Here is a 115,343-nt window from a genome sequence, read left to right as displayed (position 1 = left end):
GAACACCTGCCCGCCGGTTGCGAGCTTAATGATCTCGTACAGCTCTCCGCGGTCGTCGGCTTTGACCTCTGGGGTGTGCCGGTGGTCTTCCAGGTCGACGTACGACAGGAACGTGGAGTACAGCGTCGCCTCGAGGTGGGTACTCAGGTCGGGCACGATGTGTCGCTGGAAGAACGACTGGCGGTAGCCCTGCAGCTTGCTCAGCAGCTCAGCCACACGCAGCGTCGCGGCGCCTTCCAGCCGTAGCGTCTCGGTGGGGCAGGGCGGGTCGCTGAGCATCGCGTGCAGCTGCTCGACTACGTCACCAACCCAGATGAACTCAACCTCGCGGTCTTGGTGCACCTGCGGCTTCTCGCCGTTGACGAGCTGGTGGCAGAACGTCGCGACCACTGAGTTGTAGAACGGACGACAGCCCGCGCCGTAGACGTTCGGGAGCACGGCGATCGACAACGGGGCGTCGGTGCGTTTCGACCAGTCGGAGAGTGTCCGTTCAGCGGCCAGCTTGGCGTCGCCGTACGGCGTGCCGTTCCCTCGCTGCGTCGTGGAGCTGAAGATGATGTGTGGGCGGGACCCGTTCTGATCGCAGGCGGCGACGAGCTTCTTCGCCATCGCCTCGTTGCCGTCGCGGACCGCGTGGTCCTCGCCGCGGTTCACGCCGGCGATGTGGAAGATGGCGTCGCACCCGTCGAGCCGCTCGGCCAGTCGCCGCTCATCGTCCCAGGCGACGCGGGGAACGAGGCGCACGTCGAGCGTCGTGTCGGCCTGGAGCCGAGCACGCAGGCTCTTGGCGATGAAGCCGTTGGGGCCGGTTATGGCGATGACGCGTTGGGTCACGCGGCAAACCTCTTGAGCTTGGTGGCGGCTGGCCAGGTCTTCAGCTCTGCTTGCACCTCGGGGAGGCTCAGCAGCAGGTCTTCGATGTCAGCGACCGACAGTCGGCGCGCGTTCTCCGACGTGTAGCCGTCCTTGATGAAGGTGGCCTTCAGGTCACCTCGGCTGAAGTAATCTTCGTAGTTTCGGCCGGCCCGGCAGGGGACGCGGTAGTAGTTCTCGTATTCCTCGGCGCGGAGCATCTCTTCTGGGGTGAGGAGCACCTCGTGCTTCTTCTCTCCAGCACGCACGCCTACAATCTTTACCTCGTTGTCGGCGCCGAACAGGTTGAGCAACGCCTGAGCGAGGTCCTCCACGGTTGACGCCGTCGCCTTCTGGACCAGGACGTCGCCCTGCTGCCCGTTCTCCATCGCGAAGGTGACAAGCCGCACGGCCTCGATGAGCGGCAGCAGCAGCCGGGTCATGCTCGGGTCGGTGACCGTGAGGGGTTGCCCCGCCTTAATCTGGTCGATGAACAGCGGGATCACCGAGCCCCGAGAGCACATCACGTTGCCGTACCGGACGCCGCAGAAGGTAGCGCAACAGGACTGGAACGACTGCGCCTTGGCGAGCATCAGCTTTTCCATCAGGGCCTTCGTCTGCCCCATCGCGTTGACCGGGTAGACCGCCTTGTCGGTGCTCAGCACGACGAGTTTCTGGACGCCGACCTCCTCGGCGGCCTCCAGCACGTTGTGCGCGCCGATGATGTTCGTCTGGACCGCCTCGAAGGGGAAGAACTCGCACGACGGCACCTGCTTCAGGGCCGCCGCGTGGAAGACGTAGTCGGCGCCACGCATGGCGGAGGTCACCTGCGCGCGGTCGCGGATGTCGCCGATGCAGAACTGCACCCGCTCGTCGGCGAGAGCGAGCCGCATATCGTGCTGCTTCTTCTCGTCGCGGCTGAACACCACCACTCGCTCGGGTGAGTGTTCGGCCAGCACCATGCGCGTGAAGCTGTTGCCAAACGAACCGGTGCCGCCGGTTACGAAGATAGTCTTTCCGTCGAACATTCCATTGCTCAGCCGGGAGGAGGCGGTAGTTGGCGGGCGGCCGGGTCCATGGCCGATTGCCGGGCGGAAAGTCTATGGCCGATGGTTCTACAGATACAAGCCCAGTTGTCGGGCCGGCGCTACTGGGCGGCGATCAGGGCGGCTATCCGCTGCGCCGCCTGCCCATCGCCGTAGGGGTTTGTCGTGGGACGCCGGCGGGCGAGTTCGCCTTCGTCGCCCAGCAGCAACGCGACCTCGTCGACGATGCGGTCGGTGCTGGCGCCGACGAGCCTCGCCGCGCCGGAATCCACTGCCTCCGGCCGTTCGGTGGTGTCGCGCATCACCAGCAGCGGCTTGCCGAGCGACGGCGCCTCCTCCTGCACGCCTCCCGAGTCGGTTAGGATCAGCGTCGAGCAGTCCATGAGCCACACAAACTCGGGGTAGTCGGCGGGCGCTAGCAGGTGCACGTTGGGCAGGCCCCCCAAAGTCTCGTGCACCGGACCGCGGACGTTAGGATTGAGGTGCACCGGGTAGACAAAGTCGGCATCTTTGAATCGCTCACCCAAGGTGGCTATCGCCTGACAAATCGCCTGCATTCCATCGCCGAAGTTCTCGCGCCGGTGGCCCGTGACCAGGACCATTCGCGGTCGTGTCAGCTCGGGGTGTCGTCGACGCCAGCGACCTGCGTCTTCTCGCTCCCGCCGCACGGTTGCTAGCAGTGCATCAATCACGGTGTTGCCCGTCACATGGATCTGGCGCGCGGGGACATTCTCCTGACGCAGCTCGGCCGCCGCGCGTTCGGTTGGTGCGCAGTGAACTGTCGAGGCGATGCTCGCGACCCGTCGATTGAACTCCTCTGGCCAGGGCGCGGCTAGGTTGTGGGTGCGGAGGCCCGCCTCAACATGCACCAGCGGCAGACGATGGTAGAAGGCCGTCAGCGCCGCCGCCAGCACCGTGGTGGTGTCGCCCTGCGCGACGATCGCCGTGGGTGAGTGCACTTGAACCACGCCGTCCAGACCCTCAAGGCAGCGCGCCGTCAACCCGGAGAGGGACTGGTTGGCACGCATCACGTCGAGGTTGACGTCCGGGGTGATGCCAAAGTAGTCGGCTACCTGCGTCAACATCTGCTGGTGCTGGCCAGTGAAGCAGACGACTGGCGCCACATCACTCCGCTGCTGGCACGCCTGAATCACCGGCGCCATCTTGATCGCCTCAGGGCGGGTGCCGACAACCATCAGCGGTCGGCAGGCGGCGGGGGAGGCTTGCGGCATTCGGCGGGGATGCGTCGAGAGGGAGGGCTGGGGCGCCGGCCGGCGGGACCGGCCTTGCTGGGGGGCGCCCGAAACAGTATTTATCCCCTCCCCATCGTAATTCGAGACCTCGCGCCCGCAACGAACTCCTCGCGAATGTCAGCCATATCCCGCTCCGTCAGCCGCCTGTGCCTCTTCGGCCTGCTGCCCGCTGCGCTGACGGGTTGCCAGACGACGCACTACAAGGCGGCCGACCTGCCGTCCCACCTGCGTCGATCGGCGGATGTTTCCGCAAGTCAGATTCAGCTCTCTAGCCTGGCGAGCGGCGGCGGCCGCACGACCACCATCGGCCCCGATGACCTGCTGGCCGTGCACGTGGTGGTCGGCGCCGAACTTGACTCGCACGAGCCACACGTGGTCCAGGTCTCCGGGGACGGGGCCGTCGAGATGCCGGTCATTGGTCAGGTCCGAGTCTCGGGGCTCGAGGTTGCTGAAGCAAGCCGTGCGATCGCCGCTGCGGCTGTCGAGCGCGGCATCTACCGGCAGCCACAGATCACAGTTGAGATGCACAAACAGGCCAGCAATCGGGTGGTGGTGCTCGGGGCTGTCGGCGCGCCGGGCGCGTACGACCTGCCGCGGTCGGGGAGCGACGTCGCAAGCGCAATCGCTGCCGCCGGCGGCCTGACGGACGTGGCTGGCCCGGAAGTTGAAGTTCTCCGGCAGTCGCGGTCCGGCCTGATAACAGCCGCCAAGAAGACGCCGCCCAATACGGAGGTCGGCGATGGGGTAACTCAGGTAGCCTACGAGGCGGCCGCCAACGACAGACCGCTTACCGAGCGGATCAACCTCGCCCAGGCGGGGGCCGCGGGCGGCGGCAATCAGCGCCTCGACGACCGCGATGTCGTGATGGTGCACCCCAAGGACAAACGGGTGATCCACGTTACCGGCCTGGTCGAACGCCCCGACCAGTTCGAGCTGCCCGACGACCAGCCGATACGCGTGCTGGACGCGCTAGCATTGGCAGGCGGCGTCAGCTCGCCGGTGGCAGATCGCGTGTACGTGATCCGGCCCGAGGCTGAGGGGCCCGGCACCCAGCCGGTAGTGATCGAGCTAAGCATCTCCAAGGCGAAACACGTCGGTAATGAGAACCTGGTGCTAGGCCCAGGCGACCTAGTCAGCGTCGAGCAGACGGTCGCCACCACAGTCATCGATACGATGCGGGACTTCTTCCGGATAACGATGGGCGTGAGCAGTCGTCTCACCGCGTTCTAGGACCCAGCCCCGTGGCCGCCCGGCAACCCCGGCCAGACGCTCACCAACGCAGACACGCATGACCGCCGCTGATCATCAACCCGGGTTCCAGGACGAAGGCGTCCAAGAGGGCTCGCTCGCCGAGTCGCTCCACGGGCTGGTGAGGCTGCTGCGGCTGATGCAGCGGAACCAGTCCACCATTGCGTGGTGTGTGGCGGGCTGCGTCGCATTGGCGATGGCGTACTACGTGGCCGCGCCCCGTATCTACCGCTCAACCGCCAAGCTGCTGCTAATCGAGCAGGACTCGGACAAGGTGTCGGGCGTTGCGGACGCCGGGCGTGCGGACGACGTGATGGCCACGCACCGCGAGCTCGTGAAGAGCCCCGTCGTGCTGCAGAACGCTATCGCCAACCTACCACCGGAGCACCGCGTCGACCTGCTGACGGTGAAACCGTCCCGCTGGATCGAGGCGCTCAACGAGAACCTCTCAGCGACCACCGTCCGCCGCACCAAGTTCATCCAGGTAAGCTACCGGTCCCACCAACCCGAGTCGGCCGTGGCGGTGGTGAACTCCGTGATTAACAGCTACCTAAGGTTCGTCGAAGAGACCCACCGCAGCACCGCCGCAGACGTGCTCGACGTGCTGACCGTCGAGCGAGACCAGCTGCAGGAGGAGTTGCTGCAGAAGCAGCGGCTCCTGCAGGCCTGCCGAGAACGCTGCGGTCACCTGGCGATCGACCAGAAGGACAGCGTGGTCGACCCGCTGATCGGGAGGGCGATCCACCTGAACGACTCGCTCATGCAAGCGCAGCAGCAGCGGCTGGACCTGCAGGCGTCGCTGGCGTCGGTGTCGGCGGCGTTGGCGCGCGGCGAGGACATGCGCAACTACCTGAGCGTCGTCGAAGAGGCGGTCGGCGAGCAGATGATGCTCGCCTCGCTGGGGCTGAGCCACCAAGACCTGGAGATGCTCTCTTCCCAGCAGAAACGCCTCATGGAGACTCAAGACGAGCTGCGGCGGCTCACGCCGCACTACGGGCCGAACCACCCCCGGGTCGTGTCCCTTACCGAGCAGGCCGCGGCGCTCCAGCAGTACCTCTCCAACTACCACGCCGCCTCGGGGTCGCGGTACGCGTCGATCAACAACCAAGACCTGGGGCCAATGATCAAGCGCACGCTAGAGCAGTCGGTTGCCCAGGCGATCGAGCGTGAACGCGTGCTGTCCTCGTCATTCGACGAGGCCCGCATCGAGGCCGCCAAGCAGTCGGGCGAGCTCGTGGAGCTCGACATGCGGAGCCGTGAGGTCGAGAGGCTCGAGTCACTTCACGACGTGCTCTTCGAGAAGATCGCCGCGGTCGACATCCACCAGGTGCAGGCGCCCATCCGGGCGAGCATCGTAGAAGAGCCATTGCCGGAGGAGACCCCGGTCTCTCCGCGGTTTGCGTCGCTGTTCGGCTCGGCGATCCTGGGCGGGCTTGCCCTGGGCGCCGTGATTGTGTTTGTGCGGGACCAGCTTGACGACCGATTCACTTCGCCCGACGAGATGTCCGCCCAGCTCGAGCTGCCGGTGCTCTCGGTGGTGCGGACGCTCAACCCCTTGCCGGGCGTTGGGCTGGACGCCGTCCACATGCACGTCGATGGGAACTCGGTCGAGGCTGAAGCGTTCCGCACACTGCGCACATCGCTGACCCTGCGGGGCGACGAGACCGAACGTTTGGTGATCTCCAGCGCCGAACCCTCTGACGGGAAGACGACCGTCACCTCTAATCTGGGCGTGGCTTTTGCCCAGATCGGAAAACGCACACTCATTATCGACGCCGACCTCCGCAAGCCAGGCATGACCAGCCTGATGGACCTTAAGGGGCAGGCCGGCGTCACCGATATTCTCCTGTGTGAGGGCGGCGTCGCCGAGTTGGCGGAACGCTGCCTGGTCAAGACGCCACTCGAGAAGCTCGACGTGATCCCAGCCGGTCCCCGCCGACCGGACGCGGCAGAATTGCTCTCGGGCCCCAACTTCACCGAACTGCTTGCTTGGGCCGAGGCCCGCTACGATCAGGTGCTTGTTGACTGCCCACCAGTGCTCGCCGTGAGCGACGCGCAGATCATTGGTCGGCTCGTGGATGGGGTCGTGGTGGTCGTGACGCCAGAGAAGAATCACCGCCGCCTGGTCGTCCGCGCTTGCGACAGCTTCCTGCACGCCGGCTGCCATGTGCACGGCGTGGTCGCCAACCGCATCTCCAACAAGTCTGAAGGCGGATACGGGTACGGGTACGGGTACGGACAACAGTACGGCTATGGCCACACCGAGGAAGAGGAGCTGGCGCCGGTAGCCGCGCCACCGACTTCGCCGGTGGATCCCGACCCCCGAGACTGGCGCCGTTTGGGCGGCGATGACGCAGACCCCGCGAGGGCCGCCTAGGCCGCTCAGGAGAGCACGCGTCATGATCCCTACCACTCTGAGACAACGCTGGGCCGAGACGGACATGCGGGGCTGGCCGCTCCGTCTGACCGACGCCTGCCTGCTGGGAGTCTTGGTGGCGGCGCCGTTGTTCTTCGGCGGCCGACATGACCTTGGGCTGCTAGTCTACAGCGGACTGGTGCTAACCGCCGCGTCCGCCTGGTTGATGCACGGCATCGTGACCAAGCGGCGGCCAGCAGAGCTCTACCCAACTGCGAATGTACTGGTGATCGCCGCCCCGCTGCTGCTGATGCTGCAGCTGGTCGAGCTTCCTAGCTGGTTGGTTGGCGCCGTGTCGCCGCCCGCGGACGACCGCCTTGTCGCCTGGGGCAATGGGGCGCCGTTTGGCGGTTGGCGACACCTATCGTTCGACCCGTCGGCCACGCGGGCAAGCCTTGCAACGCTGCTGACGCACGCGGTGCTGTTTCTAGTGGTCGCCCAACGAGTCCGCTCGCGCGACGACGTACAGCGGCTCGTCCGCTGGCTTGGAATAGCGTCGGCCGGCATGGCGCTGCTGGCGTTGACGCAATACCTGACCGGCGCAGAGCAGATCCTCTGGTGCGTTCCGCTGACGCACCGTGATCCGAGCCGCGCCGCGATCGGGACGTTCACCAACCCAAACCACTGCGGCCACTTCATCGCCCTAGGCGCCGGCGCCGTGCTCGTCGAGGCCGTCCGCCGTCGGAGGCAACGAGCCACTCCGGCTCAGCGGCGCCGCCCCGGAGAGTCTGCGGTCTCACGCGAGCAACAGCTTCGCGAGGCGGCTTGGATCCTTGCTCTGCTTGCGACCGGCGTCGCCATCCTGCTGACGTTCTCCCGCGGGGCGCTGCTGGCGTACACCGTTGGGCTGCTGGTCACCATCACCGTGCTGGCCCGCGCGGGCTGGGTGGGTAGGGCACAGCTGGTGCGCGGGGCCTTCGTGCTCGTTGTGTGTGGAGTCGCCCTCTCGCTGTTTCAGTATGAGCAGTTCTCGCGGAAGGCCGGTGGTGTGAGCGTGGGCGAGCTCGATGAACTAGCGGACACCAGTGACCGGATGGTGATCTGGCGGGCTAATCTATCGGCCTTCTTCGCTAGTCCGCTGGTCGGCTACGGCGCCGGAACGCACTCTCAGGTGGCGCCGTTGTACCTCACGGAATCGAGTGGCGTTAACTACACCCACGCCGAATCCGGTTACCTGCAGGTCGCCACCGAGGCCGGCCTGGCGGGCGTGCTCCTGCTGGCCACGGCGATCGCGATCGCCGCCGCGTGGTGCATGCGAGGAGTGCTGCACTCGGGCGACGCCGAGGCGACCGTGCTGTGGGCCGCGATTTCGGCGGCTCTCGCGGTGTCTCTCTTCCATTCGATCGCCGACTTCGTCTGGTTCATACCCTCCTGCCTGGCGCCGGTAGTGATGCTGGCTGCGGGCGCAATGCGACTGTCTCAGCTGCAGTCCGGTCAGCCCCAACGTGCTCACGGCAAGGCATGGGGATTGCGGGACGCCGGCAAGGGATTCCTTGGTACGGCGATGGCCGCGGTCGCCGTGCTGCTGCTGGTCGGACCCGCCCGCAGCTCTTTCCAGCGCGACGCCTACGACCGCACAAACGTGGCGGTGAAGCGATACAACGAGAGCCTCAAGGCCCGCGTCGGACGCGATAATGCCGAGTCGGAGCAGCGGATCCTGGAATCCCGCGTGTACTACACGGACAAGATGATCGAACACCTGCAAGCGGCGTTGGCGGTCTGCCCGAGCGACGCCCAATCGCAGCTCAGGTTGGCCAGGCAGTCCCTGCTCAGGTTTGAGCTGACCCAGGCGCACGACGGCGGTGGCATGGGATTGGCCAACGTTCGCAACACCGTCTACGACGCCCAGTTTCAGTCCGAACAAGAAACGGCCGCTTGGCTCCGGCGCGCTTTCGGCGATGACTCCCAGCTGCTCTGGTCCGCCCGCCACGCTGCAGTGAATGCGGTCAGGCTCTGCCCACTTCAGGGCGAGGCCTACATGATCTTGGCAGACCTCGCGTTCCTCGGCGCTGGCCAAGGCGCCGACACGATGTTGCTGGTCGACCAGGCGCTCCGGCTTAACCCACACGACGGGGCGGTGCTGTTCGACGCTGGCAAGCACAAGCTGCTGGCGGGCCAGGAGCAACAAGCGCTTACTCTGTGGAAGCAGGCGGGGCACGCGCCCGGCCCGCACCGCATGAAGCTCGCCTCGGTGGTGAGCATGACCCTGCCCGCCGACGAGTTTGTCGCCGAGTTCGACCCGGACTGGCGGCTCACCTTCGCTGCCTACCAGTTTTACAAGCTCCGCGGCGAGGAGTCCGACCTCCACGCACTGGCCACGCACGCGCTTCAGTGCGCCGAACTTAACGAGCAGACCGAGCTTCCCAACCGTGCGGCACACAACTGGTGGCAGGCGGCCACCATCCATCAGGAACTGGGGGACACCGGACAAGCGGTTCGCTGCGCGGAGCAGGCCTACCGGCTCCGTCCCGCGTGCTTCTACATCCGCCGTGGCCTGGCCGCCGCCCTGTTCCGCGCTGAGCGGCTCGAAGAGGCGGACCCGCACATCCGCTGGTGCTTGGCCCGTCAGCCCGATGACTCGGCGCTCCGCCGGTGGCTGCAGGACATCGCCAAGCACCGCCTCGCGTTGCCGGGCGCCGAACGGCGGCCCAGGGTCGCGAGCCGACCGTCGCTGCTGATCGACCATTCTACGAACACTCACGAACCCACCCCTCCGGAATGATGACCCGGATCGCAACCCGACTGCGGTTTCTGCTGCTGACGCTGGCCTGCGCCGGCGCCTACGTGCTGGCGTACGCGCTGAGGTTCGCCGACGGCGGCGAGCCCCACCACTGGGAGCTGATGAGGGCCACGATCGGCTTCGCGGTGCTGGCGAAGATAGCGGCCTTCTTCTGGCACGATGTCCACCAGCAGCACCAGCGGTATATCAGCTTCGAAGATCTGGCCGCCATCGTCAAAGCGGCTACCGCGGGCGCGGTGGCGCTGACGCTGATCGACTTTTTTCTGCTGCCGATGCTCGCCATCCCCCGCGGGGTGATTTTCATCGACTGGGGCGCGACCATCTTCGCGATGAGCGCCGTGCGGGCGTGGCCGCGTGCGCTGCATTACGCGCGGACACACTTCCTCCCTGCCTCGACCGAGCAAACGCGGGTCCTGATTGTCGGCGCTGACGACCACGGTGAGGTGTTGCTGAGGGCGGTCCGCTCCAGCGCCGACACTCCCCGCCGGGTGATGGGCTTCATCGACGACAACCCCGCCCACCGCGGCCGCAGCATCAGCGGCGTTCCGGTGGTCGGCGGCGCCGATCAGCTCCCCGGTCTTGTCAGCCGACTGGGCGTCAAGGAGGTGCTGATCACCGGCGGGCTGCCCGGCAAGCAGGTGCGGCGGCTCATCGACACAGCGCAGCAGCACGGATTCCGGGTCAAGGTGCTGCCGAGCTACCAGCAGATCCTCAACGAGCATGTTTCGGTCCAGCCGCGGAGCGTGGCGATCGAGGACCTGCTGCGGCGCGAGGCGGTCGACTTCGACCAGCAGGCGGTGCGCAGCTGGCTCGACGGGCGGACGGTCCTGGTGACCGGCAGCTCCGGCAGCATCGGATCGGAGATCTGCCGCCAGCTGCTCCGGGTGAAGCCGGCCAAGCTGGTGGTGCTGGACCGGTCCGAGACCGGGCAGTTCTTCCTCGAGCGGGAGCTCCGGGCCCTGGCGCCCGACGCCTGCATCGAGGTCGCCCTTGGCGACCTCACCGACGCCGACCGCATGCGGGCCGTGTTCGAAGAGCACCGTCCGGACGTCGTGTTCCACGCCGCGGCGTACAAGCACGTGCCGCTGATGGAGCAACACCCTGGCGAGGCGATCAAGAACATCGTGCTCGCAACCCGAAACGTGGCCGACTTGGCCGACGAGTTCGCCGCCGGCGCGTTCGTGATGATCTCCACCGACAAGGCGGTCAACCCGACCAGCGTAATGGGCAGCTGCAAGCAGCTCGCCGAGCGCTACGTGCAGGCCCGGTCCGCCGGTTCGAGCTGCCGGTTCACCACCGTGCGGTTCGGCAACGTGCTCGACTCGGCCGGCAGCGTGGTCCCAGTGTTCCGCCAGCAGATTGAGAGCGGCGGGCCGGTGACGGTCACGCACCAAGACATCGTGCGGTACTTCATGATGATCCCCGAGGCGTCGCAGCTGGTGATCCAGGCCGGCACGATGGGCCGCGGCGGCGAGATCTTCGTGCTCGACATGGGCGAGCCTGTCCGCATCATGGACCTGGCGCGCGACATGATCCGGTTGTCGGGCCTGCGCGTCGGTGAGGACATCGAGATCGAGGTCACCGGGCTGCGTCCCGGCGAGAAGCTGTACGAGGAGCTGTACGGCGAGTCCGAGCGGCACAAGCCGACCAGCCACGAGAAGATCATGGTCGCCGACAGCAACGCCGAGAGCCTGCTGCGTGTCGCGCACGACATCGGCCGGCTGGCGTCGCTCGTGAACGGGCCGGCGGACGCGGTCCGTGACGCGCTCGGCGAGGTCGTGCCGCGGCTGGACTACCTCGAAGAGCAACGCCGTGCGGCCTAGCCCGGGCGGGCTGCTGATCTCCGCACGGTTCAGGCGGATTCTTTTGCTTTCGCGCGCGCCGTGCGGTATGGTCAGGCGATCGCGGCGGGCGAGTCGGCCCGTCGAACTCCTCGCCCCCCTCTTGAGCCCCCGCCGATGCCCCTCCGAACCGATCGCCGAAGCTTCCTTCAGACCGCCGCGCTGGCCGGCGCCGGCTACTGGGCCGCCGGGCCGCTTAGGGCTCAGGAGTCTTCATCGCCCAACGAGCAGGTGCAGTTCGCATGTATCGGCGTCGGCGGCAAGGGCGACTCGGACTCGAACGACGCGAAACGCTTCGGTCGGGTCGTGGGGATTTGCGATATCGACGCCCGCACCCTCACCAAGGCCGGCGGCGAGCGGTTCGCCGAGGCCAAGCGGTACGCCGACTTTCGGGCGATGCTCGACGAGCTGGGCGACAAGATCGACGCGGTCACCGTCAGCACACCGGACCACACCCACGCGGTCGCCGCCGCGGCGGCGATGCGGCTCGGCAAGCACTGCTTCTGCCAGAAGCCGCTCACGCACTCCATCTGGGAGGCCCGCCGGCTGGCCGAGCTCGCCAAGGAGCACGGCGTCGCGACCCAGATGGGCAACCAGGGGGCGTCGCTCAACGCGGCCCGCAAGTCCGCCGCCGTGATCCAGTCGGGCGCGCTCGGCAAGATCAGCCAGGTGCACGCGTGGACCGACCGCTGCGGCGGCTGGTGGCCGCAGGGGATCGACCGGCCGGCCGGCGCCGCCGTCCCGGGGCACGTCAGCTGGGACCTGTTTGTCGGGCCCGCGCCCGGCCGCCCCTACGCGTCGATCTACCACCCGTTCAAGTGGCGCGGCTGGTGGGACTTCGGCACCGGCGCCCTGGGCGACATGGCCTGCCACGTGCTCAACATGCCGTTCTACGCGCTCGGCCTGCGCGACCCGATCGCCGTGCAGGCGACCACCTCCGGGCACAACCGCGACAGCTACCCCAACTGGTCGGTGATCGATTTCGAGTTCCCCTCCAACGAGTCCCGCGACGCCCTCAAGCTCACCTGGTACGACGGCGGCAAACGCCCCGACGCGTCGCTGGTCGGCAAGGAGGAGCTCGCCGGCAACGGAGTGATCATCATCGGCGAGAAGGGCACGCTCTACTCGCCCGACGCGTACGGCAGCTCGTTCGAGCTGATCGGCGACCTCGCCGAGCCCGAGGTGGAGTTCGAACGCTCCCCAGGCCACTTCGACGAGTTCATCCGCGCCATCCGTGGAGGCGCCCCGGCGGTGTCCAACTTTGTCGACTCCGGCGGTCCGCTCACCGAAACGGTGCTGCTCGGCAACCTGGCCGTGTGGGCCGCCGACGAGGCCGAAACGCCCGGCCGCCGCGTCGAGTGGGATGCGCAGGCGATGACGCCGGTCGGCGCCCCCGAGCTCGCCAAAATCGTCCGCCCCGAGTTCCACCACGGGTACGACCTGTAGCCGCTGAGTTGTCCGGTCACCCGCTGGGGCCCTTCAGCCGCTCGGGCGACCAGACCACCACGTCCAACCTCTCGGCGTAGTGCAAGTAGGTTGGCGGCCCATCGCAGCTCAGCCCGTGCGGCGCCGCCATCGTGTTGAGGGCGAACTCCGCTTCGGCCGGCTGCAGCGGCCACGGCGGGTGGTGCACCTCGGTGCAGGTCAGCCCGCCGGACGGCAGCGGCGCGTACAGGCAGTACCGCTCGGTCAGCCAGTGCTCCACCGTGCCCGGTTCTGACTCCCGCGGCGGCGCGGTCGGGCGGTACTCGGCGGCGAAGCACGCCTGGCAGTCGTCCCGTTCGGAAAGGTAGGTGACCCCGTCTGTCGTGCGGCGGGTATCGATCCGTGCGTGGTGGTACGGCAGGTGGAACCACCGCCGCGCGGCCCACACCGCCAGGCGGTTGGTCGCGTCCAGGCTGAGGAACCACACGCCCGGCTTGCCGCCCCGGGTCACGTACGTGCGGACGTTCAGCTCGGGGAATGCCGACACGCCGGGCAGGTCCGGCAGCGGGCGGCGGCTGACGCCCTCCATGCGGAACGGCACCACGCCGAGCCACGCGGCGCCGTCCCACGTGTCGAGCTCCAGCCCCGGCGGCAGCAGCGGCGCGACCAGCCCGGGCTCCAGCGGCCAGTGGGCGAACAGCAGCTCCAACCAGCTCTGCCGCCACGACCAGCGCCGCGTGGGGACCGGCCACGGGCGGTGGTCCTGCCGTTCGAATGCCGGATGGGTTCCAGGGGAGTCGATGCCAGCATCCTGTGGTGGTTGGCGGCCGGGTTGGGCCGGGATTCCCGATACCAGAAAAATTCAGAAACTCATCTTACCTAGTGGGGAGGTTGTCGATAACATTGCTCCAGCTAACCCACTTTGGCGGCCGCCTTCGATTCGTTGGTCGGAATGTTCGGCGCCTTTCGCTTAACGCTCTGAACTGCCTCTAAGCAGTCACCGCATCCCGCAAACCGTTTCCCCAACGGCTGCCGGTACGGACCGAGCCCTCCCTTTCTCAGGAGCCCCCTGATGACGACTGCGCTAGCGGAGTATCGCCGCATCCAGCACAACGGCCAGGCCCACTACGGCCAGCACCTGATCGCCACCTGCCTCGGCTGCAGCGACGACATCCTCTCCGTCGAGCGGATGTCCAAGTTCCTGCAGGTCATGGCCGACGACATCGACATGGTCCGCTACGGCGACCCCATCGTCGCCCGCTTCGGCGGCGGCATCGAGACCGGCATCTCCGGCGTGCAGCTGATCGAGACCTCCGCCATTGTGATCCACACGAACGACGCCCACCGCGACATGTACCTGGACGTCTTTAGCTGTAAAGAATTTGAAGAAGCGACCGTCAGGCGAGTCTTGGACGACTTCCTTTCCCCTTCCTCAGTGACCTGCGAGGTGTTCTACCGCAAATGAGAATCTATCCCCGCTCCCTGCCTGTGATCCCGGACGAGCCCCAGGCAGAGGACTTCCGCGTCATCGACGTGGACGACCACCGTGGTCAGGGCGTAGAGGTGCTGCGCGGCTACCGCGCCGGCGAGCTGCTGTTCCGCATGAACGGCGTGCTGCGCGACTACGTGACCCAGTTCACCCTGCAGGTCGGACCCAACCAGCACCTCGACGACCCCTACGTGGCCGGCAAGGTGCTGCACAGCTGCGACCCCAACTGCCGGCTCGACCCGTCGACACGCCGCTACCTCGCGGTGCGCGACATCGAGCCGGGCGAGCTGCTCACCATGGACTACGACCTCACCGAGGACTACCTGTTCAAGGCGTTCGAGTGTCGGTGCGGCGCGGACCGCTGTCGTGGCTACGTGGCCGGACGGCTGGCCGAGGTCCCGGCGACCGCTGGCGTCTAACACCCCTGAGCTGCAATTCCCCACAGAGTCACTGAGAGCACAGAGCAAGCCAGCACCGGGCGCCGCCCGACGCTGTGCTCTCTGTCCTCGGTGACTCTGTGGTTTTGTACGGTTGGTTTTGTCCAAGAACACGCGCGGCGCGGACAAAACTCAGCGCGTGCCTGCCCCGCAACGGCTGACTTACGCTTGGATTGCAGCCCCAGCGGGTTGTTTTGCACGCCGCTCCGGCAGAGTTTTGTCCCTTTCTGCGCTATCGATCCTTAGGGACAAAAGTCGCCGCCCATCTCGGGCTGGGGATGCTGCAACTCTTTTTCTGCTAGTGGTTTGCGATGACTGGCCCGCCTGACGCCGAACGACTATTGTCCACCTGTTGCGACAAAAGGGGACAAAACTCTTCGCCACTCACCGCTGCGGCGTTCTGGCCGGCGCGTACCGCGGGCGCAGATAGCGGCGGCTGAACTCTCAATTAGAAGCGGTCGGGTGGCCGGTTTCTACAAAGAAATCGGGCGAACCCACTGCCGCCTGTTCGCCGCGTGAACCGTGCGATCATCGCCTGGACGGCCGCCGGCCCACCGTCGGCAAGACAACCGCCACAGCCAGCATTAGGACCGCCCCTGGTTCGGGTGCGGTGGTCGACCTAGGCGAATCCCGATCGGTGGAGATCGTGCCGTAGCTCTCTCGCCACACGAGGTAATCCGCGGCGTCGTAGCCGCCGGACTCGTTGTCCCGCCACACGGTGTAGTCGGCCGCGTCGACAACGCCATCGGTGTTGAAGTCGCCTGGGATCTCGCCGACCGGCGGGTGGAACGCCCCGGAGCCGAAGCTGACCCCGACGGCGTCGCACCACACGGAGATCGCGTTCCAGCCGTCGATCGTCTGGCCCGCGGGCAGGTCGATCACCAGCGGCGGCTGCGTGCCGTCGAACTCCGAGCCGAGCAGCTGCGGGCCGATCTCCAGCCCGGCCGTAAAGTCGGCGGTCGTGTCCGCGGCGCCCAGGTAGAGGTAGACGCTGATGCCGCCGCCGTCGTACGTGAAGTGGTTGACCTGCAGGGTGTCCTCGTCCACCACCAGCACGGTGCCCGACACGTCGTGCGCCACGGTGCTCAGGTTGGCCAGCCAGCCAGGTCCGGGCTGCCCCTGGGCGGCCGGCGCCAGCAGCAGAGCGGCGCAGGAGGAGCCGACAAGTGTGAGCAAAAGGTTGCGGCGTTGCATGGTCGCCCCGTCGGTGCGAGTGGGTAGCACTACGGCCCATTGTAGCAGAGCCGTGAACCGACGGCGCAGGGCGGTTGATTCCCTTCCCCACGAGGGGGAGGGGACGAGGGGTCACCCCCAGGCCAGTTGGTGGCGGCCGCCGGCGAAGGTGAGGTCGACCGGCTCGGGGTCGACGGTGCAGATGGGGTTCGCCCGGACCGCGTCGACCAGGTCCTCGGTGACGTAGATCGTGCCCAGGTGCAGCGAGTTCGGGATGAACATCCAGCCGGCGTCGCCGTAGCGGTCGCGGATCTTCGTGACGAGCTCTTCTTCGTCGGCCAGGGTGGCGGGGATCTTGGCCCGCTCCATGTCGCCGGTGGTGTAGACGTTGATGAAGGTCTTGCTCTCGTCGATCGCGTCCCGCAGGCGGCGGGTGATGAAGTCCGCCAGGCCCACGCCGATGGCGTTGCCCTTGGACGCCTCGACCAGCCCGAGCGCGGCGATGATCTTGATCCTTGGCCGGTCCAGGTCCTCGCCGCCGCGGACGCCGCGGTAGCCGATCACGTTGGTGTCCATGCCGGTGCCGCTGTAGGTCTTGCCGATCTCGTCGACGATCAGCACGCCGATGTCGTCGACCGGCAGGCTCGGGAAGTACGTGCGGTGCTTCTCCAGCAGCTTTGGCTCGGTGGCGAGGATCTCATCGCCCGGCACGGCGTGGATCTCGGCCGTCCGGTCGAAGCCGTCCTCCAACAGCGCCAGGCCGGCCCAGATCTTGCCGCTATCGACCAGCTTCTGGCCCATCTCCAGCAGCATGTGCTTCATGTCGAACGAGTGCGCGGTGTGGAACGTCTGGGCCGATTTGATCTTGCCCATGCCGATCACCATCATCTTGGTCAGCCCGCTCTGCACCGGGCCGCTGAAGCAGGTGTGCAGCTTGACGCGGTTGAGCACCAGCACGCCGTCCGACTCGTAGCAGTGGCGGTCCATCCAGACGTCGCCGGTGCTCACCTCGCTCACCTTCACGCACTCCATGCTGGAGCGGATCGGCATGCCCATCGCCTGCTCGGTCATGCCGAGCGACTCCACCATCGCCTGCTGCCCCTCGGCGGTGGCGCCGTTGTGCGAGCCCATCGCCGGCACAATGAACGGGCTGGCGCCGTGGGCGCGGAGCCACTCGCCCGCCGCCCGGGTGATAGCGGCGATGTTGTCGATGCCGCGGCTGCCGGCCGTGATGGCCACCTCGCCCTGCGGCACGGCGTGCCCGGCGGCCAGCATCGCGTCGAGCTGCTGGTGGACCTCGGCGGCCGGGTCGGCCAGCGGGCAGGAGGCGAGCTGTTGATGAACCTTGTAGAGCTTCATGGCGTCAATTTGTTGAACTAGATGGTTCCCGAGTTATGGACTCTTGTGTGGCAGCGATACTCTGCCTGTCGGCGAACACGAAGAAGGCGGACGCTACTCCGGCGTGGCTCGCCAGCCACGTGTAGTAGCCCGCGCCGTAAGACTCATAGCCGCCGGTGAGAATAGGAAAGACTGCACCGCCGATCACTCCCAAGAACAAGACTCCTGTGACAAAGTTGGGGGCCGCAGACTTGTTGGTAGGAGATGAGGTTCCTGCCGCAATCAACGGGCTAATAAGCACGATCAGGTTGTTGACCCACAGCGGCCAGGCGATGACGACACACCAGAACATCGGCAGGTTCCATCTGCTTTCGAGTGCAGGTCCGTGGCTGCCGTAGACAGGCATCGCGAGGCTGACCAAGAAAGCGACCCACGACACGAGCAGAATCCCTTTCGCCAGACATCCTGTCGCCTCGCTCGGTGGTCGGCCACCTTCAGCTGCCATGTGTACTATCGGACCTGGGTCTGCAGCGGGAGTGGACGGTATCTGCTCGCCGCCGGGACTATAGAAAACGAGTCCCACGGGGTAGACTTATCTGCTTGCTTTCCATAGTACCAACCGCCCGGGCGGGTGTCTGTCGCCCTCCCGCGCAGCCGAGACTCACGATCGCGCGAGCCCGACCGATGACCCAGACCGCCACGCCCGACCGCACCGCCGAACTCGAGACCCTGCTCGCCGAGCGGATCCTCCTCCTGGACGGCGCCACCGGCACCCAGACCCAGGCCCTGGGCATCACCGAGGAGCAGGTGCGGGGCGAGCGGTTTGCCGATCACCACAAGGAGCTGAAGAACTTCGGCGACCTGATGTGCCTGACCCGGCCGGACGCGGTCGAGGAGATCCACCGGCGGTACCTGGCGGCGGGGTCCGACATCGTCGAGACCAACACCTTCGGCGCCAGCCCGATCGGCATGGCCGACTTCGAGTTTGGCGACCAGGCCGAGGGGCTCTGCCGCGAGATCAACACGGCCGCCATCCAGATCGCCAAGCAGATCTGCGGCGAGTTCACCGACAAGAACCCGGCTAAGCCGCGGTTCGTGGCCGGGTCGATCGGCCCGACCTCCAAGCAGATGGCCATCAGCACCAAGGTGGACGACCCCGCCTGGCGCGACGTGACGTTTGGCGAGATGGTCGACAGCTACTACGTGCAGGTCGCCGCCATGGTCGAGGCCGGCGTCGACATCCTGCTGGCCGAGACCGTCATCGACACGCTCAACCTCAAGGCGTGCCTGTTCGCGATGGACAACTACTTCCGCGACTCGGGCGCGCGGGTGCCGGTGATGATCAGCGGCACCTTCGACAAGGGCGGCGGCACGTTCGTCTCGGGCCAGTCGGTCGAGGCGTTCTGGAACTCCATCGCGCACTTCCCGGCGTTCTCGGTCGGGATGAACTGCGCGCTCGGCCCGGACATCATGCGGCCGCACCTGGAGGAGCTGCAGCGGGTGGCTACCGCGCCGATCAGCTGCCACCCCAACGCCGGCCTGCCCAACGAGATGGGCCAGTTCGACCTCGGCCCGGCCGCCATGGCCAAGATGGTGGGCGACTTCGCCGAGGAGGGCTGGGTGAACATCGTGGGCGGCTGCTGCGGCACCGGGCCGGACCACATCGCCGCGATCGCCGAGCGCGTCTCGAAGCTCAGGCCGCACAACCGCACCACGGTCGCGCCGCGGCTCCGCCTGGCCGGCACGCAGCCGATGGAGCTGCGCCCCGAGAGCAACTTCCTGATGATCGGCGAGCGCACCAACGTCACCGGCAGCAAGAAGTTCGCGCGGCTGATCAAGACCGAGAACTACGAGGAGGCGATCGAGGTCGCCCGCCAGCAGGTCGAGAACGGCGCCAATGTGATCGACGTCAACATGGACGAGGGCCTCCTGGACAGCGAGGCCGAGATACAGCGCTTCCTCCGGCTGATCGCCGGCGAGAGCGACATCGCCAAGGTCCCCGTGATGATCGACAGCAGCAAGTGGAGCGTGCTGGAGGCCGGCCTGCAGGTGGTGCAGGGCAAGGCGATCGTGAACTCCATCAGCCTGAAGGACGGCGAGGAGGAGTTCCTCCGCCGCGCGGGCCTGTGCCGCCAGTACGGGGCCGCCGCGGTGGTGATGGCCTTCGACGAGGAGGGCCAGGCCGCCGAGGCCGACGAGAAGGTGCGCATCTGTAAGCGGGCGTACGAGTTGCTGACCCGGCCCGTAGCGGAGGGCGGCGCCGGCTTCCCGGCCGAGGACATCATCTTCGACCCCAACATCCTCACCGTGGCGACCGGCATCGAGGAGCACAACCCGTACGCGGTGAACTTCATCGAGGCGACCCGCCGCATCAAGCAGGAGTGCCCCGGCGCGCGGGTCAGCGGCGGCGTGTCGAACATCTCGTTCAGCTTCCGCGGAAACGACCACGTCCGCGAGGCGATGCACAGCGTGTTTCTGTACCACGCTATTCAAGCCGGTCTGGACATGGGCATCGTCAACGCCGGCCAGCTGGTCGTGTACGACGAGATCGACCCGGAGCTGAAGGAGCTGGTGGAGGACGTGATCCTCAACCGCAACCCAGAGGCGACCGAGAAGCTCATCGACTTCGCCGAGCAGTTCAAGGGGCAGGGCGGCAAGCAGGCCGTGCAGGACGACGCCTGGCGTGAAGCCACGGTCGAAGAGCGGCTGCAGCACGCGCTGGTCAAGGGCATCGTCAAGCACATCGAAGAAGACACCGAGGAGGCCCGGCAGAAGTACCCGAAGTGCCTGGACATCATCGAGGGCCCGCTGATGGACGGCATGAGCACCGTCGGCGACCTGTTCGGCGCCGGCAAGATGTTTCTGCCGCAGGTGGTCAAGAGCGCCCGCGTGATGAAGAAGGCCGTGGCCTACCTGTTCCCGTTCATGGAGGCCGAGAAGGAGGCCGCCGGCACGGCCGGCACGTCCCGCGGCAAGGTGCTGATGGCCACCGTCAAGGGCGACGTGCACGACATCGGCAAGAACATCGTCGGGGTGGTGCTGGGCTGCAACAGTTTTGATGTTGTCGACCTCGGCGTGATGTGCCCGGCGGAGGAGATCCTGGAGGAGGCCGCCAAGGAGGGCGTGGACATCATCGGCCTGTCGGGCCTGATCACGCCCAGCCTGGACGAGATGGTGCACTTCGCCAAGGAGATGGAGCGGCTCGAACTCAACACGCCGCTGCTGATCGGCGGCGCCACGACCAGCGCCAAGCACACGGCCGTGAAGATTGCGCCGCACTACTCCGGCAGCGTGACGCACGTGCTGGACGCGTCGCGCAGCGTCGGCGTGGTGGAGAAGCTGCTCAACAAGGACAACCGCGCCGCGTTCGAGGAGGAGAACCGCCGGCTGCAGGCCGACCTGCAGGCCAGCTACAAGAAGCGATCGACCGCCAACCTGGTGTCCTACCAGCACGCGGTGGAGCACCGCTTCGGCACCGACTGGTCGGAGGTCGACATCCCGGAGCCGTCGTTCGTGGGCGTGAAGCGGCTGGAGGACTTCCCGCTGGAGAAGCTCCGCGAGTACATCGACTGGTCGCCGTTCTTCATGACCTGGGAGATGAAGGGCAAGTACCCCAAGATCTTCGACGACCCCAACCTGGGCGTCGAGGCCCGCAAGCTGTTCGACGACGCCCAGCGGCTGCTGGACCAGGTCATCAGCGAGAAGCTGTTCACGGCTAAGGGCGTGTACGGGTTCTTCCCGGCCAACTCCATCGGCGACGACATCGTCGTGTTCACCGACCAGGACGGCGCCGGCGAGCGCTGCCGCTTCCACACGCTGCGGCAGCAGTGGGAACGCAAGGGGCAGAAGGACTTCCGGGCGCTGGCGGACTACATCGCGCCGGTCGACTCCGGCCGGCTGGACCACATCGGCGCGTTCGCGGTGACCGCCGGCCTGGGCTGCGACGAGCTGGCCGCCCGCTTCAACCAGGACCACGACGACTACAACAGCATCATGGCCAAGGCGCTGGCCGACCGCCTGGCCGAGGCGTTCGCCGAGTGCCTGCACGCCCAGGCGCGGGCCGACTGGGGCTACGGCGAGCAGGAGGGCCTCAGCAACGAGGACCTGATTGCCGAGCGGTACCGCGGCATCCGCCCCGCGCCCGGCTACCCCGCGCAGCCGGACCACACCGAGAAACGCACGCTGTTCGATCTGCTCGACGCGGAGGCCGCCACCGGCATCACGCTTACCGAGCACTACGCCATGCACCCCGCGGCCAGCGTCAGCGGTCTGTACTTCGCGCACCCGGAGGCCCGCTACTTCGCCGTCGACCGCGTGACCAAGGACCAGGTGGAAGACTACGCCCGGCGGAAGGGCATGTCGGTCGCGGAGGTCGAGCGGTGGCTGAGCCCGAATCTGGGGTACGAGGTGTAAGCGGACCAGACGTGTAGGGTGCGTGCAATGCACCTGAACGCCGCGCTGTTGAGTTGGTGCATTGCATGCCCCCTACTGGCTCCTAGTCATTGCACAGTGCAACGACTCGGCCCGGACGCCTGCTGCGGCGTCGGGTGTTGCACGCGATCGCTTGCCTATGCCGCGTTTTGCAGCGAGGGCGGTTGCCGTTCCACGGCGTCACACCGCGATGCGCCCTCGGATTAGGACAAATCGTTGAACCGGGGGGATCAAGCTCCTAGGGTAGGGCCGAAGAACGAGTTCCCTACCGAAGTCTCCCCCAGGCGACAACGCATGTCTTTCCTAACCCGTGTGGCCGCCTTGACGGCGGTCGTTTCGCTGTTGGTGTCGAGCCTGTGTCTTGCCGAGCCCCTGCGGGTCGACATCAACAGCCAGAACCGCTCGGACATGCGGAGCACGGGGTGCGAGAACTGGCGCCCAACCAGCGACGAGCTGAGCCGGGCGTTTGGCGATATCAGGGTCACGCTGGCGGCGCCGGCCGCGGGTCAGGGCGTTGACTTGGTCGGCGCCAAGAGCCTGGTAGTCGACGGCTTGACCCTCGGCGCGGACGGCGCCCGGGTGCTGGGCGGCGGCGAGCCGGCGGTCTTGGAAGTGAAGATCGAGGGCCTGTCCGCGGGCAGTCACACGTTTGCCGGCTACCACCACGCGCCCAGCGGTGAGCCGGGCGAGTTCCGCGTGTCGGTGGCGGGGCAGGGGGCGGAGTCGCGGGTCGTGCCCACGACCAAGGCCACGCACGACGACGAACTCGCGGCGTCGTTCATTCGGTTCGAGGCCGCCGCGGGCAGCCCCGTGGTGATCCGCGTCACGGCGACCGAGGGCGACCGCGCGCTGCTGAACGGTTTCGAGCTGGACGCGCCCGACCCGACCAGGTCGGCCCGAGTCCCGACGCCGGCGCACCTGGAACGCCACGCCGTCGGCGACAACGGCGTGGTGCGGCTCTCGTGGCGGCCGGCGGACTCGGCCGTGGAGCACCACGTCTACTTGACCAAGGGCGCCAGCGCCGCCGAGGCGATCGCGGCGCTCGACGGCGCTGACACCGACTCGGAGTCCTACCTGGCCCACACCACCGGCGATGCTTGCACCGCGCCGATCAAGCGGAACGATTCGCTGGTCCACTACGCGTGGCGGGTCGACTCGATTGACTCCGACGGCCAGGTGACCACGGGCACGCCGTGGGTGTTCCGCGTCCGCCACCTGGCGTTCCCCACCGCCGAAGGCTGGGGCCGGTTTGCGATCGGCGGCCGCGGCGGCCGCGTGCTGCACGTCACGAACCTGAACGACACGGGCCCCGGGTCGCTCCGCGCAGCGGTCGAGGCGACCGGCCCTCGCACCGTGGTGTTTGACGTGTCGGGCCTAATCACGCTCGAGTCGCGTCTCACTTTCAGCGACGAGAACGAGTTCCTCACCGTGGCGGGCCAGACGGCGCCCGGCAAGGGGGTCTGCCTGCGCGGCCAGACGTTTGGCGGCAGCGGCGGGAACGACACCATCGTGCGGTTCGTACGGATGCGGATGGGCGACAAGCACGGCGGCCGCGACGGCATGGGGCTGGCCGCCAGCGACCACTGCATCGTGGACCACTGCTCGATCTCGTGGACCATCGACGAGGCGTTCAGCTCGCGGCAGGCCAAGAACATCACGCTGCAGCGGACGCTGATCTCCGAGGCGCTCAACCCGACCGGGCACGGCTACGCGGGCTCCATCAGCGGCGACGTCGGCAGCTTCCACCACAACCTGCTGGCCCACAACTGGGGACGCAACTGGTCGATCGCCAGCGGGCTGAACCAGGCGAACCGGCACGCGGGCAGGCTCGATATCCGCAATATGGTGGTCTACAACTTTGGCCGCCGCACCACCGACGGCGGCGGCGCCCAGGTGAACTTCGTGGGCAACTACTACAAGCCGGGGCCGGCCACGGAGATCTTCACCTACCTCAACCCGCAGTTCGAGCACCCCGCCTTCGGCCCGCAACAGTACTACGTCGAGGGGAACGTGATGGAGGGCGTGTCGGGGCCGGAGGGGCCGCTGCCGCCGTTCAAGGGTGTTGACCCCCGCGGCGAGCAGGACGCGCCGGTCACGGTGCCGGAGCCGTTCTTCCCTTCTTACGTGCAGACGCACACCGCCGAGGAGGCCTACGAGAACGTGCTGGCCGACGTCGGCTGCAACGTGCCGATGCTCGACGACCACGACAATCGCGTCATCCGCGAGACGCGCGAGGGGACCTTCACCTACACCGGCCGCCTGGGCAAGCCGGGCATCCCCGACAGCCAGGAAGACGTCGGCGGCTGGGAGGACTACCCGGAGACCCACCGCGCCGCGGACTGGGACGCCGACGCCGACGGCATGCCCGGCGCTTGGGAGGCCAAGCACGGCCTGGACCCCAACGACCCGGCCGACGGCGCGGTCGACTCCGATGGCGATGGCTACACCAACCTCGAGCGCTACCTCAACTGGCTGGCGGCCGGCAATACGCTTGCGCCGTAGAGGACACTACCGAGTAGGCACGTCCTCACGACCGACTTGCGGTTGGCGCGGGGAGTGCGGATCGCCGAGCCCGCCGGGGCTTCACCAATTCTTAATACATGGCACGCGCCGCTTCTATTGATCGGCGACGACGGCTGGTGTTCTAATCCCGGTGATCCTTACGCAGCTTCCTTGGGACGCTGCATCGAAGTGTCGGCGGCTCCCGTGAGGGGACCGAGGCTCATCCCCTACGCGCGCTGTCGAAGCCGCGACGCGCTGTTCGCTTCCCGGAACCGCAGCCCGCGCGGATTAACGTCGCGCGGCAGTCGTTGTCGCCGGGCTAGCGCCGCTGGCGCGGTTTGCTGACTCTTCGCAACCCACTCGCCCCGCACCCACTTGGTAGTCGCGATGCGCAACCCCGCTCGCTTCGGCGCCCGCCGCCGCGCTCTTCGGTTTGAGTTCCTGGAAGACCGCAAGCTGCTGGCGGTTGTGCCCGACGGGTTCACGGAGACCGCCGTCGCCACCGGGCTGACCAGCCCGATCACGATGGACATCGAGGCCGACGGGCGGATCTGGCTGGCGTACCAGGACGGGCGGATCGAGGTGATCGAGAACGACCAGCTGCTGCCGACCCCCGCCTTTCAGCTCGACGCCGACGGCTCCGGCGAGCGTGGCCTGCAGGGGATCGAGCTCGACCCCAACTTCGAGTCCAACCACTACCTGTACGTCTACTACACGGCCGCCTCGCCCGAGAGCCACAACCGGCTGAGCCGCCTGACGGTCGATCCGCTCACCGAGAACACCATCGTCCCGGGCAGCGAGGTGGTGCTGCTCGACCTGCCGTTCTTCTCGACGTTCCCCCAGAACCAGGACCCCATCTGGCACATGGGCGGGGCGATCCACTTCCTGCAGGACGGGACGATCGCGGTGCAGGTGGGCGACCACCTCAACAACAGTCAGGTGCAGGACCTCGACGAGCCGCTCGGCAAGGTGCTGCGCGTCAACCCCGACGGCACGCCCGCGGGGGACAACCCCTACTACAACGCGGCCGACGGAATCGGCTGGCGAGACTACGTCTGGTCCTCCGGGCTGCGGAACCCTTTCAGCGGCGACGTCGACCCCGCCACCGGTCGGTACTTCATCAACGACGTCGGTCAGGGCGCGTGGGAAGAGATCAACGACGCCACGCTGCCGGGCGCCAATTTCGGCTGGCCGACCACCGAGGGCGGTTTCGACCCGGGCGCCTTCCCGCAGTTCGACCAGCCATTCCACGCGTACAGCCACGCAGAGGACGTGGCCATCACCGGCGGCGCGTTCTACAGCCCGCAGATCGACCAGTTCCCCGTGGAGTACCAGGGCAAGTACTTCTACTCTCAGTTCGGGGCCGGCGCGATCAAGGTGATCGACCCGGACAACCCGGCCGACAACCAGACCTTCCTGACCAGCGCGGCGTTCCCGATGAATATCGAGTTCGCGGCGGATGGTTCGATGTACTACATCGCCCGCGGCGCCGGGGCGGGCGGCGCGCCCGGCATCGGGACCGGCCAGGTGCTCAAGGTGCAGTACGCGGCGTCGATCCCGCCGCAGATCGTGCAGCAGCCGGCGGACCTGCTCCGGTCGGTGGGCTACAGCGCCGCGTTCACGGCGAGTGCAGCCGGATCGACCCCGCTCTCCTACCAGTGGCAACGCGACTCGGGCGAGGGCTTCGCCGATATCCCGGGCGCGACCGGCGCCGAGCTGGCGCTCGCGTCTGTTGCGCTGGAGGACAGCGGCGCGTTGTTCCGCGTGGTCGTGACTAACGAGTTCGGAACGGCTACCAGCGACGCCGCGCTGCTAGAGGTCACCACCGACACGCCGCCGGTGCCGATGATCGAGCTACCGCTGGAAGGCGCTGTCTACCGGGCGGGCGATGTGATCACCTTCTCGGGCTCGGCGGCCGACGCGCAGGACGGCGAGCTGCCGCCCGCCCAGCTGACGTGGCAGGTCGACTTCCACCACGACGATCACCTGCACCCGTTCCTGCCGCCAACCTCGGGGCTGACCGGCGCCCAGTTCACCGTGCCCGTCAACAGCGAGACCGCCGCCAACGTGTGGTTCCGGATCCACCTTACCGCGACCGACTCGGCGGGCCTGACCACCGAGACCTCGCGCGACGTGTACCCGGTGGTCAGCGAGTTCACGCCCACCGCGAACGTCGACGGGGTGTCCATCGAGGTCGACGGCCAGCCCAAGGTGACGCCCATCAACATTCCTGGCGTGGTCAACGTCAACCGCACGCTCGGCGCCCCGGCGTTCGCCACCACGGGCGAGGGGCTGGTCTACTTCGACCAGTGGCTCGACGGCGAGGCCGAGCGGCAGCGCGTCATCGCGACGCCGGAGGACGACACCGCCTACGTCGCGCTCTACCGGACCTACGAGTTTGGCGAGCCGGTCTACGCCAGCGACCTGCCGCTGGCCGAAACGCCGAGCAACGGCTGGGGGCCCATCGAGCTGGACACCAGCAACGGCGAGGACGTTGGCGGGGACGGCAACCCGATAACGCTCAACGGGCAGGTCTACGCGAAGGGGCTGGGGGTGCACGCCTACTCCGAGGTGGCCTACGACCTGAACGGCGCCTTCCAGCGGTTTGTTTCCGACATCGGCGTCGACGACGAAAACGCCCCCAACGGGAGCGTCGTGTTCAGCGTGCTGGCCGACGGCCAGCAGGTGTTCACCAGCGGCTTGATGACCAACCAGTCGGAAACCCAGACGGTCGACCTGGACGTGAGCGGCGTGACGCGTCTGACGCTCATCGTCGAGGACGGCGGCAACGGCAACGGGTCGGACCACGCCGACTGGGCCGACGCGCGGTTCTTCAGCGTCGCCGCCACGCCGGTGGTGAGCGTCAACTTCCAGCTGGACGGCGTCCCGACCCCGGTGGGTTACCTGGCGGACGCCGGCGAAGTCTACGCCGACCGCGGCAACGGGTGGTCCTACGGCTGGCAGTCCGACCACACCGACGTGAGCCGCGATCGCGACGTCAACGCCGACCAGCGGCTGGATACGCTGCTCCACTTCCACGACGGCCAGGACTGGGAGATCGAGCTCCCCAACGGCGACTACCTGGTGACCGCGTCGATCGGCGACGCCGGGTTCCCAAGCGACCACACGCTCAACGTGGAGGGCGTCAACTACTGGACGCAGCAGCCACTCGCCGCCAACGAGTTCCTCTTCCAGTCGCAGGTTGTCACCGTGGCCGACGGCCGGCTGACCCTGGACAGCGGGCCCGCGCCCGACAAGGCGACCCGCATCAACTACCTGGAGATCAAGGCGGTGGAGGGGGGCGGGCAGCTGCTGCCGTTCGCCGCCGCGGACGTCGACCTCGACGGCCATCTAAACCTGGACGACGTGCTCGCCTTTGCGGCGGGCTGGGGGCTTGATGGATCCGCGCTGAGTCTGGAACAGCGAGTCGGGCAGGGCGACCTCGACTTCGACGGCGACACCGACAACGCGGACTGGGACCTTCTGGACGCCCGCTGGATCGCCGAAGGCAACGCGCCGCTGAGCCTTGCCGCGGTGCTGAACCCGATAGCGGGCGACTACAGCCGCGACGGCGTGGTCGACCCGGCGGACCATCAAGTGTGGCGGGCGTCGTACGGTTCGACCACCAGTCTCGCCGCCGACGGCAACGGCGACGGCAGGGTCGACGCGGCGGACTACACCGTGTGGCGCGACAATCTGGGCGCCTCGATCCCCTCCGCCCCAACTCAGGGAAGTGTTGAAGCGGCCGTCGAGCCGAGCCCGGTCCTGCTGGCTCTGACGGACCCCGCCCAGCCCGCGGCGTCGCGCGACGATAACGGCTCAACCTTGCCAGAACTACAGCCAGCCGTCAGTCGGTTCGACCCGTTTCTTGAGTTCGACCGACCACAGCGTCAGAGCGAATCGGCCGGCGAGGGTCTCGACCGGGCCGCCAGCCTCGACGCGGCTTACGGCGAACTCTCGCAGGACGAAACCGATGCCAGCGGCCTGCAGCTTCGCCCGGTGAGCGGCGTTGGCAGGCCGTTGTCGGCGTGGCGGTACAAATAGCTCAATCGACCCTTGGCGGGTCTGCTGCGCAGGTCAGTCGACCCAGTGCAGCACGTCCCGGGCGATGCACCAGCGGGGGCCGGTCTCGCGGGCGCCCTTGCCGAGGATCCACTTGTCGTAGAGCTGCTGGATGGTGCCGTCGGCCTGCTTGAGGCGGATCCAGCTGTTGAGGAACTCGCCCCACTCGGCGTCGCCCCGGGGGATGGCCCAGGCGAGCTGGCCCCGCACCTGGGGCGTGGGGATCGCGACGTCGAATCTTGGGTACAGGATCGTGTGGGCGTAGCCCCCCTCGGCGCTCATCACGATGCCGTCGAACGCGCCATCCTGGTCCTCGAAGAAATCGCGCGGCGACTCGACCACCGTGAGCTCGGCGCCCGGCAGCCTGCCACGCACGCTCTCGGCGACCCGCCGGCCGAGGATCGCCAAGCGAGCTGGCTGGGCGTTGGCGATGCCTTCCCAGGTCTCGAACTCGTCCCGCCGGTGATCCTCCACCACCACCGAGGCGGTGGCGGTCATGTAGGGAAGCGTGAACGAGCCGGTCGCGAGCCGCTTGGCATTGAGCAGCAGCCCGCCGATCGCCACGTCGATCTCGCCCTGCTGCAGCTGCTGGCTGCGGGTGCCGTACGCCCAGGGCACAAACTCCAAGCCGACGCCCAGCTCTTCGGCCAACGCGTGCATCAACGCCACGTCGAGCCCGACGAGCTGCTCGTCCTGATTGAAGAACGAGAACGGCGCCATGTTGGGGTGGTGCCCGACGCGGATCACGCCCGTTTCGAGCACCCGCGCTAGCCGCGGCGGGGTCGGGCCGGCCGGGGCAGTGTCCTCGGACGTCTGTGGGCGTTCGCTCAGCACCGCAGCGGTAACGCCAGAGGAGATCCGCATGTTAGTGAGCGTCTGCTGGGCCAGGTCGGCGTCGCCGATCAGCCTGCCGAAGCCGAGCCGCGCCAGCGGCACCGTGACCAGCAGCACGCCGCACACGGCCGCGAGCGAGACCATGCCCCGCCGCAGGCTGAACCGCAGGTTTCCGGTGGCGGCGCAGGTGGCGATCAGCGTGAACGTGAACAGGTTCATCACCGCCAGCAGCGTGGCGAACCAGCCGTTCACCACGCCGGTCACGACGTACAGCTGGTACATGTCTGACGGGATCCGCATCTGGTCGAGCAGGAACGGCAACGCCAGGTCCACGCCGCCGAACAGCGAGAGGATGCCCATCACCGAGAACATCGGGTAGTCCGAGGCCGCGACGTCGTTGCCGGTGTACCAGCCGGCGAACAGCACAAACGACAGCGTCAGCAGCTTGCCTAGGTTGGGGAAGTTGAACGAGATCGGGATCAGCACCTCGATGAAGTTGTCGGTGTCGGCGGTCCGCATCCCGCGCTCCTGGAACAGCAGCTTGCCCTGCTCGACCAGCAGCGGCAGCACGACGAACAGGTTGCCGGTCGCGAAGCCGGTAATCAGAGCCGCCCGCGCCGCCCGCAGCACCTCGCCGTACCGCAGCGGGGTCAGCACAGTCACGATGGCCGGCATCACGACGAACGTCAGCACCAGCGTCATCAGCACGAAGCTGCCCATGAACACCTGCAGCCGCCCGAACTCCTGCACGGTCATCGTGCCGGCGGCGCTGGCGGCGATGGCGAACAGGCCGTATGGCGCCAGCCGGATCACCATCACCGCGACCTTGGTCAGCGTGGTGGTCAGCACGTCCAGCATGTCCAGCAGGCCGCGTTTGCGGTCGCGCTCGACCGAGATCAACGCCACCCCGGTCACGACGCTGAACACCGCCACCGCGGGCACCACTGTTTGTGCCATCGCGCGGAATGGGTTGACCGGGATGTACAGCCCGACGAAGTCGAACTCCTTGACGTTGGTCAGGCTGGGGCTGAAGAAGGTCCCGGCCTCGATCCCCGGGAACGCCAGCGGCGTGAGGAACACAAAAAATAGCGCCAGCAGCCAGGACGCCAGCAGCACCACGCCGGCCGTCACCGCCAGACGCTTCGCCTTCGCCGCGTCGAGCGAGCCGATGCCGCCGATCAGCGACGCCACCATGTACGGCAGGATCGCCATCTGCAGCAGGCCGATGTAGACCCGCCCGATCAGACCCAACCAGGCGCAGCCCTCACCGAAGAACAGCCCACACAGCACGCCGGCCACCAGGCCGACCACGATCTTGGCGGAGAGGTTCAGACGAACAATCTTCTTGAGTCGGGGCATTTCGCAGAGGGAGGTTCATGGCGCGCCTGAATCAAAAAGGGGAGGTGTCGCTGGCGGCTCAGCCGGCGTTGGCCACAAGTCTTCGATGTCGAGCATCAAGCGTGGCGGCGGGGGCAGGCCGCAAGGGTGGGAAGACCCGATTGTCGCGTATCGACGCGGGTTTGTCAGCAGCGGCCGGACACGGGCAATCTGGTCGGGCGGACGCTAGCAACGCCGGGCCGGCTCAGCCGCCGGACGCCTTCACGCGGTAGCCCAGCGAGCGCAGCCGCTCGATGACCGCATCGCGGTGGTCGCCCTGCAGCACCAGCTCGCCGTCGCTGACGCCACCGCCCGCGCCCAGGTGGGTGCGCAGCCCGCTCAGCAACTCCTTCAGCTGCGGTGGATCCGCCCTCAGGCCGCTGACCACGGTTGACCACTTTCCGCGTCGCCGCTCGCGGCGGACCCGGAGGTCCTGCTCGCCGGGCGGAACTACCGGCGCCGCCCCCGCGGGCTCGGGCGGGCAGTCACAATGGCTCTGCTCGCGGCCGCAGCGGTCGCACAGCACCGGCCGCTCGAGCGGCGTTCCGTCAAAGAGTCCGGGCATAGTGGGCAGCAGGTTGGTTCAGAGGGCGGCGACCGACTACGGTCCTCCATCGATACGGAACGCCCCGCCGCCGAACACCAACGCGACCACCGCCAGCACGGCCGCCATCAGCGCCCAGGCGGCGAAGCTCAGCACCAGCAGGATCAGCCAGATCTGGAACAGCAGCCGCGCGATCGACCAGAACGGCACCTTGATGTCGACTACCCGCACGTCGCCGCCGAGGGTGACGTCGCGGGGACGCTCGATCGGCGCACGCGGCGACTCGAACGCGTTGGAACGCGTCGCCGCGGGCGGCGGCGGGGGAGGGGGCGCCGAGAGGTCCGGCGGGGCCTCTTCGGCGTCGGGCTCGGCCGCCGGCTGCGCGGCGCGGACAAACGGGTTAACCTGGGTGTCGCCGAACCCGGAAGACTGGGTCTCGTCGAGGGGGTCGTCGAGCGGGGCGAGCCGCGCCTCGGGCATCGGCGCGCCGGGCGGCGGCACCTGGATGTTGGCGCCGCACTTGGGACAGGGCAGCTCGAGGCCGCCCTGCGCGTCGCCCGCCTTGAAGCCGGCGCCGCACTGGCTGCACTGGAAGCGGATCGGCATGAGCGTGTGCCCTGGGGTGCGGTGGACTGCGCGACGGCCCGCCTGGTCGCGCTCCGTCGTCAGGGGGCCGCTTTTAGTCTACCCAGGATGTACTGCAGCACGCCATCGACCTGCAGCTCGACCGCAACGTCCATGTTGGGGCGGGCGCTGGTGACGTTGCGTCGGTCGAACACCGTGGCGCCGTGGGTCAGCTCGCCGGCGGTCTCGACGTCGCCGTGGAGCGGCTCGGTGGTGAACAGGTCCGGCCGCACCGCGGCCGTGACCGCCACCACGTCGTGCACGGCCAGCGCCTCGAGGCCGAGCACCTGACGCTGCATGCGGAACGCGTTTGGCAGGATCTTGGCGAGGAACCGCGCGGTGCGCGACTCGCTCTGCTTCAGCCGCTCCAGCACGTCCAGCTCCAGCATCACCTCGCTGCTCACGTCTACCGGGATCAGTGTTTTGGTGACCGGCGACTGGAAGACCTGCCGCGCGGACTCGGCGTCGCAGTAGATGTTGAACTCGGCGGCCGGCGTGATGTTGCCCGGCCCGGAGTGCGTGCCGCCGAGGATGATCAGGTGCCCGATCTCGGTGGCCAGGTCGGGCTCGGCCTTGAGCAGCGTGGCGATGTTGCTCAGCGGCCCGGTGGCGACCACCGTCACCTCGCCCGCTGCGCCGCGGATCTCGTCCGACAGCACCTTGATGCTGGGGTGCCGGTTGTGCAGCTCGGCGACCGGGAAGTCGACCCCGCAGAGCCCGTCCACGCCCATCAGGTGGCGGGCGTCGGTCCGCAGGAGCTGGTCCGCGGACGCGGCGCCGATGCGCGGCCAGCGGGGCGGGTCGACCTGCTCGATGATGGTCTGCACGTTGCGCGTCGCCTGCTTGGGGGCGACATTGCCCCCCGTGGCGGTGACCGCCAGCAGCTCGATCTGGGGTTCGGCCAACGCGACGCACAGCGCGATCGCGTCGTCGACGCCGGGGTCCATGTCAAGGATGACTTTGCGCGGCATGGATGCGAGAGGGGTTGGGAGACGCGTGCCGGAGCGGTACGATCGGGGGCGCTGCAACCAACATCCGCTGGCGCCGCTACCCTCTTTATGGTGGAAAGCCCGGCGTCAGGCAATCCAGAAACTCGTCGCGGCCGCTCGCCATGCCCTCTGCTGACTTCCTCGACACGCTGGGAACGGTCTCCGCCGGGGGCGACCTCACCATGCAGCAGATGGCCGACGCCATCGACCACATCATGCAGGGCGGCTGCAGCGAGGAGCAGATCGGCCTGCTGCTGACCGCGCTAGCGAACAAGGGCGAGACCGTCGACGAGGTGGCCGGCGCCGCTGCGGCGATGCGCCGCCACATGCGGCCCATCCAGACCTCGCGTACCGGGTTGGTGGACACCTGCGGAACCGGCGGCGGCGGGTCGCAGACGTTCAACGTCAGCACCACCGCGGCGATCGTGGCCGCCGCGGCCGGCGCGCCGGTCGCCAAGCACGGCAACCGCAGCATCACCAGCCGCAGCGGGTCGGCCGACGTGCTGGCCGAGCTGGGCGTCAACATCGAGGCCTCGGTCGACCAGGTCGAGCGCTGCCTGGACGAGCTGGGCATCTGCTTCTGCTTCGCCCCGCTGATGCACCCGGCCATGAAGCACGTGGGCGCGGTCCGCAAGAAGCTGGGCATCCGCACCATCTTCAACGTGCTGGGCCCGCTGGCCAACCCGGCGGGCGCCGAGCACCAGCTGCTGGGCGCCGGCCTGCCGCACCTGCGGCCGCTGCTGGCCGGCGCCATCCAGAAGCTCGGCACGAAGCAGACGCTGGTCGTGGCCGGCCGGGACGGCCTGGGCGATGTCAGCGTCACCGACACGACCGACGTCACCCGCGTCACGCCCGACGGGCTCGAGGAGTTCACCTGGTCGCCGGCCGACTTCGGCGTGCCGAACGGCCCGCTTGAGGAGCTGCTGATCGCGACCCCGGCGGAGAGCGCCGAGCGGATCCGTGGCGTGCTGGACGGGCGGCCCGGCGCCGCGCGGGGCATCGTCGTGCTGAACGCCGCCGCCGCATTGATGGTGGCCGGCAAGTCCGCGGCCCCACAGGAGGCCGCCCAGCGGGCGGCCGAGGCGATCGACTCGGGCGCGGCGAAGGAGCTGCTCGCCAAGCTGGGCGAGCTCTCGCACCGCGGCTAGGGCGATCGCGGACTTTCCGCTGCGTTGCGATCGGTTATCGCATTGTCGGGCGGTCCTGGCCGATAAACTCGGCGACCGTCTCGGCGCGTTGGGGCTCCTCGCCGCCGCCGAACATCTTGGCGAAGAAGCTCGGTTCTTCGCCGGCTTCTGCGGGCTTGCTGGAGCGGAACGGTCCGACCTTCATCTTGTCGATCGTGTTGTTCCAGGCGGTGCGGCCGCGCTGGAACGCGCCCTGCGTGGCCTGGGTCATGCGCGTCAGCGGGCCCGGCTTCGGGGGCCCGTCGGCCTCGGCCCCGCCGAACGGCTTCCAGTTGACCTTGGGCATCGAGATCTTGGGCCAGCCGACATCCACCAGCGGGGACGACATCAGCCAGCCGCCAGACTCCTGTTCGGCTTCGGTGGCGGTGGGCAGGCCGGCCGTTGGCGCGGCCGTCTGTGGCGGCGCCGCTTCCTGAGCGGACGCTTCGGGCGCACCCATCAGGGCGATGGATAATACGAACGCGGCCCGGCTGGCCGCCGTAATGCTTGGGTGACACATGGTCGGGGGTTCTCCCTGCAATGCGAAAATGCGCGGCGGAGTTTGCCAGAACCCACCGGCCGGGTCTATGGCAGTTGGCCTCGCGCCCGAGGAGCCCGCGATTGTGCGAATGCGGGCTAGTAGCGTAGAATGGCCGGATTAGCATAAAAAGCTTTGGTAGTAAGGGTTTGCGTGTCAGGAATCATCTCAGGAACAATTGGAATCGTTGGCGCCGGCAAGATGGCCACCGCCCTGGCGGAGGGGGCTGTAAGGTCCGGCGTGGCGAGTGAGGAGCAGCTGCTGGCCAGCGCCCGCACCGAGGACACCCTTGCGCAGCTCCGCCAACGGATCCCCGGCATCCGGACGACCACCTCCAACAGCGAAGTCGCTGAGCAGGCGGACCTGCTGATCCTGGGGGTGAAGCCACAGGTCATGGCCGCCGCGCTGGCGGATATCCGCGGCTCTGTCAGGCCGCAGACGCTTGTGGTCTCGATCGCGGCCGGGGTGACGCTCGAGCAGCTCGCCAAGCCGTTCAAACGCGGCACGCGCGTGGTCCGCGTGATGCCCAACACGCCCTGCCTGATCGGCAAGGGTGCCGCCGCGTTCAGCCTCGGCGAGCACGCCACCAAGGACGACGCCAAGCTGGTGGAGCTGCTCGTCTCGGCGGTGGGTGAAGGCTACGCCGTGCCCGAGTACCAGCTGGATGCGGTGACCGGGCTCTCCGGGTCGGGACCCGCGTACGTGTATACTGCCATCGAGGCGCTGACCGACGCGGCGGTCCGGGTCGGGCTGCCCCGTGCGGTCGCTTCCCAGCTCGCCGCTCGCACCGTGGCCGGCGCCGCGGAGATGGTGCTGTCTACCGGCAAGCACCCGGCCGTGCTGCGGGACGAGGTCACCAGCCCCGGGGGCACCACGGCCGCCGGCCTGGCGGCGCTCGAGGCCAACGGCTTCCGCCACGCGCTCGCCGAGGCCGTGTCGGCCGCCGAGAGCCGCTCCCGCGAGCTGGGCGAATCCAGCTAAGGAAACCCACCCGACCACACAACCCAGGCGGTCCCCCAGCCGAGGTTCCCCATGTCCATCTTGTGCCGCATCGACGACAAGAACATCCCGCTCTACCGCATCATGTGGGTGGCGGCGACGCCCCACTTCTGCGGCGAGGAGGACTGCATCCGCGAGGGCTGCTACGAGGTCCGCCTCGAGCACGACGAGACCATCTGGGCCAACCCCACCGAGCAGGGCGAGGTGCTCAAACGGCTCGAGGCCTGGCAGGGCGGCATGGGCATGTCCGAAGACGAGGACTGGTGAGCCCGACTCGCCAGCCAGCAATCCCAGTCTAAACGCAACAATTAACCTTCCGCCGCCTTCAGCAGGGGGCCCGGACGAATCATGCCAAGCGACTACGACGAAGACGACTTCGGCGACGACCCCTATTCCGACGATGAGGGCTACGGCGAAGAGGACGGCTTCTCGGAGGTCAACTTCGACGACGACGAGTCCGAGGACTACGGCGACGAGTGGTCCGACGAGGCGCTCGGCCTGAAGTCATCGGCCGATGACGAGGACAGCGAAGAAGAGCCTGCGGACGAGTCGGGCCCGGCATCGGGCGGCGCCGACCCGCTGGCGGAGACGCTCGCCGCGCTGCTCGGCGCCAGCGTCGCCCCGGCCGAGCCTACCCCGACCGACGATCAGCTCGCCTGGCGCGAGACCTACTACGTCCTGTTCCAGAAGAGCGAACGCCCCACGCTCACCCAGGTCGAAGCCGCCATCGGAGGCGCCGGCGGTCGGCTGGTCATGGAGAACCTGACCGCCAACGACGACGGCCACTTCCAGTCCGTGCTGATCCAGGCGCCCGAGGACAACGCCGCGCTGGAGGTTACCTACGAGGAGGGCGAAGCGGTCATGGCGCAGAGCGCCGAGCTCGCCAAGCAGCTCCAGAAGCAGCTCGACAGCTCCGTGTTGGCCGAGCTGCTGCGGTCCGACGCCAGACTCGACATCATGCACTTCGAGCGGATGGACGAGACCGCCACGTTCGACATGGGCGAGCCCGACGAGATCGCCCTGGAAGCCCTTAACCCCGCCACGCTGATCGGCGTGGTCGAGGCCCTCGCGGCCCTTACTGGCGGCGTGCCGATCGACCCCGCTACAGGCGAGGTTTTGCTCTAACGACGGGGGAAGGCGGATGGCGGAAGGGGGATCCGGTTCGCAGGCCCGCCAAGACCTGCGGGAAAGAACAAAACAACTTGCACTCCGCGTGATCAAGATGTGTGCGGCTCTGCTCGACGAGGTCGATCAGCTGCTGAGCATTTCCGTGGCTTCGATCAGAACAACCAAGCAGCGGCTGCAAAGCTAGTTGCAATTCTCCAATCCCCCCTCCACCATCCCCCTTCTAGACATGCTGGCCAAAGAGATTAAGCCCGGCACGATTGTCGTGCACAACGAATCCCCCTGCCTGATCGAGAGCGTGCAGGTGCAGTCCCCCTCGGCCCGGGGCGGCGCCACGCTCTACAAGTTCCGCGCCCGCAACCTGGTGACTAAGACCAAGGTCGACATCACGCTCAAGGGCACCGAGGGCCTGGACGACGCCGACTTCAAGAAGCGCGAGGTCAGCGTCATGTACCAGGACGCCGAGGCCCTGCACCTGATGGACACCGAGAACTACGAGCAGTACGCGCTGGCGCTCGAGGACGCCTCGAACGAGCTGCAGTACATGAAGGAGGGCCAGGACGGCGTGCTGGCGCTGATCTACAACGACGAGTGCGTCGGCATCAACATCCCGGCCACCGTCGAGCTGACCATCACCCAGTGCGACCCGGGCGTCAAAGGCAACTCGGCCACCGGCCGCACCAAGCCGCTGAACCTTGAAACCGGCCTGCAGATCCAGGGGCCGGAGTACCTGAAGGAGGGCGAGGTGGTGAAGGTCGACACACGCACCGGGGAGTTTCTGGGTCGCGCTTAATCCTCGCAAACCAAACTCATTCAGTTGCGAAGCAATTAACCAAAGGCATCAGGTCATTCGAAGGGATTGCTGTCGTCTTGGCCGACAAAAGGGTCGTCCCCGCCTCCGAACGGGTCACTACCGAACTCATCGGAACCGCTTGTGTACAAGCCTGACACTCGGTTTGACTGGTGGCCGCCGCGAAACACTTCCAGGTAGATATCTCTCTGCGATTCCCACGCCTGCTCAATCTCGGCCACTTCAGCTGACTCGAGCGTTGAGTGGTAGATCTCAACGCCCGTAAGGCTTGGCAGCGTGGCCAGCGAGCGGATATTGGCGGGCCCCAGATCGCCCTGCCGCATCGAGAGAAAATCAAGCTTGGGAAGGTTGTGCAGCGTCGCTAAGGTGCGGTTCGTGACCTGGTATTCGCCGAGGTCGAGGTCGTCCAACCACCGGAACCCCTGAATAAACCGTTCTAGTTTCTTCGGGCCGGCGGTCACGGTGCCAAGCCTTACGGCGTCGACAAAGTCATGAGCTGCCGAGAGCCGGTCAATCCTCTCGTCGGTCAGCACAACGTCCGCTAGGTCAAGGAAGTCTAGCTCGCCTGACCCGAACGCATCGATCGCTCCGCGGCCCTGCCAGCGGGCCACGCGGGCTGCGATGATCCACTGTGGTTGGCTGTAGTCGTGCTGCCACAGCTGCTCGGCTTTCGGTAGGCCGAGCAGCAGCTCAAAACGGGGACGGAAGCGGCGGCGGAATGCGGCGACCTCCTCTGTGTTGGTCAGGATGCTGACACGCACTGTCTTGAGCCGCGGCGATGAGAGCAAAGCTTCGAGGTCTTCGATCAGCACGTGAGGACTCGCGATGATCAGATGCTCCAGGCAGGGAAGCCGCGACAGCTCCCGCAGGTCTATCTCTTCATGCGCGGCGGGTGCATATGGTTGTGGCGGCAGCAGCGTGACGTCTCGGAGGTGCTCCAGCGATCGTAGCCCATCGAGGTTGCTTTGCGTTGGCAGTGCGTGCAGCCGAAGCGTGCGCAAGAATGGTAGGTCGCTCAACAGAGGCCACGAGTTGAGGTCCAGCCTTGAGTTATTCAGCGACAAGCGGTTAATGTGGTTACGCCACAGCGGCGTCTCGGGCGTGCCGATCAGTCGAGTGAGCCACGTCATGCTGTCGTGACCGCGCGGGCCGGGAAAGTAGCCGCCCGCTTTGACCTCTAGCAGGACCTGGTCCTCACGTTGGTAGAGCTGGATGTTCCACTGTCGCCACCCGAGCGTCAGGCCAACGAGCGCCGTCACGACGAGTAGGTCCGCAAGTCGGAACCGCCGCCACCGACGCACGCAGACCTCCGTCAGCTGCTTGGCGCCGAGTACAATCGCGGTGGCGACCGCCAGGTCGAGAAGCAACGCCGCCACAGACAACTCAACCTCGTCACCTCGCACCGGCCATGCATCCGGGATCGACCACGAGGCGAACAACCCGCCCGGGTAGAGCAGCAGCGGCGCGTTCGAGTCGTCGTGCTCTCGCCAGTTGTCCCCGCCGTACCCAATCGCCCGCCGGGCGTAGGGTAGGGGCCAGCCGTGCTCGTACTCTACAACGGACTTAGGAAGCTGGGAGTCCTCTGGTGACAGAGGGGGCAGGGACACAGCCGAGGCGCCGAGCAGAACCGCGGGCTGAGTCTCCAGGAGCGGCGGCGGACTGAAACCATAGCCATAGTCATGACAGCGCACGCCCGGAACGACGATTAGGACCATCGCTAGCAAGACTACCAGCGGCACGATCCGCGAAAGCCAGTGCTTGGGCAGAGAGAAGAACCCGCTTAGGTGGGACCGGGCTGATGACATGGATTCGTAGGCAACACGGTCATGCGGCACAATCTCGCCATTATTGCACCCGTGCGCAGCGGTCGCCAATCCGCGCACAAAAAAACCGCCGGCTTCCGCCGGCGGCTACGGATCGTAGGCTTGCTGCCAACAGCTAATAGCCAAACTACTTCTTCTTCGCCGTTTTCTTCTTAGCGGGCGATGTCTTCACGGCCTTTTTCTTGGCCGACTTGGCCGAGGTCGTCTTCTTTGTGACCTTCTTGGTCGCCGTCTTCTTGGCAGCCTTCTTCTTCGTCGACTTGGCAGTCGCCGCCTTCTTAGCGGCCTTCTTGGCCGTTTTCTTATTGGCGGTCTTCTTCGTGCCGCCGCTGAAGATCTTGTCCCAGTTGTCGGCGAACTTTTCGGTCGAACCGACGCGGATAACGCTCATTCTTTGCCTCTAGAAATTGGATTGAGTAACGAGTCGTTGGCCAATCGCCAACAGCCGAGAGCCAGCAGCGGGCGCTAGCCGTGCTGCAGCTTCTTGTACTTGAACCGCTTCGGCTCGTCGGGGTTGATGCCCAGGCGTTCGGCCTTCTGCTGCTCGTAGGCGTAGAAGTTGCCCTCGCACCAGTGCACGTAGCCATCGCCCTCGAAGGCGAGGATGTGGGTCGCCAGGCGGTCGAGGAACCAGCGGTCGTGGCTCACCACGATCGCGCAGCCGACGAAAGTGGCCACGGCCTCTTCCAGCGAGCGGAGCGTGTCGACGTCGAGGTCGTTCGTGGGTTCGTCGAGCATCAGCACGTTCGAGCCGCCGCGGAGCAGCTTGGCCAGCTGCACCCGGTTCCGCTCACCGCCCGACAGCACGCCGACCTTCTTCTGCTGGTCGGCCTTCTGGAAGTTGAACCGCGACACGTACGCGCGGCTGTTGACCTGCCGCTTGCCCATCTCGATCAGGTCCATGCCGCCGGAGATCTCTTCCCAGACGGTCGCCTCGGGGTCGAGCGTGTCGCGCGACTGGTCGACGTAGCCCAGCTCGACCGTGGGGCCGAAGATCAGCTCGCCGGAGGTCGGCTCCTCCTGCCCCATCAGCATCTTGAGCAGCGTGGTCTTGCCGGCGCCGTTGGGGCCGATGATCCCCACGATGCCGCCCGGCGGCAGGCGGAAGTTCACGTTCTCGAAGATCACGCGGTCGCCGAAGCACTTGGTCAGGTTGACCGCGTCGATCACCTGGTCGCCCAGCCGCGGGCCGGGCGGGATCTGGATCTCCAGCTCCTCCAGCCGCTCCTCGTACTCCTTGGCCGCCATCTCCTCGTAGTTCTTGATGCGGGCCTTGTTCTTGGTCTGCCGCCCCTTGGGGTTGGTGCGGATCCACTCCAGCTCCTTGGCCAGCGTCTTCTGGCGGGCGGACTTCTGCTTCTCTTGGGTCTCGAGCAGCTTGGCCTTCTTGTCGAGCCAGGCGGAGTAGTTCCCCTCGAACGGCAGGCAGCGGCCGTACTCGATCTCCAGGATCCACTGCGCCACGTTGTCGAGGAAGTACCGGTCGTGGGTGATGGCCACGATGGTGCCGTTGTACTGGGCCAGGTGGTGCTCCAGCCACAGGATGCTCTCGGCGTCCAGGTGGTTGGTCGGCTCGTCCAGGAGCAGCAGGTCGGGCTGCTCGAGCAGGATCTTGCAGAGCGCCACCCGGCGCTTCTCGCCGCCCGACAGCTTGGTGATGTCGGCGTCGCCGGGCGGTAGGTTGATCGCGTCCATCGCGATCTCGATCTGCCGGTCCAGCTCCCACAGGTTGCCGGCGTTGATCTCGTCGTCCAGCTGCGCCTGCCGGGCGCCGAGTTTGTCGTAGTCGGCGTCGGGCTCGGCGTAGAGCTCGCCGATCTTCTCGTACTCGGCCAGCACCTCGCGCTTGTGCGCGACGGCCTCCTCGACGTTGCCCTTCACGTCCTTGTCCGGGTTCAGGCGCGGCTCCTGCTCCAGCATGCCGACCGTGAAGCCCTCGGTCAGGGTCGCCTTGCCGTCGAACTCCTTGTCCAGGCCGGCCATGATCCGCAGCAGGGTCGACTTGCCGGCGCCGTTGCGGCCCAGCACGCCGATCTTGGCGCCGGGGTAGAACGCCAGGTCGATGTCCTTGAGGACCTCGCGCTGGCCGTGCTTCTTCGTGAGGCCGGAGATCTGGTAGATGTACTTCTGATTGGGCGGCATAGCGGGGGATCGACTCGGTTTGCCAAGGGTGGGGTCGTGCGGGCGAACCCGTCATTGTAAGGATCCCGGCCGGCAGGCAAAGGCCGCGGGCGGGGGGAATCTCGCTAACCAAGCTGAAAGGTCCCGATAGGCGGTCGGCCATCGGCTGTCGGCGGCTTTGCGGCAGCCCTCTAGGTGAGCTTTGCCCTGTCGACACTGGTCATTTCGGCCCGGTCATTGGTCATTCCCCCAAGCCCCGCCATACTGAACGACCCAACCCCGCGTCGTTCAGCCACCAGCCACTACCCACTAACCACCGCCTCCCATGCCCCTTTGGCAATACTACCTGTGGTCGCTGCTCCTGGTGAGCGTTTCCGGCGTCAGCTGGTTCGCGAATTTCTTCGGGTTGCCGGGCAATTGGATCGTGGTCGGCGGGGCGGCGCTCTTCGCCTACACGGTGACCGGCCCGGAAGGGCTTGGCGTGGGGATGAAGGGGGTGGTGCTCCTGGCCGTGCTGGCGGGCGTGGGCGAGCTGATCGAATTCGCCGCCAGCGCGATGGGCGCCGCCAAGCAGGGCGCCAGCAAACGCTCGGTCGCACTGGCGTGCGTCGGCGCGATGGTCGGCGGCGTGGCCGGGGTGGTGGTGGGCGTGCCGGTGCCGGTGATCGGCAGCATGGTCGCTGCCCTGTTCGGCAGCGCGGCGGGGGCGTTTGTCGGCGCCTACCTGGGGGAGAAGTGGGCCCGCGGTGCGGGCGCCCCCGGCCTGCCGGCGGGGCAGGGCGCCTTCTGGGGCCGCCTGTGGGGCACGGCCGGCAAGCTGATTGTGGGGGCCGCCATGCTGGTGGTGCTGGTGGTCGATCTATTCTTCGCCTGACCGCACCGGGTAGAATGGGGATAGCACCGGTAGCGGACAGATTACATTTGTCGGAGATCCCGGTGGAGAGCTTGTCACCGGCGCCGTCCGACGGATGTAATCCGTCGGCTACCTACCCAGCGCGAGCGCAGCAATGAAGCGCGACCCAGATCCCATCGCGTACAACCGGCGCCACAACTTCCGCCTGGCGTACGGCAAGCCGATCAAGACCGAGTGGGGCAAGATGCGTCCCCAGGACTTCGGAGTGATGGAGCTGCTCGACGAGGTCGACGCCGCGCTGCAGAAACGCTCTGACGCCGGCGCGTCGGCCACGCCGCTGCTGCTCCACCTGCGCGGGTTTTTCCACGCGATCCTGCAGGACCAGCCCCGCACCGGGCTGCGGCGTTGGCTCGACCTCCGCGGCGTGCAGCGGCCCGCTAGCCCGCTGGCGGTCTGGCTGCTCGGCCGGTGCTGCACCCCCAGCTCGACCAAACGGCTGGCCGAGCTGGCCGACCACCCGCTGCCAAGCACGTTCGCCAAGCACTACGCCCGCGAGCTCCGCCGGCTGCGGCTGTGGGACGCGCTCGACCGTGTGGCGGTCAAGTACCAGGTTGACTGGGCGGTGGCCCGCCAGGCGGAACGCCGCCCCAGCCAGCCGTTTGCCGACCGGCTGAAACGCTACGCAACGCACGTCGACCAGAGCCGCGCGGCCGCGGTCCCCGAGCGTTCCCGCATGCCGCTCTGGTTCAGCGCCGACTTCTGGCGCCGCACGCCCGGCAAGTCCGCCCAGGCGATCCGTCATGTGCTGGAGCACCTGCACCGCCTGGTGCACGGCGCGTAGCCACGCTCATGCCTGCTGTTTCCGGATCGTGTGGCGATAAGGTTTCACCACGAAGAGCACGAAGGACACGATGGGGTTTTTCGTGCTCATAGTGTCGTTTGTGGTTCACTCCTCTGCCCAGCACCAGAGGAGAGGCAGCAATTGATGTAGGCCGGAACAAGCGCCAGCGCTGTTCCGGCAACGCCGAGCCGCAATCGCCGGAACAGCGCTGGCGCTTGTTCCGGCCTACTCACTCTCGGGCTCAGGCGCGCGATTGTACCAATCGATCCACAATGCGTTTTGAAAGCCGCCGCCACCGACCCCGTAGGTCTGCATTTCAGTCCGAACTAACTCCCCCAACCTATTCTCGATTCGGTTTTGATTGGCGCTCAGCACCTTGGTGTCAACGTCGCCAATCCCGGGAAAGAGTGTTTCCACTTGCCGATCGAGGATGCGGGCATACGCCCCGCGACTGGACCCATCAATCCGTTCGTTGTCTAGCTTGTCAAATGCTACTGCGGCAGCCCAGGAAAGCTGCTCATCATCGGAGTCTAGCAGCTCGAGGAGTTGTGCCTCTGCCACTCCGAGGACAGAGGGGCTCAGGCAAGCGAGGGTTCGTACGAGGGCAAGCTGAACCTGTCGCGCCGCCTCGGGCGACTCGTCTGCTTTCAGCGAGTTTGGACCCCCGAAGAACCCGCCCTGCTCGGGGCGGGGTAGCACCTTGACTATCCTGCCGGCAAGGTCGTCGGTGGCCTTCTGCTTGGGGAACTCGGCGACGATCAGGCGCGCCAATCGCCTGACGTACGACGACTCGTGCAGCAGCAGCTCATAGACTGGCGCCGCGTAGCTGGATACTGCGAGGGCGTCGTGTTGAGCTGATTCGCGGATCGTGGCAAGGGCAGAGGTGACCACCGACGCATCATCGGATTGCAGCGCTTGGCTGAAGGTAACCGCGATGTTAGGTTCAGCAAGCGTTGGGTCCGCGTGGAAAATCGCCTGGAGGATGCCGTTCCGCAGGTCGGGGTTCGGCACGGCGAAGAGCTTGTGGAGATCGCCCAGCTTGTCCGGTGATGAGGGGTACACATTGCGGAGCAGGTGGCCGGCGAACACGCCGTAGTCGTTGGGCGCGTTGACACATTGCTTCGCGACCAGCGGGAACCAAGTTTCGTACGGAATGCCCCGGACGCCGGAAAACGCAGACTCGTAGGCCTTCCGCATCTCTGAAGTCAGCGGCGTTACCGGGACCGTGTCCAAAATGGCAAGGGTCGCCTCTTCGCCATGGCCGGCGTTGCCGAACGCGGCGAAAGCCTCGATCGCTTCGATCCGCTTCTCCTCGCTCAGCTCAGTCCGCCACTGGGTGTTCCAATCTTCGAAGCTGCGGCCGTTGTAGGTGAGCTTGCCCAGCGGCGGGCGGCCGGTTACCGGCGCCTCCGCGGCGGCGGGGATGGGGCTGTCGAGGATCTCCTCTCCCATTGGCAACCCGGGCGACGGTGCGGGGGTGTCGAGCAACTTCGGCGCGCTGCGTGGCTGCGGAGAGGGCGACGGACCGGGGTCGATTCCGTACGTGGGCTGATCCGACGGACCCGAGCGAGGGGCTTGATAGAGTCCACCGGCGGGCGGACTGCTACTGGGCACCGGCGGGCGACGCTGTGTCGCACCCGGCTCAGGGAGGGCATAGGGTTGGTAGTTGCCTGTCGGGTTCGAGGTCGGTTGCGGCCGGGTGGTTGGCATTGGCTCGAAGGGATCAACGTAGGGCTGATCGCGGGCGCCGCTGGTCGCCGGCTTGAGCTTCTTCAGCCGGTCCTGCTCTGCCTGCCAGGCATCGTTGGCGAACGCGATACGGCCCGTCACCAGCTTCAACGTCACTTTCGGCGCCGCGGACTCGGCACTGCCGCCGAACTCGCCCCCGTAGCCGCCGCCAAATCCTCCCTCTCCAAACCCGCGGCCACCCATCTCCCCGCCACCGAACCCGCGGCCTCCCATCTCGCCGCCAAATCCGCCGCGACCGCCACGGCCCCCGCCGAACTCGCCGCGGCCCCCGCGTCCTGCGAAGGGTTCTTCTGGTTCCTCGAGCGACGGCCGCAGCACGTAGAACTTCAGCGGGTTGAACTCGGCAAGGTCATCGCGGCGGAGGATCTCGGCAAGGCCGTCGAATCCGACGGTTGGCCAGGCGTGTAATCCGACTAAGATGTCGCCGTGGTGGATCAGCAAACGCGATCTGTCTTCTGGTAGGGCGCCCGGGCCCGCATAGGTTCCCTTGGAAACGAACACGCCGCCGTCAAACCCTCGCTCCTTGATGGCCGCGACTTGTTCGTCACTCAAGGGTGTGACCTCGATGTCGAGCATCTTGTACGCCAGGTCCGCCACCCGCTGGTCCTCTAGCGACAAAAAATGCGGGTTGCGCGGTGGTTGGTTTTCGGCCTTAACCGGCTTGGACGTTCCGATTTCGAATCCAACGCCAGGGCGCCCGTTCGTACCCGTGTGCTCTATCACCTCGGTCGCACCGCTGGACCGCTCATCCCTTTTCTTGGGTGGCTCTGCTTCCTGTAGTGGCTCTGCCGCCTCCGGCCCCTGCGAGAACGTGTACCCACACGCGCCCGTCAGGCCCAGGCCGACGACCAGCAGCGCCAACAGCAGCCTCTTCGACACGAGCATCGGTTCCTCCTCTAGTTGCAGGATGCGGCGGACCCGCCGCGTTAAGGGGTGAGACGCCATCCCGGTAGCCACCAGTCCCGGGGCGGCCAGCGCGGGCCGACCGGCCGAACTCTGCTCCGCCACGGTCACCAGCAGCTCGGCGTAAGAGCGAGGGTCCTCCGTCAGCCGGACCACCAACGCGTCGCAGCACTGCTCGCGGTCCGCCCGCAGCCAGCGGCTCACCAGCCACACGGCCGGGTGGAAGAACAGCAACGACTCGACGAGCCGCTGCAGCAGGTTCACCAGGTTGTCCCACCGCCGCGCGTGGGCCAGCTCGTGCAGCAGCACCATCTCGAGCTGATCGGAGGTCCAGCCGGTGGCTGCGGACGCGGGCAGCAGCACCAGCGGCCGCAGCACGCCTATCAGCACCGGCTGCGCGACGCGATCACTCAGGGCCAGCGCCACGCGGCCGCCGAGCCGCAGCTTGTTGGCCGCGGACAACAGCGCCTCGTGCAGCGGCCCAGTGGTCACCGGCTGGGCGCCGCGGCGCAGCCGCTCGACGCCGATCAGCCCGGTCGCCAGCAGCAGGAACGTAAGCGGTGCGCCGGCCAGCCACAGCCACGGCAGCCACTCCGCGGCTAGATCGAGCCACACGGTAAGCTGCTCGCTAGCCGTCGGCGCAGGAAGAATGAGTGTGACCTCGTTGGCGGTCGGCGGCGCCCAATCGACGCTGGAGTTTTCCAATGGAGGTGGACTCTCTACCTGCAGCGGAGTGACCGCCAGGTCGATTGTCGCTGTCGGTTCGGCCGCTGGTGCGCCGCTCAGCGGCGACGCGATCGGCGGAGCGGCCGCAGACATTACCGGCATCGCCGGCGCTGGTTGGTGTTGCCACAGGTAGGCGGCGATCGCGGCCGGCGCCGCTGCCAGCAGCGTGAACGCCAAGAGCGAAACGCCGTAACGGGCCTGAGGGCTGGCGCTCCGCAGGACCGCTCGGGCGAGCAGCGTGGCGAGCGCTACGCCGCCTCCGATCCACAGGAAGTGGATCATGGTCCAGCCAGCCAAGCGCCACAGGGGATCGTAGATCATGACTGCTTACCCCGCTTCTTGGGCCCTGGTTGAGGGCCGGACACCAACCTTTTCAGCTCCGCCAGCTCCGACTGGTCGAGCTGCTTGCTCTCGACCAGGTGGGCCACCAGCCGCTCGGCCGAGCCGTCGAACAGGCCGTCGACCAGCTTGCCGACCAGCGAGTTGGCGGTCGACTCCCGCGTGACCGCGGCCGACCAGATGTAGCCGCGGCCCTCGCTGGCCCGCTTCACCAGCTTCTTGTCGAGCATCACCTTCAGCATGGTCGCCACGGTGGTGGTCGCGACGTCGCGCTGAGTGCGGAGCGCGTCGCAGATGGCGCCCAGCGGGCTGGGGCCTTGGTCCCACAGCACGCGGAGGATCTCCAGCTCGCCGTCGGTCGGGTGGGGGGAGCGTGGTCGGGGCATAGCGCGGCCGTTGGCGGGGTTGCGGTTGTCTGCTGCGAATTCTAAAGAATTAGAATAGCGTGTGTCAAGAAAAAAACTGCTGGGAAGATCCAAACGGGAATGCGTGGCCGCGATCTGTACGAAGGAGCCTACAACCCGCGGCGGCAGCCGTGGGTTGGGAGTGAGTATCCCAGTCGCGACTCCCCTGTCCGTGACCTGGTATCTTCGTGCCGTTGTGGTTTGATTCTTCCCTCCCCGTTCCCCGTCGCCGGTACGCCTGATGCCCATTAGAATGCCACGACGACGATTCTGGGCGGGCCTCGCCCGGCGGCTGGCCCTGTACTACTTGCTGATCCTGCTCACTATGACCTTCATCGAACGCTGGCTGGTCTACCCCGCGCCGGGGGCGCACGAGGGGGACTGGGCGCCGCCGCACCTGGAGTTTGAGGACGCGCACTTTGCATCGGCCGACGGCACGCCGCTGCACGGCTGGTTCTTCGCCCACCCCAGTCCCCACCGGACCGTCCTGTACCTGCACGGCAACGGTGTGCACGTGGCCGACATCGGCGACCTGATGCCGGTGATCGCCAACCACCTGCAGGCGGACGTGCTGGTGTTCGACTACCGCGGCTACGGCAAGAGCGGCGGCAAGCCGATCGAGCCGCGTGTCATCGAGGACGGGCTGGCGGCCTCCGCCTGGCTCGCCGATCGGACCGGCTCGCCGGTCGGCCGGCAGGTGCTGATCGGCCGCTCCATCGGCGCCGGCGTCGCGGTGGCGATGGCCGAGCGGCAGGGCGCGGGCGCGGTAGTCGCGCAGTGCGCGTTCGCCCGGCTGACCGACCCGGCCGCCGACGCGTTCCCCTGGCTGCCGGTGCGGCTCTTGATGCGGAACCGCTACCCGTCGGTCGACCGGATCCAGAATTACCCCGGCCCGCTGTTCAGCTGCCACGGAACCGAGGACCGGGTGGTCGCCTTCGAGCAGGGCCGGCAGCTGTTCGAGGCCGCGCCGACCGATCAGAAGCGTTTCCTCACCTTCGAAGGCATGGGCCACAACGAGCCGCTGCCCCGCGCGTACTGGCAGGAGCTAGCCGCGTTTCTGGACGAGGTCGGCGCCTAGGCCGCCCCGTTCGGCGTCGCTCGGGTGGAGGAAACCGAGATGATGGGCGGCGTGTGCGGCGTGGAACCGGTGGAACCCCTCGTTGGTCATGGCACCGAACCCGGGGTGCGGGTGCATCGGGTGATCGGAGGCGAGGAACGCCGCCACGCACTCTTGAAAACGGTCTACCTCCTGAGCGTCGTCAAGGTTGGCCGGCGGAACGAACATCCCCGCCGTGCGGATCCCCTGCGGCGAATTGCCCGCCAGCAACATGGGCAGCGCGAACCGCCGGAGCAGCGGGCGAAGCGGGTAGCCAAGGACCGACATCCATCCGGGGTAGCCCTGCATGTTGCTCTCGATCGTCAGCCGCATATGCCGGCAGACCTGCCCAAGCGTCCAGTTGCCCGCCTGGGTGTAGCCGCTCTCCAGCAGTGACCGCGCCTCCCCGACCGCATCGCCCAGGCGTTCGAAGTTCAAGTCGCGACGCATCGGTTGGCGGCTCCGGAGGGGGCGGTCGGCGGGCAGTCAAGAATAGACAGGCCCTGGCGGTCAGTCCAGGCGACGCCTAGCGGCTTCTCAAGTCAAGCGACGGCGCAACGTGATTCGTCGGGCAGTGTACCGGACAGCCAAAGCGATCAGGCCCACCAATGCCACCAGGACGCCTAAACCCGCGATCATCAACTTCGTCACAGGATGTATGGGACTCCAATCAAATCGACTTACCTTGAACGACGGCGTGCCGGAGTACTTCTCGGCAAACTGGGCGTCGAGGTCTTTTCCAAGCGAGATCCACGCCGCTTCATCAGACGCAGTCTGACGCTGCAGGTCCTTCCCCTGCTCAATCTCGCGTTTCAGTTCGGATTCGACCTCGGAGAAGTCCGTGCCGAGTTGCATCTCCAATGCCTGTTGGGCTTTCTCCCTGTAGGCGATTGATGCGTCTGGATCGTGGACCTCGTACGACGCCCTTAGGTATGCGCGTGCAGCCAGGTGCTTCGAGTCATTGTCGTCGTGGTCTGCAAGCAAGAGGTCCCCTAGCGCTTCGAGCAGTATCGGCGAACCTTCCTGGCCGAAACGCATCATCCCCATCACGCCCTTTGCTGCGTCTTGAGCGAGTGTAGCAGAGGGTCTCTTGCTTGATTCACGCACAGCAAGGACGAAGGCGTAGAAGCCTGCATCGGCGACGGCGTGATCTTTGTCTAACGGGAGTTGCGTGTCTTGACGACGCGACTCGATCACGTATTCGACCAGCAGCTTCTGGTAGACCTCTCGCCCGAAGTGGGCTTCGGGGTTGATGTCGATTGCGTTGCTGATGTGCGTCAGGCCTTCCTCAAGCTGGCCCGCGTGGATGAGGAAAGTGCCCAGGTTGGCTTCTGACTCGTAGCGGTGCTCGTCCGGCCACCGCTGGATCTTCTCACGGATGGCGTCGATCGCCTTGTCGTGCTGCCCGAGCTTGTCGTAGGCCACGGCGATGTCGTCGTAGTCGATCGGGCGGCGATGGTCGGCTGGGATTGCGCTCCGGTCAGCGATCCGCCACTTGTAATAGGCGTCTGAGTGGCGGACGAAGTAGCCCGCGATGAGCTCGTGGGCGCCCGGGAACCGTTGCCGCTCCATCGCGAGCGTGTCGCTATCCCAGAGGCATGCGGAACAGTGTCCCCCGGCCATCATGCTGGCGGAAGCGGTGATGAGCAGGAGTCGGTTCACGTTCTGATGCCGGTGGACGTGGTTGTTGGTGGATAGGTCTCGTGGCCGACGACTAGTGTCCCGCTGGCTAGGATACCTCTTCTGGTCTGACTGCGGCGTCTATTGTTGGAACATTGAAACATTGGAACATTGGTGCTCCGCGCTTGCCGATCGGCCAGGACATCGAAGCCCCTGCTGCCAGCGCGTGCAGCAGGGCGACCGCGGAGTCGCCAGGCGAGCGGCCGCAGCCCGCCCGTAGAAAAATCGCATCCCCACGGTTGGTGGGTTTCCAAGAGTCCGATTTGTTTTGTCCAAAAACACACGCGGAGGGGACAAAATTCGGGACACAATTTCCCCCTCAAACCACTGTCAACGCTTCTATAGCAGTGTTTCCTGTGTATGAGGCGGAAGGTGGCTGCGGGGGTTTTGTCCGTTTTTGTCGCCAAGAGGACAAAACCGTTAACCCCCGCGATGCGAGATCCGTAGATTGGGCTGCGCCCGACGAGTTTCCAACCGCCACGACGGCCGTCAGGCACAGCCTGACCTGCCGCTCTACATAACTGCGCAACGCCAACTCGCGGCTCGCGCTGCAAAGAACGCGCCGCCTACGTAGGCATGTCGCCGAACCAGCATTAGACCATGGGGAGTGGCCTGTTTTCTACAAGAAACGCTCACCTGGGTGCGAAGTGCTGGCCGGCAAGCGAGACTCGCTCGAACCTGCCGGAAAAGATGGGCACGTTCAGATCACCACAAAGGACACGAAGGGCACAAAGGAAGGTAGACCGACTCCCTTTGTGCTCTTTGCGTCCTTCGTGGTTCAGACCTCCGCTCTTTCGCCTGCCGGAACGGCGCTGAGGGTTGTTCCGGCCTACGACGGCGATTCTCCCGAGACCAGCCTCTGCTGCGCCGCTAGGACGCCCCGCTAGGCGTCGATCAGCGACTCGGGCGCCTCGCGGAGGAACAGGTAGACCATCACCGCGCTGCCAACCAGGTCCATGGTCAGCAGCCGCAGCGCCATCATCTGGCCGACCTGGCTGGACAGGTACACGTACGTGGCCGAGGTGACCAGCGCCACGCCGACGGTGAACGTGAACGACACGCTCAGCCGGTAGGTCTGGTTGTGGTTGGCGCCGCGGAACTCGCGGAAGAACTGGAACACCATCGCCAGGAAGATGAACGACCCGATGATGTCCCAGTCGGTCGACAACGCCGGCAGGGCGATGAACGCGTCGTACAGGCCGTGCAGGATGGCCGCCACGCAGAACACGGCGACCGCCTCGGGGCCGAGCGACTTGGGGTGCCAGCACGCGCGGCAAACCGACAGGCCGACCAGCCCGGTGAGCGACATGTGCATGAAGTTGGCGGTGGTGAGCCGGCCGATGCTGCTTGTGCCCAGGTCGCCGCCGAAGTAGCCGATATTCTCGACAATCGCGAAGCCCAGGCCCACGCACGCGCACACGAACAACGCCTGCAGTTCCGACCGCTTGTACACCAGCACCGGGATGACCGGCAGCATCAGGATGAGCTTGGCGAGTTCCTCGCGGAGGCCCACGCCCAGGATGTAGTACTTGAGCCCGGGCAGCAACTCGTTGCTCGCCTCCAGGCCCCAGCCGTACTCCTGGTAGTAGATGAAGAAGTGGGTCAGCGGGATGCTGCAGGCGCCGAGCGCCACCGCCACAATGCACAGCAGCCACGACACGCCCCCCTCGCGGAACCGCCCCGCGTGGAGCAGGAACGCCAGCCAGCACAGCCCGGTGAAGCCGGCCAGCACGGCGGGGCCGGTCTCAAGGCGGTGGACCAGGGTGTGCGGGCTGAGCCTGAGCACGGTGAGCCAGTCGCCCCGCTCGGCGGCCCGGCTTGCGATCGCGTAGTACGGGATCAGCGATCGGTAGTCGGGCGAGCCGGCGAGTTCGGTCAGCTCGTCCCAGCGGTCATTGGCGATGAGCTCGTCCACCAGCATCTGGCGGGCCGGCTCGGCGTTCGGCAGGCCGCCCTCCACTCGCAGCGCGTCATACGCCTCCTGGGGGTCGGTCGCTTCGGGGAGGCTGAGGGCGAGGGCGTAGTTAGCGTACGGGACGGGTGGACGCACGGCCGCTATCCGGCGGAGATCGGGAGTGGGTTCTTTGTCGGCGATGCTGAGGGCGAGCTCGTTGCCGACATCAGCGGCCTCCTGCCCCCAGGCGCCCGCGGCCGTGTCGAATAGGTCGGCGGGCGGGGGCGGGTCGTACACGGCGCCGATCATCCAGGCAGAGTGCAGGATGTCGTAGTAGCTGAGATTGGGCTCCGCTAGCATCTGCCGCACGGCGGCCCAGGGGTCCTGCGGGGAGCTGCTCGCCTGCAGGAGGGCACGGACCATGGGGTCGCCGGCCCGTTCCCCAGGCAGCCACCGGACCAGCAGGCTAACGACGAAACCGGCGGCCACGATGCCGATCGCGACACGCCACAGGAAGCCCGGGTCGTGGGAGCGGCGGGCGAGATTGTCGGGCCAGGGCATAGGGGGCGATCAGGTGGGACGGCGAGCCGAAGCAAGACAAAACCACCGCTCGCGGCCGCCCGCCTGCCTGCGATTCTGGACCCGCTGGAATTCTGTTACGATGAAACCGCCCGCCGATTCTACCTTCAGGGACGCCCGCATGCCACGCGAACGGATTCTCAGCAGCGAAGACCAATCCCAGCCGACCCCCCCGCCCGCGCCTGCCAACATGCTGGAGTCGCGCGAGGAGGATCCCGCGCTGCGCCCGAAGCACATGAAGGAGATGATCGGGCAGCGGTCCGTCTACGAGCGGATCCGTGTCGCGGTGGACGCGGCGATGATGCGCGGCGAGCCGCTGGGTCACATCCTGCTGGACGGCCCGCCCGGTCTGGGCAAGACCACGTTCGCAACCTGCATCCCGCGGGACCTGGGCGTGGAGCTGCAGATCGCCAGCGGCGCGGCACTCGCCGCTCCCAAAGACCTGCTGCCCTACCTGACCAACGCGCAGGAGGGGAGTGTGCTGTTCATCGACGAGATCCACCGGCTGCCCAAAGCGGTGGAGGAGTTCATGTACCCGGCGATGGAGGACTTCCGCATCGACATCACGCTGGGCGAGGGGGTCAACGCCCGCACCGTGAACATGAACCTGCGTCCGTTCACGATGATCGGCGCCACCACGCGGACCGGGCTGCTGTCGGCGCCGCTGCGGGACCGGTTCCAGATCCGCGAGCACCTGGAGTTCTACACCGACGAAGAGCTGACCACGATCGTGCTCCGCAACGCGGCGATCCTCAAGTGCCCGGTCGAGGAGGCCGCCGCGCGGAAGATCGCCGGCTGCAGCCGCGGCACGCCGCGGGTCGTGAACAACCGGCTGCGGTGGGTACGGGACTTCGCCACCAGCCGCGCCGACGGCGAGGTGACGCTGGAGGTGGCGGAGAAGGCGTTGGCGATGTCGGGCGTCGACTCGCTCGGCCTCGACCGGCAGGACCGCAGCTACTTGGAGACCATCCTGCGGGTGTTCAACGGCGGCCCCGCCGGCGTGGACGCCATCGCCCACACGCTCAACACCGCGCCGGACACGCTGACCGACGAGGTCGAGCCGTTCCTGCTGCGCGAGGGCCTGGTGGTGCGGACCTCCCGCGGCCGCAAGATTACCAACCGCGGCTACGAGCACCTGGGCGAAACCCCGCCCGAGGCGCCGGCCGGCCGCAGCAGCGAGGAGCTGCCGCTGTTTGAGTAGCCGCCGCTCCGGCTAGGTAGCCGACGGATTACATCCGTCGGAGAACCCGGGGATCGGGCGTGGAGTACAGGACGGCGAACCCTGGGGCCTCCGACGGCCGTAGGCCCTCGGCTGCCGGGTGAAGGAGTCGCAACACGTTTCATTTGCTAAACCGATTGAGATCCTGACCGCCTGTGCAATCGTTCCTGCTGATGTTCGGCGTCGCGGCTTGCGCGACGGCGGTGATCTGGATCAAGAAGAGCGACGTTGACCCGGTGCTGCTGTCGGGGCTGCGGCTGTTGGTGGCCGCGGTGGCGCTGACGCCGCTGTTCGCGCGGGACTGGCTGCGGTGGCGGGCCGAGGTGACGCCGCGGCACTTCCGCGACGCGGCCATCCCCGGTGTGATGCTGGCCCTGCACTTCATCACGTGGATCATCGGCGTGCGGATGACGTCGGTGGTAAACTCGACGCTGCTGGTGAACCTCACGCCGATCGTGATGCCGCTGATGCTGATCCGGCTGACCGGCGAGTACCCGACCCGGCGGGAGCTGCTCGCCACGGTGATCGCCGGCGCGGGGCTCGCCATACTGTTCGTGGCGGACTTCAACGCGAGCTGGGAGCACTTCAAGGGCGACTTGGTCTGCATGGGGTCGATGCTGCTTCTGGCGTTGTACCTGACGCTCGGCCGCCGGTACCGGCACCACCCAACCGTCTGGCTGTACCTGGTTCCGCTGTACTACACGGCCGCGGCGCTGGCGTTCGCGCTGACGCCGCTGCTGTCGGAGGACACGTCGGTCGACTGGCGGCGCGAGTGGCCGTGGGTGCTCGCGCTGGGGCTGATCCCAACCGTGCTGGGGCACTCGCTGTTGAACAACGCGATGCGGCACTTCCGCGGCCAGGTGGTGGGGCTGGCCAGCATGATGCAGTTCGTGATCGCCGGCGCGCTGGGCTACCTGCTGCTGCCCGAAGAGGCGCCCGCCTGGTCGTTCTACCCGGCGAGCGTGCTGATTGTGATTGCGGGCGTTATTGTGGTGCGGCGGCCGTCGTCGCGGGCCGTCGCGCATCCCGACGCCACAGCCACAGGAACAGCGCCGCCAGCGGCAGGCACGCCCACTGGTAGCCGGTGAGTCCCAGCCACAGGCGGGCCTCCGGGCGGATGAACTCGGTCGCGAAGCGGTACGCCAGGTAGGTCAGGATGTAGAGCTTCACCAACTGGCCGGGGAACATGCCACGGCGGCGCATCGCGACCAACGCTAGGAAGCAGGCGAAATGGAACGCCGCCTCGTAGAGCTGCGTGGGATGACGCGGCTCGGGGCCCTGCGCCGGGAACACCACGCCCCAGGGCAGGTCGGTGGGCACGCCGAAGCAGCAGCCCGCGCGGAAGCACGCCAATCGGCCGATCGCCACGGCCAACGCCACCGGCGCGGCGAACGAGTCGCCGGTCTTGACCCGGATACCGAACGCCCACTTGGCCGCCTCGACCCCCATGTAGCCGCCGATCAGCCCGAACAGGATGGTCTTGCCGTCAGCGAACCAGGCCATGCCGCTGGCCAGGCCAGCGGGGTCGCTCAGCACGAAGGGGAGCTTGGCGGTGATCATCGCGCCGCAGAACGCGCCCACGCCGATCGCCAGCCGCTCCTCCCGCGAGAGCGGCAGCGCCGACTGCGACCGCCGCAGCAACGCGCCGCACGCGACGACCGCCGCGAGCATGATCAGGGCGTAGATGGGATCGAACGCTGCGAGCATGGACCACGTTGCAGCTTGCTAGTGCGGATCGCGGGAGTCGGATTCAACGGAATTGGAGGAGGCGTGTTCCTGCCACCACGTTGGGAGTCGCGGGTTGATGAACTTCCAGCCCACGCCATGGTACGAAGGTCGAAGCATTTCAATTGCTATGACAATCGTCATGCACGCGAGAGAGGCATTGGCGACGGTCAATAGGCTGACAGCTCGGTACCTAAATGCAGCAGTGCAGAAGGCGACAAACACCACAGCCCACATGAGTTCTAGTGGGCGACTAACACGAAACACATTGCAGAACAAGAAGAACGCGAGTAGCGGCATGCCGATGGCCAGCACCAACTCTTCCACGGGCTCGTGCATCGAAAAGATCGCTGGCGCCGCCAACACACCAAGCAACCCAAGGATGAGCACAAGCCCATCTGTCGCTGAGATGCGGAAGCCTGGGGAGAACTCGCGAGGTCTCAATCTCGTTGCTCCCGTGGCTTGAGCTCTGTCACGCCGCTTCAGCCCCCCCCAGCGGTCGCGAACTCCAACGCGGTCCACTCCTGGCGGGGGGGGGTGTTCGGTGGCTTCCGCTGGTTAGAACCCCCGTGCGGCCTTCACGTCCTCGAAGTCGCGGAGGTGGTACTCGATGCCGGCGGCGTCGAGCATTCCGCAGAGCGACCGGCAAGCGACGCCGAAGCCGTCGGGTCCGCTGAACCCGCCAAACTGGCCGCCCCCCTTCAGGTGCGGCTCGAGGTCGAGGAACACGCCGGGGATCCCGCGGCGTTTGAGCTTCTTCTCCAGCTTGGGGATCATCTCGCGGAAGTCGCGGAAGATCAGCTCGTGGGCGCTGTCGCCGATGTCGGCGGGGACGAAGTTTTTGAGCTTGTCCTCGTGCACGTGGCCGCCGCGGGTCAGGCTCGGGTCGCGGTAGTCCTTGATGTGCATCCAGCCCAGGCTGGGCTTCATCTCGACGTACTGGGCGTAGCACTCGATGTTCGAGTACCCCTGGCTGATCAGGTTGCCGCCGTCGAAGATCGTGACCAGCGCCGGGTGGTCGACCTGGCGGTGCAGCTCGGCCATGAGCTGGCCGGACTGGCCGATCAGGTTGGCCTCGACCTCCAGGCCGAAGGTCAGGTCGCTGCGGTGGCACGCCTCGGCGATCTGGCCGAGCTGGTCAACCGCCTGCGGGACGTGGTCCCACGGGTCCTCGCCCTTGGGCGGGTAGAACGAGAAGCCGCGGATCAGCTTGGTCTCGAACGCGTGGGCCCGCTCGCACGCCTTCGCGACGTCCTTCTTCAGGTACTGCTTGAAGGGCACGTAGCGGTTGCCGGTTCCGTCCTCCTGGTCGACGAGCTTCACCTTGCCGATCGGCGAGCCGATCGACGTGACGTTCATGCCGTACTCGTCCTCGAGCTTGCGGACCTTGGTGATCTCGGCCTTGGTCAGGTCCATCACGTTCTTGACGCCGTTGCCGACGTCGATGAACCGCAGGCTGTAGTACTCCAGCCCGAGGGCGGCGAACGCGGCGAACTGTTCGACCGCGGCCTTGTGGTTGGACGCCTCGTCGGCGAATCCGGACAAGATGACTCGGGGGGCGGCAGACATGCAATCAGCTTGAGGTGCGAGGAGGGGGTGTGAGAGCGATATGAGAGGGCCGCTACATCACCGAGGTGTGCTGCACGGAGACCGTTTCGGTGATGCCGCCGCGGGCGCTGAAGGCGGCCTCGACCTTCATCCACTGCGGCTCGATCACCGCGACCAGGTCGTCGATGATGGTGTTCGTGACGTTCTCGTAGAAGATGCCCTGGTTCCGGTAGCTCTGCAGGTAGAACTTGTAGCTCTTCAGCTCGACACACTTCGCCCGGGGGGTGTAGGTGAGCGTGATGACGCCGAAGTCGGGCTGGCCGGTCTTGGGGCAGACCGAGGTAAATTCGGGCGCCACGATCTCGATCTTGTAGTCGCGTTCGGGGTACTGGTTCTCGAACGTTTCGAGCAATCCGCGGAAGTCAGACATGGCCTCGTGTGCTCCTTTTGGGGGGGCGTCCATTCTGGCATGATGGGGGAGAAGAGAGAAGGGACCCGCAGAGGCCCCAAGTACGACTCGCCGGCCGCGCCGCCGGTCCGTCCCCACCCCGCGTGACCCGCCATGCCCCCACAAGACTTCGCCGCCGGCGACCGACCCAAGGCGGTGGTGCTGCTGTCCGGCGGCCTCGACTCGGCCACGACCGCCGCGTGCGCAGCCGACGCCGGGTGCGAGTTGTACGCGCTGAGCGTCGACTACGGTCAGCGGCACCGGTTCGAGCTCGAGGCCGCCCGCCGGGTGGCCGATCGTATGCGTGTCGCCGAGCACCGCACTGTGACCGTCGACGCCGGGCAGTTCGGCGGCAGCGCGCTGACCGCCGACATCGCCGTCCCGCAGGGACGCTCGCATGACGAGATGGCCGACGGCATACCGGTAACCTACGTCCCGGCCCGCAACACATTGTTCCTCTCGCTGGCGCTGGGGTACGCGGAGTCGATCGGCGCCGCCGACCTGTGGATCGGCGTCAACGCGGTGGACTACAGCGGCTACCCGGACTGCCGACCGGAGTTTGTTGAGGCGTTTGAGAGGTTGGCCAACGTGGCGACCAAGCTGGGCGTCGAAGGGGCCTGCCGGTTCCGCGTCCACGCACCGCTGATCAAGTTGACCAAGGCCGAGATCGTGAAGCTCGGGGTGAGTCTGAGGGTGGACTACGGGCTTACTCACACGTGCTACTCGCCGAACGACGCGGGGGTCGCTTGCGGTCGCTGCGACGCGTGCCAGCTCCGCCGCCAGGGGTTTGCCGACGCGGGGCTAATGGATCCGATCGATTATCAGGCGTGATCGGCTGTGCAGAACGACCCTCCACCGACCGACTTCAACCCGTACGCCTCGCCGTCGGTTGATACGGCCGCCGATCGCGCCGAGGCAGATGCTATGATCACGATCCACCGCCAGTGGCGGTTTAGCGACTGGAGTCGCGGTTACCGAGTGATGGTCAACGGCAAGAAGGTTGGAGTGATCCGGAATGGCCAGGTGAAGTCATTCGCTGTGGCGTCGGGCCCCTGCGAGGTGTCGGTGCGGCTCGACTGGTGCGGCAGCCGCAAGGTGGGCTTCGAGCTATCACCAGACGAAGATCGGCGACTGGAGTGCGCCAGCGCTTTCACGCTGGTGACCAACATCCTCCAACCCTACTATGCGTTGTTTAGAAGGGACCGCTTCCTGACGCTCCGGATGGTAGACTAGTTGTTTGCCAACGCGTTCCGAGTACGAGTCCAAGCCGGCTGCTGTGAGAATCGCTGAAATCTACCGATCGATCCAGGGCGAGGGCCTGCTGACCGGCACGCCCAGCGTGTTTGTCCGCGCTAGTGGGTGCAACCTGCGATGCTGGTTCTGCGACACGCCGCACGCCTCCTGGTCGCCCGAGGGCGTCGACCTGGCCGTCGACGAGATTGTCGCGCAGATCGAGGAGTGGGACTGCCGGCACGTAGTGATCACCGGCGGCGAACCGATGCTGTTCGCCGAGCTGATACCGCTGTGCGAGAAGCTGCGTCTGCAACGGCGGCACATCACGATCGAGACCGCCGGCACGCTCTATCTACCTGTCATCTGCGATTTAATGTCGGTTAGTCCCAAGCTGTCGGGATCGGGACCCGACGCGGATAGGCACCCGCACTGGCGGCGCCGGCACGAGCAGACCCGCCACCGCCCAGAGATTGTGCGCCGGTTGCTCACGGAGTTTGACTACCAAGTCAAGTTTGTTGTGGACGAGCGCAATGAGTTAGATGAGATCGAACAGTGGCTCGATGACTTGGGGAAGGTCGACCGCGAACGCGTGCTGCTCATGCCCCAGGGCGTTGAGCAGGGCGAGCTCGCCTGCAAGGCGGAGTGGCTGCGTCCCTACTGCCAAGACAACGGTTACACGTACTGCCCACGCAAGCACATCGAGTGGTTTGGCTCGGTGCGGGGCACGTGATCGGTGCGGCGGTCCGCGGTTTCTGCTCCTTTTCGTTGCGCACGGTATTAATAGATCGTTTACACCTCACTGTAAGCTAACTATTCTGATTGACCGTTTGTTAATGGTCGTTTGTTGGGCGACTCTCCCCTCGAGTTGTTTGGATTAGTTAGGAGTGCATTGTGGCGAAGCGTAAGGTGAACAAGAGCGAGTCGGTCCGCAGCTACATGGCGAAGAACCCCAAGGCGGGCCCGTCGGCGGTGAGCGAGGCGCTTGGGAAACAGGGCGTTAAAGTCACGCCGCAGCAGGTGAGCACCATCAAGGCCAACGCCAAGAAGAAGACGTCCGCAAAACGCAAGCCAGCCGGCGGCCGCAAGCGGGCGGCTTCGAAGAGCTCCGCCAACGGCTCGTTCCGTGTGCAAGACCTGCTCTCGGCCAAAGACTTCGCCGAAAGCGTCGGCGGCGTCGAGAAGGCCAAGAGCCTGCTGGCGGCGCTCGAGGAGCTGCGCGGCTAGTACGTCACAACCAGGTCCGCCCGGAGGTTAGGCTATGCGGTTGCTTTGTTCGCTGGCGGTGCTGTTGTTGGCGCCGCAGTCCGGCGCTGCCGCCGAGCCCGCCGAAGCCGAGGTCCCCTACAAGCAGGGCGCCGATCTTACGGACTACGAACGCGCCCGCTGCGTGCTCGATATCTACCCGCCCGCGACCGGCGCCAAGGCGGCGCCGGTCGTGGTCTTTTTCCACGGCGGCTCGATCACCGGCGGCGACAAGCAGACTTGCCAGGCGATCGCGGACCTGCTCACGCCCCGGGGCGTGATTGTGGTGTCCGCCAACTACCGGCTCTCCCCCTCGGCCAACTACCCCGACTACGTCGAGGACGCCGCGGCCGCGGTCCGTTGGGTGCACGCCAACATCGCTGACCGAGGGGGCGACCCTGGCCGGCTCTACATTTCTGGCCACTCCGCGGGCGGCTACCTCACGATGATGGCGGCCGCGGCGCTGGGCCACTACCAACCCGGGGCGGCCGCACCGGACTTGCCGCTCGCCGGGCTGATCCCGATCGCCGGTCAGACCGTCACCCACTCGACGGTCCGGCAGGAGCGCGGCCTGGGGACCGAGACGATCGTTGTCGACAGCGCAGCGCCGCTCGGCAGGGTGCGTCAGCCAGGTCCGCCGATGCTGCTGGTCTGCGGCGACCACGACCTGCCGCGACGCCTGCAGGAGAACCAGCTGCTGCTGGCCCACTTGCGGGCGATCGGCGATGCCCGCTCACAGCTGGTGGTCGGCCGCGACCGTGACCACGGCACGATCTACGAAAACTGCGACGACCCCGGCGACCCCGCCGGCCGGGCGATCGTCGAGTTTATCCTCGGCAAGCCTCCGTCCGGCGAACCAAGACCTGCCAAACCAGAGAAGCCACCGGCCCGCGGGGCATGACCGCCCCACGGACCCGATTAGCTACTGGCTGTTGGGCCTAAGCCGGCAGACCTACTCTTTCGAGACCGTCCGTGCGACCTCGCTCACGCCGCCGGCGGATGGGTTGAGCGGCGTCAGCTTGAGCTGCAGCTCGTACTTGCCGGCCTTCATGCGGTACTGCTCGTGCGGCCACGCTCCCCATGAGTCGTCGCCGCCGACGCCCATCTGCCGGTAGTCGAGGTTGAGCGTCAACACCTCACCCCGCTGCAGCTCGTGCGGGTGCCGGGCCCGCTGCAACGCCCGCTGCGTGTACGGCCAGACGCTGAAGTCGAACCGCGGCCCGGCGATCAACAGCCCGCGGCCGCTCTCGTCCGCCATCGCCAGCCAGCGGGCGTCGGTCCGGTTGCCGTTCTCTTGCGGCCGCACGTACTCGTGGATCAGCTCGCTGGTGGGCATCGCGTAGTGGCCGACCGGGGCGCCGCTCTTGCGGTCCCAGTAGGTCTCGTGCGGGCCGCGGCCAAACCACTCGACGGCGGTGAAGCTGGTGGGGACCTCGGTCCGCAGGCCGACGCGGGGGATGTCCGGCAGGTCGCCCTGGGCGTCGAGAGCGAACGCCACGCCCAGCGCGCCGTGGGAGTCGAGCGTGTAGGTCGCCCGCTCGGTCGCCTTGCCGTCCAGCAGCTTCCACTCGCACTCTACCGTGACGGCCGAGTTCGACGCGTCGCCCAGCTGGCAGCTCACCAACTCGCGGTCGCGGCCGGCGCGGCGCCAGTCACGCAGGCGGCGGGGCATCTGGTTGCCGTTGTCGTTGTCGATCGGCGCCCGCCAGTAGTTGGGAACCAACGGCGCGGTGATGAGCGGCTCGCCGTCCTGGGCGATGGAGTCGACGTGGCCGGTCTGTTTGCTGACGGCCACCGTCACCCCGCCACTGGTCAGCACAATCTGGTCATCGGTCTCGTTGGCCCGCGGCTTGTGCTGAGCAAGCTCGATCGCGGCCTCGCTGGGATTGGCCTTCAGGTCAAATTGGTCCACAGCCACCTCGTGCCCTGCCGGCGCCCAGGGCGCCTGGTCCCGCAGCACGTAGCGGACCGTGAGGATCGCTTCCTGGCCGGGCGCGGCGTCGACTGGCTCGATCGGCAGCTCGACCTCGGCCGATTCGCCGGCGGCTGCCTCGGGCGCGGCCTGACGGCCCTCCTGCACGGCCTTGCCGTCGACCTCGACGGTCCAGGTCAGGTCAAACGGCGCGAGCGACTGGTGGTCGTACTCGTTCTTCACCACGTATACGCCCGGCTGGTCGCCGGCGGCGGTGGAGATCCGCTGGTAGACCTTCTTCACCTCGTAGAGCGACGGGTTCGGCACGCGGTCGGGACGCACCAGGCCGTTGCAGCAGAAGTTGGCGTCGTTGGGGCGGTCGCCGTAGTCGCCGCCGTAGGCGTAGAACTCGGTCCCATCGTCGTCCTTCTTCAGCAGGCCCTGGTCGACCCAGTCCCAGATGAACCCGCCCTGCAGGTTGCGGTGCTCGCGGATGGCGGACCAGTACTCCGGCAGGTTGCCCACGCTGTTGCCCATCGCGTGGGCGTATTCGCAGAGGATCAGCGGGCGGTCGGGCGACTTGGTGGCGTAGTCCACGATCTGGTGGATCCGGGCGTACATCGGGCAGCGGATGTCGGTGTTGCGGTCCCGCCAGTAGGCCTGCTCGTACTGCACCGGGCGCGACGGGTCGCGTTCCTTGATCCAGTCGTAGTTGGCCATGAAGTTGACGCCGTTGCCCGCCTCGTTGCCGAGCGACCAGATCACGATCGACGGGTAGTTCTTGTCCCGCTCGACCATGCGGCGGGCGCGGTCAAGGTGGGCCTCGCCCCAGCTGGGGTCCTTGGCCAGCGACTCGCGGCCGTAGCCCATGCCGTGCGACTCGATGTTGGTCTCGTCCACGACAAACAGGCCGTACTCGTCGCACAGGTCGTACCACTCGGGCACGTTCGGGTAGTGGCTGGTGCGGACCGCGTTGATGTTGTGCCGCTTCATCAGCAGGATGTCTTCGATCATCGACTCCCGGCTCATGGTGTGTCCGGTGACCGGGTGGTGCTCGTGCCGGTTCACGCCGTTCATGTAGACGTACTTGCCGTTGACCAGCAGCACGCCGTCGCGGATCTCTACCTCGCGGAATCCGACGTTGATCGCTGTAGACTCAAGCGTCTTGCCTTCTCTATCCTTGAGGGTCAGCACCAAGCGGTACAGGTTGGGGGTCTCGGCCGTCCACAGCGCCGGTTCCGAGACGCTCATACCGATCTCTGCCCTGAGCTCCTCGCCGGCGGTCGCGTTGCTGGTGGACTCCTGGCCAATGAGCTCGCCGTCGAGGGTGTACAACGCCAGCTCCAGGCTGGCGGGCTGTTCCGCACGGATGTCGGCGTCGACCTTCAGCGTGGCGTTCTTGTACTCCTCGTCCAGGTCGGTCGTGACCTCGAAGTCGACGATTCGCGTCGCCGGAAGCCCTTCCAGGTACACATCCCGGAAGATGCCGCTCAGCCGCCAGAAGTCCTGGTCCTCGAGGTATGAGCCGTCGCACCAGCGGAACACCTGCGCGGCGAGCACGTTCTCGCCATCCTGCAGGAACGGGGTGAGGTCAAACCGCGCCGGCGTGCGGCTGCCCTGCGAGTAGCCCACCATCTTGCCGTTGACCCACAGGTAGAACGCGGACTCGACGCCGTCGAAGTTGATCTCGACGCGGCGTCCCTTCCACTCCGCAGGCATGGTGAACGTGGTGCGGTAGGAGCCGACCGGATTGCCATTTTGGCCGGCGATCTTGGGCGGGTTCTTGTCGAACGGGTACGTGACGTTGGTGTAGATCGGCTGCCCGAAGCCCTGCGTCTGCCAGTCGCCCGGCACGCGGATGTCTTCCCAGCCGCTGTCGTCGAAGTCGGCGGCGTAGAAGTCCATCGGCCGCTCCTCAGGCGTGCGGACCAGGTTGAACTTCCACGTGCCGTTGAGCAGCTTCACGTACGGCGAGTCATCCCGCCGGCCCTCCTTCGCGTCGTCGGCCGTGTCGAAGCGGAAGAAAGTCGCGTGCGCCGGCAGCTTGTTCCGGCTGATGACCGACTGATCCTCCCAATCGTTGGCGAGGCATTGGCACGCGGGGGAGAGTGCTAGGAGGGCGAGCATCAGGGTTCGTGAGCGCATGGCCTGTTTCTATGGGGGTCGGTCGCGTGGTTAAGCTAAACAATTAATATATTATGGTCGCCCGAGCAGGCTCAAGAAAGTCGCCGGCGGTTGGGGCGGGCCGCAGCAATGATTCACCTCTCGTCGAGCGGGCCGGCGCCGTGTGCCACCGCCCACGACCAAGGCCTCCGCAGCAGAAGAGTGAGGGCGCCACGCAGGCATGCGACGCCCATTAGCCGCGCAGCAACCCGCTCATTGGACCACGGCACGGGGGCGTTTTCACCCCAAAAGCCAATAGATTCTCAGAGTATTGCGGCCGACCCGCCTAACCCGGTTGTCGCAGCCCCAGGCGCCGAAGTCCATCCTTGCGTACCGCGATCTCGATCCACCTCGGGTTCGCCAGGTACCAGGCGACGGTCTCCCGGACGCCGTCGTCGAACGGAATCGATGGCGCCCAACCCAGTTCGCTGCGGATCTTGCCGGCGTCCAGCGCGTAGCGGCGGTCGTGGCCGGGCCGGTCTTCAACGTGGCGTATCAGGTCCGCGCGCGGCTTGCCGCCGGCCGGGGGCGACAACTCGTCCACCAGCCGACAGACCCTGCGGACCACGTCCAGGTTGGTTTGCTCGTTGTCGGCGCCCGCCAGGTAGACGCCGCCTGGTTGACCACGGGCGGCGAGGTCCAGCAGCGCCCGGCTGTGGTCAGCGACGTGCAGCCAATCACGGACCTGCAGGCCGTCCCCGTAGACCGGCAGCGGGGCGCCTGCCAGAGCGTTGAGGATGATGGTCGGGATCAGCTTCTCCGGGTGCTGGTACGGCCCGTAGTTGTTGGAGCTGTGGCAGGTGACCGTCGGCAGGCCGTATGTTCGATGGAACGCCCGCACCAAGTGGTCGGAGGCCGCTTTGGAAGCGGAATAGGGCGAGTTGGGCCGATAGGGGCTCTCCTCGGTGAAGCGTCCCTCGGGGTCGAGCGACCCGAACACCTCGTCGGTCGACGCGTGGACGAAGCGGAACTGCCCGCGCGACTCGCCGGTCAGGCCCTCCCAGTAGCCGAGCGTCGACAGCAGCAGCGTTGACGTGCCGCCGACGTTCGTGTCGACGAACGCCGCGGGGGCGTCGATCGACCGGTCGACGTGCGACTCGGCGGCCAGGTGCACCACCGCATCGGGTTGGTGGTCGGAGAGCAGCGAGCGTACCAGCGGGCCGTCGTTGATATCGCCTTTGACGAAGATCAACCGGTCGGCCGCCTGAGCGCCGGGCAGCGATTCCTTCCGACCCGCGTAGGTCAGCTTGTCCAACACCACCACCCGGGTGTTTGGCGACTCCAAAGCGACCCGCACCAGATTGGCGCCCACGAAGCCGGCTCCGCCCGTTATCAGCAGGGTTGGCATTGCGGTTACTTGGCGAAGCAGGGTGGGTGGACGGCTACCAGCCATCTTCAGCACTGGTCTGTGAGCGGTCAACCGAAAGGCGTCGCGGCGCCCTGAGATTGATTTGCGGACGCCTGCACGGTATGGTCAAGGGGACCGGACGGCCCTGAAGTGGCTGTCCGCCCCACCCGAAATTGATCGTCCCGCCCGGCGTCGCTCGATCCCACCCCCGCGACGACATAGACGCTGCCTGCTGCAACACCGACAGCCCGGCGGACGGCTCTAGAATACGGCACTGACAGCGGCGCGAGAGTTGCAACGTTGGTGAATCGTTGAGACGGCACAGAACCGGCCTGGAGTAAGTGCCAGCGAGTGCGTATGGTTCGCCCCGCTGCGGGCGGCGGGCCCCGATCAGACTCCGCAACCACTATTCAACTGAAGCGAATGGCGAAGACGGCGCTCATCACCGGCATCACGGGTCAGGACGGGTCCTACCTGGCGGAGCTGCTGCTCTCCAAGGGCTACCGGGTCTGGGGAATGATCCGCCGCGCGTCGAGCTTCAACACGGGGCGGATTGAGAGCATCTACCAGGCCCCGCAGGCCGACGGCGCCAGACTGCGACTCGTCTACGGCGACCTGGCCGACGGGTCGGTGCTGAACCGCCACCTCAAGACGATCCGTCCCGACGAGATTTACAACCTGGGCGCCCAGACGCACGTGAAGGTGTCGTTCGACCTTCCCGAGTACACGGGCGACGTCACCGGCTTGGGTGCGGTGCGGTTGCTCGAGGCGATGCGCGAGACGGACCTCGACGCCCGGTTCTACGAGGCGTCCTCGTCCGAGCTGTTTGGCCTGGCCAGCGAGAGTCCGCAGACGGAACAAACGCCTTTCCACCCCCGCAGCCCGTACGCGTGCGCCAAGGCCTACGCGTTCTACATCACGCGGAACTACCGCGAGTCGTACGGCATGTTCGCGGTGAACGGCATCCAGTACAACCACGAGTCGCCCCGCCGCGGCGAGACCTTCGTCACCCGCAAGATCACCCGCGCCGCGGCCGCCATCGCACTCGGCAAGCAGGAGCGGGTCTACCTGGGCAACCTGAACGCCGAACGGGACTGGGGCTACGCCGGCGACTACGTCAAGGCGATGTGGCTGATGATGCAGGCCGATCGGCCTGAAGACTACGTCGTGGCGACCGGTCAGACGCACAGCGTCCGCGATTTCTGCGAGCGGGCGTTCTACCGCATTGGCCGCCCGCTGACCTGGCGCGGCGAGGGCGTGGAGGAGCACGGCGTCGACGCCACGGGACGCACGCTGGTGGCGGTCGACCCCAACTACTTCCGCCCGGTCGAGTCCGAGTGCTTGCGCGGCGACGCCACGAGGATCCGTGATGAGCTCGGCTGGCGCCCCGAGCACACCTTCGAGCAGCTGGTGCACATGATGGTCGACGCCGACCTGGCGGCCCTACGCCCGAGTACGCCGGCCAAGCCGGTCGGGTCTCCGCACTCGCACGCCGCCTAGCGAGACTCGGGGCCGCTACTTGCTCTTCTTCAGCGTCAGATCAAAGTCGACGGGCGTGCTCTGGCCCGCCGCGATGTCCGTTGTCAGCTCGGTGGTGGCGTTGTAGCGTGGCGGGATGTACTGCTCGCGCATCGGGGTGGCGTCTCGGCTGCCCGGCTCGGAGGAAATCGTCCGCCCGGTGTCCCGTTCGGCCGTGATCGCGACCTTGTACGAGCCGGGGGTCATCTTCTTTGCGGGGGTAACCCGGTAGGAACCGCCACTGATGTCGGCGGCCACCGGCCCCTGGCCCGGCCCGGCGGCCGTTGGCGTGAACATGATCAGCCCCTCGTCGACCGGTTTACCATCCGCGGTCACCGCACCGGAGAACTCGCAGTAGTTGGCGGTTTCGGAGCAGCCGCCGGCTAGCAACAGAGCGGCAACGCAGGCAATCGCGGTACGCGGCATCGAGCGATCCAGGAGGAAACAAAGGAATCGGGCGACAGGCTACAGGCCTTCCGCCAGGACCTCTTCGCCCTGCGGGGTGCACATGGCCTGCCAGACCTCGAAGTTGACGCTGTCGGTCAGGAAACGCGCGCTGCTGTCGCCCATGACCAGGTTCACTCCGCCCGGGTGCTTGCTGCGCGCCGCCTGGTACCAGCCGCCCTGCCACTGGTTCAGCGTCTGACGGCAGGGCGCCTCGTTCTCGACCGACACGCACCACCTCGTGCGGTCGGGCAGCGAAGCGGTGTCGTTCGGCAGGACATTATGCATGTACATCACCGCGGCGCCGAAGTGCAACGCCCCGCGGGTGTCCTCGCCCGGTACGTTGATGACCTCCGTCAGCATCGCGGTCTTGCTGGTGCCATCGGTCACCTCAGACAGCTTGCGGCCGTGGTTCACCATGAACAGCCCGATCGCGCCCAACGACGAAGTCGTGCTCGCGTAGGGCGGGATCGGCCAGGGCTGAACGCCGGAGGCCTCGGACGTACGCTGCTTTGGGTCGGGGTTCTGCATGAACACCTGGCCGATGCCGGCGTTGACCGCGTACGACCCCCGCGCGCCGTAGAAGTCGTTGACGATCTCGACCGGCTCCAGCGACGGGCAGCTGAAGGTCTCGAACTTGATGTGGTGGGCCCGGTTGCCGTCGTCCTCACGCTGGGCGAGCGGCTGGGTCCAATCGGCCATGCCGTAGGCGTTAGCCTCCTCCACGTACTGGAGGATCTGGGAGACCCAGCTGTGGAGCGTCGGGTCGCTGGTGACGTTGAACCGCTGCGCTGCCCCAACCGGCAGCCGCTTGTTAGACGACTCGTAGTTCATCATCGCCAGGCTTACCTGACGCAGGTTGTTCAGGCAGGACGATCGGCGGGCCGACTCGCGGGCTGCTTGCACCGCAGGCAGCAGGAGGGCGATCAGGATGCCGATGATGGCGATCACCACCAGCAGTTCGACCAGGGTGAACGCGCGGCGGGCCCGCCGCGCCGACGGCGCGAAGTGAGGCATAGACATACGACGCTCTCGATCAACCCGAAAGGGAGAACAACGGGGGAACGCTCGGCCGCCTCTTCCGAGATTCAATCTAGGATTTGCACCTGCGGGAAGCAATACGTCTCCGACCGGATTTAGGCCCCTGCCGGGCCAGGATCGCCGGGTTGCGCATACCCGAATTTGGTCTGAATTCGCTTGAGTTCGCGAAAGCGACTCGATAGCCTCAAACTCAGACGGACTACCGCCTTACCGCGGTGAGTCGTTCGTCTACCGGAACAGAGGAGACAGGCGCCTTGCGTGCAGACTGCGCGCTGGGGGCCTTTTTTTGTGCCCTGGCCCTAAGGCGCGTGCATTGTCGTCCTACCTAGCTCAACATCCTTTGGCTCTTGGGAGTATTGCTCATGATCGGCAACATGCGATTGGTGCTCGGCGGCTGTCTGCTAACCAGCGCGGCGCTGTGGTCGCCCAACCTAAACGCCGCGGTGCTGGAGGAGTTCCTGTTTGACGACGCCGCCGGCACGGCCATCGAGGCGGCGGCCAACAGCGCCGTCCCCACCCACCTGTTTGACGTCGACGCCGACCTGGTGGACGTGACCACAAACGGCCTGGGGCAGCTAGACGCGTCGCTGAAGGCGAACAACGAGTTCGGCACGACCTATGTCGACGCCGATGACGTCGCGGTGGGCTCGCTCTACGGCGTGCTCGATTTCAGCTACGCGTTCGACTCCGCTACGCTCGACGCCGCCGAGAACGAAGAGATCCGCATCAGCTTCATCCAGTTCGACCCCCGGTCCACCTTCGTTACCACTGAATTCGAGTTCCAGCGCGAGGACGACGACACCGTCACGCTGCTGGGCAACGGCGTCGGCGACGGCGCCACGGACATCGATCCGGTGGTTGTGCCCAACGCCGCGTCGGTGCTGGCGGTGCTGGCCGCCGACCTCGACAAGGACGTCTACCAAGTCCACTACTCGCTGGACGGCGGCGCGTCGTTCACGACCATCGGGACCGGGCTGCTCGACCCGACGCGAGGCTTCGGGTCGCTTCGGCTCACGCTCAACAACGACCTTTCCAACGACAGCGTGCTGATCGACTCGATCACGTTGCTGGACACCAACCCCTACCCAGGCCTGATTGCCGACATCTCGACGATCCCGGAGCCCGCATCCGCTAGCCTGCTGGCCTGCGGCGTGCTGCTCTCGATGCGGCGTCGGCGCCCCGCCTGCTAGCCGACCCCCGGCGACCGGGGGCGCCCGCCCCCCGGTGTTTTGTCCCCTAGGAGTGCTATGCCCGTGACAAGCCGCCTTTGCCGCGTCCTGCTTGCCGTTCTGCTTCTCGGACCCTGCTTCGGCGGCGCGGCTCACGCCCGCGAGAAGCTCGTGGCCACCCGCTTTGCGGTGACCAGCGGTCATCCCGCGGCGTCCGCCGCGGGGCTATCGGTGTTGCAGCAGGGCGGCAACGTGGTGGACGCCGCGGTTACGACCTCGCTTACGATGGGCGTCGCCGCGCCGTGGGGGTCGGGCCTGGGCGGCAAGATGGTGATGCTGTACCGCAACGGCGCCACCGGCGAGGTGCACTGCGTCGAGGCTCTTAATGCAGCGCCCCGCGAGCTCGACCCGGACAAGTTCGCGGCTCTGCCCCGCGAGGACCGCCGCCACGGCTTCGCGGCCGTTTGCGTGCCCGGCCTGCCAGCGGGGCTGGCGCTGGCGCACGGCCGGTGGGGCTCGCGGGATTGGGACGAGGTGGTGCAGCCGGCCGTAGAGCTGGCCGAACGGGGCATCCCGTTCGACCAAGAAATGCAGCCGCTGTTCCGCCACAAGGTGGCCCGGCTGCGGCACGACCCGGGCGCGGCGGGGCTTTACCTGAGCAACGGCAAGGCGCCTGGCGTCGGCAGCAGCATGCAGTTCCCTGACCTCGCGGCGACGCTCCGCGAGATCGCCGCCGAGGGCGTGCAGGCGTTCTACAAAGGGGAGATCGGAAAGCGGATTGTCGAGGCGTGCCGCGCCGGCGGGTCGGACCTTACCCAACGCGACTTCGCCACGTACGAACCCCGCGTCCCGCCGCCGCTGACCGACTCGTTCGGCGGATACCGCGTTTGCACCTCGCCGCCACCCACCACCGGTGGGGTCACGGTGCTGGCCGCCCTGAAGACGCTCGAGGGGGTCGATTGGACTAAGGAAGACACGCACGACATCCATTCCATTGAGAAGCTGTGCGGCGTGCTGCTGGAGATCTACCCGCGGATCGACAGGGAAATCGCCGACGTGGTGGACTCGGTCGAGATGGCCAAGGGCCTGCTTGCGCCGGAGTCGATCCGGTTGATCCGCCGCAACGCGTTGGCGATCGCCGAGGACGCCGCGGCCCGCGACAAGAAGTCGCAACCCGTGCCGCAGCCGCTCGAGCCGACCATGGACGACGAGTCCGACGCCAGCACCTCGCACCTGGTGGTGGCCGACTCCGAGGGCAATGTGGTCTGCATCACGCAGTCGCTCAGCTTCCACTTCGGCGCCAGCGTCGTGGCGCCCGGCACGGGGGTGCTGCTCAACAACAGCATGAGCAACTTCAATGTCACCAACCGGAAGTCGGTCAACACGCTGGCGCCCGGCAAACGCCCTCGCAGCACCGTGGCGCCGGTGATCGTCGAGGAAGAGGGCCACGTCAAGCTGGCGCTCGGCATCCCGGGCGGCCAGCGGATCCCCTCCACCACCATCCAGCTGCTGCTGGACGTGCTGGGGTCGGGACAGGAGCTCCCGTCCGCACTGGGGCGCTGGCGGTACCACCTCCGCCGGCCGATCTACCGCGGCGAGCCGAGCAACTTCATCGACTTCGAGGAGGAGGCGCCGGACGACCTTGTGGGCCAGCTTGTGACCCGCGGTTGGCGGACCGAGGAGCGGCAGAGCGACGGCAGCTACTTCGGCGGCGGCAATGGGGTGCAGTATTTGCCCGACGGCCGCCTGCTGGCCGCGGCCGATCCACGCCGCACGAACGACGCCGCCGGGAAGTAGCACTCGCATGGGTCGAGCCTGGTCAAGCCGTTCCGCCCGCCGCCTGTCGGCGTGGGGTCTGCTCGCGGTGCTAGCGGTCGCCACGCAGGGCCGCGCCTACCAGCTCTCCGCCGATTTCGACACCGGCTCGCTCGATGTGGGAGGATCGACCATCGTGGGTGACGTGATCACCCTCGCCGGGCGGGACAACTTCAACCCGGGCGACTGGAAGTGGTTGCACTTCCGCCTCGACGATGCGGGGGGCCAGCGGCCCGCGTTCCAGATCGACGACGACTTCGCCAACGGCGGGTCCAATCTCAACGACCACGAGATGGTCTACAGCTACGACGGCCAGTCGTGGGAGTTCTTCGACTACAACCAGCGTAGCTCCGCCCAGGGACGGTACGCCTTCTACAACGATGGCCCATTCACGTCCGACACCGTGTTCGTCGCGTACGGGCTGCCTTACACCGTCGGCCGAGCGGAGCAGTTGGTCAGCGGGCTGGCCTCCTCGCCGTGGGTGCGGCCTACGGCCTCGGGCGATGCGTCGTTCGCAATTGGCGCCTCGCCGGGCGGCGTAGACGACCTGGGGCGGTCCATTCCGTCTCATCCGATCCGGGCGTTCGGACTGTCCGACCCGGACGGGGCCGCCGAGCGTGTCAGCGTGGTGCTCGCCTCTGGTGTGCACGCCAACGAGGGGCTGGGCAATCTGGTGCTGGAGGGGCTGGTCGACTACCTGGCCGGCGACTCGCTGCAGGCCGGGCTCCTCCGCAAGGTGGCCGACTTCGCGGTATACCCACTGATTAACCCCGACGGACGCTACGCCGGCATGAACCGCAGCACGGTCGCCCGCCCGGCAGACGACCCCAACCGCTTCTGGAGCAGCCCCGGCTACGGCGGGCACGCCGAGTTGCAGGTCGTGGGCGACGCGATGCTGGCCGACACGGGCGCCGAGGCCGACTACGTGATCGACTTCCACTCCACGGTGGTTGGCAAGTCGGGGCACTTCGCCTACGTGCATCCGGCTATGCAGGGGGACCCCCTATGGCAGAGCCTCCTCGCGCTTGAGCCCGCGATCGACACCCGCAACGCGTCGCTGATCGACGACACCCTGGCGAAGTTTGGCCGCGATGAGCTGGGCGCCGGGTTCTCAATCACGTTCGAGACCCAGTTCATCGCCGGCGAGAACGAGGACCGGTTCCTCGGCATCGGCCAGAGCTTCGCCCTCGCCATGTTCCAGACGTTGTTCACCCTCGGCGACCTTAACCTGGACGGCGTGTTCGACCGTGACGACTGGTTGCTGCAGATCGCCCACGCCGAGACCGAGCTCGCCGCGTTCTCTGCTGCGGACGCCTACCTCCGCGGCGACCTCGACGGCGATGGCGCCAACGGCATCGCCGACTTCGCATTGTTCAAATCACTGTACGAACAGGCCCACGGCCCGGGCGCCTTCGCCCGCATGCTGGCCGTGCCAGAGCCCTCCGCTGCCATCCTGAGTTCTCTCGCCCTGATGAGAATCGCGACCCTATCCAGGAGACACCCCCGATGCTAGGCGTGACCCCACTGCGTGCTGCCTGCTTGTTGATTGTGACGGCTCTGTGCGCCTGCCCCGCCGGGGCGGTGGACCTCGAGGCGTTCGAGTTCAACGACTCCAACGGCACGCTGCTGCCATCGGCGGCAAACTCGGTCAATCCGGGCAACAACTGGACCAGCGCAAACGACGACCTCTCCGAGGTGACAGGCGGCGTCTACCAAATCATCAAGGAGTCGGACGGGCTGGCTACCCACCACCTGCAGATCGACAATGTTGCGAGCGGGTCTGTCTACCTGGTGGCCCGGATGTCGGGGTGGGCGTTCCGGCAGAACAGCGTGGATGACGCCGCAGAGGAGGTGCGGTTCGGGTTCTTGAACGAGGACACTGGGGTCGACGGCAACACCATCACCGCCGAGATGCGGATCCAGCGGACCGGTCTTGGCGGCATCCAGCTCTCCGGACGCGCGCTCGGGACGGGCGGCACCACCATCAGCGAGACGGCCGACCTAGCCGTCGATCAGACCTCGCCGTTTACCGCGGTGCTGGCCGTCGACCTCGACGCCGACACCTACAAGGTCTACTACAAAGACGGGTCCAACGCCTCTCAGTTCTTGGGGCAGGGCGCGGTGTCGTCGCTGCGGGCCGCCAACTCGGTTCGCTTGGCCGCAAACAACTTCTTCGCCGACGGCAACTTCTACCCGATCCTGATCGAGGAACGCTTCGACATCGACCGCATCGCGGTCGCGACCACCAACCCGCTGACCGACCTGGGGACCGTCAGCATCAACCGCACCACCGGCGCGCTCACGCTGGTCAACAATACCGGGCAGGCGCTCACCGGGTTGGAGTCGGTTTCGATCGAGTCCGCCGCCGGCGGGCTCGACCCCTCGGGCTGGAAGAGCATCACCGGCAACTACGACCTGGCCGGCGACGACTCGGTCGACGCGGACGGCAACTGGGCCGTCGACGACAGCACGCCCTACCTGCTGGCCGAGTCGGCGCTGGACGCCAACGGCGGCGCCCTGGGCGTCGGGCAATCCGTGGTGCTCAACAACGCAAGCGACGCCGTCTGGCTGCAGTCACCTATGGAGGATGTCACCGTGAAGCTCAACTTTGCCGGCGGCGTCACCCGCTCGGCCGACGTCACTTTCACCGGCAACGGCGGCGCCCGCTTCCAGCTGGGCGACCTAAACTTTGACGGCCAGCTCACCGTGGACGACTGGACCGTGCTGATCGCCAGCAGCGAGACCTCGCTCGCCGGCCTCTCGCCGGTCCAGGCGTACCGCCAGGGCGACCTCGACGGCGACGGCGTCAGCAGCATCCAGGACATCGGGGTGTTCAAGAGCGCGTTCGACGCGGCCAACGGCGCCGGCGCATTCTCGGCAATGGTCGCCGGCGTGCCCGAACCCGCGGCGGCGCTCTTGTGCGGCGTGCTCGGGCTGCTGGCCGGCGCCCGCCGCCGCGCGCTGCTGCTGACCGCGGTGATGATGCTGGGGCTGGCCGCGTCGAATGCACAGGCGGTGATCCTGGAGGACTTCGGGTTCGGGGACTCCAACGGCACGCTGCTGGTCGACGCGGAGAACTCGGCGAACCTGGGCAACTCGTGGAACGAAGACGGGACCGATATGGCCGGGTCGGCGATCCAGAACGGCGTCTACCGCATCCAGAAGAACAACGACGGCTTCGGCACCAACTACCTGGACATCGCGAACGTCTCGACCGGCAAGCTCTGGATGGTCGCCGAAATCGCCGGCTGGAGCTTCTCCTCGATCGCCGGCCCGGCCGAGTTCGACAGCGGCGAGCTCGAAGAGGTCCGCTTCGGCTTCCTCAACAACGACAGCTCTAACCAGGGCGGCAGCGAGATTGTCTCCCAGATGGCCATCACCCGCACGTCGGACGGCGGGCTCACGATCTACGGCGCCGGCGGCGGAACCGCCACCAACTTCACGTTCGACGTGTCGCTGCCGCTGGTCCAGAACGACCCCTACACCATGGTGCTGGAGTACGACGGCGACAACGAGATGTACTCCATCTACAGTCGCACCGGCACGGGCGCGTTCGAGCTGATCGGCACGCGCGACGTGGTCGAGACCGCCCGCGCCGCCAACAGCGTCCGCATGGTGGTGAACAACAACTTCAGCGGCACGGGCGAGTTCTTCGACCTCGACCGGCTGTACATCACCAACGAGACGCCCATCACCGACGTGGTCGACCCGCTCACGCTCCGCGTCAACACCACCACCGGTCAGGCGTGGATCGTGAACGACTCGACCGAGGACTACACGTTCGACTCGTACCGGATCGCCAGCTCGACCAACTCGCTCCGCCCCGGCGACGCCTTCTGGAGCAGCCTGAGCGACAACGCCACCGACGCCGTCGACGGCGACGACCCCGGCTCGACCGCGGGCGACGGCGTCGGCGAGACCTGGGACGAGGCCGGCGGCGCCGACGCCGGCGTGCTGGCCGAGTCGTTCCTGCTGGGCGCCACCACGCTGGCCGCCGGCCAGATGATCGGCCTCGGCAGCCCGGTCACGCCGGGCGGCTCGCCCGACATCGCGTTCCAGTTCCGCCGCGCCGACACCGGCGCGGTGATCGACGGCCTGGTGGAGTTTGTCTCCGGCGGCCTGATCGGCGACTACAACGCCGACGGCGTCGTCGACGCGGCCGACTACACCGTCTGGCGTGACACGCTCGGCCAAAGCGTGCCCGTTGGCACGGGCGCCGACGGCGACGGCGACGGCCAGATCGACCAGGGGGACTACGTCGCGTGGCGGTCGAACTACGGCCTCGGAAGCGGCGCGTCGGCCGCGGTAGACGCCGCGCCCGAGCCGCTCGCGGCCGCGCTGGCGTTGATCGCCGCGGCTCAGCTCACAATGTCCCGCCGCCGCTTCACGTAGTCCCACACCACGTACCGGTCCAGGTCGCGGCCGGCGGTGAAGAACACCCGGCCGGTGGTCGACTCGGCCAGACGGTACGCGAAGCGGATGTCCTCTTCCGACTGCGACCAGCTCGGCACCAGGAACATGTTGATCGTGATCCCCTCCTGCTTGCAGAGCTGGCCCTCGCGCATTGTGGCCTGCTCGGTCTGCGGGTCGGGCGGGTAGAGCAGCAGCAGCTCGCTCCCCTCGAAGTGCGCGGTCGGCAGGCCGTCGGTGATCAGCACGATCTGCCGGTTGGGCGTGTCCTGGGCCGCCAGGAACCGCCGCGCCGTGGCCAGCGAGTGCTGGATGTTGGTGAAGTGCGGCGGCACCATGCTCTCGCTGATGTCGGGGTCGGACATGTCGGCCCGCAGACGCACCCACGGGTCGTGGATCGTGACCGGCTTGGGCATCAGCTTCACGACCTCGCCCAGCCGGCGCGGTTTGGCGAACGAGTACATCTCGATGAACTGCAGGAAGTCGCCCGGGTACTCGCTGCGGATCAGCCCGTCGAGCGCCAGCGCCATCCGCTTCACGTTGATGTACTGACCGTCGTAGCGCATGGACCCCGACATGTCCATGATCACGCAGGTGGCCGCCTTCGGCGTGTTGCGGGTGTAGTGGACCTCCAGGTCGTCCTGCTTCAGGCGGATCGGCAGGCCGGGGCCTTCGCGCAGGATGGCGTTGGTCAGCGAGCCGGTGATGTCGAGGTTCGCGACCGAGTCGCCGTACTCGTACGCCCGGGTGCGCTGCATCTCGACCGAGCCCTCGCCGACGATCGGCCCCTGGTGCCGGCCGGTGCGCGAGGCGGTCAGCTCGCTGAACAGCTTCTCGAGCAGCTTGCCCTGGAACAGCCGCTGGGCCTTGGGCGTCAGCTGGTAGCCGTCGGCGGACTGCTGCAGGCCCTGCTGCTCGGCCATCTCGCGCAGGTAGTCCTGCACCTGCTGCTGCAGTGCGCTGAGGTTCTGCACGTCGCCCGGCTCGGCAAACTCGGCCAGGGCCTCCATGTCGATCAGGCCGATCTGGGCGTTCTTGGCCGCCTCGCGGAGCTGCTCCAGCAGCTCGTCGATCTTCTCCAGCTCTTCCTTGATCTCGATCGCCTGCGGCACGGTCATCGACTCGCGGCCGGTGAACGTGTACTTGGCGGCTAGCTCGTCGACCTCGTACTTGTCGCCCAGCGAGCCGATCAGCTGCACCAGCTGCCGCGCGAAGGGCGACTGGTCGTCGCCTGCCCGGTACCACAGCCGTTCCAGGTCGCGGAGCTGCTCCTGACGGACCGCCTTGCCGAACGAGTCGCGCAGGTGCTTGGGCGGGTCGGCCTTGGCGGCCGCCTCACGGAACGCCTTGCCGGCTTTCTTCTGCGCTTTCTTGGTCTCGTACCGCTCGAGGATCTTCCGCTTGCGTTCTTCCAGCATCGCGATCAGCGCGTCGATGCTCGGGCCCAGCCCCTGGATCTGGCTGGGGTCCAACCGCACGGCCCGGGCGAGCTCCTCTTCGGTCAGCTCGCGGTAGTCGCCGTACGCCAGCATGTGCTCCATCGCGCCCGACACCAGGTCGGGCGGCGGCTGGGTTGGGCTAGGGAACCGCTTGGGGTCGTACCGCTGGTACGTGTGGACGATCCCACCAAGATTGCTGCGGTTGGCCATTGGGCGGTTGGAAGTTGGAGGTTGAAGATTTTTGGTCGCCGCAAGCTGCACCTAGCCCACCACGCCAGGGGTGGGACAGCCCAAAGTGTTGACCCCAGGGTTTTGTCCAAAAACACGAACGAAGCGGACAGAACTCCGGCGCTATTTTTCCCGCAGGAGCTCTAAGTACTTTTGCTGTAGCGTCTTATGGAAGCTGCCGGCGAACCCCGCTCGGGGTTTTGTCCGTTTTTGTGCGCCGAGGGGACAATACCCAGCGGCTGAGTTGGGACCCTTCGGGGGGAACACTAATGATCGCTTATCACCGATCCGTGCCGTGACCCGCGCGATTAGCGGCGATTAGTGTTCCCCTTCTCTTGCCCACCCTCTACGCACGGCGCCTACTAATTATTAGATCACTCAAGTGGCCTGTTTTCAGCAACAAACTACGAGCGCCGCAGCGAGTTCGCATCGCTGTGTTCGTGAAGCTAGGTCTCATAGATCACCCGCCCGTGGTGCTGGGCGCGGCTGATCTTGTCGGTCGCGTACAGGCCGGCCAGCACGAACTCCACGCACGACGCCCGCACCGACGGGTCGCTGGCGGTGTTCACCTCGAAGGCCTTCTCCCAGGCCGGCGGCACGCGCTCGAGCAGCTCGGCGTAGTGCGAGGAGGGCAGGGTGTCGCCGACCTCGATCTTGACCCCCTCGGCGAAGATCTCGGCGATCTCCAGCAGGCCGTGCTCGTCGACGTACTCCTGGAACACGGTCTGGATCGCCTCGGCGATGATCGCGTCCAGCACCTGCCGCTCGGACATCTGGTGCGTGCCCATCATGTCCAGCTCCAGCTTGCCCAGCGAAGAGCTGTACAGGTGGCCCAGGTCGCTGATCCGGGGCACGGCCGGCTTCTCGCCCAGCACCGCGCCCCGCTGCCGCGCCGACGCGACCATGGTGCGGTAGTTCGAGATGCTGAACCGCGCGCTCACGCCCGACTGGTGGTCGACGAACTTGCTGGCCCGGGCGGCGATGGTGATCTGCTCGATCAGCTCCTTCATGAACAGCGGCACGACCACCGGGAAGTCGCCGCCGAGGTCGACGCCCGCCTCCTGCTCGGTGACCTGGATGCCCAGGTCGCGCTCGCGGGGGTAGTGCGTGTGGATCACCGAGCCGATGCGGTCCTTCAGCTGCGGGATCACCTTGCCGCTGCGGTTGTAGGTGGACGGGTTCGCCGAGAACAGGATCAGCACGTCGATGTCGAAGTTGATCGGGTAGCCGCGGATCTGCACGTCGCGCTCTTCGAGGATGTTGAACAGGCCAACCTGCACCAGCTCGTCCAGCTCGGGCAGCTCGTTCACCGCGAACACGCCGCGGTGCATGCGCGGGATTAGTCCGAAGTGCAGCGCCTCCTCGGCGGACATGCTGGCGCCGCCGGCCAGCTTGGCGGGGTCGATCTCGCCGATGATGTCGGCGAACTTGGTGCCGGGCGCCAGCCGCTCGGCGTACCGCTTCTCACGCGGCCACCACGCGATCGGCACCTCCTCCGGCGGCACGTTCTCGACCAACCGCTTGCACACGCTGGTGATCGGGTGGAGCGGGTCGTCGTGCAGCGGCGCCTCGGGGTGGGCGATGTAGGGGATCTCGTCGTCCAGGAACCGCACCAGCGACCGCATCATGCGGCTCTTCCCCTGGCCCTTCTCGCCCAGGAACAGCATGTCGTGCCCGGAGATCAGCGCCAGGTTGACCTCCGGGATGACGGTGTCGTCGTAGCCCAGGATGCCGGGGAACAGCTCCTCGCCGGCGCTCAGCGCCCGCATGAAGTTGTCGCGGATCTCTTGCTTGACGGTCTTGGAACGCCAGCCGCTAGCGGTCAGCTCGGCGAGGTTGCTTGGTTTGTGGTGCGTCATGCGGTTGGGGAAGGGACTTCGGGCGGTGGTCGGCGGGCGGCGTGGGGCGGGAGAGGACAGGGGGCGAGTGGATTATAGCGCCCCCGCCCGGCGAGCCAAGTTTCGGCGTGATTCTCACCCGGCCCGGGGCGCCGGGCTCGGTTGCCCAGAAAACCTGCCGCCCGCGTGACAACGCTGCGGGGAACCGGCCATTGTCCTTATATCGCCGGATTGCGACCTCCTCCCACGCCCGAGCCGACCCGACATGAAACGCCGCCCCGCTCCGCTACTCCGATCCGGTTCACGCCGTCGGCCGCTCCACGCCGAGCAGCTGGAGCCCCGCTGCCTGATGAGCGGCGACGCCGGGGCCGTCGTCGGTGGGGCGGCGCTGGTCGAACCCGCTGATGACGCGCCGGCGCTGTCGGCAGCGATTGGCCAGGCGAGCCCGACCTCCGAGGACGCGGTGCTCAACTCCCGCGAGGAGCTGCGGGCGTGGCTGACCGCCGAGATCGACCGTCAGTACGGGGACCTGTTCGGCCAGCCGTGGAACTACGACTGGATCGTGTGCGGCGACGTCATCACGATGCCGATCGCATTCTTGGCGGTCGACAGCGTTGCAGTGAGCGGTGTCGTTAGCAACGCAGCGTTGGATTACTCAGCGACCAACGTGCAGGTAGAGGGCGTCGACGAGGCCGACCTGATCGAGACCGACGGGCAGTACGTCTACATCGTGTCGGGCGATCAGCTAGTCGTCGTTGACGTGCGGGACCCGGCGAGTCCGCAGGTGGCGTCCCAGGTAGAGCTCGATTCGGCGCCGTCGGGCATGTACCTGTCGGAGGGACGCTTGACGCTGATCTCGTCGACGCATGCGCCGACCGCGATGCCCATCATCGGCTTACGGTCAGTGGTTCCAACGTCCGCCGCCGGCCGCACGACCACCGTTGATGTGTTCGACATGACGGATCGTGAGCAGCCGAGCCTGGTGGGGCGGACCGAGTTCGCCGCTGGGCTTGTCGACTCGCGGATGGTGGAGGGCCAGCTGCGGCTGGTGCTGCAGGACGCGCCGGCGTGGTCGATCCTGCCGTCGCCTACCTGGGGCCAGCGGGACGCGTCGCCAGAGTCGGGGGAGTTCCGTCTTGCGGAATTCGCCTACGAGTCGCGTGAAGCGTACCTGGAACGTGTGCTCGACGACGCCGTGCGGCGGCTCGCGGGCGGCTACCGCACGCTCGATGGGCACGGCAACGTGGTGCACGAGAGCGGCGACCATGCCTGGCTTCCTGCCGAGCTCCGTGAAAGGCTGACGGCGCCGGGGTACTACCTGGGTGGCCAAGAAAGCACGGTGACGGTCGCCACGATCGACGTGCAAGCGGCGGCCCCGCAAGTGATGGACACCGAGGAGTTCACCGCCGCCGGCCAGCTGACCGTCTACGGCGACAACGACAACCTCTACGTCTTCGCCAGTGGGGGCTACGCCTCTCAGTCGACCGCCATCCGCAAGTTCTCGTTCGGCGCCGAGTCGGGGCAAGTCGAGCTGGCCGCGACCGGAGTGCTGGACGGCACGCCGCTCAACCAGTTCAGCATCGACGAGCACAACGGCTACCTGCGGGTGGTCAGCAGCGGCTACGGATGGGGCGAGGGCCACCAGGTCACGGTGTTCGAACAGCAGGACGACCAGCTCGTGCAGGTGGGCGAAGTCGATCGCCTGGCGCCCAACGAGGACGTCTACTCGGTCCGCTTCATGGGCGACCGCCTGTTCTTTGTGACGTTCCGCAAGGTCGACCCGCTGTTCGCTGTTGACCTGAGCGACCCGACCGACCCCCAGGTTTTAGGCGAGCTGAAGCTGCCCGGCTACAGCGACTACCTGCAGCCGATTGACGAGAACACGCTGCTGGCGATCGGCCGCGGCGCCGACGAGCAGACCGGGCTGTTCGAGGAGCTGCAGGTTTCGCTGTTCGACGTGTCGGACCTGGAGAACCCAGCGTTGATCGACCGCTTCTCGTTCGACGGCGACCGCAGCACGGCCACCATCGCCACCGGCAACCGCTGGGCCCGCGGCGACGGCGACCACCACGCCGTCAGCTACTTCGCCGACGAGGGGCTGCTGGCGCTGCCGGTGCACACCGAGCAGCAAGACTGGTTTTGGGGTTCGGAGGGAACCGGCGGCCCCGGCGGGCTGCAGCTCCTGCGACTGGACCCCGTGGACGGGATTACCGTCGAGACCCTCATCGAGCACGACACCGCGATCAGCCGTTCGCTCCGCATCGGCGAACATCTGCTGGCGATTTCCGATGGCCGGCTGACGAGCCACGCGTTGGCCAGCCTGGGTGAGACCGCTGGCGCTGTGTCATGGCAGACCGAAGCGGCGTTGACGCTTGCCGCGTTGCAGCCGTTGCCGAACATCACTCCGACAGGCATCTCGCCGATTGAGGTCGCGTTGGCCGAGCCGGACGTCGCGGCGGGCCCGGTCTTCGTTCCGCCGGCAGAGGCCGCCCCCGCGGGGGCCCGGCCGAGGAAGGCCCTGGAGACGCCGCTCACGCAAACGGTCGAGCAGGACCTCAACGAGCTGGCCCGCCTGCAGGCGGGACGCGCAGCGGAGGCACAGCCCTGGTGGGATGACTTTGGCGCCGACGCCGAGCCCGCTGCGGCCGAGGCGGAACCCGCCCCCGGCAGGCCCGCGAAGGGGCTCTCGGCGGGCTGGCGGGGCGTGTTCGGCTAGCGGAAGGAAGGCGCGAACCCACCGGCGCCCGCGGTGTCCTGACTGCCGAAGCCCACCCCTTGGCGCCTCCGGCATCGTCCGGTTTCGGCGCCTCTAGCGAGGAGGAGTCAGCCGTGCACGTTTTCTCTGCCATTGCACCGATGCGCCTACGCTCCTGCTGAACCGACCGGTTCGCAGCGATTGGTAGCGCGCCTTCTGCCGCTGAATCCTACCCATCAGCCGCCGGCCGCCGCTTGGCCGACGCGACTTCTTGACGAAAGCAATGCGATGACGCTGGACAAGCGTACGCGCGAGCAGATGCTGGCGCACTGTGGAGCGATCCACGAGGACGACGGGGTCGACCCCCGAGACTACTTCAAGCCGCCCCGCAACGAGCGTCAGCAGAACCGTAAGGCGCTGCAGCTCTGCCGGCAGGTGGCGCAGACGCTGGACCAGGTGTTCGCCGGCGAGCTGGGCGACGCCGGTCTGTCGGACCTGAGGGTGGCGGCCGTGCGGCCGGCGCCCGACGCGTCGCGGCTGCTGGTGAGCGTCTGGAACGACGCGCCCCACGAGCCGTTCCACCGCGAGCTGCTCGCCAGCCGGCTCCGCCGTATTTCGGGCAGGCTGCGCACCGAGGTCGCCGCCGCCGTGACGCGTCGCCGGGCGCCGATCCTGGAGTTCGAGGTGCTGGCCGAGGCCGATCCGCCGCTGGGGGGCGCCGCATGAAGCCAACCCCGGTGGAGGACTACGCCGGCTGGCTCGTCGATCCGCTCACGCCCGAGGCCGCTCGGTCGATAAACCGGCTGCAGCGCGCCGACGGCGTCTGCGCGGTGGCCGTGATGCCCGACGTGCACCTGTCGACCGGCGTGTGCGTCGGCGTCGCGGCGGCGGCTTGTGGCGTGGTGCTGCCCCAGGCGGTCGGCGGCGACATCGGCTGCGGCATGGCGGCCGTGGCGTTCGACGCGCCCGCGACGGCGCTCGACGAGCGCTCCGCCGCGCGGGTGCTGGCCGCCTGCTACGAGGCGGTCCCCGCCGCCCGGCGCCGTGGCCCGGCCGAACCGCTGCCCGAGCCGCTGCGGGCGGCGCCGCTCAGCGACCCCGCGCTCCAGAAGCTCGCCCGCCGCGACGGCGCCGTGCAGCTCGGCACGCTGGGCCGCGGCAACCACTTCCTGGAGCTGCAGGCCGACCAGGAGGACCGGCTGTGGGCGATGGTGCATAGCGGATCGCGGGCGATGGGTCAGGCGGTGTTCCGCCGGCACACGGAGCACGCTCCAGTAGTGGGCGAAGGGCTGTTGGGCCTGGCCCCGGACGATGCCGCGGGCCGCGCCTACCTCAACGATGCGCAGTGGTGCGCCCGCTACGCGCAAGAGAACCGCCTGGCGATGCTCCGCGCACTCGAGGGCGTGCTGCGGCGGGTGCTCGGCGCGCGGGCGGACTGGGGCAGCCTGATCCACTCCGACCACAACCACGTCCGCCTGGAGGCGCACGACGGCCAAGAAGTGTGGATGCACCGCAAGGGCGCCCAGTCGGCGGGCGGGGGCGAGCCGGGCGTCGTCCCGGGGTCGATGGGGACCGCCAGCTTCCACACGGAGGGACGCGGCTGCGCGGCGGCGCTCAACTCCTGCTCGCACGGCGCCGGGCGGCGGCTCTCCCGCACCGACGCCCGCCGCGCAATCAGCCGCCGGGCGTTTGAGCAGCAGATCGACCGAGTGTGGATCGACCGCCGCCGCGCCGACCGGCTGCTGGACGAGGCGCCCGCCGCCTACAAGGACATCCGCCAAGTGATGCGGGCCCAGCGGGAGCTGTGCCGCGTGGTGCGCGAGCTGCGGCCGGTGCTGAACTACAAGGCGGGGTAGCGCGGCCGCTAGTCCCGCCGCGGCTGGTAGTAGAAGCAGCCGTCTTCGGCGCCGATCAGCAACTCGGGAACGCCGTCGCTGTTCCAGTCGACTGTGGTGGGGCTGGTCGTGTGGCCGGCCAGCCGGTGGCCGCTGAGCCTGGTAGGCTTGCGCAACAGGGTTGGGCCGCCCGAAGCAGCGTTCTCGAGCAACTCGGCGCTGCGTCCGTTCACCAGCAAGTCGAGGTCGGAGTCGCCGTCCCAATCAACTAGCGACAGTTTGCGGCGCCCGCTTTTTCCTGCGACCCCGTCGGTCAGGCGCAGCGGCTCACCGCTTTCGGCGTGACCGAAGAGCCGCTCCGGCGGCGCGACGCAGAACCCGGCCTGGTCCGGCACGCCACGGAACAACGCGAGGAAGCCTTCGTGGTCCAGCATTACTAGGTCCATCGTGTTGTCGCGGTCCCAGTCGACCGCCACCGGCGTAGTCCGCCATTGGGTGACAAGATCGCCCTCGGCCGGGTCCCACCAGTTCCACGCCGGCTTAGGCGGCGGATCACCCCCTACGACCTTTACGGGGCGGGCGGCGGCCAATTCTGGATGGCCGGGCGCGCCGATGTTTCGCAGCCAGAGGACCTTGCCCCAGATGGAATTGAGCACGATGTCGGGCAGTCCGTCGGCGTTCAGATCCGCGACGCCGAGGGTGGTGTAACCCCACTTCGATTCGCACGGGCCTTGGATCGAGCCGTTCCGACCGGCCTGGATGCGGAATGGCTCGCCGCCGGCCTGCAGGTGGACCGGGGCCGCCCAGCGGGGAGTGTCGACGCCTGCGGGTTGGCCCAGGTTTTCGATGAAGCCGATGAAGCCCGCCGAGTTGCCCGCCAGCAGGTCCTGGTCGCCGTCGTTGTCCCAGTCGATGGCGACCGGCGTCGCCAGCGCGCCGTAATTGACGTGGTCGGCCTGCTGCTGGAAGAACACAGGCGGCAGGAACTGAGGAACGCCGTCGATCACGGCGCCGGAGTTCTCGAGCAATGCGACGCGGCCATCTTCCTGACCAACGACGAGGTCGACGTCGCCATCAGTGTCCCAGTCGATCGCGGTCGGGACGATCATGCACAGCTCCATCTTGATGGGAGCACCGTTGTGAGTCAGCGGCCGCCCGGCTGCGTACACCGGTTCTTCGCTGCCGCCGGTGTTCTGGAAGTAGGTGAAGCCGTCGATAAACTCGCCGCACAACAAGTCGAGGTCGCCGTCGGAGTCGAAGTCGGCCAGGCTCGGACTTGGCATGCCGTAGACGTCGACGTCCGCGTCGCCGGCTTGCAGCTTCACGGCTTCGTCGTAGACGGGGGACTGGTTCGTGCCGCGGTTCAACGCGACGAAGACGTAGCCGTGCAGCGGCCCGTTGGTCCACTCGCCGTGCTGGTCGTAGGCGTTGTCCCAGCCGTAGTCGCCCCAATAGCCGACGCCGATCACCAGATCCAAGAGCCCGTCGCCGTTGTAGTCCACCAGCTTACGCTGATCGGCGCGGGTGCGGCCCGAGCCAACCTTAAGTTTGCTCGGCGGATGGGGGACCGTGTCGGTGAAGCCTCGCCCGCGGAAGTTGACCCACTCACGCCCCGGAGTGAGAACACGAGGCTCGCCGTCGACGTGGCTCACGCTGATGTTCGACCGCCCGTCGCCGACCCGCCGGGCGGGCAGGAACACGGGAGAATCGCCGCCCGGGTTCTCAAAAACGTACACGCCGTTGTGCGGCACGTCCGGGCAGGAGACCACTAAATCGAGGTCGCCGTCAGAGTCCCAGTCCATCGGCAGCGGCCACGCCCACAGGCCTACCTTGAGATCGACCACCAAGCCCGGGTTGTTGTAGGGCAGCCGCGTCAGGTCGGTGGCCGCGGCGGGTAGGGCCAGCGCAAGGATGAGCAGGGAGATTCGCATCGGAGCCGGTCCCGCGAGTGCGTGGAGTTGGGGACCCAATGATATCGGCCGTACGGCCCGCCCGCCAACCGGAACGCCGGCCCTCAGCGGCAGTGGCCGGCGTCTAGAAGGCCCGCCAGACGATCGAAAGCGACTCGGGCTGCGTTTCTTCCTCACCGTCCACGGCGGCTGCGGTCGCCGGTGTGGTCCACTCGTCGTCCTGCAGGCTGCTGTAGGCCAGGTCGAGCAGGAGCAGCTCGTCGGACGCCGCATTAGACGCGGCGGGCGTTGTTGCGAGGCCCTTGGTTGGCCGCAGTGCAGACTCGACGGGCGTGTTTTCGATTGGGTAAGCCGCTACTGTGGCCGGCTGCTCACTAGCGTCCGCCATTGCGGTGGAGGATGGTACAGCCTCGACTGCTCCGTCGTGGGTCGTCGGCGCAGCGGCCGCGACGACCGGCGGGGCGAGCACGGCGTCCAGGTTGTCGCGCCAGACGGTGTAGTCGGCTGTGTCGACGCGGCCGTTGTTGTTCCCGTCGGCGGCCAGGTCGGTGGTCGAGCCGTAGCTCGCCCGCCAGACCGCGTAGTCGGCTTGGTCGACGGCGCCGCTGTTGTCGTAGTCGCCCGGCAGGGTGGCCGCGGTGTGGACGCCCGGCGTGCCGCCGTTGGCTGCGCTCGCCCGCCAGTTGCTGGCCTGGGTGTGGTCGCCGAACAGGTCGATCGCCTCGAGCGAGGGCCCATCGCCGTCGGCGGCCTCGGCCCACGGATCAGAGTCGTCGTAGGTGAAGTCGTGGATAGTGGCGCCGCCGCTGTCGGTGAGGGTGACCTGATCGCCGCCGTTGCCGAGCTTGCCGCCGTACTGGCCGGCGATGGCGATCCCGGCGCCGTAGCGCGCGGCAAAGGCTTCGGCGTTCTCCACCACCACCACCACCGCCTGGCCGGGCGCGAGCGACGTGACCGACCCGGTCGTAAAGTCGAACGTTATCCCGCCGCCCAGCTGCACGCCGTTCAGGCTGATCGGGTTGCTGCTGGTGTTGACCAGCTCGATGAACTCGAAGTCGTCCTCTTCGGCGCCGGGGACCACCAGCAGCTCGTCGGCGGTCGGGTCCGCCGGGTGGTAGTGCAGCTCGCTGATCCGCAGGCTGCTGGCGTCGGCCGGCAGCTCGACCGAGAAGAGCCCGGTAACGAGCGAGCTCCACGGCGAGATGCCCTCGGCGCCGGGGCCGGTCTGCACGTGCACGGCCAGGGCGCCGTCGCCCGGCGCCAGGATCTGGGCGCCGGTCCCGTTTGAAGTCTCGTAGAAGCGGATGTCGGCCACCTGCATCTCGTTCGCGTTGAACTTGAGCGTGGGGAACATCAGCTTGTACGACGTGTACGCGGTGGCGTTGTCAACGGAAACCACAGGGCCCTGCGTCTGACGCTGCGTGGGCAGGTTGATGCTGCCCGAGTCGATCAGCGTCCAGTTCTCCGCCAGGCCGGTGCTGTTGTCGTTGCTCTGGATGGGGTCGTTCGTACCGTACAGCTCCCAGGAAGACGGGTCGCGGCCTTGGGCGTCGTTGGCGGTGGTCAGTTGGAAGCTGCGAACGACCGACGCCCCGACGCCGGGCGTCAGGATGATGCCGGAGTTGGCGCCGCCGAAGTTGAGGTACTTCGTGCCCGAGTTGCCGTCCAGCGCGTCGGACGGCCGCTCGTTGCCCGGGTAGCTGCTGTTGCCCGACACGCTCGTGCCGGGGACTCCGAACGCGCGGGCGTTGATCTGGGTGGTATCGTTGATGGTGATGGGGCCGGTGTACTCGATCGCGTTGGGCGAGATGCCGCCGCCGTCGGCCCGTGGGTCGGTCCCGTCCAGCGTGTAGTAGATGTCCGCCCCGAGCGTCGCGGTCAGTGTGACCTGCTGCCCCGGCGAGGTGTTGCCGGGCGCCGGTGAGAAGGCCGGCAGGTTGATGAGCTGCTCGTCCATCCAGTTGGCGCGGATCACCAGCCAGTTCGCCAGGTGGCTGACCTCCGCCTCCCAGCCGGTCAGGCCCGGGTCGGCGTAGGTCCCGCCGTTGGGGGCGATGTTGGGCCACTCCTGGAAGTTGCGGACTTGGGCCTCGGCGATCTGCGACGCCAGCCCGTTGACGGTAGCGCGGAGGCCGTCGTCGCTCAGCACGCCCTGGCGGAGCTCCTGCCAGCGGTCGACCCACCGCTGGGCGAAGTTGGGGTCGTCGAACAGGGGGCCCCACCAGTCGGACTCGAAGAAGTCCACGTCCGGCAGGAACCAGCCCTCCGGGTTGGACGACCGCGAGTCGTCGTCGGCGCCGCTCGAGCGGTCGAAGTCCCAGACCGGCCCGAAGGCGATCTTGCCGTCGCGGTCCTTGGTGAGGAAGGTGCTGAGCCGCAGCCCGTCGGGCTCCTTCGACAGCACGCGGAGGATGTGGTGGTCGATCGACGTGTCGACCTCGAAGTACGCCTGGTAGCCCAGCTCCGGGTCGGTGGAGTTGGGGCCGTACAGCGCGTCCTCGAAGTCCTGGATGTAGCCGCGCAGGTAGTCGACCTGGGCCTGCGTCATGTCGAGCCGGCCCGGCTCCTCGTGCACCAGCCACGAGTCGCCCAGCGTGGGGATGTTCCGGTCGGTCTTCCAGGCGCCGTCGGGCGGGGTCTCGCCGTCGGGGCCGTCCAGCGCGAAGATGTACCCGCCGGTGATGTCGGGCTCGCTGTTCTGGGTGGGGGTCAGCTCCTCGATGTACACACGGTCGCCGTCGCGCTTGATGTTCTCCATCAGCACGTACACGCCCATGTAGTCGCCGGCGTCGAGCTGGTCGCCGTCGTAGTTGGCGTACACCTCGACAAAGCGGACCCGCGGCGCCCACTTGCCCATCTGGCGGCTGAGCTCGAAGAACGTGGCGTTGCGGATCATCGCGCGGTCGAAGTTGTACGGCGCGTACAGGATCCAGTCCGACTCGGACGGCATGCCCAGCAGCTCGACGTTCTTGTCCTCGCCGTTCTCGTCACGGATCTCGATCCGCAGGTTGGTCTTGGGGTTGCCGGCGGTGCTGCGGCCGCGGCGGTGCTGGCCGATCAGCGTGCTCAGGTCGGCCGTAGCGCCGAGCGAGGCCCGCCCGGTCGACTCGTCGACCTCGTGCAGCGAGAGCACCGCGTCCTCGAAGTCGCCGGTGCCGGGCGTGCCGGCGCCGAAGTTCTCCAGCACGATGATCGGCAGGTCGGACGTGAAGGCGCCGGTCGCGGCGTCGGTGCGGGTGTAGCTCTCGGTGTGCACGCCGCCCACCTGGCCGACCGGCCCGAACGCGCGGGCGCGGACCTGCGTAGTGTCGCTGATCAGCAGCGGGCCGGTGTACAGCGGCGAGCTGGCGGTGGGCGCGCTGCCGTTGGTGGTGTAGCGGATCACCTCCGAGTTGTCGGCCGTTGCGAGCGTGAGCTGGAACGAGCTCACGAACGGACCGCCGGTGTGCGAGAACTGCACGTCCGACGCCCTCAGGTTGGTGTTGGGCAGCCCCGGCGTGGGCGACTGCAGGGCGCCAACCACGACCGGTTCGATCAGCCCGCCGGACGTGGTCAGCAGGTTGACCGCCGCCAGCAGGTCGGAGCTGCCGCTGCTGCGGTTGAGCATGTGGACCGCCAGCACGTTCTCGCCTTCGACCAGCAGGTGGGAGAAGGAAGAAACGTCGAAATCGACGTAGTTGACCGCGGCGCCGTCGGGGTGCTCGTCGGTGGCGGTCGAGTCGTAGCCGGGCGACGACGGGTCGTTCGCGCCCGCGACGCGGGTCCCGTTGATGTACGCGATGAAGCCGTCGTCGTACTTCATCTGCAGCTTGCTGAGCAGCGTGTCCGCGCCGTCGACCGTGAAGGGGATCCGCACGTAGGCGGTGGTCGTGCCGGACGGCAGCACGGTGTCGAGCAGGCCCGCGTTGGCGTAGTTGGTCCCCGAGGTCTCGTAGCCCAGGCTCGCTACGCCCGCCTGCCAGCCGGCGTCGTTGAAGCCGGGCTGCATCCAGGCGCCGTCGACCGACGCGTTGCTGGGGACGAGGTAGCGCGCGCTGCTCTCGGGCGTGACCACCGCCGGGCTCGACGAGTCGAACGCCACGCCGTACGACACATTCGAGATCTGGGGCGGGTACTCCGCGCCCGATGGGCCGAACTCCGACAGGACCACGCCGCCCGGGTCGACCAGCGCGACGTACTCGCCATCGGAAGCGAGCGAGAAGTTGGTGTGCACCGCGCCGGCCGAGTCGACCTTGTCCTCGCCGCTGGCGAACACCACCAGGAACTGCCCGGGCGCGAGGATGGTGGGCGTCGAGAAGCTCCACTTGTTCAGGTCGCCCGGGTCGTCGGTGAGGCTGTAGCCCTGCAGGTTGGCGGACGCGTCGCCGTTGTTGTAGATCTCGATCCAGTCGGACGCGGCGCCGTCGCCGTCCTCGAGCACGCCGCCGTTGGAGGCCATGAACTCGCTGATCAGGAGGTCCGCCGCCAGCAGCTCGCGCGACTCCAAAGACTCGAACGCTAGTCGCTTCCGCATCTGTTTCGCCCGCATACATCGGTGTGTGAAGAATCAGAGAAGAGACCTTCATCCTACTGATGCGCTACGGCTATGGCGCAAGCGAAAACAGGTTGCGGCAGTTGATTTTCAAACTTTGTGCAGCGGCCAATTCTCACTCGCCGTGGGTTACATGGAAAATGTTTCGTGCAGCTCATTTTGTTGGAAAAAGGCGCTCTGTTGAGGCGGCATCAAACGCTCTGTCGCGCGTCGCTTTGCGCTTCTACGCGGCGCCTGGCGGCGTCCTGTTGATCGCGCCGCGAGTCAGCCGCGGTCGCTGTCGGGGCAGCATGCCGTGGGCTGCCCACCGGCAGCCGCCCAAGGACCGGCCGAGTTGGGCCTTGTCTGTGCCCGCAGCGAGCTGGTTGCGGCGGGCCCGGCCGGAATGTATTATTGTGTGCAAAGTCAATAGCAGGGCGGCCCGCTGCTGCGATCCGCCTGGTCCGGACACCCGAGGTGTGTTGATGCCGTCTTCCCTCGCTGCGAGTTCGTTGTTGCTGTGCGCCCTGGCCGCGGCTTTCGTGGGCGCCAAGCAGGCTCAGGCCCAGGCCGAATCGACCACTCCGGGCGATCAATTCCTGGACGGCATCGGCGAGACCGCGCTCGTCGCCCGCTACCCGCTCAGCGGCGACCTGCGGGACACGTCGCGGCATCAGCGGCAGGCGTCGCTGCACGGCGCGGCCGAGTCTTTCGCGGACGACGAGAAGTTCGGGCGTGTCCTGACGCTGGCTGGCGGCAACGGCGGATTCGTTGAGATCCCGGGCGACGCGCTGATCGGCGTCGACAGCGTCAGCGTCTGCGGCTGGGTCTACCTCCGGTCGGACGCGCCGTGGCAGCGGTTCTTCGACTTCGGCCGCAGCACCACCGCCAACTTCTTCTGCACGCCGATCGGCGAGGGCGCCGACGAGGGCTACCGCGCACGCATCACGGATTCTGGCTGGGCCAACGAGGTCGGCCCCGTGTCCCCTCGCATCGGGCTCAACAAGTGGGTGCACCTGGCGGTCGTGCTCGACGCCGCCGGCAAGACGCTCACGACCTACGCCGACGGCAAGCAGGCCGCCCAGTCCAAGGACGTCGACCTGACGCTCGAGGACGTGCTGGACCAAGAGAACGAGGATCGCAATCAGCTCTACCTGGGCAAGTCGCGGTACGAAACCGACCAGACGCTCAACGCCAAGTTGCACGACGTGCGGCTGTACTCGATCGCCCTGAGCAAGGAGCAGGTCGCCACGATCTACGGCAACGGCCTGTCTGGCGAGTCTTCGTCTGGCGAGGCGCCACAGCGGCCCGCCGACGAAAAGCCGATGGAGGTCGCCGATGCGCCCACGGCCCCGGTGATCGACATCGCCGGCGTCGATGAAGTGGCGGTCACCACCACGGTTGGCGATCTTCCCCGGCTGCCGACGATGGTAGCGGCGACCTACTCTACCGGTTCGGCCGGCCCGGACGTGCGGGTGATCTGGCCAGCGCCGAAGGACAACCGGCAGACGCTTGAGGAGGGCACGTACACCGTGACCGGCGTGGTGCCGGGCGCGGACGTCGAGGCGACAGCGGTGGTGACGGTGGTCGCCGACACGGAAGATTCGGCCCCGGATGGCCCAGCACTCGAGCCGTTCCCGCTGGGGCAGGTCACGCTCAACCAGGACGCCGAGGGCCGCGACACGCTCTTCATGCAGAACCGCGACAAGTTCGTCGATGGTCTGGTGGCCACCGACCCGGACAGCTTCCTCTACATGTTCCGTGACGCGTTCGGCCAGCAGCAGCCCGACGGCGCCCGGCCGCTGGGCGGGTGGGACAGCCAGACCACCCGGCTCCGCGGTCACGCCAGCGGCCACTACCTGTCCGCCATCGCGCAGGCCTACGCCGGCGCGACCTACGACCAGCAGGCCCGGGCCGATCTGAAGCAGAAGATGGACTACCTGATCGAGACCCTCCACGAGTTGTCGAGCCTGTCGGGCCGCCCGGCGGAGCAGGGCGGCCAGGCGACCGCCGACCCCGCGGCCGTCCCGCCGGGGCCGGGCCGCGAAGGCTACGACTCGGACCTCAGCGAGGAGGGCATCCGCACCGACTACTGGAACTGGGGCGAGGGCTTCATCAGCGCCTACCCGCCCGACCAGTTCATCATGCTGGAGCAGGGCGCCACCTACGGCGGCCGCAACAGCCAGGTGTGGGCGCCGTACTACACGCTGCACAAGATCCTCGCCGGTCTGCTCGACTGCTACGAGGTGGGCGGCAACGAGAAGGCGCTCGAAGTCGCCCACAACATGGGCGTGTGGGTGCACGAGCGGCTCCGCCAGGTCCCCGAGGCGACCCGCATCAGCATGTGGAACCGCTACATCGCCGGCGAGTACGGCGGCATGAACGAGGTGCTCGCCCGGCTCTACCGCCTGACCGACGACCAGCGCATGCTCGAGTGCGCGCAGCTGTTCGACAACACCAACTTCTTCTTCGGCGACGCCCAGGCCTCGCACGGCCTGGCCCGCAACGTCGACACCATCCGCGGCCGGCACGCCAACCAGCACATCCCGCAGATCGTCGGCGCGTTGGAGACCTACCGTTGCAGCCAGGACCCGCGGTACTACGACGTCGCCAGCAACTTCTGGCGGCTGTGCACGGACGGCTACATGTACGCCATCGGCGGCGTGGCCGGCGCGAGCACGCCCAACAACGCCGAGTGCTTCACCGCCGAGCCGGACAGCCTGTTCGCCAACGGGTTCTCGCGCGGCGGGCAGAACGAGACCTGCGCCACCTACAACCTGCTGAAGCTGAGCCGCGGTCTCTTCCTGTACGAGCAGGACGCCCGCTACATGGACCACTACGAGCAGGCCCTCTACAACCACATCCTGGCCTCGGTCGACGAGGACAGCCCCGGCAACACGTACCACGTGCCGCTCAACCCGGGGTCGCGCAAGCAGTTCGGCAACGGCTCGATGCGCGGGTTTACCTGCTGCAACGGCACGGCCTTGGAGAGCAGCACCAAGCTGCAGGACTCCATCTACTTCCGCGGCGCCGACAACCAGAGCCTGTACGTCAACCTGTTCGTTCCATCTACGCTCGACTGGCAGGAGCGGGGCGTGACCGTGACGCAGGGGACCAGCTTCCCGTACTCCGACCGCACGAAGCTGACGATCGACGGCGCCGGCCGGTTCGACCTCCGGGTCCGCCAGCCGCACTGGGCCGAGGGCGTTAAGCTGTGGGTCAACGGCGAGCCGGCCGACGCGACCGCCGCCGACGGCGGCTACCTGACCGTCAGCCGCGACTGGCAGGCCGGCGACGTGGTCGAGCTGCAGACCCCGTTCCGGTTCTGGCTGAGCCGCGTGATGGACCGGCCCAACATCGCCAGCATCTTCTACGGCCCCGTGCTGCTGGCGGTCGAGGAGTCCTCCCGCCTACCAACCTGGCGTCGGATCCCGCTCGACGCCAACGACCTGGCCGGCGCCATCGAGGCCGACCCGGCCAAGCTTAGGTTCCGCATCGGCGAGCTAACGCTCAAGCCGTTCTTCGAGACCTACGACCGCTACTCCGTGTACGTGGACGTCGCGCCCGAGTAGGCGGGCGGCCTAGTCGGCCAGGCGCTCCTTCAGGAAGCCCGCGAACACCTCCCAGTCGCCCGGGACCATCCCGTGGCCGCCGTCGTGCATGTAGTAGCTGAGCGTGCCGCCTACCTGCTGACCGGCGGGCGGCAGCTCGGCGGCGTCGACGCCGGTCTGGCCCAGCAACTCGTACACGGGCGTGGCGGCCTTGGCGGCCAGGAATTCGCCCTTGGGGTCAGACCACTTGTCGGACGTGCCGGTCTGCAGCAGCAGCGGGCGGGGCGCGATCAGCGCGATCAGCTCGTGCGCGTCGAATGGCGCCCGCCGCGGTTCCGGGCCCCACTGCTGGTAGTTCTTGGCGAACTGGTACGCGTACCGCTCGGGCGAGGCCAGGTGGGCGATGGTCTCGCCGTAGTTGCGTCGGCTCAGCGCGGCGCCCCCTTCGCCGGAGCAGCTCGCGATCACCGCGGCGATGCGCTGGTCGTTGGCGCCGGCCCACAGCACGGTCTTGCCGAGCCGCGAGATGCCGGTGATCGCCACCCGGTTGGCGTCGACCAGCGGGTCGGTCTCAAAGTAGTCGACCACCCGGCTGATGCCCCAGCACCACGCCGCGATGGCGCCCCACTGGTCGTCCGCCAGGTTGTCGCCGGCGGCGCCACGGATGCCGTGCTGGGCAGCGTCCTTCGCGTCAATTTCGATGTCCGCGTAGTTCAGCGTGGCGATGCCGAGCCCGTTCTCCACAAACAGCCGCACCGGCAGTTTGCCGAACCGACCCGGTCCTTCGGCGGGCACACGTTGCTGCGACTGTCGATCCCACCGCTGCCCGACACGCACCGCCGGGTCGTCGACCCTCTGATTGTTGGGCACGAAACTGATTGAGAGCAGCACCGGCGCTGGTTGCTCCAGCTTGGCCGGAGTGTAGACCAGCAGCTTGATCGACGGCGCCGAATCATCATCGCCCAGGGGGATGGTCACCTGCTCACGCGTGGCGAGTCCGTCGAACGCTGGCGTGGGGCCTTCGGTCACTTCAGCGCGGACCTTGGCCGGCTTGCCTGGCGCGCGGCCGAACTGTTGGCTCTCGATCAGCGCGTGCAGCTCTGGCCGACGCTGCTCCCGCCACGCGTCGGGCGTGGCGACCGCCTCGCCGCTAGACAGCCGCAGCGGGTCGGGCAGCGTGTAGTCGCCGACCTCCGCCTCGGTGTAGTTGACCGCCACTCCCGCCACCTCGTCGTCTGGGTAGTCGGGCAGTTCGACGCCGATCGCCGGCTGGGAGAGCATCACGGCTACGGCGAAACCGACCAACAGTGCACGGCTAGTCATGAGAGGTTCCTTGCGGACTAGGGGGAGGTGTAGCGGCGGGCGCGGCAAGAATCCGCACGGGGCCGAGCAGGCCCGACTCGGCCAGCCTTGGGGGGCGGAACCGCAGGCCGCCGCGCGAGCCCGGCAGCACTTGCTGATCGGGCGGACCAGCGAGGTCGCCCGCGATGCGGTTGGTCCATTGGTTGGTGACGCTCACTTCCAGTTCGTTCTCGCCGGAACGCAGCGCGCTGCGCAGGTCGAACCGGTAGGGCGACTTCCAGCACAGCCCCAGCGGCCGGCCGTTGAGCGAAGCCTGGGCGATGTCGCGGACGTCGCCCAGGTCGAGCAGCAGCTCGCCGCCGGAGTCAAGCCATTCGGGGGCGGCCTCGAAGCGAACCAGAAACCGGGCGGTCCCCGAGAAGTACTTCACGCCGGGGGTCTGGTGGTCGGTGAGCGGCGCCAATGTATCAATTGTGATTTCTTCCGGGGCGCCCAGGTTCGGTGGGAATGAAACCGTCCACGGACCCGTAAGCTCTTCGATCTCTTCGGTGGCCGCTATTGATCGGGCTGCCTCCGCCGTAGGAGTATCGTCGTGCAGCACAACGAACACCGTCTCGTTGGGCTGCAGACGCAGCTGCAGCTCGGTTCGGCCGTCGGTTGTCGAGGCGGGGCAGGGCGTGGCGCCGCCGGTGTCGGGCCGCCAAACCTCGGCGTGCTGGGCGTCGGCGCGGAGCCTCAGTTGCAGCGTGGCGGTCTGCGGCATCAGGTTTGACAGGTAGTACAGGTCCGCGTCGTCCGTGCGGCGGTGCGTCCACGCGACCTCGGTGCCGAGCGGTCCGGCCCACTCGAGGTCGGGCTTGGCGCCGACCCGGTCAAGCACGTCGGCCAGCGGGCGGCCCCACACCACCATCCCCTCGCCCACGTGGCGGATGGTCCTCGTGACGCCGTTGAGGTCCCCCCACAGCTCCTCACCCAGTTGGGCCACTGCATTGTCGGTGTCCGGTTGGCCCATCAAGCTCGGCGAGCTGATTGGTCGCGGGCCAACAATCACGGCGCCGGCGATCACCAGTTTCCACAGCTTCTCCATCAGCTCCGGCCGCATCCGTTGTTCATTTGGCAGCACCAGGACGCGGTAGCTCATGCCGTCGGGCAGGGTGAGGCGGCCGTCCTCGCCGACCGACAAGCGGTTCAGCAGCACATCGGCGTTGAGGAAGTCGTGCTTGTACCCGTCCGGCGGCGCCGGCTGGGTTCCGGCGCCCCAGATCGGCGGCGTCGACGGCGCGCCCTCGCCCAGCAGGTACGCGATGTCGACCGCCGGCTGGCCCTGCTGCAGCAGGCAGCAGAGCCGCGCGAAGTACTCGTTGAGCGGCCGCGCGTGCTCCGCCCAGGTGATGTTGCGGTGCAGGTGCGTGCCCACCATGGTGTTGCCGGGCGGCGTGTCGAGCGGCTGGTGGGCCGACGTGTGGTAGATCAGCCGGTTGATCCCCTGCGCCAGCCAGTAGTCGCTAACCCGCTTGAGCGAGAACGGCGACTCGTAGCCGCCGCCCGTGAACGCCTCGGCCGCTACGATTGGCTTGCCGTACGCGTGCGCCGCGGACGCCGCGCCGCGGACGTCCTGCAGGTACATCAGTCTTGGGTGCAGGTCGCGGACCCAGAACTCGCCCATCGGGATGTCCACCCGGCTCTTGTTCAGCAGCGTGTCCTCGGGGATCTCGAGCGATACGCCGGACGCTTCGGAGTAAAGCCCCAGGCCGTCCGCCGCCAACCGATCGTGCAGCACGCCATAGTGGTTGTCGGCGTACATGTCGGCCAGCGTGCGGCGGAAGTCCCACAGGAATCGGTTGCTGGTCTGTGCGTCGCCCACCACCCGCCCGGTCAGCACAGGCAGGTACGGCGTCGGGTCGTAGCCGCGGCGGCGACTGAACTCGGCGACCATCTCCTCCGTCCAGTTCTGCGTGCCCGCCTCCCAGCTGTCGACCAGCCAGTACCCTAGTCCCCGCCCGTAGTTGCCGCCGACCGCCTGCCGGAGCAGCTTGGCGTACTGGTCGTAGTAGTCGTTGGTGTGCTTGCGGCTCAGCTTGTCGACCTCGTAGCCCGAGCCCGCGGGCGTGGCGGGCCGGTTGCGGGCGCCGGTGAGCGAGTACCCAAGCCGCAGCACCGTCCACTCGCCGGCCGGCGGCGTCCAATCGAGAGCGCCGTTGGTCCCCAGGCGGTCGGTGAGATCGAGCACGCCGTCGCGGGGGATCGCGGCCGCGGCGGCCTCCGCCTGATCGGCGACCGTCTCATACTCGAACAGGTGGCGGAACCCGGCCTTCTCCTCCCAGCGGTGGACCCGAGCGCCGGGGTTCAGCCGCCACTCCACCAGCGAATAGCTTTCGGCGGGCTGGGGCGGCGCCTCGCTCATGGTCTCGGCCGGTCGGATCGGCGCGCCGGTCAGCTCGATCCGGAAGTATTTGGCGGTGGTCGCCGGAATGGCGAAGGTCCGCACCCGCGCCTGCCGGTAGAGCTGCGTGCCGGGCAGCGTGACTAGTGCTCGGTACCGCCGGCCGTCGTCGCTGGCGGTCACGCGGCCGCAGGGGATCCCCCCGCGGCCCGCGAGGGTGATCGACCGCACGGTGACCGGCTTGTCGAACGACTGCTCAATCCAGGCGGCGCCGCCGTCCGCCGGTGCGCGGACGTCAGTCGACGCGGAGTAGCTGCCGTCGAACAGTCGTTGGCCGTCGATCGGTCCGTTGTTGGTTTCGACCGCCGCCGGCGTTAGCGGCCCAAGCTCGGCGTCGGGCGTGCGGTAGGCGAGCACGCGGGCGTCGCGGTAGAAGCCGGTCTGACCGCCGCGGCCGGCGCCCAGGTCCAGAAACTCGCCCTCGCTGCGCGGCGGCTGCGGGAGCGCGATCGGCGCTGGCGAATCGGCGGTCACCTGCGCCACGCTCCACACCAGTTTCTTCATGGCCTGTTCCGGCCGGACCCAGGGTCCGCCGGTCATGCTCCAGCCGGGCGAGCTGAACACCGCCATCTCCAGGCCGAGCCGCTCGGCTTCATCGGCCGCGTGCCCTACGGCGTCCAGCCACTCGGCGCTGCCGTAGTCGACCGTCGGTTCGACGTTCTGCCCGCCGCCTGCGTTGACGTCGGCCAACTGGAACCCAGCGATGCCGGCCCCCTTCATCCACTCCAGGTCTTTGGTGATCCCCTCCTTACGCACGGCGCCCTTGGTCCAGTGCCACCAGGTCCGCGGCCAGGCCGCTTCGGGCGGGTTGCGAAAGTCGTCCCGCAGTTGCGAAAGGCCATCGCCGGCGCATGGTGAGAGCAGCGCCGCGGAGAGCAACACCGCCAACGCGGTGGGAGTACGCGTGTTGGACATCGGGTGACCGCCCAGGATGAGTCGACCGCCAAGAAAAGCAACGGCTGATCAGTCTATCAGATGGCTGAGCGCGGCGCCGGCGGATTAGCAGACGGAGGACGCTACTGCTCGCCCAGCTCTGGCTTCACGCCGAGCAGGCCGGCAAGTTCCAGCAGCAGCCGCTGCGGCGCGTCCAGCCCGGCCCGCTGAGCGAGCACCGAGCGGGCCAGCGCCGGGTCGTCGGTGAGCAGGCCGTCGACGCCGCGGCTGATCATCGCGGACATGGTCGCGGCGTCGTTGACGGTCCACACGAAGACCTCTTTGCCGCTGGCGTGCGCGGCTTCGATCAGGCGGAGGTCGGCGAACCCGGCGTTCACGGCCAGGAAGTCCGCGTCGATCTTCCCCGGGTCGCCCGCGGCGACGGACATCAGCAGCCCGACCTTCCAATCCGGCCGGAGCGACTTCATCTTGCGGACGCCCTCCCGCTTGAGCGACATCGCCATCACCTGCGCGTCCATCCCGCGGTCGGCGACCGCATCGGCGACGCGCTGCTCGAGCCGTTCGTTGTGGCCGTAGTACTTGAGCTCAATGTTCACGCCGACCTTGCCCTTGCACAGGTCGAGCACCTCGCCGAGCGTAGGCACACGCTGGTCGGCGAAGTCGGGTGAGAACCAACTGCCGATGTCGATGTCAGCGAGATCCGCTCCTTTGGCGTCCCAGATCTTGCGTCGGTCGCGCGCCAGCTTCATGAAATCGCTGTCGTGCATCACCACGACCTCGCCGTCGGCGTTCTCTTGGACGTCAAGCTCGATCCAGTTGGCGCCGGCGTCGATCGCGGCCTGAAAGGCGGCCATGGTGTTCTCCGGCGCCGACACCGACGCGCCGCGGTGCGCCATGATCTGCACGTCGTCCTGGAGCCGGACGCCGCCCAGCGTCGCGGCGCCGATGGTGATGGCGATGATTCCACCGATGACGCCTGCCGACAACAACCGGAACCGCGTCACCCGGAGACGGTCAGCGCTGGGGGCGGTGGTCGGCAGCCCGACCAGGGGCGTCGCCGGTTCGCCATTGCCGCCGATCGTGCGGTAGAGGCTGAGCAGGATCGCCGCGAACGCCGCTGTGTTCACCACATTCACGACCAGGTTAGCGACCGACCACGCCAGCAGGGTCACGCCAACCGCGATGGTCAGCGCCCGCAGCGAATCGGTCTCGGTGGGGGTGATCGCCCGTCCAAAAACGCCAACGGCGCCGGTCACCACCGCCGATAGCAAGAGCGTCGCCAGCAGCCAGCCGACCACCCAGGCGGCAATCGTCCATCGGTGTCCCGCCGCCCGTTCGGCGCTGGCGCGCAGCGCCCGCCCCGGCTCGACCCCCTCTAACAGCACAACGGGCAGAGCGAAGAACCAGCTCGTAATGAGGCGGAGGATCACGGCGGCCAGCGCCGCCGCGATGACGGCCCCGAGGGCAAACGCGACGGTCCACTCGGTCGGCTTCTCCTTCAGGTAGTAGTTGATGTCGTATTCAGTCAGCAGGGCCCAATAGACCAATCCGGCTGCCGTCAGGCAGGGCAGCACCGCCGCGAGGGCGACCGCACAGATCCGACCGGTGACCCGGACAACCCGCCAGGCGTTGGCCGCCGCAAAGCGGAAGGCCGAGATAGGTGGCAGGTTCTGCCCCTGTTCGCGTTGAACCAAGACCGCCATAAGGGCCGCCTGCTCCAGCGCGACTACCCCCAGCAGCAACGCTCCGACGCCGATGGCGCCGGCGAGCCCCAACGGGCTGAGGAAGGCGTGGAGGATATCGGCATCGGAGACCACCTCGTCGCCCGTGGCGGCGAGCACCATCCGGAACAGCACGCCCACCAGCGGCGTAAGCACGATGAACGACGCCGCCTTGAAACCGAGGTCCGTCAGCAGCAGCGGCGCCCAAGATCGTCGGAGTCGCCGCACAACATCGCCAACGGCGGGCCGGGGCTTCTCTTCATCGGTCATCGGCGCCTTTGGGGGCCTTGGGGCGGTCGTTAGAAGTCCTGGTAGGTGATCTCGAGCACCGGCGCGACCTCGGGGCCGAGCTCGTGATCGAACGAGGCCGACTCGCGGTAGGTCTGCGGGCTGCTCTTCTCCGACGCGACGCCAAACACGATGCAGCTGCCCGCGTTCCACTCCGGGTGGTCGATCAGGTCTTGAACCAGTTCGCGGAGCTCGGGGGTAATCGAGTCGGCGGTGCGTGAGATCTCGCACCAATCGGCGCCTGGGCGCCACTGCACCGACGGCTCGCCGCCAGAGAACCGGTCGGATATGTCGAACGGACGTTTCAAGAAAGTGCGGGCGTTGGGGTCCTGCTGGCACATGATCGAGAGCCTTGGCATGCCGGCGGGCAGCTCGTCGCCAACGAACACGATCCTGGCCGACAGCAGACGGGCGCCGCGCGGGATGTTGAGCCCGCAGAACCGCACACCCACCAGCGGGTGCATCTCCTGCTGCTTGTCGTAGAAGAAGTCGAGGTCGCGGCTGGCGACCATGACCTCGCCGGTCGACACGTTCTCCTCGGCGTCGTCGCTGGTGGTCTGAACGGCCACACGCACGGTGACCGGCTCTGTCGGCGGGAGGGCTCGGGCGATTGGGTTGGCGCCAGAGCACGCCAACGCCGTGAGCAGCACGACCGACGCGCTGGTCGCGCGGCAGAGCATGCTCGGGGCGCGGCGCGACCGGGGGCTAATGATGGAGATCAACCGCTTGTGGAGCGTTGAGTCGGCCCGCCAGGCGCCCCAGTTCATGCTCAGCGTCGCACGCTGGCCACGGGACGGGGCTACCGCCAGCGAGTAGATGCCGTTTGGCTCCGATAGCGGCTGCCGCTCGAAAGCGGAGATCAGGGTCTCGGCGTAGTCGCGCGGCCGGTAGCCCGCGGCCAGCACGGCGTCGTCACAGGCGCGTTCGCTGTCGAGGGCGAGCTGGCTGGCGAGGCGCCACGCGGAGGGTATCGGCCAATAGACCGCGACCACTAGCCGCGCGACAACGGTGGCCAGCAGGTCGCGGCGCTTGAAGTGCTGCAGCTCGTGCAGCACGATCTGCTGCTGTTGCGTGATCGGCAGCGCGACGAAATCCGGGCCGACACGAATGATCGGCCGCCAGATGCCCTGGATCGAGGCGGACGTTGCCGACGGGTCGACCAGCAGCAGCGGCGGGCGGGCAAGCCCGTTCTCCGCGGCCAGGCGGAGGTAGAAGTCAGGTTCCCATGGGGCGAGCGACCGCTTGAGCCGGCGGGTCTGCCGTTCCATGCGGACGATCCGCAGCGTGTGTTGTGCGAGGAGCAGCAGGAAGCCGGTCAGCCACACCGCCGGCAGCGCCTTCAGGACCGCTAGCCCGGTCGCGGGCAGGGCACGCTCCAACGCGGCGGCGGACAGAGCGGCGCCGCTCAGCAGCGGCAGCAGCAGGCACGCCAGGAAGCCGACAAGCAGAGCGAAGCAGCGGTCACGCGCCGATACGCCGGTCAACGCCAGCCCGCACAGCACCTGCATCGCGGCGAAGAACAGGGCCGCCTCGATTCCGCACTCGAGCAGCCAGGCGTCGAAGGCTAGTTGATTGGGCGGCATGGCGGTCTACTCGGCGTGGGTCTCTCCGCGGTCCTCCGCCAGCAGCTTGCGGACGCTCTCGATCTCCATCTCCTGCAGCGATCGGTCCTTGCTCCGCAGCACGCTGGTGAACCCGAGCGCGGGCGATCCGTCAAAGAACGCCTTGAGCACCTCTTTTAGGGCGGCCACGCCCTGTTCCATCTTGGGGGCCGCCGGCGAGTACAGGAACCTCCGGCCGCTCTTGCGGAAGGTGATCAGCTCTTTCTTGGCGAGCGCGTCGAGCTGCCGTCGCACCGCGTTGTACGACGGGTCCGCCAGGTGCTCCTGCACCTCGGCGACCGAGCCTTCGCCCAGCTCGTAGACCGCGTAGAGGACTTCCCGTTCCCTGCGCGTCAGGTGGTTGACTAGCGCCTTGGTCATCAGATCCGTGCTTGTGGCTGGCATGGGGAATTTGCTGAGCGGCGGGTGACTCACGCGATTGCAGGGGGATCCCTCCCGCCAGAGGACTATCTACCCACAACGGGCCCCTGTTAGCAAGGCTTTGCGGTCAGTATTTATTTGCACGAATTTGTGCAATTTCTTGTTCCAACCCAGAATCGGGTTGGTTACGATTGACGGCACAGGCGAAGAGGAACCAGGGCGTGGCGCCGGCGTTGTATCGGGGCGTCCCATGGTATCGGTAGTTGTATCGGTATTCGTTGAGAACCTTCCTCCCATGACGCTGCTGCTGTGTCGCAGCGTGAGAATCTGTCAACCGCGGGTCGCGGTCGCCTGGGCGCTAGAGTGAGGCTCGTTCTGAAGAGCACGCTGCGCTTGAGTCGACGTGGGCCGTTACTCCATTGATCCCCATCCAAGGTCGAGTCTAATGAAGCGCACCCTGATCCTCGCGGCGGCCAGCCTGCTGGCCTTGGCCCCGGTCGTGTCGTCGGCCCAGCCCTACTACTTTGTTGGCCCAGCCGGCGGCGACTTCTTCGACGAGGGCAACTGGAACGACGCGGCCGACGGGACCGGCGCCTTCCTGGCCGGCGACCCCCTCTTCGACAGCGCCTCGGCCGCGATCGACCTCGACCTGATCATCGATGGCGACGTCGTGGTCGCTAACGGCGAGGTCGACTTCGGCCCCGGATCCCTGTCGCTGGGGTCGGGCTCCCTGCTGCTGGTCAGCGGCGCCGGCAGCGACCTGGACATCAACTCGAACTCGACGTTCTCGCTCACCGAGGCGACCCTCATCGTCGACGACGTCATCAACTTCGAGGGCACCAGCACGTTCTCCGGCGGTTCGGTGCAGTCGCTCTTCGACGACATCGCGTTTCAGGACAACTTCGACAACCTCACCATCAACGGCACGCTCTTTACGGCCTTCGACAACATCTACTTCGACGGCTTCAACGGTTCGATCACCGGCGCGTCGTTCGATTCCGGAGACCGCCTGGGCGTGCGGAACAGCGTGGGAGTTGTCATGACCGACTCGGTCCTGGTTATCCAGGACGGCACCGGCGACATCGACGACGTGTTCGCCGCCGCTGGCGCCGGGTCGTCCCTGACGCTGCTGGGCAACTCGGTCCTCGTAGCCGACAGCGTCGAGGAGGGCGCTCAGCTGTTCCTGGGCGGCAGCACCGACGCCCTGATGGGCGGTCAGGGCGAGCGGATCGTCACGACCGACTCGCTGATCACGATGACCACCACCGACGCCATCCTGAGCATCGCAACGCTCGACCCAATGGGCGTAGACTACGTGGACGCCCGGCCGTACCTGGTCAACGGCCTCACCGGCCAGACCTACGCGGAGAACCCGTTCACCTGGAACGTCAGCAACTGGGACGGCTTCAGCGCCGTCACGCTGCAGGTCAGGGTGCCCGAGCCGTCCGCCGCGGCGGTCCTGTTGATTGGGGCCGTGGCCGCGCCGCGCCGCCGCCGGGTTTAGGCCCCGTGGTGCCCGCCGGGCCTGGCATTGTGACACCAGCAGCTGAGCGCTGATCCAGCGACCTTCACACGCCGGAAGGGGCGGGGTCTGCGCTTCAAGGAAGAAGATATGAGATCGTTCTCGCTCACAACACTAGCGGCCTGCCTGGTCGTGGCCACGCTGTGCCCGACCGCCGCCGCGGTCCGGCTCAACACCAACCCCTCGACTTCCGCCGGTGACCCGCCGCTGCAGTTCGAGTCGATCGCCCTCACGCCGGACGGCGCCACGATCGTCGCCAGCGCGTTGTTCGACAACGCGGGCACTACTAATTACGTCTACTCACTGACGCTGCCCGCCAACCCGGCCGGCGCTACCGTTGACGTAACGCAGCTGAGCCCGCTGACGTTTAGCATCGAGGTCAACTACGACGTTGCGTTCACTCCGGTTATCTCTCCGGACGGGCAGACGATTCTCTACACCCACGACAACGGCGCGCCGCCGGGGAATTCCATCTACAAGCTGCCGATTAGCGGCGAGCAGTTCGCCAGCTCGTTCACTGGTCTGTTCGGCGGCAACAACCTGGTGGCGCCCGGCAATGGGAACTCTTTCCCGGTGTATAGCCCCAGCGGTGGGACGGTCTACTTCGTCAATGAAGAGTCGGCGTTTGGCGGGTCGATCCCCGATCTGAGTGGATCGGCCGGCGCCGGCAACGTGATCGGCTGGGACGATCTGGCCGACTGGGACCAGCTGTATTCTGTGCCGGCCGCCGGCGGCACGCCGGTCGCGGTGACCCAGCCGGGCGACGGCGACATCGACCCAGGCCTGTTCGCCCTCACTCCGGACGGCGCATCGTTTGTGTTCGCCCCGGACAACCCGGTGGCCGCGAAGATCAACCGCGGCGAGATCCGGCCCAAGCTCTACAGCATCCCCTCGTCGGGCGGGACCCGAGCCGAGATCCCGATGCCGGCGCCGGCGCACGACTTCTCAATCACCAACCAGCTCACGGTTACGCCCGACGGGCAGAGCGTGCTGTTCGTCGGCGACTACCTGACACACGGCAAGAACGAGTTGTTCTCCGTCCCCATAGCCGGCGGCACGCCCACCCGCGTCAGCGACGAGCTGCCGTTCGCCGGCGACGTGTACGCCTTCGCTGTCTCTCCGGACGGGGCATCGGTCGCGTACGCGGCGGGGCAGAACTCGAGCGCCACCACCGAGCTGTTCCTGACGCCGATCGCGGGCGGCGTCGGAGCGAGCATCCGGGTGAGCGACGCGCCGGCGTCCAATTCGGGGTTGTTCGACGTGGCTTCCGGCGCCAACGCCGGTCTCAACACCGACGACGAGCCGGAGGAGATTGCTACCGGGCAGATCCTTTTCTCCTCCAATGGCGAGCAGATCTACTACCTCGGCGCGATGGACACCCCGGAAGTGAACGACCTCTACGTGGTCGACCTCTCCGAGAAGAGCGGGCTCACGCCCTCGCCGTTCTATTTCATTGGGCCAGCGGGGGGCGAGTTCTTTGATGAGTCGAACTGGGAAGACGCCCAGGGCGCCAACCCTCCTGAGAACTCGATTAACCCCGGCGAGAACATCCGGCAGTCGCTGATTGTCGACGGCGATTCGATCGTCGCCACCGGCGGCGAGGTCCGTTTTCAGCTCGGCGGGAGCCTGGAGCTGACGCCAGGATCGCAGCTGAACATGACCGGCGCCAACGGACAGCTGCAGTTTTTCCCGGGCTCCGGTTTCAAGGCGACCGACGCCTCGGTCGTGGCCAGGGAAGACATCATCTTCGCGGGAACGACCCACCTCGACGGCGCCCAGATCCAGTCTCAGGCGGACGACATCGAGTTTCAGGACAAGCACGACACGGTCATCATCGACTCGACGCTCACGGCCGATGACAACCTGATCTTCGACAACTCGGCGACCTCGGTCTTCGGTTCGACGCTGATCTCGCAGAACGGGATCAGCATGAGGTACGAGATTGACATTGTCCTGACCGACACCGACATCGAGCTCCGCGACGACGACCGCCTCGGTGGAATCTCCGATCTGTTCGCCGGTCCCCAGGGCGAGGGCTCGACGCTGTGGCTCAAGGGCGAGTCGACCCTTACCGCCAATTCGATCCGCGACGGCGTCGACCTGGTGATCGACGACTCCTCGGTCGCGACGATGCTGGTCAGCACGGTCAAGACCTACGACCTGGTTGGCGACGACGGCGCGTCGACCATCACGCTGGCGTCGGCCGACGCCAGCCTGGTCCTGGGCCACCCCGGCAGCTTCGACGCCCGGCCATTCATCATCAACGGGCTGACCGGACTGTCGTACCAGGCCGACCCCACCGCCTGGAATGTCGCCGACTGGGACGGACTCAGCGCGCTCCCGCTGCTGAAGCTGGTCGGCTCGGGTGGTCTGCCGGGCGACTTCAACGGCGACGGCGTCGTCGACGCGGCGGACTACACGGTGTGGCGCGACAACCTCGGTCTCGCCGACGCCGCACTCAACGGAAACGGCGTCGGTGACCCGAGCGGCCTGGTGGTGCCGGCGGACTACGAGTTGTGGCGGGGCAATTTTGGCGCGTCGTCCTCCATCGATTCCGCTGGAACGGCGCCGGAACCCGCGTCGGTCGCGATGGCGATGGCCGCGCTGCTGGCGTCGCTTGCCACACGGCGCCGCGTTCCTCACTGTCCAGAAAGGGATTGGAAATGACAGCTGCCCCGACACGCGGGCGTGGGGCGTTCACGCTTGTGGAGCTGCTGGTGGTGATCGCCATCATCGGCATCCTCATTGCACTGCTGCTGCCGGCGGTGCAGGCGGCGCGCGAGGCGGCGCGGCGGGCCGACTGCCAGAACAACCTCAAGCAGATCGGCTTGGCCCTGCAGAACGTGCACGACGCCGAGGGCGCGCTGCCGCAGGGAGTCTACACCGACCCCAACAACAGCAACTCGGCCGGGCTGGGCTGGATGACCCGCGTGCTCCCCTATATCGAGGAGCAGGCCAAGTACGACCTGATCGCCCAGCATGTCCCGCCGGGCTCGACCAAGACCGCCTGGGAGTACTACTTCCCGTTCCAGTACGCCAGCTCGCAGGGCAGGGTAATCCCCACGTCGGACCAATCGATCGACGCGTTCACCTGCCCGTCGTCCGATGTGCCGGCGCTCGTGCCGGGCGACGTGGACAAGGCCGTGGTGCGTGGGCTCGCGACCACCTCGTACAAAGGTTCTAAGGGCGCCGGCCGTCGGGGCGTGCTGGTGCGGCCAGACACCGCTGACATCGGCCGCGTCCGAAGGATCCGCCTCGACGACGGGCAGCAGCCCGCGATCCTTGAAATCGAGCAACCCGGCCGCCGCCGATACAAGTTCCGCCACATAACCGACGGCCTCAGCAAGACCGTCGCCGCCGCCGAGGCGGCGTACGCTATCGAGTGGCAGACCGGCAAGCAGCGTTGGCCGATCTGGATCGGCACGCCCGGCTTCGACTGGGACGAGGTGGTGCTCTACAAAACCGAGTACTCCATCAACTGCGGCTTCGGCGACGTGAAGGAGTACTGGCCCATCTCCGACCCCGACGTTCAGGCGGCGCGGAACGAGCTTTCCAGCTACAACGACAGCCGCAACCCGAGCGACGTGAACGACTGCGCGTTCGGTTGGCACCCGGGCGGCGTGCTCTGTGTGTTCGTCGACGGCTCGGTCCACTTCCTCGCGCGGGACCTGGAGCACCGCGTGCACATCTACCTAGGCGATCCCCTGGATGGCGAAGTCAATCAGGGGCTGTCCCTCTAACGCCGCCAGGCTGACGCGGCGGGCGCTGCTGGTCTGCTGGGCCTGTTGCGCCGCTGCGCCGCACCCTGCCAGCGGGATCACGATCACGCTCGACTTCACGTTGGACGCGGTGAACGATAACTGGTTCGACCCGGCAACGCCTGCCGGTCTGGCCCGCCGCGCGTCGGTGGAGTCGGCGGCGGGCTTCCTGACGGGGGTTATCCAGAACTCGGACTGGGAGCCGCTCGGGTCGCTCAACGAGTCGTTGACCTTCACCGACATCGCGGCGCCGACCATCAAGAACCTCAACGGCGAGACGCTCATCGGCGACCCGGAGTCTGACGGAGTGGGGTACAGCTACACGACGAGCGCCAACGATGTCGACACGACCAACCGCGCCTCGGTGGCGGCCAACGAGTACGTAGTCTATGTCGGCGCATTCGCCTTCGACTCGGGGACGACATCCAACGCCAAGGCGAGCTGGGACAGCGCCGACCGCCGCAACGACGCCGGCCGCGCCGGCGCCGAGTTCAACACCTGGGGCGGGAAAGTCTACTTCAACACGGCGAAAGACTGGTACACAGGGCAGAACCCGGGCGTGGACCCGACCGACGACTACGGGGTGCAGGACCCCGACAAGTCGCCTGCCTTTGACTCCTCGTCCGACAACTGGGACTGGTCAACCTCCTCCGACTCTTGGAAAGGGTTTGACCTGCGGTCGGTTGATCCCACCGCAACCGGCATGACCGACCTGTACGCCACCGCGTTGCACGAGCTGATGCACGCCCTAGGCGCCACCTCCAGCACGATTGAAGACTACGTCGGCGTGGATGGAAGCGGCGACTTCACCGGCCCGAATCTGCTGAGCGTCTACGGCGGGCCTGTCCCCGGCGACGGCGGCCACTTCGCTCAGAACACGCAGTCGGCCGTGTGGGGTTCAGACGGGATCATCTCCGAGACGGTGCTCGATCCAAACTCTCTGGCAGGCGTGCGGAAGTACTTCACCGATCTGGACGCTGCCCTGCTGCGCGACCTGGGCTACGACGTGCTCGACGTGTTCCCGCCGAGCCTGATCGCCGGCGACTACACTCAGGACGGCTTGGTTGACGCCGCGGACTACTCGGTGTGGCGCGACAACCTAGGAACGGGCTTCGCCGCCGCCGATGGCGACAACAGCGGCACGGTGGACGAAGGCGATTACCTTGTTTGGCGGAACAACTTTAGCGCAGGGGTATCGGCAATGACCGACGCCCCTGAGCCTTGCGCCGCGTGGCTGGCCGCTGGGGCCGCTCTTGCCGCCCGCGCAGGGAGGCGCCGATGAACGCTCGAACCGCCTTTCTGCTCACGCTGCTCGCTGTCCCGTGCGGCGCCGCGCCGCCGGACGTCGAGCTCGCGATCGACGCGACCCAGGCGCAGAGGGGGCTGCTGTCGAGCGAGATGTCGCTGCCGGTATCCGCGGGGGATCGCTACTTCTGGCACCCGAACTGGGCGCCCGGCGTCACGGGGCCGACCGAGCAGGTGAGCAACCTGGTAGGCCTGGTGTTCGAGGACGAGTTTGGCCAGCCACTGCGGTGGCGCCGCGACCCGACCCGGGCCAACCTGTTCTGCGTCAGCGTCCCCGACGGCGTCGCCCGGCTGACGGTGAAGCTCAAGTACGTGATGAACCAGCCCGCCCGGCTGTCGTCGTCGGTCGACTGCTACGGCACGCCCGATCTGCTCGTAATCAACTTCAACGCCTGCCTGCTCTACCCCGACTGCGACGCGCCGGCCCGGCTGAGCTACCGCACGCGTGTGTCGCTGCCCGACGGTTTTCAGCACGGCTGCGCGCTGACTGCCAAGCAGGGCCCCGAAGGCGTCCTCGATTTCGGCGCGGTCGGCCTGGCGGAGCTGATCGACTCGCCGCTGGCCGCAGGGCGTTTCGCAAGGGAGCTGACGACCGCCGGCCCGGGCGCCCCCGACGCCCGGTTCTTCCTGCTAGGCGAATCGCCCGAGTGTTTGTCGATCTCACCGGATCGCGAGCGGCAACTCTCCCGGATCTTGCCGGAAGCGACCCGGTTGTTCGGTTCAGCGCCCTTCACTGAGTACACGTTCCTGATCCTCTGCACGAACGATCTGCCCAGGTTCGGCTTAGAGCACCGCGGTTGCTCGCTGATGGTCCTCCGGCCCGACGCGCTGCAAGACGATCAGGTCTACAGCTACCGCGGCGCCTACTTGTTGCCGCATGAGCTTGCCCACGCGTGGTGCGGCAAGCACCGCACCCCCCGCGGGATGCAATCGGACAACTTCCACACCCCGGTCGACACCGAACTCTTGTGGGTGTATGAGGGGCTGACCCAGTACCTGATGCAGTTGATCGCGGTCCGGTCCGGTCAGGTCGACGCCGACTACCACCTGGGCTACCTGGCGGACCGGGTGGCGGAGCAGGCGCGGCGTGACGGCCGGGCGTGGCGTTCGCTTGCCGACACCGCCGTTGCGGCCCGCACGCTCCGCGGCCAAGACGCGCAGTGGCGGGGCCTGCGGCGAGCCCAGGACTACTACGACGAGGGCGCGCTTTTCTGGCTGAGGGTCGACTGCCTGCTCCGCGCTTCAAGTGACGGGCGGGCCTCGCTCGACGAATTCTGCCGAGAGTTTTTCCACGCCGAAGCGGGCGCGACGCCGACCGGGTTCGATGTGGATGAGATTGTCACGACGCTGGATTCGCTGAGCCCGGGCGACTGGCGCGGACTGATCGAACGGCTCATCTACCAACCGCGCGACACCCTCGACCTGGAAGTGCTGCAGCTGGCCGGGTACCGCCTGGCGGAGGGCGACCGCCGCCCCGCCTGCCTAGACGCCTACGAGAAGGTTTGGGGGTTCGCCACCGCCGAGAGCTCAATCGGACTGGTCGCCGATAAGCGGGGCGAGATTAGGCGTGTGGTGGAGGGCGCCGCGGCGGCAGCGGCGGGGCTCACCGACCGAGCCGATATTGTTGCGGTGAACGGTCGAGCGTTCAGCCGTTCCCGCCTCCGTGCGGCCGTGGAAGCAAGCGAGCCGGACCGACCGATCGAGCTTATCGTCCGCCAGGACGGGCGTGTCCACACGTGCACGCTGCCCTACAACGGCGGGCCCCGCTACCCGATTCTCGAACGCCGCGACGAAACCCCCGATCGGTTGCGGGCCATCCTCCGCCCGTTGCCCGCGACGCCTCCCGCGCGGCTTCCTGTCGCCGAGGAAACAAAGCCCCGCGCCCGCTCGGCATCGTAGCCGGTTCTCTTCGTCAGGCCGCTTCTTCGGGGCGCCGTGCCCGCGCGCCCGCAAACTTGAGACGCTCTCTTGCCCGGAGTACAACGAAGGTGGAGATGCTGCTGGGAATGGCGTGAAAGAAGGGCATGTGGAGAATGGGATCGCTGTTGGTAGCGTCGACTGACCGATCCGCTACGCGGGTGCGCGTAGCGCCTGTGATCTGCGCGGTGGTGTTCATTGCCGTGGCTGCGGCGCCGATGGCGGATGCGAGCCAGCCGCAGGTCCCGCGCCTTGCGTCGGAAGGTTCGCGGTACGTCGAGTATGCCATTGATAACCTGCCTGCCCACTTCCGTTCGGGCGAGGTGGCGGCGCTGGACAACACGCCGGCCGACAACCTGCTAACGGACGCGGGCGCCACGCTCGGCCGGGTGCTGTTCTACGACAAACGCCTGTCGCACGACGGCAGCACGTCTTGCGCCTCGTGCCACCAGCAGTCGACCGGGTTCTCCGACGCCAACAGGTTCAGCGAGGGCGTCGACGGCCACCTGACCGACCGGCACTCCATGGCGCTGGCCAACGGCGGCTACTACATCAGCGGCGCGGCGTTCTGGGACGAGCGCGCCGAGTCCCTCGAACAGCAGGCGTTGATGCCGATCGAGGACCCGCGGGAGATGGGCTCGTCACTCGAAGAGGTGGTCGAGAAGCTCGGCGCCACCAGGTTCTACCCGGCCCTCTTCGAGGCCGCCTTCGGATCGCCCGAGGTCACCCCGGACCGGATGGCCAAGTCGATCGCGCAGTTCGAGCGGGCGATGGTCTCCTACCAAGCGAAGTACGATCAGGCGTTCGCGCCCGGATCGACCGATCCCGACTTCGAGAGCGTGTTCACCCCCGACGAACTGGCCGGCCGGGAACTGTTCCACGGCGCCGGCAGGTGCGCTGGCTGCCACACCACCCACGCCCAGGTCGGCCAGCAGGCGACCAACGTCGGACTGGACGAGATTGTCGAAGACGAAGGGGCGGGGCAGGGCCAGTTCAAGACGCCGTCGCTGCGGAACGTCGCCGTGCGGGGGCACTTTATGCACGACGGCCGGTTCTCGACGCTGCAGGAAGTGGTGGAGTTCTACAACGAAGGGGTGCAGGACACGCCGGCGCTGGACCAGTCGCTGAGGGACCCGGTTGAGCTTGGCCTCGACGAGCAAGAGGTAGCGCAGCTTGTCGCGTTCCTCGAGACCCTCACCGACGAGGTGTTCCTCACCAGCGGCCTCTTCGCCGACCCGTTCTTCACGCTGCCGGGCGACTACAGCGGCGACGGCGTCGTCGACGCGGCGGACTATGTGATCTGGCGACAGGCTGTCGGTGGCGGCGGGACGCTCGCCGCCGACGGCAACGGCGACGCTGTGGTTGACGCAGCCGACTACACCGTCTGGCGGGACAACCTTGGCCGCACCTGGGAATCGCCCGCGGGCGGCAATCGTTCCCCGCACGCGGCGCCTGAGCCGAGCCTGCTGAAGCCCCTGCTGTTTGGCGTTGTGTGCTGGCGCCGCCGGAAGAGGGGGCCGCGTTAGCGAGCCCGGCGGAAGCCGCAGGCCATCGCGATCAGGCAGGCGAGGCCCGTGGCGACTGGTTCCGGGATGGTCGATCCGGCGTCCGTGGCGAGCGAGGCGCCGAAGTTGTCGCGCCAGACCAGGTAGTCCGACTGCTGGTACACGCCGCCCAGGCCATCGCGCCAGACAACGTAGTCGGCCGCGTCGACGACGCCGTCGCCGCTGTAGTCGCCCGGCAGGTACGAGATCGTCAGCCGCTGGTTGGCCGCCACTTGGCCCACCGTCTGCTTCGTGCCGTCCGGCCACACGACGCGTAGCTCTTCGATGGTCGCGGCGTCGGCCAGGCCGAAGTGCACCGGGAGGTCGCTCTGGTTGAAGGTGCCCGGGTTGGTGTTCGCCTCGCGGCGGAGCGTAGCGCCGGCGAGTTCGCCCTCGGCCACCTCGGCGTACACCGAGGCGCCCACGCCGGTCGTGTTGTAGGCAGGTCCGTCTAGTTCGACGTACAGCCAGTGGTTGCCGTTGGTTGAAGCGTCGCTGATGTAGACCCGCTCCGGGGTGGGGACGCCGTTGAGCGTGGAGTTGTTGGGCGTGATGAGGTCCTGATCGCCGTCCAGGTCCAGGTCGCCCCATGCGCTGTCGTAGGCGCCGGCGCCTACCGGCGCGCCGCCGGCCGCCGTATCGAGGCCCTCGATGGCGGTGACGTCGGTAAACTGCCAGCCGCCGTCGTTGCGGAACAGCCGCTGGTTGCCGTTGGCCGAAAGGTTGTCGTGGAAGTAGAGGTCGAGGTCCCCGTCGTTGTCGTAGTCGACGGCCTTGCTGCCGTTGAAGTCGACGCCGTTGGTGCTCAGCAGCTTGTGCCCGGTGATCGAGTCGACGTCGGTGAACTGGTTGCCGCCGTCGTTCCTCCAGATCTTGGTGTCGCTGCCGTCGGCGCCGGTCATGTAGAGGTCGAGGTCGCCGTCGTTATCCAGGTCGATGAACTCCGAGCCGTAGCTGTTGTCGTAGAACTGCGTGCCGTTGCTGTCCGCGATGTCGACAAAGCCGAGCGTGCCAGTCTCGACCAGCATGTTCTGGAAGAAGTTGTTGCGGATGTTGCCCGCGCTACGGCAGGTAGAGATATAGACGTCCAGATCGCCGTCGCCGTCGGTGTCGCCGATGGCCATGCCGTAGGCCTTGGTCCCGTGCGCTACCTGGAACCCGGTCTGGGCCCCCACCGGCGTAAAGCTGCCCGACGGACCCTGCAGGTAGACCTCGTGCCGTTCGAAGGGGCCCTCCATGCCAATCAATAGGTCGAGGTCGCGATCGTTGTCGATATCGGCCCAGCCCACGTTCTGGTGAAACCCCGGGTCGTTGAGCCCCGTTGAAGCGCTGACGTTGGAAAACCCCCACGGGTTGTTGCGAAGCACCGTGCCCGTGTTCCCCGAGCTGTTTGTCTGCCCGATAAAGACGTCCACAAGGCCGTCGCCGTTGTAGTCGGCCCAGGCCGAGCTCCAGGAGGAACTCAGCCCCGAGGGGAGCATGCTGGAGGTGATGTTCGTGAAGGCGGGGCTGCCCGAGCCGATGGTATTGTTGCGCCACAACTGACGGGCGGAGGAAGTCGAACCCTGGAAGTAGGCGTCGAGGTCGCCGTCGTTGTCAATGTCCGCCAGCGAGACGCTGCGGGCGGAGTAGTTGGCGCCACCCAGGATGGTGGCGCCCTGTTCGGTGAACGCGGCGTTGGCGCTACCGACGGTCGCAAACGCCAGGAACAATGGAACTACCCGTGACAGGCGCCACCCGCGGCGTCGGTTCTCGACTCTCATGACGGTTCCTCTCCTCCAACCGCGAGCAATGCCTGCTTACCCGGCCGCGCATGGCACGGGCCTCGCTCCGCCTGCCAGGGCCTTATTCTAATGCACACCCACCGGCGGCAAATGTTCCCCGCCACTCCGTTTTGCGCAGAAGGGCTCATTGTCTCCAACGGCGCGAGCAGTTCCACTCGGCGTCTCTCGGTCGACCGGAGAACTAGGGGGCCCGACGCAGCAGCCAGCCGCCTTTATGACTCTCTCCTGGGAACGATCAGACGGCCCCAATGAAGCCTTGCCGACGCGCTGTGCTAAGACGCGCAGTTTGTGAGGAACGGGAGATGTCGCGGAGGATTCAATATGTCACCAAAGGTGCCATTGCCCCTTGCGTTGGTGGTGGTCGGGTGTACACTATCACAGGTCTTGCCAGGAATCGCTCGTTGACCGGAGGCGATCCCCTCGCAAGACGCGGCAGACGGTAGCCGGGCCAACCCGTTGTGGGATATCCAGTGCCGTTAACCACGCATGAGGAGCGATGCGATGTCGGAAGAGCAACGATCCGGTCAAACTGTCAATCTGCCGGTAGATTCACGCCCGCGGTTCAGCCCCAGGCCGGCCGGCGCCTGGCAGCGCTGGTCATCACTTCGCGGCGACATCCTCCGCCACCTGCACTCGTGCGACTCCGCGGGCGCATCGGTGACGGTTGATCAGCTTGCCGAGCAACTCGACGAAGCGCTCGGGCTCGTGGAACGTCGCGCCGAGGAACTCGAGAGCCTACGGCTGGTCCGCTTCCACCCCGACCGGTGGATCGAACTCTACCCGGCGTCGCGCCAGATGTGCGGCTAGAGTTCGTCGAACGCCGCCTGGAGGCTGGCGCCCTGTTCTGCGTTGGCCATCGCGACGTAGGCGATCATCCCCTGCACCCAGCCGGTGAAGTTGGGGTGGTTGTCTCGGTTCTGGGCCTCTAGTCCCGTTTGCTTCGCGTTGTGCAGGATGGCCCGTAGCCGTCGGACTGTTTTTCGCGAGACGCCCACGCGGTCGTTCACCACCAGCCCGGTTACCGATTGCTGGGCGTTCTGGCGTTGCACCCGGGTCTTCTTGTGGTTGAGCTCGAAGCCTTCTTCTTGGGCGAGGTGTCTGAGGCGGGCGAGTAGCCAGCCAACCTTCGCGGCAGGCTCTCCCGACGCCGAGAAGGTTACGTCGTCGGCGTAGCGGGTGTACGTCCAGCCGAGGCCCCGCGCCATCCCGCCGAGCCGGCGGTCGAGCTTCCATGCGATCGCGTTCGACAGGCCTGGGCTGGTGCATGCGCCCTGGGGCAGGCAGCGGGGCCCGGTGGCGACCCACAGTGTCTGTCCGGCGTAGGTTACCTGCTGCCGTGGGCACTCGGTTGTGAGCAACGCCAAGATCGTCGCC

At 67.3% G+C, this 115,343-nt stretch carries 80 protein-coding genes (2 of these 80 only partly in view); 41 read left to right on the top strand and 39 right to left on the bottom strand.

From position 1 onward, the window contains the following. The 3 genes from KOR34_RS18980 to wecB all read right to left on the bottom strand — a co-directional run. Window positions 1–834 carry the 5' portion of a polysaccharide biosynthesis C-terminal domain-containing protein gene (locus KOR34_RS18980; RefSeq protein ID WP_197531585.1) on the bottom strand. The gene continues 288 nt to the left of window position 1, outside the view, so the window shows 834 of its 1,122 coding nt (coding positions 1–834); the start codon lies at window positions 832–834; its stop codon lies off the left edge, out of view. After that, window positions 831–1,880: a polysaccharide biosynthesis protein gene (locus KOR34_RS18975; RefSeq protein ID WP_146567103.1), complete on the bottom strand. Its 1,050-nt coding sequence runs from the start codon at window positions 1,878–1,880 to the stop codon at window positions 831–833. The genes KOR34_RS18980 and KOR34_RS18975 overlap by 4 nt, the downstream gene beginning before the upstream one ends. A 119-nt stretch (window positions 1,881–1,999) precedes the next feature. Continuing rightward, window positions 2,000–3,130, bottom strand: coding sequence for a non-hydrolyzing UDP-N-acetylglucosamine 2-epimerase (wecB, locus tag KOR34_RS18970; protein ID WP_146567101.1), 1,131 nt, complete (start codon window positions 3,128–3,130; stop codon window positions 2,000–2,002). Window positions 3,131–3,265: 135 nt separating this feature from the next. On the opposite strand from wecB, the gene KOR34_RS18965 reads away from it, so the two are divergent. The 5 genes from KOR34_RS18965 (at window position 3,266) to KOR34_RS18945 (ending at window position 12,842) form a co-directional block, all read left to right on the top strand. After that, window positions 3,266–4,381, top strand: a complete 1,116-nt coding sequence (locus KOR34_RS18965; RefSeq protein WP_197531584.1) for a polysaccharide biosynthesis/export family protein — start codon at window positions 3,266–3,268, stop codon at window positions 4,379–4,381. Window positions 4,382–4,439: 58 nt separating this feature from the next. Then, a complete protein-coding gene (locus tag KOR34_RS18960; protein ID WP_146567096.1) occupies window positions 4,440–6,776 on the top strand; it encodes a GumC family protein in 2,337 nt (778 codons plus the stop codon). 22 nt (window positions 6,777–6,798) lie between these two features. Beyond that, the gene (locus KOR34_RS18955; RefSeq protein WP_197531583.1) at window positions 6,799–9,537 is read left to right on the top strand and encodes an O-antigen ligase family protein; all 2,739 of its coding nucleotides are present in this window, start codon (window positions 6,799–6,801) and stop codon (window positions 9,535–9,537) included. Then, on the top strand, window positions 9,537–11,378 hold the full coding sequence (locus tag KOR34_RS18950) for a polysaccharide biosynthesis protein (protein WP_197531582.1): 1,842 nt from the start codon (window positions 9,537–9,539) through the stop codon (window positions 11,376–11,378). The genes KOR34_RS18955 and KOR34_RS18950 overlap by 1 nt, the downstream gene beginning before the upstream one ends. A gap of 135 nt (window positions 11,379–11,513) precedes the next feature. Further along, complete coding sequence (locus KOR34_RS18945) at window positions 11,514–12,842, top strand: Gfo/Idh/MocA family protein (protein WP_146567091.1); 1,329 nt, start codon at window positions 11,514–11,516, stop codon at window positions 12,840–12,842. 16 nt (window positions 12,843–12,858) lie between these two features. Here KOR34_RS18945 and KOR34_RS18940 read toward each other — a convergent pair whose 3' ends face one another. Then, a complete protein-coding gene (locus tag KOR34_RS18940; RefSeq protein ID WP_197531581.1) occupies window positions 12,859–13,530 on the bottom strand; it encodes a YqjF family protein in 672 nt (223 codons plus the stop codon). Window positions 13,531–13,893: 363 nt separating this feature from the next. Between KOR34_RS18940 and KOR34_RS18935 the strand changes: the two genes are divergently transcribed. Both KOR34_RS18935 and KOR34_RS18930 read left to right on the top strand, forming a co-directional pair. Then, the gene (locus KOR34_RS18935; protein ID WP_146567087.1) at window positions 13,894–14,286 is read left to right on the top strand and encodes an S-adenosylmethionine decarboxylase; all 393 of its coding nucleotides are present in this window, start codon (window positions 13,894–13,896) and stop codon (window positions 14,284–14,286) included. A gap of 23 nt (window positions 14,287–14,309) precedes the next feature. Continuing rightward, complete coding sequence (locus KOR34_RS18930) at window positions 14,310–14,729, top strand: SET domain-containing protein-lysine N-methyltransferase (protein ID WP_228714697.1); 420 nt, start codon at window positions 14,310–14,312, stop codon at window positions 14,727–14,729. A 546-nt stretch (window positions 14,730–15,275) separates the two neighbouring features. Here the strand turns inward: KOR34_RS18930 and KOR34_RS18925 are convergent. From KOR34_RS18925 to KOR34_RS18915, 3 genes are all read right to left on the bottom strand, one after another. Further along, the gene (locus KOR34_RS18925) at window positions 15,276–15,941 is read right to left on the bottom strand and encodes a DM13 domain-containing protein (protein ID WP_146567083.1); all 666 of its coding nucleotides are present in this window, start codon (window positions 15,939–15,941) and stop codon (window positions 15,276–15,278) included. A gap of 111 nt (window positions 15,942–16,052) precedes the next feature. Then, the gene (locus KOR34_RS18920) at window positions 16,053–17,279 is read right to left on the bottom strand and encodes a lactate racemase domain-containing protein (protein ID WP_146567081.1); all 1,227 of its coding nucleotides are present in this window, start codon (window positions 17,277–17,279) and stop codon (window positions 16,053–16,055) included. 4 nt (window positions 17,280–17,283) lie between these two features. Beyond that, a complete protein-coding gene (locus KOR34_RS18915; RefSeq protein ID WP_146567079.1) occupies window positions 17,284–17,763 on the bottom strand; it encodes a hypothetical protein in 480 nt (159 codons plus the stop codon). A 179-nt stretch (window positions 17,764–17,942) separates the two neighbouring features. Between KOR34_RS18915 and metH the strand changes: the two genes are divergently transcribed. From metH to KOR34_RS18900, 3 genes are all read left to right on the top strand, one after another. Beyond that, window positions 17,943–21,671 (top strand): methionine synthase, encoded by a 3,729-nt coding sequence (gene metH, locus KOR34_RS18910; RefSeq protein WP_146567077.1) that lies wholly within the window; start codon window positions 17,943–17,945, stop codon window positions 21,669–21,671. Window positions 21,672–21,983: 312 nt separating this feature from the next. Continuing rightward, on the top strand, window positions 21,984–24,191 hold the full coding sequence (locus KOR34_RS18905) for a pectate lyase family protein (RefSeq protein WP_146567076.1): 2,208 nt from the start codon (window positions 21,984–21,986) through the stop codon (window positions 24,189–24,191). A gap of 387 nt (window positions 24,192–24,578) precedes the next feature. Continuing rightward, window positions 24,579–28,235, top strand: coding sequence for an NPCBM/NEW2 domain-containing protein (locus KOR34_RS18900; protein ID WP_146567074.1), 3,657 nt, complete (start codon window positions 24,579–24,581; stop codon window positions 28,233–28,235). Window positions 28,236–28,268: 33 nt separating this feature from the next. Here KOR34_RS18900 and KOR34_RS18895 read toward each other — a convergent pair whose 3' ends face one another. The 4 genes from KOR34_RS18895 to KOR34_RS18880 form a co-directional block, all read right to left on the bottom strand. Beyond that, window positions 28,269–30,446, bottom strand: coding sequence for a cation:dicarboxylate symporter family transporter (locus KOR34_RS18895; RefSeq protein WP_146567072.1), 2,178 nt, complete (start codon window positions 30,444–30,446; stop codon window positions 28,269–28,271). Window positions 30,447–30,669: 223 nt separating this feature from the next. Continuing rightward, on the bottom strand, window positions 30,670–31,029 hold the full coding sequence (locus KOR34_RS18890) for a translation initiation factor (RefSeq protein ID WP_146567070.1): 360 nt from the start codon (window positions 31,027–31,029) through the stop codon (window positions 30,670–30,672). A 36-nt stretch (window positions 31,030–31,065) separates the two neighbouring features. After that, a complete protein-coding gene (locus KOR34_RS18885) occupies window positions 31,066–31,614 on the bottom strand; it encodes a zinc ribbon domain-containing protein (RefSeq protein WP_146567068.1) in 549 nt (182 codons plus the stop codon). Between the two features lie 59 nt (window positions 31,615–31,673). Continuing rightward, window positions 31,674–32,603, bottom strand: coding sequence for a nucleoside hydrolase (locus tag KOR34_RS18880; RefSeq protein ID WP_146567066.1), 930 nt, complete (start codon window positions 32,601–32,603; stop codon window positions 31,674–31,676). Between the two features lie 140 nt (window positions 32,604–32,743). Here KOR34_RS18880 and trpD point away from each other — a divergent pair, with 140 nt between their 5' ends. After that, window positions 32,744–33,769 carry an anthranilate phosphoribosyltransferase gene (gene trpD, locus KOR34_RS18875; RefSeq protein WP_146567064.1) on the top strand — a complete coding sequence of 342 codons (1,026 nt, stop codon included), beginning with the start codon at window positions 32,744–32,746 and terminating at the stop codon, window positions 33,767–33,769. Window positions 33,770–33,803: 34 nt separating this feature from the next. Here the strand turns inward: trpD and KOR34_RS18870 are convergent, their stop codons facing one another. Then, a complete protein-coding gene (locus tag KOR34_RS18870; RefSeq protein WP_146567062.1) occupies window positions 33,804–34,307 on the bottom strand; it encodes a hypothetical protein in 504 nt (167 codons plus the stop codon). Between the two features lie 171 nt (window positions 34,308–34,478). On the opposite strand from KOR34_RS18870, the gene proC reads away from it, so the two are divergent. The 4 genes from proC to KOR34_RS18850 all read left to right on the top strand — a co-directional run bounded on the left by proC (window position 34,479) and on the right by KOR34_RS18850 (window position 37,242). Continuing rightward, complete coding sequence (gene proC, locus KOR34_RS18865; protein WP_146567061.1) at window positions 34,479–35,306, top strand: pyrroline-5-carboxylate reductase; 828 nt, start codon at window positions 34,479–34,481, stop codon at window positions 35,304–35,306. Between the two features lie 51 nt (window positions 35,307–35,357). Beyond that, entirely contained in the window at window positions 35,358–35,591 is a 234-nt protein-coding gene (locus KOR34_RS18860) for a hypothetical protein (protein ID WP_146567059.1), read from the top strand. 81 nt (window positions 35,592–35,672) lie between these two features. Further along, window positions 35,673–36,449 (top strand): hypothetical protein, encoded by a 777-nt coding sequence (locus tag KOR34_RS18855; RefSeq protein WP_146567057.1) that lies wholly within the window; start codon window positions 35,673–35,675, stop codon window positions 36,447–36,449. 229 nt (window positions 36,450–36,678) lie between these two features. Next, a complete protein-coding gene (locus KOR34_RS18850; protein WP_146567055.1) occupies window positions 36,679–37,242 on the top strand; it encodes an elongation factor P in 564 nt (187 codons plus the stop codon). A gap of 53 nt (window positions 37,243–37,295) precedes the next feature. Here the strand turns inward: KOR34_RS18850 and KOR34_RS18845 are convergent, their stop codons facing one another. From KOR34_RS18845 to ettA, 3 genes are all read right to left on the bottom strand, one after another. Next, window positions 37,296–38,867, bottom strand: coding sequence for a hypothetical protein (locus tag KOR34_RS18845; protein WP_146567054.1), 1,572 nt, complete (start codon window positions 38,865–38,867; stop codon window positions 37,296–37,298). Window positions 38,868–39,210: 343 nt separating this feature from the next. Further along, a complete protein-coding gene (locus KOR34_RS18840) occupies window positions 39,211–39,474 on the bottom strand; it encodes an RNA polymerase subunit sigma (protein ID WP_146567052.1) in 264 nt (87 codons plus the stop codon). 74 nt (window positions 39,475–39,548) lie between these two features. Next, window positions 39,549–41,225 carry an energy-dependent translational throttle protein EttA gene (gene ettA / locus KOR34_RS18835; RefSeq protein ID WP_146567050.1) on the bottom strand — a complete coding sequence of 559 codons (1,677 nt, stop codon included), beginning with the start codon at window positions 41,223–41,225 and terminating at the stop codon, window positions 39,549–39,551. Between the two features lie 304 nt (window positions 41,226–41,529). On the opposite strand from ettA, the gene KOR34_RS18830 reads away from it, so the two are divergent. Continuing rightward, window positions 41,530–42,078: a DUF456 domain-containing protein gene (locus tag KOR34_RS18830; protein ID WP_146567048.1), complete on the top strand. Its 549-nt coding sequence runs from the start codon at window positions 41,530–41,532 to the stop codon at window positions 42,076–42,078. Between the two features lie 133 nt (window positions 42,079–42,211). Next, window positions 42,212–42,898 carry a hypothetical protein gene (locus tag KOR34_RS18825; protein ID WP_146567046.1) on the top strand — a complete coding sequence of 229 codons (687 nt, stop codon included), beginning with the start codon at window positions 42,212–42,214 and terminating at the stop codon, window positions 42,896–42,898. 225 nt (window positions 42,899–43,123) lie between these two features. Here the strand turns inward: KOR34_RS18825 and KOR34_RS18820 are convergent, their stop codons facing one another. Both KOR34_RS18820 and KOR34_RS26840 read right to left on the bottom strand, forming a co-directional pair. After that, window positions 43,124–46,597: a M56 family metallopeptidase gene (locus tag KOR34_RS18820; protein ID WP_146567045.1), complete on the bottom strand. Its 3,474-nt coding sequence runs from the start codon at window positions 46,595–46,597 to the stop codon at window positions 43,124–43,126. Continuing rightward, complete coding sequence (locus KOR34_RS26840) at window positions 46,594–47,001, bottom strand: BlaI/MecI/CopY family transcriptional regulator (protein ID WP_197531580.1); 408 nt, start codon at window positions 46,999–47,001, stop codon at window positions 46,594–46,596. Before KOR34_RS26840 ends, KOR34_RS18820 begins: the two co-directional genes overlap by 4 nt. A gap of 271 nt (window positions 47,002–47,272) precedes the next feature. Here KOR34_RS26840 and KOR34_RS18810 point away from each other — a divergent pair, with 271 nt between their 5' ends. Beyond that, window positions 47,273–48,097, top strand: a complete 825-nt coding sequence (locus KOR34_RS18810; protein WP_197531579.1) for an alpha/beta hydrolase — start codon at window positions 47,273–47,275, stop codon at window positions 48,095–48,097. Here KOR34_RS18810 and KOR34_RS18805 read toward each other — a convergent pair. From KOR34_RS18805 to KOR34_RS18795, 3 genes are all read right to left on the bottom strand, one after another. Further along, the gene (locus tag KOR34_RS18805) at window positions 48,065–48,565 is read right to left on the bottom strand and encodes a DUF1569 domain-containing protein (RefSeq protein ID WP_146567039.1); all 501 of its coding nucleotides are present in this window, start codon (window positions 48,563–48,565) and stop codon (window positions 48,065–48,067) included. The genes KOR34_RS18810 and KOR34_RS18805 overlap by 33 nt on opposite strands. A gap of 87 nt (window positions 48,566–48,652) precedes the next feature. Further along, window positions 48,653–49,777 (bottom strand): hypothetical protein, encoded by a 1,125-nt coding sequence (locus KOR34_RS18800; protein WP_228714696.1) that lies wholly within the window; start codon window positions 49,775–49,777, stop codon window positions 48,653–48,655. 901 nt (window positions 49,778–50,678) lie between these two features. Then, window positions 50,679–52,250, bottom strand: a complete 1,572-nt coding sequence (locus KOR34_RS18795; protein ID WP_146567037.1) for a PrsW family glutamic-type intramembrane protease — start codon at window positions 52,248–52,250, stop codon at window positions 50,679–50,681. A 139-nt stretch (window positions 52,251–52,389) separates the two neighbouring features. On the opposite strand from KOR34_RS18795, the gene ruvB reads away from it, so the two are divergent. Continuing rightward, window positions 52,390–53,469: a Holliday junction branch migration DNA helicase RuvB gene (gene ruvB / locus KOR34_RS18790; protein WP_390620791.1), complete on the top strand. Its 1,080-nt coding sequence runs from the start codon at window positions 52,390–52,392 to the stop codon at window positions 53,467–53,469. 173 nt (window positions 53,470–53,642) lie between these two features. Then, complete coding sequence (locus KOR34_RS18785) at window positions 53,643–54,575, top strand: DMT family transporter (protein ID WP_146567033.1); 933 nt, start codon at window positions 53,643–53,645, stop codon at window positions 54,573–54,575. Here the strand turns inward: KOR34_RS18785 and KOR34_RS18780 are convergent. The 4 genes from KOR34_RS18780 to queF form a co-directional block, all read right to left on the bottom strand. Next, complete coding sequence (locus KOR34_RS18780; RefSeq protein WP_146567031.1) at window positions 54,472–55,194, bottom strand: prolipoprotein diacylglyceryl transferase; 723 nt, start codon at window positions 55,192–55,194, stop codon at window positions 54,472–54,474. The two genes, KOR34_RS18785 and KOR34_RS18780, sit on opposite strands and share 104 nt — an antisense overlap. Window positions 55,195–55,212: 18 nt before the next feature. Continuing rightward, on the bottom strand, window positions 55,213–55,656 hold the full coding sequence (locus KOR34_RS18775; protein WP_146567029.1) for a hypothetical protein: 444 nt from the start codon (window positions 55,654–55,656) through the stop codon (window positions 55,213–55,215). A 114-nt stretch (window positions 55,657–55,770) separates the two neighbouring features. Then, the gene (locus KOR34_RS18770) at window positions 55,771–56,781 is read right to left on the bottom strand and encodes a sugar phosphate isomerase/epimerase family protein (RefSeq protein ID WP_146567027.1); all 1,011 of its coding nucleotides are present in this window, start codon (window positions 56,779–56,781) and stop codon (window positions 55,771–55,773) included. A gap of 52 nt (window positions 56,782–56,833) precedes the next feature. Further along, on the bottom strand, window positions 56,834–57,190 hold the full coding sequence (gene queF / locus KOR34_RS18765; protein ID WP_146567025.1) for a preQ(1) synthase: 357 nt from the start codon (window positions 57,188–57,190) through the stop codon (window positions 56,834–56,836). 132 nt (window positions 57,191–57,322) lie between these two features. Between queF and queC the strand changes: the two genes are divergently transcribed. The 5 genes from queC to KOR34_RS18740 all read left to right on the top strand — a co-directional run bounded on the left by queC (window position 57,323) and on the right by KOR34_RS18740 (window position 60,584). Further along, window positions 57,323–58,039, top strand: coding sequence for a 7-cyano-7-deazaguanine synthase QueC (queC, locus tag KOR34_RS18760; protein WP_146567023.1), 717 nt, complete (start codon window positions 57,323–57,325; stop codon window positions 58,037–58,039). A 6-nt stretch (window positions 58,040–58,045) separates the two neighbouring features. After that, complete coding sequence (locus tag KOR34_RS18755; protein WP_146567021.1) at window positions 58,046–58,441, top strand: hypothetical protein; 396 nt, start codon at window positions 58,046–58,048, stop codon at window positions 58,439–58,441. Window positions 58,442–58,484: 43 nt separating this feature from the next. Further along, window positions 58,485–59,171, top strand: coding sequence for a 7-carboxy-7-deazaguanine synthase QueE (locus KOR34_RS18750; protein ID WP_146567019.1), 687 nt, complete (start codon window positions 58,485–58,487; stop codon window positions 59,169–59,171). 161 nt (window positions 59,172–59,332) lie between these two features. Continuing rightward, the gene (locus KOR34_RS18745; protein WP_146567017.1) at window positions 59,333–59,665 is read left to right on the top strand and encodes a hypothetical protein; all 333 of its coding nucleotides are present in this window, start codon (window positions 59,333–59,335) and stop codon (window positions 59,663–59,665) included. Between the two features lie 34 nt (window positions 59,666–59,699). After that, the gene (locus KOR34_RS18740; protein ID WP_146567015.1) at window positions 59,700–60,584 is read left to right on the top strand and encodes an alpha/beta hydrolase; all 885 of its coding nucleotides are present in this window, start codon (window positions 59,700–59,702) and stop codon (window positions 60,582–60,584) included. 51 nt (window positions 60,585–60,635) lie between these two features. Here KOR34_RS18740 and KOR34_RS18735 read toward each other — a convergent pair whose 3' ends face one another. Together KOR34_RS18735 and rfbB are read right to left on the bottom strand one after the other, a co-directional pair. After that, a complete protein-coding gene (locus tag KOR34_RS18735) occupies window positions 60,636–63,740 on the bottom strand; it encodes a glycoside hydrolase family 2 TIM barrel-domain containing protein (RefSeq protein ID WP_146567013.1) in 3,105 nt (1,034 codons plus the stop codon). Window positions 63,741–64,044: 304 nt separating this feature from the next. Then, window positions 64,045–65,106 carry a dTDP-glucose 4,6-dehydratase gene (gene rfbB, locus KOR34_RS18730; protein WP_146567011.1) on the bottom strand — a complete coding sequence of 354 codons (1,062 nt, stop codon included), beginning with the start codon at window positions 65,104–65,106 and terminating at the stop codon, window positions 64,045–64,047. Window positions 65,107–65,529: 423 nt separating this feature from the next. On the opposite strand from rfbB, the gene gmd reads away from it, so the two are divergent. Then, window positions 65,530–66,606: a GDP-mannose 4,6-dehydratase gene (gene gmd / locus KOR34_RS18725; RefSeq protein ID WP_146567009.1), complete on the top strand. Its 1,077-nt coding sequence runs from the start codon at window positions 65,530–65,532 to the stop codon at window positions 66,604–66,606. Between the two features lie 15 nt (window positions 66,607–66,621). Here the strand turns inward: gmd and KOR34_RS18720 are convergent, their stop codons facing one another. Together KOR34_RS18720 and KOR34_RS18715 are read right to left on the bottom strand one after the other, a co-directional pair. Next, a complete protein-coding gene (locus KOR34_RS18720; RefSeq protein WP_146567007.1) occupies window positions 66,622–67,050 on the bottom strand; it encodes a hypothetical protein in 429 nt (142 codons plus the stop codon). Between the two features lie 39 nt (window positions 67,051–67,089). Next, window positions 67,090–68,091 (bottom strand): DUF1559 domain-containing protein, encoded by a 1,002-nt coding sequence (locus tag KOR34_RS18715; protein WP_146567297.1) that lies wholly within the window; start codon window positions 68,089–68,091, stop codon window positions 67,090–67,092. A 380-nt stretch (window positions 68,092–68,471) separates the two neighbouring features. Between KOR34_RS18715 and KOR34_RS18710 the strand changes: the two genes are divergently transcribed. From KOR34_RS18710 to KOR34_RS18695, 4 genes are all read left to right on the top strand, one after another. Further along, entirely contained in the window at window positions 68,472–69,299 is an 828-nt protein-coding gene (locus tag KOR34_RS18710; protein ID WP_146567005.1) for a hypothetical protein, read from the top strand. A gap of 150 nt (window positions 69,300–69,449) precedes the next feature. Next, window positions 69,450–71,075, top strand: coding sequence for a gamma-glutamyltransferase family protein (locus tag KOR34_RS18705; RefSeq protein WP_197531578.1), 1,626 nt, complete (start codon window positions 69,450–69,452; stop codon window positions 71,073–71,075). A 7-nt stretch (window positions 71,076–71,082) separates the two neighbouring features. Beyond that, a complete protein-coding gene (locus KOR34_RS18700; protein WP_197531577.1) occupies window positions 71,083–72,606 on the top strand; it encodes a M14 family zinc carboxypeptidase in 1,524 nt (507 codons plus the stop codon). Further along, entirely contained in the window at window positions 72,600–75,485 is a 2,886-nt protein-coding gene (locus KOR34_RS18695) for a hypothetical protein (RefSeq protein WP_197531576.1), read from the top strand. The genes KOR34_RS18700 and KOR34_RS18695 overlap by 7 nt, the downstream gene beginning before the upstream one ends. Here KOR34_RS18695 and KOR34_RS18690 read toward each other — a convergent pair. Beyond that, window positions 75,452–77,152 (bottom strand): hypothetical protein, encoded by a 1,701-nt coding sequence (locus tag KOR34_RS18690; protein WP_146566997.1) that lies wholly within the window; start codon window positions 77,150–77,152, stop codon window positions 75,452–75,454. The genes KOR34_RS18695 and KOR34_RS18690 overlap by 34 nt on opposite strands. Before the next feature lie 464 nt (window positions 77,153–77,616). Continuing rightward, window positions 77,617–79,029, bottom strand: a complete 1,413-nt coding sequence (locus tag KOR34_RS18685; RefSeq protein WP_146566995.1) for a magnesium chelatase — start codon at window positions 79,027–79,029, stop codon at window positions 77,617–77,619. Between the two features lie 244 nt (window positions 79,030–79,273). Here KOR34_RS18685 and KOR34_RS18680 point away from each other — a divergent pair, with 244 nt between their 5' ends. The 3 genes from KOR34_RS18680 (at window position 79,274) to KOR34_RS18670 (ending at window position 83,559) form a co-directional block, all read left to right on the top strand. Beyond that, the gene (locus KOR34_RS18680) at window positions 79,274–81,724 is read left to right on the top strand and encodes a beta-propeller domain-containing protein (RefSeq protein ID WP_146566993.1); all 2,451 of its coding nucleotides are present in this window, start codon (window positions 79,274–79,276) and stop codon (window positions 81,722–81,724) included. Window positions 81,725–81,991: 267 nt separating this feature from the next. Further along, window positions 81,992–82,429: a ribosome-binding factor A gene (locus KOR34_RS18675; RefSeq protein WP_146566991.1), complete on the top strand. Its 438-nt coding sequence runs from the start codon at window positions 81,992–81,994 to the stop codon at window positions 82,427–82,429. After that, window positions 82,426–83,559 (top strand): RtcB family protein, encoded by a 1,134-nt coding sequence (locus KOR34_RS18670; RefSeq protein ID WP_146566989.1) that lies wholly within the window; start codon window positions 82,426–82,428, stop codon window positions 83,557–83,559. Before KOR34_RS18675 ends, KOR34_RS18670 begins: the two co-directional genes overlap by 4 nt. Before the next feature lie 8 nt (window positions 83,560–83,567). Here KOR34_RS18670 and KOR34_RS18665 read toward each other — a convergent pair whose 3' ends face one another. Further along, on the bottom strand, window positions 83,568–85,469 hold the full coding sequence (locus KOR34_RS18665; RefSeq protein ID WP_146566987.1) for an FG-GAP repeat domain-containing protein: 1,902 nt from the start codon (window positions 85,467–85,469) through the stop codon (window positions 83,568–83,570). Between the two features lie 103 nt (window positions 85,470–85,572). Then, window positions 85,573–89,961 (bottom strand): CotH kinase family protein, encoded by a 4,389-nt coding sequence (locus KOR34_RS18660; RefSeq protein ID WP_197531575.1) that lies wholly within the window; start codon window positions 89,959–89,961, stop codon window positions 85,573–85,575. 482 nt (window positions 89,962–90,443) lie between these two features. Between KOR34_RS18660 and KOR34_RS18655 the strand changes: the two genes are divergently transcribed. Then, window positions 90,444–93,530, top strand: coding sequence for a beta-L-arabinofuranosidase domain-containing protein (locus KOR34_RS18655; protein WP_146566983.1), 3,087 nt, complete (start codon window positions 90,444–90,446; stop codon window positions 93,528–93,530). A 9-nt stretch (window positions 93,531–93,539) separates the two neighbouring features. Here the strand turns inward: KOR34_RS18655 and KOR34_RS18650 are convergent, their stop codons facing one another. From KOR34_RS18650 to KOR34_RS18630, 5 genes are all read right to left on the bottom strand, one after another. After that, the gene (locus KOR34_RS18650; RefSeq protein WP_146566981.1) at window positions 93,540–94,832 is read right to left on the bottom strand and encodes an alpha/beta hydrolase family protein; all 1,293 of its coding nucleotides are present in this window, start codon (window positions 94,830–94,832) and stop codon (window positions 93,540–93,542) included. After that, window positions 94,825–98,169, bottom strand: coding sequence for a glycosyl hydrolase (locus KOR34_RS18645; protein WP_146566979.1), 3,345 nt, complete (start codon window positions 98,167–98,169; stop codon window positions 94,825–94,827). Before KOR34_RS18645 ends, KOR34_RS18650 begins: the two co-directional genes overlap by 8 nt. 101 nt (window positions 98,170–98,270) lie before the next feature. Further along, window positions 98,271–100,139 carry a glycerophosphodiester phosphodiesterase family protein gene (locus KOR34_RS18640; RefSeq protein WP_146566977.1) on the bottom strand — a complete coding sequence of 623 codons (1,869 nt, stop codon included), beginning with the start codon at window positions 100,137–100,139 and terminating at the stop codon, window positions 98,271–98,273. Between the two features lie 29 nt (window positions 100,140–100,168). Continuing rightward, the gene (locus tag KOR34_RS18635; RefSeq protein WP_146566975.1) at window positions 100,169–101,740 is read right to left on the bottom strand and encodes a M56 family metallopeptidase; all 1,572 of its coding nucleotides are present in this window, start codon (window positions 101,738–101,740) and stop codon (window positions 100,169–100,171) included. Window positions 101,741–101,746: 6 nt separating this feature from the next. Further along, entirely contained in the window at window positions 101,747–102,163 is a 417-nt protein-coding gene (locus KOR34_RS18630; RefSeq protein WP_146566973.1) for a BlaI/MecI/CopY family transcriptional regulator, read from the bottom strand. A 421-nt stretch (window positions 102,164–102,584) separates the two neighbouring features. Here KOR34_RS18630 and KOR34_RS18625 point away from each other — a divergent pair, with 421 nt between their 5' ends. The 6 genes from KOR34_RS18625 to KOR34_RS18600 all read left to right on the top strand — a co-directional run bounded on the left by KOR34_RS18625 (window position 102,585) and on the right by KOR34_RS18600 (window position 112,167). Continuing rightward, window positions 102,585–103,643, top strand: a complete 1,059-nt coding sequence (locus tag KOR34_RS18625; RefSeq protein ID WP_146566971.1) for a hypothetical protein — start codon at window positions 102,585–102,587, stop codon at window positions 103,641–103,643. A gap of 108 nt (window positions 103,644–103,751) precedes the next feature. Beyond that, window positions 103,752–106,328, top strand: a complete 2,577-nt coding sequence (locus tag KOR34_RS18620; RefSeq protein ID WP_146566969.1) for a PD40 domain-containing protein — start codon at window positions 103,752–103,754, stop codon at window positions 106,326–106,328. Beyond that, entirely contained in the window at window positions 106,325–107,401 is a 1,077-nt protein-coding gene (locus tag KOR34_RS18615; protein WP_146566967.1) for a DUF1559 family PulG-like putative transporter, read from the top strand. Before KOR34_RS18620 ends, KOR34_RS18615 begins: the two co-directional genes overlap by 4 nt. After that, the gene (locus KOR34_RS18610; RefSeq protein ID WP_146566965.1) at window positions 107,370–108,701 is read left to right on the top strand and encodes a hypothetical protein; all 1,332 of its coding nucleotides are present in this window, start codon (window positions 107,370–107,372) and stop codon (window positions 108,699–108,701) included. The genes KOR34_RS18615 and KOR34_RS18610 overlap by 32 nt, the downstream gene beginning before the upstream one ends. Next, window positions 108,698–110,623 (top strand): M61 family metallopeptidase, encoded by a 1,926-nt coding sequence (locus KOR34_RS18605; protein ID WP_146566962.1) that lies wholly within the window; start codon window positions 108,698–108,700, stop codon window positions 110,621–110,623. Before KOR34_RS18610 ends, KOR34_RS18605 begins: the two co-directional genes overlap by 4 nt. A 179-nt stretch (window positions 110,624–110,802) precedes the next feature. Next, window positions 110,803–112,167, top strand: a complete 1,365-nt coding sequence (locus tag KOR34_RS18600; protein WP_197531574.1) for a cytochrome c peroxidase — start codon at window positions 110,803–110,805, stop codon at window positions 112,165–112,167. Here KOR34_RS18600 and KOR34_RS18595 read toward each other — a convergent pair. Further along, window positions 112,164–113,948 (bottom strand): CRTAC1 family protein, encoded by a 1,785-nt coding sequence (locus KOR34_RS18595; RefSeq protein WP_146566958.1) that lies wholly within the window; start codon window positions 113,946–113,948, stop codon window positions 112,164–112,166. The genes KOR34_RS18600 and KOR34_RS18595 overlap by 4 nt on opposite strands. 522 nt (window positions 113,949–114,470) lie before the next feature. On the opposite strand from KOR34_RS18595, the gene KOR34_RS18590 reads away from it, so the two are divergent. Further along, on the top strand, window positions 114,471–114,776 hold the full coding sequence (locus tag KOR34_RS18590) for a hypothetical protein (protein ID WP_146566956.1): 306 nt from the start codon (window positions 114,471–114,473) through the stop codon (window positions 114,774–114,776). Here the strand turns inward: KOR34_RS18590 and KOR34_RS18585 are convergent. Further along, a protein-coding gene (locus KOR34_RS18585; protein WP_197531573.1) for a reverse transcriptase family protein crosses the window boundary here: on the bottom strand, window positions 114,773–115,343 show its end. It continues 866 nt past the right edge of the window; only the last 571 of its 1,437 coding nucleotides appear in the window; its start codon lies beyond the right edge, outside the window; its stop codon occupies window positions 114,773–114,775. The genes KOR34_RS18590 and KOR34_RS18585 overlap by 4 nt on opposite strands.

The sequence above is a fragment of the Posidoniimonas corsicana genome (assembly GCF_007859765.1).
In the GTDB taxonomy this organism is placed as follows: Bacteria; Planctomycetota; Planctomycetia; order Pirellulales; family Lacipirellulaceae; genus Posidoniimonas; species Posidoniimonas corsicana.
Note: the sequence above shows the minus strand (reverse complement) of the source record. Positions and strands in the feature narration are given on the sequence as shown.

Excerpts from the sequence above, each read along its gene's own strand:
- KOR34_RS18975 (WP_146567103.1), bottom strand. The coding sequence starts at position 1,880 with ATGTTCGACGGAAAGACTATCTTCGTAACCGGCGGCACCGGTTCGTTT.
- wecB (WP_146567101.1), bottom strand. The coding sequence starts at position 3,130 with ATGCCGCAAGCCTCCCCCGCCGCCTGCCGACCGCTGATGGTTGTCGGC.
- KOR34_RS18965 (WP_197531584.1), top strand. The coding sequence starts at position 3,266 with ATGTCAGCCATATCCCGCTCCGTCAGCCGCCTGTGCCTCTTCGGCCTG.
- KOR34_RS18960 (WP_146567096.1), top strand. The coding sequence starts at position 4,440 with ATGACCGCCGCTGATCATCAACCCGGGTTCCAGGACGAAGGCGTCCAA.
- KOR34_RS18955 (WP_197531583.1), top strand. The coding sequence starts at position 6,799 with ATGATCCCTACCACTCTGAGACAACGCTGGGCCGAGACGGACATGCGG.
- KOR34_RS18950 (WP_197531582.1), top strand. The coding sequence starts at position 9,537 with ATGACCCGGATCGCAACCCGACTGCGGTTTCTGCTGCTGACGCTGGCC.
- KOR34_RS18945 (WP_146567091.1), top strand. The coding sequence starts at position 11,514 with ATGCCCCTCCGAACCGATCGCCGAAGCTTCCTTCAGACCGCCGCGCTG.
- KOR34_RS18935 (WP_146567087.1), top strand. The coding sequence starts at position 13,894 with ATGACGACTGCGCTAGCGGAGTATCGCCGCATCCAGCACAACGGCCAG.
- KOR34_RS18925 (WP_146567083.1), bottom strand. The coding sequence starts at position 15,941 with ATGCAACGCCGCAACCTTTTGCTCACACTTGTCGGCTCCTCCTGCGCC.
- KOR34_RS18920 (WP_146567081.1), bottom strand. The coding sequence starts at position 17,279 with ATGAAGCTCTACAAGGTTCATCAACAGCTCGCCTCCTGCCCGCTGGCC.
- KOR34_RS18915 (WP_146567079.1), bottom strand. The coding sequence starts at position 17,763 with ATGGCAGCTGAAGGTGGCCGACCACCGAGCGAGGCGACAGGATGTCTG.
- metH (WP_146567077.1), top strand. The coding sequence starts at position 17,943 with ATGACCCAGACCGCCACGCCCGACCGCACCGCCGAACTCGAGACCCTG.
- KOR34_RS18905 (WP_146567076.1), top strand. The coding sequence starts at position 21,984 with ATGTCTTTCCTAACCCGTGTGGCCGCCTTGACGGCGGTCGTTTCGCTG.
- KOR34_RS18900 (WP_146567074.1), top strand. The coding sequence starts at position 24,579 with ATGCGCAACCCCGCTCGCTTCGGCGCCCGCCGCCGCGCTCTTCGGTTT.
- KOR34_RS18895 (WP_146567072.1), bottom strand. The coding sequence starts at position 30,446 with ATGCCCCGACTCAAGAAGATTGTTCGTCTGAACCTCTCCGCCAAGATC.
- KOR34_RS18890 (WP_146567070.1), bottom strand. The coding sequence starts at position 31,029 with ATGCCCGGACTCTTTGACGGAACGCCGCTCGAGCGGCCGGTGCTGTGC.
- KOR34_RS18885 (WP_146567068.1), bottom strand. The coding sequence starts at position 31,614 with ATGCCGATCCGCTTCCAGTGCAGCCAGTGCGGCGCCGGCTTCAAGGCG.
- KOR34_RS18880 (WP_146567066.1), bottom strand. The coding sequence starts at position 32,603 with ATGCCGCGCAAAGTCATCCTTGACATGGACCCCGGCGTCGACGACGCG.
- trpD (WP_146567064.1), top strand. The coding sequence starts at position 32,744 with ATGCCCTCTGCTGACTTCCTCGACACGCTGGGAACGGTCTCCGCCGGG.
- KOR34_RS18870 (WP_146567062.1), bottom strand. The coding sequence starts at position 34,307 with ATGTGTCACCCAAGCATTACGGCGGCCAGCCGGGCCGCGTTCGTATTA.
- KOR34_RS18860 (WP_146567059.1), top strand. The coding sequence starts at position 35,358 with ATGTCCATCTTGTGCCGCATCGACGACAAGAACATCCCGCTCTACCGC.
- KOR34_RS18855 (WP_146567057.1), top strand. The coding sequence starts at position 35,673 with ATGCCAAGCGACTACGACGAAGACGACTTCGGCGACGACCCCTATTCC.
- KOR34_RS18850 (WP_146567055.1), top strand. The coding sequence starts at position 36,679 with ATGCTGGCCAAAGAGATTAAGCCCGGCACGATTGTCGTGCACAACGAA.
- KOR34_RS18840 (WP_146567052.1), bottom strand. The coding sequence starts at position 39,474 with ATGAGCGTTATCCGCGTCGGTTCGACCGAAAAGTTCGCCGACAACTGG.
- ettA (WP_146567050.1), bottom strand. The coding sequence starts at position 41,225 with ATGCCGCCCAATCAGAAGTACATCTACCAGATCTCCGGCCTCACGAAG.
- KOR34_RS18830 (WP_146567048.1), top strand. The coding sequence starts at position 41,530 with ATGCCCCTTTGGCAATACTACCTGTGGTCGCTGCTCCTGGTGAGCGTT.
- KOR34_RS18825 (WP_146567046.1), top strand. The coding sequence starts at position 42,212 with ATGAAGCGCGACCCAGATCCCATCGCGTACAACCGGCGCCACAACTTC.
- KOR34_RS18820 (WP_146567045.1), bottom strand. The coding sequence starts at position 46,597 with ATGATCTACGATCCCCTGTGGCGCTTGGCTGGCTGGACCATGATCCAC.
- KOR34_RS26840 (WP_197531580.1), bottom strand. The coding sequence starts at position 47,001 with ATGCCCCGACCACGCTCCCCCCACCCGACCGACGGCGAGCTGGAGATC.
- KOR34_RS18810 (WP_197531579.1), top strand. The coding sequence starts at position 47,273 with ATGCCACGACGACGATTCTGGGCGGGCCTCGCCCGGCGGCTGGCCCTG.
- KOR34_RS18805 (WP_146567039.1), bottom strand. The coding sequence starts at position 48,565 with ATGCGTCGCGACTTGAACTTCGAACGCCTGGGCGATGCGGTCGGGGAG.
- KOR34_RS18795 (WP_146567037.1), bottom strand. The coding sequence starts at position 52,250 with ATGCCCTGGCCCGACAATCTCGCCCGCCGCTCCCACGACCCGGGCTTC.
- ruvB (WP_390620791.1), top strand. The coding sequence starts at position 52,390 with ATGCCACGCGAACGGATTCTCAGCAGCGAAGACCAATCCCAGCCGACC.
- KOR34_RS18780 (WP_146567031.1), bottom strand. The coding sequence starts at position 55,194 with ATGCTCGCAGCGTTCGATCCCATCTACGCCCTGATCATGCTCGCGGCG.
- KOR34_RS18770 (WP_146567027.1), bottom strand. The coding sequence starts at position 56,781 with ATGTCTGCCGCCCCCCGAGTCATCTTGTCCGGATTCGCCGACGAGGCG.
- queF (WP_146567025.1), bottom strand. The coding sequence starts at position 57,190 with ATGTCTGACTTCCGCGGATTGCTCGAAACGTTCGAGAACCAGTACCCC.
- queC (WP_146567023.1), top strand. The coding sequence starts at position 57,323 with ATGCCCCCACAAGACTTCGCCGCCGGCGACCGACCCAAGGCGGTGGTG.
- KOR34_RS18740 (WP_146567015.1), top strand. The coding sequence starts at position 59,700 with ATGCGGTTGCTTTGTTCGCTGGCGGTGCTGTTGTTGGCGCCGCAGTCC.
- KOR34_RS18735 (WP_146567013.1), bottom strand. The coding sequence starts at position 63,740 with ATGCGCTCACGAACCCTGATGCTCGCCCTCCTAGCACTCTCCCCCGCG.
- rfbB (WP_146567011.1), bottom strand. The coding sequence starts at position 65,106 with ATGCCAACCCTGCTGATAACGGGCGGAGCCGGCTTCGTGGGCGCCAAT.
- gmd (WP_146567009.1), top strand. The coding sequence starts at position 65,530 with ATGGCGAAGACGGCGCTCATCACCGGCATCACGGGTCAGGACGGGTCC.
- KOR34_RS18720 (WP_146567007.1), bottom strand. The coding sequence starts at position 67,050 with ATGCCGCGTACCGCGATTGCCTGCGTTGCCGCTCTGTTGCTAGCCGGC.
- KOR34_RS18715 (WP_146567297.1), bottom strand. The coding sequence starts at position 68,091 with ATGTCTATGCCTCACTTCGCGCCGTCGGCGCGGCGGGCCCGCCGCGCG.
- KOR34_RS18710 (WP_146567005.1), top strand. The coding sequence starts at position 68,472 with ATGATCGGCAACATGCGATTGGTGCTCGGCGGCTGTCTGCTAACCAGC.
- KOR34_RS18700 (WP_197531577.1), top strand. The coding sequence starts at position 71,083 with ATGGGTCGAGCCTGGTCAAGCCGTTCCGCCCGCCGCCTGTCGGCGTGG.
- KOR34_RS18695 (WP_197531576.1), top strand. The coding sequence starts at position 72,600 with ATGCTAGGCGTGACCCCACTGCGTGCTGCCTGCTTGTTGATTGTGACG.
- KOR34_RS18690 (WP_146566997.1), bottom strand. The coding sequence starts at position 77,152 with ATGGCCAACCGCAGCAATCTTGGTGGGATCGTCCACACGTACCAGCGG.
- KOR34_RS18685 (WP_146566995.1), bottom strand. The coding sequence starts at position 79,029 with ATGACGCACCACAAACCAAGCAACCTCGCCGAGCTGACCGCTAGCGGC.
- KOR34_RS18680 (WP_146566993.1), top strand. The coding sequence starts at position 79,274 with ATGAAACGCCGCCCCGCTCCGCTACTCCGATCCGGTTCACGCCGTCGG.
- KOR34_RS18675 (WP_146566991.1), top strand. The coding sequence starts at position 81,992 with ATGACGCTGGACAAGCGTACGCGCGAGCAGATGCTGGCGCACTGTGGA.
- KOR34_RS18670 (WP_146566989.1), top strand. The coding sequence starts at position 82,426 with ATGAAGCCAACCCCGGTGGAGGACTACGCCGGCTGGCTCGTCGATCCG.
- KOR34_RS18665 (WP_146566987.1), bottom strand. The coding sequence starts at position 85,469 with ATGCGAATCTCCCTGCTCATCCTTGCGCTGGCCCTACCCGCCGCGGCC.
- KOR34_RS18660 (WP_197531575.1), bottom strand. The coding sequence starts at position 89,961 with ATGCGGAAGCGACTAGCGTTCGAGTCTTTGGAGTCGCGCGAGCTGCTG.
- KOR34_RS18655 (WP_146566983.1), top strand. The coding sequence starts at position 90,444 with ATGCCGTCTTCCCTCGCTGCGAGTTCGTTGTTGCTGTGCGCCCTGGCC.
- KOR34_RS18650 (WP_146566981.1), bottom strand. The coding sequence starts at position 94,832 with ATGACTAGCCGTGCACTGTTGGTCGGTTTCGCCGTAGCCGTGATGCTC.
- KOR34_RS18645 (WP_146566979.1), bottom strand. The coding sequence starts at position 98,169 with ATGTCCAACACGCGTACTCCCACCGCGTTGGCGGTGTTGCTCTCCGCG.
- KOR34_RS18640 (WP_146566977.1), bottom strand. The coding sequence starts at position 100,139 with ATGACCGATGAAGAGAAGCCCCGGCCCGCCGTTGGCGATGTTGTGCGG.
- KOR34_RS18635 (WP_146566975.1), bottom strand. The coding sequence starts at position 101,740 with ATGCCGCCCAATCAACTAGCCTTCGACGCCTGGCTGCTCGAGTGCGGA.
- KOR34_RS18630 (WP_146566973.1), bottom strand. The coding sequence starts at position 102,163 with ATGCCAGCCACAAGCACGGATCTGATGACCAAGGCGCTAGTCAACCAC.
- KOR34_RS18625 (WP_146566971.1), top strand. The coding sequence starts at position 102,585 with ATGAAGCGCACCCTGATCCTCGCGGCGGCCAGCCTGCTGGCCTTGGCC.
- KOR34_RS18620 (WP_146566969.1), top strand. The coding sequence starts at position 103,752 with ATGAGATCGTTCTCGCTCACAACACTAGCGGCCTGCCTGGTCGTGGCC.
- KOR34_RS18615 (WP_146566967.1), top strand. The coding sequence starts at position 106,325 with ATGACAGCTGCCCCGACACGCGGGCGTGGGGCGTTCACGCTTGTGGAG.
- KOR34_RS18610 (WP_146566965.1), top strand. The coding sequence starts at position 107,370 with ATGGCGAAGTCAATCAGGGGCTGTCCCTCTAACGCCGCCAGGCTGACG.
- KOR34_RS18605 (WP_146566962.1), top strand. The coding sequence starts at position 108,698 with ATGAACGCTCGAACCGCCTTTCTGCTCACGCTGCTCGCTGTCCCGTGC.
- KOR34_RS18595 (WP_146566958.1), bottom strand. The coding sequence starts at position 113,948 with ATGAGAGTCGAGAACCGACGCCGCGGGTGGCGCCTGTCACGGGTAGTT.
- KOR34_RS18590 (WP_146566956.1), top strand. The coding sequence starts at position 114,471 with ATGTCGGAAGAGCAACGATCCGGTCAAACTGTCAATCTGCCGGTAGAT.